The 114,053-nt window shown below is 64.9% G+C and carries 99 protein-coding genes and 1 tRNA gene (2 of these 100 only partly in view); 47 read left to right on the top strand and 53 right to left on the bottom strand.

Annotated features, from left to right (window positions below; all coding sequences use genetic code 11):
* From ACQR1E_RS21170 to ACQR1E_RS21190, 5 genes are all read right to left on the bottom strand, one after another.
* Positions 1-172, bottom strand: partial view of a type II secretion system F family protein gene (locus ACQR1E_RS21170; protein ID WP_316170673.1) — the 5' portion only. Its footprint begins 1,043 nt before the window's first position; 172 of the gene's 1,215 nt are visible here — the first part of the coding sequence; the start codon lies at positions 170-172; its stop codon lies beyond the left edge, outside the window.
* A 4-nt stretch (positions 173-176) separates the two neighbouring features.
* Positions 177-1,853 carry a GspE/PulE family protein gene (locus tag ACQR1E_RS21175; RefSeq protein WP_434897527.1) on the bottom strand — a complete coding sequence of 559 codons (1,677 nt, stop codon included), beginning with the start codon at positions 1,851-1,853 and terminating at the stop codon, positions 177-179.
* Between the two features lie 113 nt (positions 1,854-1,966).
* Positions 1,967-2,494: a tetratricopeptide repeat protein gene (locus tag ACQR1E_RS21180; RefSeq protein WP_316202517.1), complete on the bottom strand. Its 528-nt coding sequence runs from the start codon at positions 2,492-2,494 to the stop codon at positions 1,967-1,969.
* Positions 2,491-4,848 (bottom strand): type II secretion system secretin GspD, encoded by a 2,358-nt coding sequence (gene gspD, locus ACQR1E_RS21185; RefSeq protein WP_434863320.1) that lies wholly within the window; start codon positions 4,846-4,848, stop codon positions 2,491-2,493. Before gspD ends, ACQR1E_RS21180 begins: the two co-directional genes overlap by 4 nt.
* Positions 4,849-4,985: 137 nt before the next feature.
* Positions 4,986-6,824, bottom strand: a complete 1,839-nt coding sequence (locus tag ACQR1E_RS21190) for a porin (RefSeq protein ID WP_315715581.1) — start codon at positions 6,822-6,824, stop codon at positions 4,986-4,988.
* Between the two features lie 917 nt (positions 6,825-7,741).
* Between ACQR1E_RS21190 and ACQR1E_RS21195 the strand changes: the two genes are divergently transcribed.
* From ACQR1E_RS21195 to ACQR1E_RS21205, 3 genes are all read left to right on the top strand, one after another.
* Positions 7,742-12,778 carry a helicase gene (locus tag ACQR1E_RS21195; protein ID WP_316201044.1) on the top strand — a complete coding sequence of 1,679 codons (5,037 nt, stop codon included), beginning with the start codon at positions 7,742-7,744 and terminating at the stop codon, positions 12,776-12,778.
* A 37-nt stretch (positions 12,779-12,815) separates the two neighbouring features.
* Entirely contained in the window at positions 12,816-14,330 is a 1,515-nt protein-coding gene (locus ACQR1E_RS21200; RefSeq protein WP_316201043.1) for a formylglycine-generating enzyme family protein, read from the top strand.
* Positions 14,331-14,712: 382 nt separating this feature from the next.
* On the top strand, positions 14,713-15,276 hold the full coding sequence (locus ACQR1E_RS21205; RefSeq protein ID WP_316186890.1) for a DUF4399 domain-containing protein: 564 nt from the start codon (positions 14,713-14,715) through the stop codon (positions 15,274-15,276).
* A 513-nt stretch (positions 15,277-15,789) separates the two neighbouring features.
* Here the strand turns inward: ACQR1E_RS21205 and ACQR1E_RS21210 are convergent.
* Genes ACQR1E_RS21210 through ACQR1E_RS21245 form a run of 8 tightly spaced genes read right to left on the bottom strand, consistent with a single transcriptional unit; the run spans position 15,790 to position 23,162 of the window.
* On the bottom strand, positions 15,790-16,713 hold the full coding sequence (locus tag ACQR1E_RS21210) for an NAD-dependent epimerase/dehydratase family protein (RefSeq protein WP_315828109.1): 924 nt from the start codon (positions 16,711-16,713) through the stop codon (positions 15,790-15,792).
* 3 nt (positions 16,714-16,716) lie between these two features.
* On the bottom strand, positions 16,717-17,718 hold the full coding sequence (locus tag ACQR1E_RS21215) for a fumarylacetoacetate hydrolase family protein (protein ID WP_315715577.1): 1,002 nt from the start codon (positions 17,716-17,718) through the stop codon (positions 16,717-16,719).
* Positions 17,718-18,293, bottom strand: coding sequence for a cupin domain-containing protein (locus ACQR1E_RS21220; RefSeq protein WP_315715576.1), 576 nt, complete (start codon positions 18,291-18,293; stop codon positions 17,718-17,720). Before ACQR1E_RS21220 ends, ACQR1E_RS21215 begins: the two co-directional genes overlap by 1 nt.
* Positions 18,294-18,309: 16 nt before the next feature.
* The gene (locus tag ACQR1E_RS21225) at positions 18,310-19,467 is read right to left on the bottom strand and encodes an MFS transporter (protein ID WP_316174801.1); all 1,158 of its coding nucleotides are present in this window, start codon (positions 19,465-19,467) and stop codon (positions 18,310-18,312) included.
* A gap of 49 nt (positions 19,468-19,516) precedes the next feature.
* Entirely contained in the window at positions 19,517-20,647 is a 1,131-nt protein-coding gene (locus tag ACQR1E_RS21230) for an FAD-dependent oxidoreductase (RefSeq protein ID WP_315828108.1), read from the bottom strand.
* 37 nt (positions 20,648-20,684) lie between these two features.
* Entirely contained in the window at positions 20,685-21,044 is a 360-nt protein-coding gene (locus ACQR1E_RS21235; RefSeq protein ID WP_315715574.1) for a Rieske (2Fe-2S) protein, read from the bottom strand.
* Entirely contained in the window at positions 21,028-21,981 is a 954-nt protein-coding gene (locus ACQR1E_RS21240) for a VOC family protein (protein WP_315828106.1), read from the bottom strand. Before ACQR1E_RS21240 ends, ACQR1E_RS21235 begins: the two co-directional genes overlap by 17 nt.
* A 23-nt stretch (positions 21,982-22,004) precedes the next feature.
* Positions 22,005-23,162 (bottom strand): alpha/beta hydrolase family protein, encoded by a 1,158-nt coding sequence (locus tag ACQR1E_RS21245; RefSeq protein WP_315715572.1) that lies wholly within the window; start codon positions 23,160-23,162, stop codon positions 22,005-22,007.
* Positions 23,163-23,307: 145 nt separating this feature from the next.
* Between ACQR1E_RS21245 and ACQR1E_RS21250 the strand changes: the two genes are divergently transcribed.
* Complete coding sequence (locus ACQR1E_RS21250; RefSeq protein WP_315715571.1) at positions 23,308-24,216, top strand: LysR family transcriptional regulator; 909 nt, start codon at positions 23,308-23,310, stop codon at positions 24,214-24,216.
* Positions 24,217-24,305: 89 nt separating this feature from the next.
* On the opposite strand, the gene ACQR1E_RS21255 is transcribed toward ACQR1E_RS21250, so the two are convergent.
* Entirely contained in the window at positions 24,306-25,289 is a 984-nt protein-coding gene (locus ACQR1E_RS21255) for a SphA family protein (protein WP_315715570.1), read from the bottom strand.
* Between the two features lie 1,188 nt (positions 25,290-26,477).
* Here ACQR1E_RS21255 and ACQR1E_RS21260 point away from each other — a divergent pair.
* Positions 26,478-27,212 (top strand): LuxR family transcriptional regulator, encoded by a 735-nt coding sequence (locus ACQR1E_RS21260; RefSeq protein ID WP_315715569.1) that lies wholly within the window; start codon positions 26,478-26,480, stop codon positions 27,210-27,212.
* A 78-nt stretch (positions 27,213-27,290) separates the two neighbouring features.
* Positions 27,291-28,061: an acyl-homoserine-lactone synthase gene (locus ACQR1E_RS21265; protein ID WP_316170679.1), complete on the top strand. Its 771-nt coding sequence runs from the start codon at positions 27,291-27,293 to the stop codon at positions 28,059-28,061.
* 530 nt (positions 28,062-28,591) lie between these two features.
* Here the strand turns inward: ACQR1E_RS21265 and ACQR1E_RS21270 are convergent.
* Genes ACQR1E_RS21270 through hemA form a run of 5 tightly spaced genes read right to left on the bottom strand, consistent with a single transcriptional unit; the run spans position 28,592 to position 36,383 of the window.
* A complete protein-coding gene (locus tag ACQR1E_RS21270) occupies positions 28,592-29,551 on the bottom strand; it encodes a DMT family transporter (protein WP_315752036.1) in 960 nt (319 codons plus the stop codon).
* An 18-nt stretch (positions 29,552-29,569) separates the two neighbouring features.
* A complete protein-coding gene (locus tag ACQR1E_RS21275; RefSeq protein WP_315828103.1) occupies positions 29,570-32,005 on the bottom strand; it encodes a penicillin acylase family protein in 2,436 nt (811 codons plus the stop codon).
* Positions 31,978-33,483, bottom strand: a complete 1,506-nt coding sequence (locus tag ACQR1E_RS21280) for a hypothetical protein (protein WP_315828102.1) — start codon at positions 33,481-33,483, stop codon at positions 31,978-31,980. Before ACQR1E_RS21280 ends, ACQR1E_RS21275 begins: the two co-directional genes overlap by 28 nt.
* Positions 33,480-35,018 carry a B12-binding domain-containing radical SAM protein gene (locus ACQR1E_RS21285; protein ID WP_315828101.1) on the bottom strand — a complete coding sequence of 513 codons (1,539 nt, stop codon included), beginning with the start codon at positions 35,016-35,018 and terminating at the stop codon, positions 33,480-33,482. The genes ACQR1E_RS21280 and ACQR1E_RS21285 overlap by 4 nt, the downstream gene beginning before the upstream one ends.
* Before the next feature lie 57 nt (positions 35,019-35,075).
* Complete coding sequence (gene hemA, locus ACQR1E_RS21290) at positions 35,076-36,383, bottom strand: 5-aminolevulinate synthase (RefSeq protein ID WP_315828127.1); 1,308 nt, start codon at positions 36,381-36,383, stop codon at positions 35,076-35,078.
* A 517-nt stretch (positions 36,384-36,900) separates the two neighbouring features.
* Here hemA and ACQR1E_RS21295 point away from each other — a divergent pair.
* Genes ACQR1E_RS21295 through ACQR1E_RS21310 form a run of 4 tightly spaced genes read left to right on the top strand, consistent with a single transcriptional unit; the run spans position 36,901 to position 41,297 of the window.
* A complete protein-coding gene (locus tag ACQR1E_RS21295; protein WP_315828100.1) occupies positions 36,901-37,710 on the top strand; it encodes a HalD/BesD family halogenase in 810 nt (269 codons plus the stop codon).
* Positions 37,707-38,615, top strand: coding sequence for a DMT family transporter (locus ACQR1E_RS21300; RefSeq protein WP_315828099.1), 909 nt, complete (start codon positions 37,707-37,709; stop codon positions 38,613-38,615). Before ACQR1E_RS21295 ends, ACQR1E_RS21300 begins: the two co-directional genes overlap by 4 nt.
* The gene (locus ACQR1E_RS21305; RefSeq protein ID WP_434897528.1) at positions 38,612-40,063 is read left to right on the top strand and encodes an amidase; all 1,452 of its coding nucleotides are present in this window, start codon (positions 38,612-38,614) and stop codon (positions 40,061-40,063) included. The genes ACQR1E_RS21300 and ACQR1E_RS21305 overlap by 4 nt, the downstream gene beginning before the upstream one ends.
* 46 nt (positions 40,064-40,109) lie before the next feature.
* Positions 40,110-41,297, top strand: coding sequence for an amidohydrolase (locus ACQR1E_RS21310; RefSeq protein ID WP_315715560.1), 1,188 nt, complete (start codon positions 40,110-40,112; stop codon positions 41,295-41,297).
* 129 nt (positions 41,298-41,426) lie between these two features.
* Here ACQR1E_RS21310 and ACQR1E_RS21315 read toward each other — a convergent pair whose 3' ends face one another.
* Both ACQR1E_RS21315 and ACQR1E_RS21320 read right to left on the bottom strand, forming a co-directional pair.
* Positions 41,427-41,894 (bottom strand): GNAT family N-acetyltransferase, encoded by a 468-nt coding sequence (locus ACQR1E_RS21315; protein ID WP_316195879.1) that lies wholly within the window; start codon positions 41,892-41,894, stop codon positions 41,427-41,429.
* 936 nt (positions 41,895-42,830) lie between these two features.
* Positions 42,831-42,905: transfer RNA gene (locus ACQR1E_RS21320), tRNA-Gln, on the bottom strand.
* Positions 42,906-43,194: 289 nt separating this feature from the next.
* Between ACQR1E_RS21320 and ACQR1E_RS21325 the strand changes: the two genes are divergently transcribed.
* Together ACQR1E_RS21325 and ACQR1E_RS21330 are read left to right on the top strand one after the other, a co-directional pair.
* Positions 43,195-44,973, top strand: a complete 1,779-nt coding sequence (locus ACQR1E_RS21325; protein WP_315828096.1) for an acyl-CoA dehydrogenase — start codon at positions 43,195-43,197, stop codon at positions 44,971-44,973.
* A gap of 1,044 nt (positions 44,974-46,017) precedes the next feature.
* On the top strand, positions 46,018-46,311 hold the full coding sequence (locus ACQR1E_RS21330) for an HdeA/HdeB family chaperone (protein WP_315715557.1): 294 nt from the start codon (positions 46,018-46,020) through the stop codon (positions 46,309-46,311).
* 115 nt (positions 46,312-46,426) lie between these two features.
* Here ACQR1E_RS21330 and ACQR1E_RS21335 read toward each other — a convergent pair whose 3' ends face one another.
* The 3 genes from ACQR1E_RS21335 to ACQR1E_RS21345 all read right to left on the bottom strand — a co-directional run bounded on the left by ACQR1E_RS21335 (position 46,427) and on the right by ACQR1E_RS21345 (position 47,643).
* Positions 46,427-47,119 carry a phytanoyl-CoA dioxygenase family protein gene (locus tag ACQR1E_RS21335; RefSeq protein WP_315715556.1) on the bottom strand — a complete coding sequence of 231 codons (693 nt, stop codon included), beginning with the start codon at positions 47,117-47,119 and terminating at the stop codon, positions 46,427-46,429.
* 143 nt (positions 47,120-47,262) lie between these two features.
* A complete protein-coding gene (locus ACQR1E_RS21340) occupies positions 47,263-47,469 on the bottom strand; it encodes a hypothetical protein (RefSeq protein ID WP_316185994.1) in 207 nt (68 codons plus the stop codon).
* Between the two features lie 3 nt (positions 47,470-47,472).
* Positions 47,473-47,643 (bottom strand): hypothetical protein, encoded by a 171-nt coding sequence (locus ACQR1E_RS21345; protein WP_316185993.1) that lies wholly within the window; start codon positions 47,641-47,643, stop codon positions 47,473-47,475.
* On the opposite strand from ACQR1E_RS21345, the gene ACQR1E_RS21350 reads away from it, so the two are divergent.
* Positions 47,636-47,758 (top strand): hypothetical protein, encoded by a 123-nt coding sequence (locus tag ACQR1E_RS21350; RefSeq protein WP_316185992.1) that lies wholly within the window; start codon positions 47,636-47,638, stop codon positions 47,756-47,758. The two genes, ACQR1E_RS21345 and ACQR1E_RS21350, sit on opposite strands and share 8 nt — an antisense overlap.
* Before the next feature lie 265 nt (positions 47,759-48,023).
* Positions 48,024-48,281, top strand: coding sequence for a hypothetical protein (locus tag ACQR1E_RS21355; protein ID WP_315715554.1), 258 nt, complete (start codon positions 48,024-48,026; stop codon positions 48,279-48,281).
* Between the two features lie 337 nt (positions 48,282-48,618).
* Here the strand turns inward: ACQR1E_RS21355 and ACQR1E_RS21360 are convergent, their stop codons facing one another.
* The gene (locus tag ACQR1E_RS21360) at positions 48,619-49,887 is read right to left on the bottom strand and encodes a DUF892 family protein (RefSeq protein ID WP_434897529.1); all 1,269 of its coding nucleotides are present in this window, start codon (positions 49,885-49,887) and stop codon (positions 48,619-48,621) included.
* A 395-nt stretch (positions 49,888-50,282) separates the two neighbouring features.
* Here ACQR1E_RS21360 and ACQR1E_RS21365 point away from each other — a divergent pair, with 395 nt between their 5' ends.
* Positions 50,283-50,783, top strand: coding sequence for a hypothetical protein (locus tag ACQR1E_RS21365; RefSeq protein ID WP_315752048.1), 501 nt, complete (start codon positions 50,283-50,285; stop codon positions 50,781-50,783).
* 1 nt (position 50,784) lies between these two features.
* Complete coding sequence (locus ACQR1E_RS21370; protein ID WP_315828092.1) at positions 50,785-51,159, top strand: hypothetical protein; 375 nt, start codon at positions 50,785-50,787, stop codon at positions 51,157-51,159.
* Between the two features lie 26 nt (positions 51,160-51,185).
* Here ACQR1E_RS21370 and ACQR1E_RS21375 read toward each other — a convergent pair whose 3' ends face one another.
* A complete protein-coding gene (locus ACQR1E_RS21375) occupies positions 51,186-51,998 on the bottom strand; it encodes a hypothetical protein (RefSeq protein WP_316195874.1) in 813 nt (270 codons plus the stop codon).
* Positions 51,999-52,244: 246 nt separating this feature from the next.
* On the opposite strand from ACQR1E_RS21375, the gene ACQR1E_RS21380 reads away from it, so the two are divergent.
* A complete protein-coding gene (locus ACQR1E_RS21380; RefSeq protein ID WP_316195872.1) occupies positions 52,245-53,009 on the top strand; it encodes a crotonase/enoyl-CoA hydratase family protein in 765 nt (254 codons plus the stop codon).
* A 21-nt stretch (positions 53,010-53,030) separates the two neighbouring features.
* The gene (gene solA, locus ACQR1E_RS21385; protein WP_315715548.1) at positions 53,031-54,224 is read left to right on the top strand and encodes an N-methyl-L-tryptophan oxidase; all 1,194 of its coding nucleotides are present in this window, start codon (positions 53,031-53,033) and stop codon (positions 54,222-54,224) included.
* 12 nt (positions 54,225-54,236) lie between these two features.
* Here solA and bla read toward each other — a convergent pair whose 3' ends face one another.
* A complete protein-coding gene (bla, locus tag ACQR1E_RS21390; RefSeq protein WP_315828088.1) occupies positions 54,237-55,124 on the bottom strand; it encodes a subclass B3 metallo-beta-lactamase in 888 nt (295 codons plus the stop codon).
* 107 nt (positions 55,125-55,231) lie between these two features.
* Here bla and ACQR1E_RS21395 point away from each other — a divergent pair, with 107 nt between their 5' ends.
* The 7 genes from ACQR1E_RS21395 (at position 55,232) to ACQR1E_RS21425 (ending at position 63,929) form a co-directional block, all read left to right on the top strand.
* Positions 55,232-56,908: a bifunctional metallophosphatase/5'-nucleotidase gene (locus tag ACQR1E_RS21395; RefSeq protein WP_434897530.1), complete on the top strand. Its 1,677-nt coding sequence runs from the start codon at positions 55,232-55,234 to the stop codon at positions 56,906-56,908.
* Positions 56,909-57,019: 111 nt separating this feature from the next.
* Positions 57,020-57,949, top strand: a complete 930-nt coding sequence (locus ACQR1E_RS21400; protein ID WP_315715545.1) for a histone deacetylase family protein — start codon at positions 57,020-57,022, stop codon at positions 57,947-57,949.
* Between the two features lie 100 nt (positions 57,950-58,049).
* On the top strand, positions 58,050-58,301 hold the full coding sequence (locus ACQR1E_RS21405; protein ID WP_315715544.1) for an exodeoxyribonuclease VII small subunit: 252 nt from the start codon (positions 58,050-58,052) through the stop codon (positions 58,299-58,301).
* 963 nt (positions 58,302-59,264) lie between these two features.
* Positions 59,265-61,190 carry a 1-deoxy-D-xylulose-5-phosphate synthase gene (gene dxs, locus ACQR1E_RS21410; protein ID WP_315715543.1) on the top strand — a complete coding sequence of 642 codons (1,926 nt, stop codon included), beginning with the start codon at positions 59,265-59,267 and terminating at the stop codon, positions 61,188-61,190.
* Between the two features lie 29 nt (positions 61,191-61,219).
* Positions 61,220-61,780, top strand: coding sequence for a nucleoside 2-deoxyribosyltransferase (locus tag ACQR1E_RS21415; protein ID WP_315715542.1), 561 nt, complete (start codon positions 61,220-61,222; stop codon positions 61,778-61,780).
* A gap of 183 nt (positions 61,781-61,963) precedes the next feature.
* A complete protein-coding gene (locus ACQR1E_RS21420; RefSeq protein ID WP_315715541.1) occupies positions 61,964-62,701 on the top strand; it encodes a TlyA family RNA methyltransferase in 738 nt (245 codons plus the stop codon).
* Positions 62,694-63,929 (top strand): class I SAM-dependent RNA methyltransferase, encoded by a 1,236-nt coding sequence (locus tag ACQR1E_RS21425; RefSeq protein ID WP_434897531.1) that lies wholly within the window; start codon positions 62,694-62,696, stop codon positions 63,927-63,929. The genes ACQR1E_RS21420 and ACQR1E_RS21425 overlap by 8 nt, the downstream gene beginning before the upstream one ends.
* A 199-nt stretch (positions 63,930-64,128) precedes the next feature.
* Here ACQR1E_RS21425 and ACQR1E_RS21430 read toward each other — a convergent pair whose 3' ends face one another.
* Positions 64,129-64,701, bottom strand: a complete 573-nt coding sequence (locus tag ACQR1E_RS21430; RefSeq protein ID WP_315828086.1) for a septal ring lytic transglycosylase RlpA family protein — start codon at positions 64,699-64,701, stop codon at positions 64,129-64,131.
* A gap of 199 nt (positions 64,702-64,900) precedes the next feature.
* On the opposite strand from ACQR1E_RS21430, the gene ACQR1E_RS21435 reads away from it, so the two are divergent.
* Positions 64,901-65,743, top strand: coding sequence for a nucleotidyltransferase domain-containing protein (locus tag ACQR1E_RS21435; RefSeq protein WP_434897532.1), 843 nt, complete (start codon positions 64,901-64,903; stop codon positions 65,741-65,743).
* A 64-nt stretch (positions 65,744-65,807) separates the two neighbouring features.
* Here the strand turns inward: ACQR1E_RS21435 and ACQR1E_RS21440 are convergent, their stop codons facing one another.
* Positions 65,808-66,662 (bottom strand): DUF1194 domain-containing protein, encoded by an 855-nt coding sequence (locus ACQR1E_RS21440; RefSeq protein ID WP_316187448.1) that lies wholly within the window; start codon positions 66,660-66,662, stop codon positions 65,808-65,810.
* Positions 66,663-66,888: 226 nt separating this feature from the next.
* Here ACQR1E_RS21440 and clpS point away from each other — a divergent pair, with 226 nt between their 5' ends.
* The gene (gene clpS, locus ACQR1E_RS21445; protein ID WP_315740885.1) at positions 66,889-67,194 is read left to right on the top strand and encodes an ATP-dependent Clp protease adapter ClpS; all 306 of its coding nucleotides are present in this window, start codon (positions 66,889-66,891) and stop codon (positions 67,192-67,194) included.
* 9 nt (positions 67,195-67,203) lie between these two features.
* Here the strand turns inward: clpS and ACQR1E_RS21450 are convergent, their stop codons facing one another.
* The 4 genes from ACQR1E_RS21450 to fabI all read right to left on the bottom strand — a co-directional run bounded on the left by ACQR1E_RS21450 (position 67,204) and on the right by fabI (position 71,099).
* Positions 67,204-68,394: an adenylate/guanylate cyclase domain-containing protein gene (locus ACQR1E_RS21450; RefSeq protein ID WP_315828083.1), complete on the bottom strand. Its 1,191-nt coding sequence runs from the start codon at positions 68,392-68,394 to the stop codon at positions 67,204-67,206.
* A gap of 58 nt (positions 68,395-68,452) precedes the next feature.
* The gene (aroC, locus tag ACQR1E_RS21455) at positions 68,453-69,538 is read right to left on the bottom strand and encodes a chorismate synthase (protein ID WP_315715534.1); all 1,086 of its coding nucleotides are present in this window, start codon (positions 69,536-69,538) and stop codon (positions 68,453-68,455) included.
* Positions 69,539-69,653: 115 nt separating this feature from the next.
* Positions 69,654-70,253: a histidine phosphatase family protein gene (locus tag ACQR1E_RS21460; RefSeq protein WP_315715533.1), complete on the bottom strand. Its 600-nt coding sequence runs from the start codon at positions 70,251-70,253 to the stop codon at positions 69,654-69,656.
* Between the two features lie 12 nt (positions 70,254-70,265).
* Positions 70,266-71,099 carry an enoyl-ACP reductase FabI gene (fabI, locus tag ACQR1E_RS21465; protein ID WP_315752061.1) on the bottom strand — a complete coding sequence of 278 codons (834 nt, stop codon included), beginning with the start codon at positions 71,097-71,099 and terminating at the stop codon, positions 70,266-70,268.
* Between the two features lie 206 nt (positions 71,100-71,305).
* On the opposite strand from fabI, the gene ACQR1E_RS21470 reads away from it, so the two are divergent.
* Complete coding sequence (locus ACQR1E_RS21470; RefSeq protein ID WP_315752062.1) at positions 71,306-71,794, top strand: sigma-70 family RNA polymerase sigma factor; 489 nt, start codon at positions 71,306-71,308, stop codon at positions 71,792-71,794.
* 91 nt (positions 71,795-71,885) lie between these two features.
* Positions 71,886-72,659 (top strand): anti-sigma factor family protein, encoded by a 774-nt coding sequence (locus ACQR1E_RS21475; protein WP_434897533.1) that lies wholly within the window; start codon positions 71,886-71,888, stop codon positions 72,657-72,659.
* 369 nt (positions 72,660-73,028) lie between these two features.
* On the opposite strand, the gene ACQR1E_RS21480 is transcribed toward ACQR1E_RS21475, so the two are convergent.
* Positions 73,029-73,991: a DnaJ C-terminal domain-containing protein gene (locus tag ACQR1E_RS21480; RefSeq protein ID WP_315828080.1), complete on the bottom strand. Its 963-nt coding sequence runs from the start codon at positions 73,989-73,991 to the stop codon at positions 73,029-73,031.
* 112 nt (positions 73,992-74,103) lie between these two features.
* A complete protein-coding gene (locus tag ACQR1E_RS21485; RefSeq protein WP_315752065.1) occupies positions 74,104-74,508 on the bottom strand; it encodes an RT0821/Lpp0805 family surface protein in 405 nt (134 codons plus the stop codon).
* Positions 74,509-74,633: 125 nt separating this feature from the next.
* Between ACQR1E_RS21485 and pdxH the strand changes: the two genes are divergently transcribed.
* Positions 74,634-75,284 (top strand): pyridoxamine 5'-phosphate oxidase, encoded by a 651-nt coding sequence (pdxH, locus tag ACQR1E_RS21490; RefSeq protein ID WP_315828079.1) that lies wholly within the window; start codon positions 74,634-74,636, stop codon positions 75,282-75,284.
* 139 nt (positions 75,285-75,423) lie between these two features.
* The gene (locus ACQR1E_RS21495) at positions 75,424-76,176 is read left to right on the top strand and encodes an SDR family NAD(P)-dependent oxidoreductase (RefSeq protein WP_315715526.1); all 753 of its coding nucleotides are present in this window, start codon (positions 75,424-75,426) and stop codon (positions 76,174-76,176) included.
* A 256-nt stretch (positions 76,177-76,432) separates the two neighbouring features.
* Here ACQR1E_RS21495 and ACQR1E_RS21500 read toward each other — a convergent pair whose 3' ends face one another.
* Together ACQR1E_RS21500 and ACQR1E_RS21505 are read right to left on the bottom strand one after the other, a co-directional pair.
* Positions 76,433-76,651, bottom strand: a complete 219-nt coding sequence (locus ACQR1E_RS21500; protein WP_409998659.1) for a hypothetical protein — start codon at positions 76,649-76,651, stop codon at positions 76,433-76,435.
* Positions 76,652-77,042: 391 nt separating this feature from the next.
* Positions 77,043-78,020 (bottom strand): magnesium transporter CorA family protein, encoded by a 978-nt coding sequence (locus tag ACQR1E_RS21505; protein WP_315715525.1) that lies wholly within the window; start codon positions 78,018-78,020, stop codon positions 77,043-77,045.
* A gap of 343 nt (positions 78,021-78,363) precedes the next feature.
* Here ACQR1E_RS21505 and ACQR1E_RS21510 point away from each other — a divergent pair, with 343 nt between their 5' ends.
* Positions 78,364-79,044 (top strand): L,D-transpeptidase, encoded by a 681-nt coding sequence (locus ACQR1E_RS21510; protein WP_011925214.1) that lies wholly within the window; start codon positions 78,364-78,366, stop codon positions 79,042-79,044.
* 96 nt (positions 79,045-79,140) lie between these two features.
* On the opposite strand, the gene ACQR1E_RS21515 is transcribed toward ACQR1E_RS21510, so the two are convergent.
* The gene (locus tag ACQR1E_RS21515; RefSeq protein WP_434897534.1) at positions 79,141-80,409 is read right to left on the bottom strand and encodes an extensin family protein; all 1,269 of its coding nucleotides are present in this window, start codon (positions 80,407-80,409) and stop codon (positions 79,141-79,143) included.
* 150 nt (positions 80,410-80,559) lie between these two features.
* Here ACQR1E_RS21515 and ACQR1E_RS21520 point away from each other — a divergent pair, with 150 nt between their 5' ends.
* From ACQR1E_RS21520 to ACQR1E_RS21535, 4 genes are all read left to right on the top strand, one after another.
* Positions 80,560-82,188, top strand: coding sequence for a fatty-acid--CoA ligase (locus tag ACQR1E_RS21520; RefSeq protein WP_315715522.1), 1,629 nt, complete (start codon positions 80,560-80,562; stop codon positions 82,186-82,188).
* 165 nt (positions 82,189-82,353) lie between these two features.
* On the top strand, positions 82,354-83,559 hold the full coding sequence (locus tag ACQR1E_RS21525; protein ID WP_434897535.1) for an ABC transporter substrate-binding protein: 1,206 nt from the start codon (positions 82,354-82,356) through the stop codon (positions 83,557-83,559).
* A 127-nt stretch (positions 83,560-83,686) separates the two neighbouring features.
* The gene (locus tag ACQR1E_RS21530) at positions 83,687-84,904 is read left to right on the top strand and encodes an MFS transporter (protein ID WP_315828077.1); all 1,218 of its coding nucleotides are present in this window, start codon (positions 83,687-83,689) and stop codon (positions 84,902-84,904) included.
* Between the two features lie 133 nt (positions 84,905-85,037).
* Positions 85,038-85,898, top strand: a complete 861-nt coding sequence (locus tag ACQR1E_RS21535; RefSeq protein WP_434897536.1) for a DUF1499 domain-containing protein — start codon at positions 85,038-85,040, stop codon at positions 85,896-85,898.
* A 94-nt stretch (positions 85,899-85,992) separates the two neighbouring features.
* On the opposite strand, the gene ACQR1E_RS21540 is transcribed toward ACQR1E_RS21535, so the two are convergent.
* The 3 genes from ACQR1E_RS21540 to ribB form a co-directional block, all read right to left on the bottom strand.
* Positions 85,993-86,910, bottom strand: coding sequence for an MBL fold metallo-hydrolase (locus ACQR1E_RS21540; protein ID WP_434897537.1), 918 nt, complete (start codon positions 86,908-86,910; stop codon positions 85,993-85,995).
* Positions 86,911-87,121: 211 nt separating this feature from the next.
* Positions 87,122-88,336 carry an acyl-CoA dehydrogenase gene (locus ACQR1E_RS21545; protein ID WP_315715517.1) on the bottom strand — a complete coding sequence of 405 codons (1,215 nt, stop codon included), beginning with the start codon at positions 88,334-88,336 and terminating at the stop codon, positions 87,122-87,124.
* A 64-nt stretch (positions 88,337-88,400) separates the two neighbouring features.
* Entirely contained in the window at positions 88,401-89,477 is a 1,077-nt protein-coding gene (gene ribB, locus ACQR1E_RS21550) for a 3,4-dihydroxy-2-butanone-4-phosphate synthase (protein ID WP_315715516.1), read from the bottom strand.
* Between the two features lie 175 nt (positions 89,478-89,652).
* On the opposite strand from ribB, the gene ACQR1E_RS21555 reads away from it, so the two are divergent.
* Positions 89,653-90,891: a PLP-dependent aminotransferase family protein gene (locus ACQR1E_RS21555; RefSeq protein WP_316164245.1), complete on the top strand. Its 1,239-nt coding sequence runs from the start codon at positions 89,653-89,655 to the stop codon at positions 90,889-90,891.
* An 11-nt stretch (positions 90,892-90,902) separates the two neighbouring features.
* Here the strand turns inward: ACQR1E_RS21555 and ACQR1E_RS21560 are convergent, their stop codons facing one another.
* Positions 90,903-92,183: an amidohydrolase/deacetylase family metallohydrolase gene (locus tag ACQR1E_RS21560; RefSeq protein ID WP_316174756.1), complete on the bottom strand. Its 1,281-nt coding sequence runs from the start codon at positions 92,181-92,183 to the stop codon at positions 90,903-90,905.
* Between the two features lie 174 nt (positions 92,184-92,357).
* Here ACQR1E_RS21560 and ACQR1E_RS21565 point away from each other — a divergent pair, with 174 nt between their 5' ends.
* Complete coding sequence (locus ACQR1E_RS21565; protein WP_315752075.1) at positions 92,358-92,804, top strand: hypothetical protein; 447 nt, start codon at positions 92,358-92,360, stop codon at positions 92,802-92,804.
* Between the two features lie 144 nt (positions 92,805-92,948).
* Positions 92,949-93,176 (top strand): hypothetical protein, encoded by a 228-nt coding sequence (locus tag ACQR1E_RS21570; protein WP_315715512.1) that lies wholly within the window; start codon positions 92,949-92,951, stop codon positions 93,174-93,176.
* Between the two features lie 91 nt (positions 93,177-93,267).
* Here the strand turns inward: ACQR1E_RS21570 and ACQR1E_RS21575 are convergent, their stop codons facing one another.
* The 3 genes from ACQR1E_RS21575 to ACQR1E_RS21585 all read right to left on the bottom strand — a co-directional run bounded on the left by ACQR1E_RS21575 (position 93,268) and on the right by ACQR1E_RS21585 (position 95,900).
* Positions 93,268-94,089 carry an aldo/keto reductase gene (locus ACQR1E_RS21575; protein ID WP_316174757.1) on the bottom strand — a complete coding sequence of 274 codons (822 nt, stop codon included), beginning with the start codon at positions 94,087-94,089 and terminating at the stop codon, positions 93,268-93,270.
* A gap of 192 nt (positions 94,090-94,281) precedes the next feature.
* Entirely contained in the window at positions 94,282-94,701 is a 420-nt protein-coding gene (locus ACQR1E_RS21580) for a hypothetical protein (RefSeq protein WP_316164244.1), read from the bottom strand.
* Between the two features lie 317 nt (positions 94,702-95,018).
* On the bottom strand, positions 95,019-95,900 hold the full coding sequence (locus tag ACQR1E_RS21585; protein ID WP_316174758.1) for an aldose 1-epimerase family protein: 882 nt from the start codon (positions 95,898-95,900) through the stop codon (positions 95,019-95,021).
* Positions 95,901-96,231: 331 nt separating this feature from the next.
* On the opposite strand from ACQR1E_RS21585, the gene ACQR1E_RS21590 reads away from it, so the two are divergent.
* Complete coding sequence (locus tag ACQR1E_RS21590; protein ID WP_316174759.1) at positions 96,232-97,428, top strand: amidohydrolase family protein; 1,197 nt, start codon at positions 96,232-96,234, stop codon at positions 97,426-97,428.
* Between the two features lie 147 nt (positions 97,429-97,575).
* On the opposite strand, the gene ACQR1E_RS21595 is transcribed toward ACQR1E_RS21590, so the two are convergent.
* The 8 genes from ACQR1E_RS21595 to ACQR1E_RS21630 form a co-directional block, all read right to left on the bottom strand.
* Entirely contained in the window at positions 97,576-98,091 is a 516-nt protein-coding gene (locus tag ACQR1E_RS21595; RefSeq protein ID WP_316174761.1) for a MarR family winged helix-turn-helix transcriptional regulator, read from the bottom strand.
* 13 nt (positions 98,092-98,104) lie between these two features.
* Entirely contained in the window at positions 98,105-98,809 is a 705-nt protein-coding gene (locus tag ACQR1E_RS21600) for an ABC transporter ATP-binding protein (RefSeq protein ID WP_315715507.1), read from the bottom strand.
* A complete protein-coding gene (locus tag ACQR1E_RS21605) occupies positions 98,806-99,597 on the bottom strand; it encodes an ABC transporter ATP-binding protein (RefSeq protein WP_316162891.1) in 792 nt (263 codons plus the stop codon). The genes ACQR1E_RS21600 and ACQR1E_RS21605 overlap by 4 nt, the downstream gene beginning before the upstream one ends.
* Positions 99,594-101,480 (bottom strand): ABC transporter permease, encoded by a 1,887-nt coding sequence (locus tag ACQR1E_RS21610; protein ID WP_434841924.1) that lies wholly within the window; start codon positions 101,478-101,480, stop codon positions 99,594-99,596. Before ACQR1E_RS21610 ends, ACQR1E_RS21605 begins: the two co-directional genes overlap by 4 nt.
* Positions 101,481-101,662: 182 nt before the next feature.
* Positions 101,663-102,865 (bottom strand): ABC transporter substrate-binding protein, encoded by a 1,203-nt coding sequence (locus tag ACQR1E_RS21615; protein WP_315752083.1) that lies wholly within the window; start codon positions 102,863-102,865, stop codon positions 101,663-101,665.
* A gap of 26 nt (positions 102,866-102,891) precedes the next feature.
* Positions 102,892-103,476 carry an amino acid synthesis family protein gene (locus ACQR1E_RS21620; RefSeq protein WP_315715503.1) on the bottom strand — a complete coding sequence of 195 codons (585 nt, stop codon included), beginning with the start codon at positions 103,474-103,476 and terminating at the stop codon, positions 102,892-102,894.
* A 39-nt stretch (positions 103,477-103,515) separates the two neighbouring features.
* Positions 103,516-104,403: a UPF0280 family protein gene (locus ACQR1E_RS21625; RefSeq protein ID WP_434863337.1), complete on the bottom strand. Its 888-nt coding sequence runs from the start codon at positions 104,401-104,403 to the stop codon at positions 103,516-103,518.
* Positions 104,400-105,851 carry a 6-hydroxynicotinate reductase gene (locus tag ACQR1E_RS21630; protein ID WP_434897538.1) on the bottom strand — a complete coding sequence of 484 codons (1,452 nt, stop codon included), beginning with the start codon at positions 105,849-105,851 and terminating at the stop codon, positions 104,400-104,402. Before ACQR1E_RS21630 ends, ACQR1E_RS21625 begins: the two co-directional genes overlap by 4 nt.
* 285 nt (positions 105,852-106,136) lie before the next feature.
* On the opposite strand from ACQR1E_RS21630, the gene ACQR1E_RS21635 reads away from it, so the two are divergent.
* The 7 genes from ACQR1E_RS21635 to ACQR1E_RS21665 all read left to right on the top strand — a co-directional run.
* Entirely contained in the window at positions 106,137-106,619 is a 483-nt protein-coding gene (locus ACQR1E_RS21635) for a (2Fe-2S)-binding protein (protein WP_316193384.1), read from the top strand.
* Positions 106,619-110,164, top strand: coding sequence for a molybdopterin cofactor-binding domain-containing protein (locus ACQR1E_RS21640; protein WP_434863339.1), 3,546 nt, complete (start codon positions 106,619-106,621; stop codon positions 110,162-110,164). Before ACQR1E_RS21635 ends, ACQR1E_RS21640 begins: the two co-directional genes overlap by 1 nt.
* A gap of 153 nt (positions 110,165-110,317) precedes the next feature.
* Positions 110,318-111,100 (top strand): IclR family transcriptional regulator, encoded by a 783-nt coding sequence (locus ACQR1E_RS21645; RefSeq protein ID WP_316164235.1) that lies wholly within the window; start codon positions 110,318-110,320, stop codon positions 111,098-111,100.
* Entirely contained in the window at positions 111,100-111,975 is an 876-nt protein-coding gene (locus ACQR1E_RS21650) for an ABC transporter permease (RefSeq protein WP_315715497.1), read from the top strand. The genes ACQR1E_RS21645 and ACQR1E_RS21650 overlap by 1 nt, the downstream gene beginning before the upstream one ends.
* 8 nt (positions 111,976-111,983) lie before the next feature.
* Positions 111,984-112,862, top strand: a complete 879-nt coding sequence (locus ACQR1E_RS21655; RefSeq protein WP_315715496.1) for an ABC transporter permease — start codon at positions 111,984-111,986, stop codon at positions 112,860-112,862.
* Between the two features lie 14 nt (positions 112,863-112,876).
* Positions 112,877-113,941, top strand: coding sequence for an extracellular solute-binding protein (locus ACQR1E_RS21660; protein ID WP_434871942.1), 1,065 nt, complete (start codon positions 112,877-112,879; stop codon positions 113,939-113,941).
* Positions 113,938-114,053, top strand: partial view of an ABC transporter ATP-binding protein gene (locus tag ACQR1E_RS21665; RefSeq protein ID WP_434897539.1) — the 5' portion only. The gene runs 973 nt beyond the window's last position; the window shows 116 of its 1,089 coding nt (coding positions 1-116); its start codon is at positions 113,938-113,940; its stop codon lies beyond the right edge, outside the window. Before ACQR1E_RS21660 ends, ACQR1E_RS21665 begins: the two co-directional genes overlap by 4 nt.

Consider the following 114,053-nt stretch of genomic DNA (forward strand, 5'->3'; position numbering starts at 1 on the left):
GCGCCAACGCGTCGCGGGCGAGGACGCTCGCGGCCCTTTCCTCGACCGTCTCGATCGGCAGCAGCCGCAGATACTCGATCCGGTCGATCACCTCCTTGACGGTGGCAGCCGAGATCGTGCCGTGCACGACGTCGCCGTTCTCGGTCAGTGCACGATAGCGGAATTTGCTCACCGTCTCACCGTAACGTTGTGACGCGCAGGATTTCCGCGACCGACGTGGCGCCGGCCCGGCACTTCGCGATGCCATCGTCGAGCATCGTGGTCATGCCGTTCAGAATGGCGCCGCGGTCGATCACGGCCGCATCGGTCGTGCCCTGGATCAGTGACCGGATCTCCGGATTCAGCTCCAGAACCTCGAAGATGCCGAGCCGGCCGCGATAGCCCGTGCCGCCGCAGCGCTCGCAACCCGCCGGCTCGTAGACCGTCTCGCCGACGTCGAAGCCCACCGCGGCGTAGCGCGGGTCCGCGCAGAGATCGTCGGCGCTCAGCATCCGCTTCGACCTGCAGCGCTCGCACAGCCGGCGCACCAGCCGCTGGGCGATCACCGCGCGGAGCGTCGAGCGCAACAGAAAATCTCCCACGCCGAGATCGAGCAACCGCGGTACCGCCGCCGCAGCGTTTTCGGTATGCAGCGTGGTCAGCACGAGATGGCCGGTCAGCGCGGCATGGACCGCGACGTGGGCGGTCTCGCCGTCACGGACCTCTCCGACCATGATCACATCGGGATCTTGCCGCACGAAGGAGCGCAAGGCCGAGGCGAAGGTCAGCCCGATCGACGACTTGACCTGCGATTGGTTGATCCCCGGTATCTCATACTCGACCGGGTCCTCGATGGTGAGGATCTTGCGCGTGGGCTCGTTGAGGATCGACAGAGCGGTCGCGAGCGTTGTGGTCTTGCCGCTGCCGGTCGGCCCGCAGATCACGATCATGCCGTGCGGCAGCGCCAGCAGGCGGCGCAGCGATCGATCGTCGTGGGGAGAAAAGCCGAGCTTCTCGATCGCGAGCAGACCCCGATCCTTGGGAAGCAGCCGGATCACCGCCGACTCGCCATATTGCGTTGGCATCACGGCGACGCGCACGTCCAACTCGATGCGACCGATGCGAAGCCGCGCAGCGCCATCCTGAGGCAGGCGTCGTTCCGCGATGTTCAGCCCGGCGACGATCTTGATGCGCGAGATGACGGCTTGGGGCAGCACGCCGGACGGCTCAGGGAGCGGCTTCAGCAGGCCGTCGACACGCATCCGGACCGATAGCCCGCTCCGCATCGCCTCGACATGGATGTCGCTGGCGCGCAGCTCCACCGCCCGCTCGAACAGATCGTTGACCGCGCGCACCACCGGCGCTCCGGTGGCGAGGTCGCGCAAGCCCTCGATGTCGTCGTCGCGCAGCTGCGGCTCAGCCGTTTCGCTGCGCGCCGGTACCTCGTCCTCGCCGGCGAGCCGGTTCAGCGCGGTGGCAACATCCTCGGCGGAGGCGACCACCAGTTCGACCGCCGTGCCGAACACCAGCTCCGCGGCGCGTGCCGCTGCGGTGTCGCGGGGATCCGCCACCGCAAGGCATGGTCCGTGCCCGGCGGATTGGAACGGGAAGACCATCGTCTCCCGCAGAAAGCGCCGTGAAAAATGTTCTGTGAGCGGTTTGGACGCCAGCAAATCGGACAGCGCGATCCGAGTCAATCCGAGCTGCCGCGCGATGTCGTCGGCGGACTCGGGACCTGCGGGATTGGTCGCCGTCGATGATCCCATCCCCGCGCTGTCCTGCGCCGCAGCGCCGACCCGTCCAGCGGCGAGCCGGACCGCCCCCCGGCGATCCTGCAGATCGTCGGCCAATCGTGAAGGAGGAGTCGAGCTCATGGCGCGTCCCGTGACGGATCGTTGTCGATCACCTCATTGTCGAGGTCTGGATTGTCGAACAGTTCGTTCTCGATACCAAAGATGACCCTTCTGCGGTCAGCTGATTAGAACAACTACAAACCCGAACTCGATGCGGTCGCGCGAACTCCGCCGGGCTGCGTCGGCCGCCATTCGAGCGCGAGCCGTTGGCCGTCGGCGATCTGATCGGGCGACATCTTGAACGCGATGGCGTCCCGGATTCGCAAATAAGGTTCGCGCAGACGATTGGGCGCTGCGGCCGCTGCAAGGTTGAGCCATTTGTAGGCCAGCACGAGGTCCTGGCAGACGCCATGCCCCTTGTCGTAGCTCAGACCCAAGAGGTGCTGCGCCGTCGGGTCGCCGCGCTCGGCGGCTCCGATATAGAGCTCGACCGCCGCCTCGTAGGACTGCGGGACGCCGAACCCGTTTTCATACATGTAGCCGAGCGCGGTCATGGCGGGCGGATGTCCACTCTGCGCCATCGGCGCCAACGCTGCGGCCGCCCTGACATACTCGCCGCGCGCCAGCGCGGCCCATGCGTCGCCGCGCGGCCGCGCGTCGGCCGCGACGATGCCGAAGGCGAGCGCCAGAACAGCGAAGGCCGTTGTCGCATGCCGCATCATCGATTGACCCGCGGAGTCTGAAGCGCACTTGTCGAGACAGGCCTGATCGTGCCGCGCAGCTTGGAGCGCAGCTCCTCGGCGACGTAATGGGCGTCGGTCCCGTCGCGGATGATCTGGGGGCGAATGAAGATGATCAGCTCGGTCCGCCCGCGGCTGCGGTCGTTGTTGCTGAAGAGGTCGCCGAGGCCCGGGATCTGGTCGATCCCCGGCACGCCGCTGCGGGTGCCCTGATGGGTTTCGCTGATGAGACCGGCCAGCAGCACGGTCTGGCCGCTGGCAACTGCCACCGAGCTCTTCACCTTGCGCTGGGCGACAGTCGGCGTGAGGCTGTTGACGGTCTGCGGCGAGACGTTGCTGATCTCCTGCTCGATCTCCAGCCGGACGTTGCCGTTCTCGTTGACCCGCGGTGCGACGCGCAGGATGATTCCGGTGTTGCGGTAGTCGATCGTGTTGACGACCGTGTTGTTGGTCGTCAGCACCGTGGCGCTGCCGGTCGAGACCGGCACCTGGTCGCCGACCTGCAATGTCGCCGCCTGGTTGTCGATCACCACCAGCGATGGGTTGGACAGCACCTTGACATCGGTGACCGTATGCAGCGCGCTGAGGATCGCGCTCGGCTGGGATTCCGACCCGACCAGGAAATTGAACCCGGGAAAAGCGCGGCTGAGAAAGGCGTTGGTGATCGTTCCCGCGGCCGAGGCGACCGTTGCCGGCGCCGATGTCGAGGTGGTGTTGAGCACTGACCCCTGGTCGGGTCTCAGGCCGAGGTTTTTGCTGGTGAGATAGGCCTGCACGCCGTAGTTCAGCGAATCGTTGAGCGTGACTTCGGCGATCGTCGCGTCGATCGCGACCTGCAGCTGCGGACGATCGCACTGACGCAGGGTAGCTTCGATCAGCCGGTAGTTTTCCCTGTCGGCATAGATGAGAAGCGTGTTGTTGACGACGTCGGGCGTGATCCGCACGCCCTCCATGAGCGGCTTGCCGCCCGCGCCCGTTGCGCGCGCTTCCGATCCCGCATCGAGTCCCGCCTGGGTCGGTGGCGGCGTCCCGCCGAAGCCGCGGTTGGCGACCAGGCCGGCGTTGCCCTGCTGCTGGCTCGCGAAGCCGCCCGACTGAGCCGTCGTGCCGGCGGCCGAGAGCCGTTCGCTGCTCGAGCTCGACGATGCTCCGGACCCGGGAGCGAGGTCAGTCGACGATCCCTCGGCCGCGCTGCCCGCGTTTCCGGTGAACATGTCGTTCAGCACCCGCGCCATCTGGCGCGCCTCGCCATACTTGACACGGTAGACATGGACGCTGTTGCGCAGCGTGTTGCCGGCATCGAGCCGCTTGATCCAGGTCTCCGCCGTATGCAGCAGCGCCGGCTTGCGGCTGATGACCATGACGGCGTTCATCCGGCTGACAGTCTGGAACTTGACCATGTTCTGGCCGAGCCCGCTGTCGCCGGTGTCCATGATCTTCTCGAGCTCGGCGACGATCGGCTCGGGATTGCCATTGACGATGGGAAAGATCCCGACCGACTGTCCGCGCATCCAGTCTGCATCGAAGCTCAGCGCGGCATCGATCGCGGTGCGTCGCTCGGCGCCCGTCCCCTGGATCAGCAGCACGTTGCGGCCGGGATCGGCGCGCACCGTGCCGGGCTTGAGCGCAAAGCTGTCGAGCAGCTTCAGCAGTGTCGGGGCGGAGACATATTGCAGTGGCAGCACGGAGATGCCGTAACCAGGCTCTGCCGAGCCTCCGGCGGCATCGACGTTGCCGGCACCCACTGCGTCGCCGAGTGGAATCAGCCGGTATCCGGAGTTGTCGCGAACCAGCGCCGTCCCCGAGAGCCGGAGCGCGTTCTCGAGCACGTAGGCAACGTCCGATTTCGGGACCGGGCGCACCGAGGACAGGCTGACCGTTCCCTGGATCCTTGGATCGATGGTGTAGCCGACGCCGAGAACGTCGCCGAGCACCACCTTGGCCACCGTCGCGATCGGCGTATTCTCGAAGTTCAGCTCGAACCCGTTGCCAACCGGCTGCGAATGCGCGGCCACCTGCTGGATCGGAAGCGAGCCCGCGGCCGGCGCTTCCGCTCGCGCGTCCCTGGCATCTCGTGCATCGTCGTTGCCGCCATAGATCTCGGCACGGGCGCGCCGCGCCGCCGGCGACTGCTCCGGCATGGCCTGCCTGGGATAGCGCGGCGAAAGGTCGATCCGGCCGACCTTGTCAAGCACGTCATCGCCGCGGCTATCGCTGCCGAGCGTCGCCGGGTTGCAGCCCGCCAACGCGATCGACATCGTGAGCAACGTTGCGAGCGTGCGGCATCGCAGCCAAGCTGCGCTCAAATCAGCAATCTCAACCACTCGCCCGCCCACCCGATCTGCCGAGTCCGTTCTACGTTTCGAGGCACACCCGGGCGGAGAGCGGTCGCGCTCCGCCCGGGTGCTCCAACCTGTGTCTTGCGAGGAGACGCCGCTGCCGTCAGGCCGCGGCTCCTGCTCGCGTCGGTCGGCTACCAGAGCCAGCCGACGCCCGCGAGAACCCGGTCGGACATCGCCCCCGCCGCGCTGTGATCGATCACCTTGGTGTAGTTCAGCTTGTAAACCAGGCTGGGATTCGGAAACACGGCAAGGCCGACGTCGTGGAACGTCATGTCACCGCTGCCCGTGATGTTGTTCAGGCCGTTGGTGAGATCGGAGCCGAGCATGCCCGACGTCTGGAAGTTCTGTCGGGTATAGCGATAGAACGGCACGATGTCGTAGTCGTTGGGCGCCCTGAAGTGGTAGGCGATCTCGCCGGAGTAGCCCCACATGTTCTTGCCGACGTTGTTGTCGTCGACGAGATCATTGTTGGCGCGGAGGTTCTCCGGATTGGAGAAGTTTACGTGGGCATATTCAGCCCGCAGCTCCAGCCCGGTGTTCGGAACGCGATAGCGGGCCTCGGTATTGAAGATCGTCATCGCGTTCTTGCCGAGGGGCACCTCGCTGCCGTCCGGCAGCGTCGCATAGGCGCCCCGCGGCGTGACGTTCGGCGAATAATAGATCGCCGAGCTTCCGGCAAAGCCGGGAAGGAACGACGGCGTGTAGCTCAGCCGCAGCGTATAGGCGAGCTGGTTGCTCAGCTGCCGGAAATCGCCGATCGGCGCTCGCGAGAGCGCGAGCGCTTCCGAGCCGTTGATGCCGCCTTCATAGCCGCCCGGATTGATATGACCATTGTCGCCGCGATGATCGAATCCGTCGCCGAAATCCTCCGCGCTCTGGCTGACCTGGAACTGATAGTTCAAGCCGTCGATGATCTTGCCGTGAAACCCTGCCGATGGCGCGTACCATGTCGTCGGGATCAGGCCGTTGGCAAGCTCCGGCCGCTGCACGCTGTAGAACAGCGTCGGCTCGTGATACAGGTTGGTGAAGGAGATCGGGATGAGATCGATACCCGGCGAACGCAGGGTGAAGTGGTCGTTGAACTTGACGTCGAAGAAGGCCTGCTCGACCTCGACCGCACCATGCAGCTTGTCGTCGTTATCGAATGCGGTGCCGCCATGCTCCCATTCCAGCTCCGCGTTGAAAGTGATGGAGTCATTGACCTGATAGGTCGGCAGCAAGACAAGGCGGGCCATGTCGAAGCCGTTCTGCCACTGACCGTTCGCTGCGGGATTTTGCACCGAGCCGAGCTTGATCTCGCCGTACATGCCGATCTTCATGCCGGGGACCGGCGACGGCGCGGCGCCGAACAGGTCTCTGCTGGGCTGCGGCGCAGGTGCTTTTAGATCTGCTGCCGGCAGAAATCGCGGCTTGGAATCCGAATCGGCGAACGCTGCCGCCAGCCGTGATGCCGGGGATGGCGATGGTCCGGCATCAGCCCCCTTCGACCCACTGTCCCTGACGTCCTTCGAGTCGGCGAGCGCCATGGCGTTGCCGACCGGCTGGCTGGACGCAGTCTGCGCGTTGTCGGAGGCTTTCGCACCTCCGGCACGCGCGTCCTTGGCGCCGATCAGAGGCATCGGGTCGGCCGGGCGGCGAGATGCGAGTGATGCGGACTGTCCGACGCTGGTCGTCTTCTTTGCCTTGGCGTCCTTGAGCTCGACTTGAAGACTGTTGATGCGCTGCTCCATGGACTCGAGCTTCGCCATCAGCGCTTTGACGGCTGCCCCGTCCGTGGACCGCGCCGAGCCGGCGTCGGCCGCCTGGGCTGCTGCGGCGCTCAACGCCAATGTCGATACGGCGGCAAGCAGAGATGGCAGGAGTCGGTCGCGGCCGCGAAGCGGGCCACCGCCTTTGCCAATACTCAAAGCGCCGTCGTGTGAAGACGCGGAGCAATCTGCGCGCCTTCCGCTGCAGCTAATCAAGACCATCAGTCAAACCTCCCCATGATGATGCGCGGACGTGCATCCCCTTCGCCCGCGCCGCCGTGAGCACAGAATTCGTGCGCGACTGCGAGCCATTCGCGCTAGAAGCCCGCGATGTCGATACTTGGGCTCGTCGGAGATGCTCGCGTGTCAGCACTTGGGCGGCGCTCGTTGCGCGGCGGAGGCACGGCTTGCCGACCAATCGCTTGGACGCCAGCCGAGATCTGGCTAAGTGTTTTCAGTCATTGATAATTGCTGCTGGGTTCATGTCCGGCGTGCGGAGCGTCGAGCGGCGCAGCGTAGAGCTGCATTCATGCCTTTGCATCGCGAAGTAATAAGCGACGTCACACTTCGCCAACGACGGCCCTACTCCGAAAGAAATTGCGTTCGTGCGATGGCGCAGCTCGGACGAAGCAATGGAATCCAACGAAAAGCCGCAAGCGGACGCGACTGAGATTGCGGCAAGACGCCGCACGCTTCTCTCGTGGAGATGTCGCATCTACGCACGCGAATACCAGTCCCTTCCGATCAAGGCAGTCAAACCGGTAAGGCGCTCGGCTTCTTTAAAGAGATTCTAAACCGGTTACGCGAACCGACAGCGGTGGTTCTCGAAATGATAACAAATCAGTTGGCGCAGTTTTCAGGGTCGACGACACGCCCGGACTCGCTCCCATCATTACGCCGCATTGCGTGACGCTATTATTCGCCAGTTAGTGTGGTCTATCTGACGTTGGCTTCAGTATTCCCTCGAATGCCATCGACGAAGACGTCGCCTGACCACATCAGGATCGTGAATAGTCAGATACGTCCATCTTCTTCGACGCGCGTGACGGAATTTTCTGCAAAGCGGGACGGACGTCAGGACGGGAGTTGAGGGTGAACCGATTGCTTCGCTTGGTCGCCGCTATCATCGGAGAGGCACTATGAACGCTGTCCATCGGTTGGAGCCGGCGGCCGGACCGTTGCAGAATGTTCTTGGGTATCTCACCGAGATGATCCTGCGCAATGCACGTGCGGTCGCGCGCCTGTCTGACCATCGGCTTGCGGGCGGACAATGCTTCGTGTTCCATCAGCATGAGCTGGAGAAGCTGCCCGGCATTACCTACAACACGTTCGACGCTGATGGGCCCGTGTGGCTCTCCATCGAACGCCTGGTCGCCACCGATCCTCCCGCCGTCGAGTACGACCTGGCGATGTGGATTGACGTGTCCGCTGATCCGGACCGTCGCCCGCTGGTTCGGCAACGCGTGACGATCACGGTGCACGCGGCGGAAAAAGACCGGTTGATCGCGGCCGGTGACGCACGCGGCGAGCACTGCTCGCCGGCGAACGGCCCGGGGGTGGCCGCCGGGCTCTGGAACGTGCGATTGCATCTTGAGCAACGCCCGGACATCGTCGAGCGTCTGGACCGCTATCTCGCCGGCTCGTGGACAAATTGGGCCGCGGCCGAGCGGCTACGCCGCAAGACCATCGCGGTTCATCAGCGATTGCGCGAGATGGCTCGCGTGGCGGGAGCCGGAGGCAACGATGGCAGCTGCGAAATCGTGTGGGGCATTGGCGTGTCACGCTGGCGGCAACAAGGCCGCGAGTTGGATCTTCCGCTGCTCGAACGCCTGGTCGAGATCGAGGTCCTCGATGGCTCCGACACCGAAATCAGAATCCGGCCCCGCATGGTCGGCGCGACGGTCAATCTCAAGGCGTTCGAACCGCTGACATCAGCGGCCGGATTGGCGGGGCAAACGGCCGAGCAGTTGCTCGAGACGATCGAGCGCGGCAACGAGCTTTCGCCATTCCAGCCCACCAGCTTCGAGCCGGTTCTCAGCGCCATCGGCTCACAGCTCGACCCGCATGGGATCTACTGTCCCACCATGCCCGACTCCGCATTGCTGCTTCCCGAGGAGGACGAGCAACTGGTCGTCTCCGATCGCTGGGTGATCTTTGCGCGGCCGCGCTCGGACGCACTGCTGTTGCGCGACATCGAGCGGCTGAAGCGAGCGATCGAATACGCGCCCGGCGACGCTTGCTGCCTGGCCGCACTGTCTCGCCTTCTGCTTGGCGCGCCGGACCACGAAGCCCATGACGGCGCGCGCCGTCGTCTATCCGGCGTGATCGGTGAACCGATCGACGTCGGGCCGGATGCGCAGATCGCGGCGGATCACGGCGACCTGTTCTTTCCGCTGCCGACGAACTCCGACCAGATGGAGGTCGTGCGACAGCTCCGGCGATCGGACGGACTTGTCGTGCAAGGCGCGCGCGGGTCCGAGCGCACGTCCACCCTCGTCAACCTGGTTTGCCATCACCTCGCAATGGGCCTGCGCGTTCTCGTCGTCTCGCGCAACGAGGCTGCACTCGGACTGTTGTCCGAGAAGCTGCCGCGCGCTGTCCGTGATCTGACCGTCGATCTAACCGGCTCCGACAAGGACGTCTTGAAGCATGCGGAGACAGTCGTCAGCCGGCTGCTGTCGATCCTCAAGACCACGAACCCGCGCGCGCAGGCGGAACAGGTCAATCGGCTGGAGCGCGACATCATCGCGACCAGCGTCGAGATATCGCGTCTCGATGACGCGTTCGCAGACATCGCCAGCCGCAGCATGCTGCGGTCATCCGGTGTCCCCGACCTGCCGTTCGACGCGTTGACCACGCTGATCGCCGACCGCGACGCCTATGCCTGGTTCACCGATCAGCCGTCACGATTCGTGAGTGAGAGCGACCTTCTGGTTGCGGCAGTCGAGCAGGCCCGTGAGGCGCGTGTTCGGCTGGGTACCGATCTCGCATATGTCGACGACGCGCTCCCGGAAATCGCGGCCCTGCCGGACGCCGTGACCGTGAGACGTTTGCACGAGGACCTGCAGCCGGCGCGGATCGACGGCGAAAGCCATGACAGCCGGCTTGCCTGCCAGATCATCGCGGAGCTCGGGCCGGACGGAGCGGACTTGCTCGCCGGCGACCTCGACGCGCTCGCGGCGGCCCACCGGATCATTGCCGACGAGCCCTGGCTCGCAGCGCTGTCGCCGGTCGGCCGCAAGGCCGATGCAATGTCGGTTGACGGTGGCATCCTCGTCGATTTTGCCCGCGATGCGTCGTCCCTGCTGTCGCAACGTGCCGGCTTCCTGGTTCGGCCGGTGGAAACGCCGGCGGACGCCTTCGCCAGCCAGGAACTGCTCACGATTGTCGAACGGCTGTCGGCCGGAGCAAGGCCGTTCGCGACATTCTCCCTGTCCGGCCGTGCGTTGAAGCAGACCGTGGAGGCGATCAGGGTGGCTGGCTTCGCGCCGAAAGGCGCGGCCGACTGGGGCCATGTTCGCGACTATCTGACCTGGCGTCGGCACCTGCATTCGCTCGACGCCAGATGGCGATCGCTAGCGGCCGAAATCGGTGCGCCTGCGCCCGAGCCGGACTCCTCTCACACGTTCCACGGTCACGAGCGCGTCGTCAAAAGCGTCGAGGCCGCGATCGTGCTGGCGGCGCTGGCGAAGCGCAATGTTCTCACCGCCGCACCGAAGCTGTCGATGCCGGACGACGCGATCGCCGGACTGCTCGGTGACGGCCGAAGACTGTCCGCGCTCGCAGCCGCAGTGAGGAGCATGGCTCTCCGCATCGGCAAGCAGCGGCTGGAGCTCACCCGGCTGAACGAGCTGTTTGGCGGCAGCGGCAAGATCGCAACGCAGGCTCATGCCGACGTGCTCTCGCAGATCGGCCGCGACGGTGTCGACCCGCGCGACATCGAGACACGCTGGAGCACCCTTCGCACCCGGCTGCAGTCGCTGCACGACCGGCGCCAAGATTTCGAACTGCTCGACGAGGTCTGCCGAGCGATCACCGAGGCCGGAGCGGACGCCTTCGCCCGGCGGATCAGGACCGAGCCGGCACATCCGCAGACCGGGGATCCGGTGCTCGTTGCAGATTGGATGATGGCCTGGAATTGGGCGGTGCTGATGCGGCAGACCGAAGGCATCGGTCAGCATCAGCGTTTGCAGGGCCTGTCCGACCAGCGCGCGGCGCTGGAGACGCGACTGCGCGAGCTGTTCGGTCAGGTCGTCGTGGCACGGATGCATCTCGGCCTGGCACAGAACACCGGCAGCGCCATGAGGCAGGCGCTCACCGTGTTCATGACTACGCTGAGAAAGATGGCAGCGACCTGTTCCGGCCCCACCGCATGCCGGTTGCGTCAGGCTGCACGCGAGGCACTCGAGAGCTGCTACGAAGGCATCCCATGCCAGCTCGTGCCGGCATGGCGCGTGGCCGAGCAGCTACCGGCCCGGCTCGGCGCATTTGATCTCGTCGTCATCGACGATGCCTCGCAATCCGATCTGCGCGAACTCACTGCGATGCTCCGGGCCCGCAAGGTCGTCGTCATCGATGACGATCGGCAGACCGGCGAGCGCGTCGCGCAAGGTGAGCACGACATCGAAACCATCGCACGCAGCATCCTGCGCAGCGGTCCGGCTGCCATGCGCCGGTTCCTGCTGCCGGGCGCAGCGCTCTGCGATTTCGTCAAGATGCTGTTTCCCGACCGGATGATCAGACTTCGGGAGCACGCTCGCCGGGTCGATCCGGTCGCGCTTGCAGCCGTCGGCTCACCGCAGCCATCGGCACCGCCGGCGACCAGCCCGCATCCGGCTCCCGCGCGGCTCGCTGGCGCTGCGGAGGATCACCCGGCATCCGCGCGATCCGTAACGCGCCGCGCCTATTCGCTGGAAGACGAGATCGCCACGGTGGCCGAAAGCCTGTCGCTGGCGCGGCTCTCGGAGCAACGCGCTGAGCCGGCCATCTCGATCGAGAGTCCGGTGCCGGATTGGCTGGGCAACCGCGCCGGCGCCGGCATCGGGGCGCGTCCAACGCGGCGCCGCGAGCATGAGGTCGCGACCGATGAAACGCGTGCCGCCTCGTCGTCTGATACGCCCGCCTCTGCGCCGCCCGCGTCCGTCGCGCCCGCAGCGCCGGTCGAGATCGAGGAGAATCAGCCGTCCGCGGCCGATCGGCTCGCGGAGGCTGCGAGGTCGCCGGCCGACGATGCCACCATCGCGCGGGTGGCCGTGCTCGCCCGCCCGGCGGAACTGTCCGAGACGACGACGCGCGGCCAAGCCGAGTCGGAGCGCGACGCCGTGCATATCGATCATCGCGCGCTGTCGCCGGGTCGGCGTCCGCGGCCTGATCATGGAGCGAGGCGTCCACACCGCTCGCTCCGCCGGCACATGATGGCCGCTGCCGCCGGCTTGGCGGTCGCGGTGGTTGGCGCATCGATCTACTGGCAGCCGGCGGCGAGCCGGATCACGACGTCCTTGCAAACCGTTTTGAACCGACTCCCGGTGTCCTGGAATGCCGCCTCGCCGGCCGCCGCCGAGCCGCGCAAGGTCATCGCGGATCGGATAACGCCTGACGCCAGGGGCGGTGCTGGCGGCGATGCGATCACCACGGGGAGCGCGACCGAGACGATGGTGTCACATGCCGTGCTGTACCAGGAGGATCCGCAGGATCCGCACGGCAAGCGCTATCTCGGGAAAGTCACCTGGCATGTCGAGCCTGCGGCAGGAGCGGTGCCAGCCTCGATCAAAGGCGATGTCGAGATCGACAAGAGGATGACGGCGACGTTGTCGCTGCGTCCAAACAAGGAAGCCGAAATGCCGGCGAGCCACATCATGGAGATCAAGTTCAACTGGCCGGACGACCCGTCTCACGCCGGGGTGGAGACCTTGAAGGGCGTCAGCATGAAGCCCAAGGAAGCGGGTCGCGGGACCCCGTTGACCACCATGACCGCCAAGGTGACGCCGGAGTTCTTCATGATCGCGCTGTCGGCGGGGGATGTCGACATGAAGCGGAACGTGTTGCTGCTCAAGGGCAAGGACTGGATCGACATCCCGATCGTCTACAATGGCGGCAGCCGGGCGGTGCTGGCGATCGAGAAGGGAGCGGACGGTGAGCGCGCGTTCAAGGATGCGTTTGCCGCCTGGGGACAATGATCCGGCGGCAAGGCCGACGCACGGAAGGCGCCGTCCTATGATCGGCATCGACATCCTCGCGCCATCGCAGGCTCCGGTCACCGATCGGGACGAGCGACCGCTGACCGCCGTGACCTATCCGGTGCCTTGCGAGCAGTGCGGCCGGATCGTGCGGGTGGCGATGAACACGCTGCGCCCACCCGGCTTCCACCGCCTCGACGAGCAGGTCGCCTGCCCCGAGATCCAGGAGCGCCGCAGCAGGGGCGACGGCGGACTGTTGTTGATGATGTGCGGCCCCTTGAAGCAATCGCTCGCCGCACGATGCGATGCGGCCGAGGTCGAGGCCACCGCTCCCGGTGGCGGACAGGCGGGACGGGTCGTCTGCAGCATTCCCGGCGTCTCGATCGCTCAATACGCCCCGAACGAGGCGCGCAGCCGCGCGGAGATCTGGCAGGCGCACGGCTACGACAAGCTGGCCACGAGGCTGCGCGCGGCCGCAGCAAGGGCGGAGCGCAGGCCGCTGGTCTGGACCCGCGCTGCGGCGGCCAGCCTCGGCGCATTGTTGCTCGCTGCCGCCGCCAGCTGGTTCATGCTGGCGCGGGAGCCGGCCGCTCCCCCGCCAACACAGCCGCAAGCCGCCGAGGCCTCCGTGGCCGCGTGGAGCCGCGCAAGCGTCGAGAGTTCGGGGCGCGTCGTCACGGCAGAGGCCATGTCGGCCGCGACCGCCCCGGCGCCGATGCCGGACGCGCCCTCGGACCCTGCAACGCTCTCGCGTTCCACGGAAACCGCGCCGCTCGAGGCACCCGCCCTGCTCGCGTCGGCAAGCGCTGCGACCGCTCCCGAGACTGCGCCGGCAGCAGAGTCGACCGCGACCCCAGGGCCGGCGGAGGCAGCGGCGATTCGCCTGCCTGACATGGTGATGATTCCAGGAGGGGCATTCGCGATGGGCGGCGTCGAGAGCTCCGAGCTTCCGGTCCACCGCGTCACGACCAAGCCGTTCGCGCTCGGCAAGTACCCCGTCACGATTGGCGAGTGGAAGGCGTGCGTGGCTGACGGGGCATGCGCCGACGTGATGAGCGGCCCGGACGACAACCCCGTGACGAATGTCGGCTACGACGACGTCAGGGGCTATCTGGCTTGGCTCTCGCGGGCCGTCGGCAAGCCGTTCCGGCTCCCGACCGAGGCCGAATGGGAATATGCAGCGCGCGGCGGCGCAACGACGGCGTTCTGGTGGGGCGACCGGATGCGCTCCGGCATGGCCAATTGCAACGGATGCAACGAGCCCGGCGCGCCCGCGCAGCTCATGAAGGTCGGAAGCTTTGCGGCCAATCCGTTTGGCCTGTTCGACATGGGCGGGAGCGTCGACCAATGGGTGGCCGACAGCTGGCACAAGAGCTATCAGGGCGCGCCGTCCGATGGCTCGGCATGGATCGACGAGCAGAGCTTCGTCCATGTCATTCGCTCGGGTTCATGGAAGAAGGATGCGAGCTATGCCCGCAGCGGGAGCCGCGACCGCTATGATGGGCGCGTCAGGTATCCGACCCATGGCTTTCGCCTCGCTCTTTCGCTCTGATGCGGCCGCGGTATGCTGAGCCAGGCCAGCGTGCCGTCGACGCCGATGCGGGGCCTGCGCCCGCAAATGTCTCGCGCCACAGCGAACACCAGCGTCGCAGATCCGCAGGACGCCTGGTCTGCCGAGCCTCTTTATTCAAATTCTTATCGGGAATCGTAGGACGAGACCGATCGAAACCTCAAATTTGCCGCGCTACGCCCCATTCATGGACCGGCTACACCGTTCGATATTTGCGATCGATGATCGTCGTTGTTTATGAGTTGGGGATATGTGGAGTGAGAAATCTACGCGTCGCGCGCCGCTACTGGATCTGACGCCCTGGCGACGACGTCGTCTCGCCGCAGTCGCGACGCTCGGGTCCACCGTGTTGGCCTGCACGCTGGTGCTGTTGCCGACTCTCGCATGGGCGCAGGCGAAAACGGCGCCGAAGGACGCCTACCTGTATTTCATCACGCCAACCGACGGCGACACCGTGAAGACCGCGTTCTGGTGCCGGTTCGGACTTCGCAACATGGGCGTGACCCATGCCGGTGACGCCTTTGCCAACACCGGCCATCATCACCTCCTGATCGACGCCGATGAGCCGATCAGCCCGGGCGAGCCGATTCCGCAGGACAGAAAGCACCTGCACTACGGCGCGGGCGAGACCGAGGCCCTGATCGAGCTGCCCCCCGGCAAGCATAACCTGCAGCTCGTCCTGGGCGACGGCATGCACTTCAACTTCGATCCACCGCTGGTATCGAAGAAGATCACGATCACCGTGAGCAGTGCTTCGCAGAGGCACGGGCAGAGCGCCACTTACGCCCACCGGCGGACGCGGCATCTTCACGCGCACACCGCGCGTCAGGCGGCGCAACCGTCGGCCACCGAAGCGCCGCCGTCCGATCCGGCAAAATCGGCGGGAGCCGTCGATTTCATCAAGAGCTTCCTGTCGGGTGCGAAATGAGCCTCCGCCCGCTCCCCGATGGAGCCGGTTCGGCCGGCACATCAGTTCATCGCGACGTGCCGGAGCCTCCAACCGCAGCACTGCATTTGTCCGGCTCGGCTCTATTGATACGACCTCCAGACGCGTGGCTTGCTTCGCCTCGGCGAGCGCCAAGAGCGATCATCAGCATCGGTCCAAGCTCGGAGGCGAGGCGCGGGGAGACCACGCCATTGATCGTCCGGAACAGGTACGACAGGAAATAACCAGCCGCGAATGGAATGAACACCAGAGCCGTAACGGTCCAGCCTGGGATTGCGGCACCACCGACCTTGGCGTCAACGCCCATCCTGCCGAACATGTAGTCCGGCTCAAACTCCCAGAAATCAATAGTTCAGCTTGGAAACTGGCGCTCCCTAAGGAAGCAGGGAAAACCAACAAACTCAAAGAATCAGCACTCCTTTCGGGACGCCATGGCTGCGGTGCCCGTGGCCTCGCCCGACAGATGCTGGTCCGGCGAGTTGGGCTCATTCCCCGTCATGCGATCGCGCGCACCGCATTCGCGATCATCTCCGCCACCGATCCATCGTGGGCGAAGCCGAGGGCCAGCTCGGCGGTGGCATCCAACTCGGGATAGCGGCCGAAGACGTCCTCTATGCCTTGATCGGGATCGAACGTCACGCGCGCGGCGCGCTCCGCGCCGAGCAGCTGCGCCAGGCCGTCCACCACCTCGGCGATCGAGAGACGAAGCGCCGGAAGCTGCAGGGTTCCGCAGACATCGAGCTTCCCGGCGAGGAGGAGATTGTCGACGGCGGCCTTCGCGGACAACCACCAGGCCGTCGCGCCCGGCGACACCGGACAGACATAGCGCTCGCCCGCGGACAGCGCGTGCAGCAGCTCGCTCATGAACGCCGATCCGAAGCCGCTCACGGGCCTGGGCCGCGCCACGATGCCGGGCAGCCGCAGTGCGATACCCGACAGATCTCCGCGTCGCGTGTGATCGGCGAGCGCGATCTCCACCATCCGCTTGTGCGCGCCATAGGTGATCGCCGGCCGCGCCTCCGTGCGTGCGCCGACCCGCGCCTCCGCAAGCGCGCCGTAGACGGCGATGCTGCTGGCATAGACCACGCGCGGCCGATGTCGGCTCTCCGCCAGCAGCTGGAAGAGATCCAGCGACGCATCGAGATTGACGCGGCGGCCGAGCGCGGGCGCGGCCTCGGCGCGGCCGCCGGGAATGCTGGCGAGGTGGAACACGAGGTGGAACGGCGCGGCGCCGAGTTGCTCGAGCACGGCGGGATCGTCGAGGCCGCCTCGGATCCAGGACAGACGCGCACCGGACAATCCCGCTGGCGCCTCGGCGAGATCGAGTGCGGTGATTTCAGCACCGTCCATGTCGATCAGCAACCGATGCAGCAGCGCACGGCCGATGAAGCCCGCGGCCCCCGTGACAAGAATACGCATGGTTCAATCCGGCCGATCGGCGCCCGCCGCACGAACCACGCGCTGCGCGACACGCCCGAACGGACCCGGCCGGCCATCGGCGAAGCAGGCCTGCATGGTCACCTCCTCACCGAAGCGCAGGAACGAGGTCCGCGCCGCGCCGTGCTCGATCATCTCGATCGCCCGGACCTCGGCAAGGCAGCTCGATCCGGCGGCGCGATCGGCGTTCGAGACCGTGCCCGAGCCGATGATCGTGCCGGCCGTCAACCGCCGCGTCCGCGCCGCATGGGCGATCAGCTGCGGGAACGAGAACGCCATCTCGCGGCCCGAGGCTGCGCCGATCCGCTCGCCATTGCGCCGGACATGCAGGGCCATGTCGAGCCGGCCATCGCGCCAGGCATCGCCGACCTCGTCCGGCGTCACCGCAAACGGCGCGAAGCTGGTCGAGGGCTTCGCCTGCAGGAAGCCGAAGCCGGTGCGAACCTCGCGCGCGCCGACCGCGCGCAGGCTCCAGTCGTTGATCTGCACCAGCAGCCGGATTCGTTGCGCAGCCTCTTCGGCAGAAGCAGCCATCGGCACGTCGTCGACGATGACGCCGAACTCGCCCTCGAAGTCGATGCCATCAGCTTCTGTCACGAAGGGAACATCGTCCTGCGGCCCGAGGAAGTCGTCGCTGGCGCCCTGGTACATCACCGGGACGGTGTCGAAGTCGGGGATCGGCGGCTTGTTGAAGGCGACATCCATCAGCCGTCCGTGATTCAGGAAGGCCGAGCCATCCAGCCATTGCGGCGCGCGCGGCAGCGGTGCGAGGCATCGCGCGGGATCGAACGCCGTTACATCGGCAGCCGATCCATCCTCGAGACTTTCAGCGAGCTGGCGCAACGCCGGCTCGACCTGCTGCCAATTCCGCAGCGCCGTCAGCAGATCCGGTGCGATGGCGCTGGCATTGCACGCGCGCGCCTGATCCCCGGAGACGATGACCAGGCCGCCGTCGGGGCTGCCGTTCCGATAGGTCGCGAGTCTCATCAGCTGGCCTTGGTCGGGTTGGCTTCGGGACCGAACTTGCCGTCGACCAGGATGAACAGCATCCGGCACGGCTTGTCGCTGCGGTTGGCCCAGGCGTGGTTGGTGCCGCGCTGGATCACCACGTCGCCGACCTTGAGGTCAGCGGTGCCCTTGTCGAGCACCAGCGTGATCTCACCGGAGATGACGATGCCATAGTCGATCGTCTCGGTGCGGTGCATCAGCGGATGTGGCGATTCCGTCGTCACGGTCGAGGCGTGGGGGTCGCCGATCTGGCTGAACGCGGCATTCATGCGCGCCGCGCCGTTGCGGAGAAAGTCCTCGGTATCCGGCGGAATGTCGACGAAGCGGATGCGGCTGCCATGCGTTGGCGGCGGCAGCCGCAGCGGCCCGATCGTCGGATCGGGACCGTTGTCGATCAGCGCCGGCGTTGCCTGCGTGCTCCAGACCTCGTGGAAGAAGGTGCCGGGGATCGCCGCCAGCTCGGTGACGGTTGGCAAGGCGCCGTCGGACGAGATCACGGCGGCGCCCTGCGCGTCATGGCCGGTGACGACGCGGCGGATCTGCGGAAGGGTCATGCTGGAGGCCTCCTGGTCAGGCGATTTCGAGAGAGGCGGCGGACGCCGCGCCGCGCGCAGCGAACACGCGCGAGAACATCACGACGGCGACGGATGAGATGATGACGGCGCCGAGCCCGAGCGCAGGATAGCCGAACAGCTGCACCAAGGTGCCGCCGAGAATGGGGCCGATCGCAGCGCCGATCATCAGCATCGCCGGCGTGCCGGCCAACGCCCGCGCGGTCGGGTCGAGACGCGACAGCAGCCCGAACGCAAAGGTGTGGGTGAAGATCATTACCGCGGCAAAGATCGCGGTCGGGACCGCATAGGCGACGAAGCCGGAGCCGAAGGTGATCGTCACGGCGATCAGCGCCTGGCAGACCGGGCCCGCCAGCAGCACGTGTCTCGCCGGTAGCCGCCGCTCCATTATGGCGGCGAGCGGCGCCGGCAGCAGGTTGACGAAGCCGAGCGCGATCAGCACGCCCGTCACCGCGTCAGCTTCGAAGCCGCGGTCAGCGCCGATCCGCTCGATGAAGCTGAACAGCATCGCCTGGGTCAGCGCCATGCAGCTGATGCCGGCAATGCCGAACCAGACGGCGCGCGGCAGATGGCTGACCTCCGCGATCAGATCCTCGTCACTGCGCACCACGCCCTTCGGAAATGACAGCGCCGCCGCCAGCGCCGCGACCGCCATCACGCCGGCAAACACGACGAACAAGGCCTGGCCGCCGAAGCTCGCCACGAGATTGGGCGTCATGCCGAGAAACAGAATGGCAAACACACCGAGCGCCATTCCGACGATGGCGAACAGGCGGTGCGGGTTGGCGCTGCGTGCGATGGTGCCGTGAGTGAAGCTCAGCCCGCAGGCCGCTGTTGCGCCGCCCAGCGCGTGCAGCATCGCGAGCAGCGCAAACTCCGACGTTCGGCTCGCGGCCAGGAACACCAGCGCGGCCACGCCATATCCCGCAGCCGCCGCCAGGCGGGCGTTCATCCGGTTGAAGCGAGGTGCGAAGAACAGGCTGCTGAGCACGGCGCCCAGCAGGAACAGCGTGGCCAGCAGTCCCGCCTGCTGCGGGCTGAACCTGTAGCGCTCGATCAGCGCGCCCACCCAGACCGGCAGCGCGACGAGATCGACCATCCCGGCGCAATGCGCGACCATCAGCGCGATGCGTCCGCGCCACGTCTCCGTCGTCACCGTCATGGCTTCCTCCCCGTTGATGATGTTGTTCGTTGATGTTGTTGGCTCAGATCGGCTGCGTCAGCCCGACGATCGACTCGCGCATGATCCTGGCGTGCTCCGCCTTGTCGCCGTTCTCCATTTCGATGCGGCAGAGCTGCGCGGAGTTCTCGATCACCATGCGGCAGCGCTCCCAGCGGCGCGCATGGAAGCGGTCGAATGCCTCCTGCAGGGTCGTCGCGCGAGCCAGCTCCTCGGCCAGCACGATGCCGCTCTCGATGCCGATGCCCGCGCCGGAGGCGAGGTGAGGCGTGGTCGCGGCCACGGTGTCGCCGATCAGGATGACGCGGCCGCGATTCCACGGCGCCGGCACCAGCAGGTTGGCGAGCGGCCGATAGTCGATGGCGGCGTCGGGAGCGAACAAATGCGCCCGCAGTGCCACCAGCACGGGATCGCTGAACGGCGCCAGCAGGTCCGCGACCAGTTGCGGCCAGGACGCGCGCTCGGCCTGGAGCTTTTCCGGCCGCGCCTCCGTCACGAACATATACATGTGGCTCGGCGACACCGGGTTGACGCCCGCCTTGACCGCACCACCCAGCCACATCCGCGGACGCACGATGTCGGCCGGCCGCGGCAGCACGGCGCGCCAGACCACCTGGCCGATGTATTGCGGCGACTTGACCTCGGGAAACAGCAGCGCCCGCGTCTTCGAATGCACGCCATCGGCAGCCACCACGAGATCATAACGGCCCGTCGTGCCATCGGTGAAGGCGACCTCGACATCGCCGTCGTGCTGCGTGATCCGCGTGTAGGTGCAGCCGACACGCACGTGAACGCCAGCGGCGCGCGTCGCATCGGCGAGGATGCGCCCGAGTTCGGGCCGCATGATTCCGCCGCCGCCGGGCACATCCGATCCTACGGCCTTCGGTGTCGGGATCTCGCCGATCCGATGCCCCGATGGCGCGAACAGGTCGACACCGTCAGCCGTGTAGCCGCGCCGCGCGAATTCCGCGAACACGCCGATCGTCTCGAGCGCGCGCAAGGTCGGTCCGCTGACCGTGATGCCGGCGCCCTCCGGCCGCCAGTTCGGATCGACCTCGACGAGATCGATGTTGATGCCCGCCTTGCGCATCTGGATCGACGCGGCCATACCGGAAAAGCCGCCTCCGATCGTCAGCACCCTGCTCACCACTGCCATGGTGCTTCCCCCTCTGCAGTCCGCCCTTGCGGGCATGTTATGACTTTACGAACAACTCGCCGTCGATGACGACGAGCTCGAGACGGCTCAACCGCTCGCCGCGGCACGGCCCCTGCACGCACAGCCCGGTGTCGGGCATGAACTCGGCGCCGTGCGCGTGACAGACGATACGCGTGCCGTCGGCGTTGAGATACGCATCCCTGCGCCAGGCCATCGGCGCACCGCCGATATGCGGACAGGCGTTGCGCCAGCCATGCAGCTGTCCGTGCCGGCGCACGACGAACAGGCTGTCCTGCCCCTCATCATCGGGATCGAAGCCGCGCGACTGCGCCTCGCCGATCTCATCGGCGCGGCACAGCCGGATCCATCGCGCCTCGGCCTCACGCGTAGTCGCCATTCTCGGGGATTCCGGGGCCGGGGTACCATTTCTTGCGCATCTTCATCAGGAAGGTCTGCGAATTGTCGGCGGATGCCGTCGCCTCGCGCGGCTGCCAGCTCGCATCGTGCTGGTCCATGTCGGCATCCATCTCGATGTGGCAGCCGAACGGGCTATTGAAGTACCAGAACCAGTTCGAGCCCAGGATGTGACGGCCGGGGCCCCAGAACGCCTGATAGCCCTTCTCGACGAAGCGATAGCCGTTGGTGATCATTTCCGAAGGACCACCGAAATGGAACGTGAAGTGCTCCACGCCGTGCATGTGCGGCGGCGCGCCGATCAGGAAATGGGTGTGATGGTCGAGCGAGCCGCCCGGCTGCAGGAACGGCCCGGTGCCGGTGAAGCGATCGGTGCAGCGGAAGCCGAGCCGGTTGACGTAGAACGCCTCGGCCTTCACCACGTCGGGCACGAAATAGACCACATGCGACAGCGAGCGCGGACGGATCACGCTGCCCGGCGGCGGCACGCCGAGGCTGTTGATCGGCCGGAACACCACGCCGCCCGGCGCATTCGAAATCTCGCTGGCCAGCATGAACGGCCGCCGTGCCGTCAGTTGAAAGCCGATCACGAAGTCGGAATCGTCGGTCGACTCGATCGAGCCATCGGGCAGCCGCCGGACCTCGCGGTCGCGCCGCAGCTCGGCGGTGATCGCCCCCAGCGTCGCCTCGTCGGCGACGCCCATCACCGTCTTGCGCAGACGGCAGCCCGGCACGGGCGCCGGCGGCAGAGCCGGATCATCCTGCCGTGCGATCACCACGGCGGTGCCGTCGATCGCCTCGAAGCGGCCGCCGCGATCGGAGACGTCGACGGGCGTCAGCCCGTAATCGACCAGGAAGCGCGCCGCGCCCCTCACGTCGTCGACACCGAATATCAGGCTCTCCAGACCGACGATTTTCATAACTTTCCTCTCCACCTGCTGCTTCAGGCGATGTGTCCGTTCAATGTCTCTGCGACCCAGTCCGCGATGTAGTGGCCGGCATTGATGCTGTTGTCGAAGCTCGCATGCTGGGCGCCGCCTTCACGCGCGGTGAAGACCTTCAGCTCGCGCTTGGGCGAATTCACCAGTTGCTCATAGGTCCGCTCGGCCCAATGCAGCGGAATCTGCGAGTCCTTTTCGCCATGCGTCACCAGGAACGGCACCTTGATGCGGTCGAGAATGCCGTCGAGGTGAACCTGCTCGGCAATCCGCATGAAGTCGTCCTGATCTCTCGCACCCCACACCCAGCGCACATGCGCCCAGTAATGCGGGACCGGGAAATCACCTTCCTTCTGCAGGCGCCTCTTCTGCACGTCGCGCCAATCGTGATTGGCACCCCAGGCGACGCCGCAGGCAAAGCGCGGCTCGAAAGCCACCGCGCGCGGACAGTAGTAGCCACCGAGCGAGACGCCCTCGAGACCGATCCGCTTCGGGTCGACGTCGCTGCGGGTCTCCAGCCAGTCGACGACCCGGGACGCCCAATGCTCGCTGTCATGGCGCGCGGTGAGACCCTGCAGCCGGAGCGCCTCGCCCGATCCGGGCTGGTCGATCACGAGCGACGACACGCCCCGTCGGGCGAGCCAGGCGGGCAAGCCGACGCGGTATTTCATCTCCTTGGTCGAATCCAGGCCGTTGACCTGCACCAGCAGCGGCGCCGGCCCGTCGCGCCCTTCCGCGCGGACCATGAGACCGGCAATGTGGGAGCCTTCATAGGGAATCTCGACGCGCTCGCAGTTCTCCCGCGCCAGTGCAATGCCCTTGGCGAACACGTCGAGACATCTGCGGTACAGCGCCAGCCGCCCCGGCGCCTCGTGCGCCTGCAGACGCTCGCAGGTGATCAGATAGCTCGCTGCGCGGCCATATTTCTCGCCGGCCGACAGCAGCCGCCCTTTCGCCTCGTCCTCGGACGCGAGCGCACAGAGCTTGTCTGCCATCCGCGCCCAGGTCTCGCGGAAGGCCTGGGTACCGTTGGCATCGGGCTGCCGGGCCGCCTCCTGCAGCGGCGCGCACATCTCTTCGATCTCGCCGATCCGCGCGCCCATCTCGATCGCGAGATCGACCGAGAGATTCCAGACATAGTTGGTCGGAAAATACTTGAACATGAATGCACTCGCGACGCGCGGCCCGGCCACGCGTCTTCCTCGACGTTCTTCCCGAGGTCTGGCATAGCCCCGTTTGACCATTTCGAAAAATTGATTAACAAGATTGATCGCATTGATCTCTTGAATACCTCGAGCGAGGCCGCCCATGCGCTTCAACAACAAGTTCGACCTCAATCTCCTGGTCGCGCTCGACCATCTGCTGCACCTGCGCAGCGTCAGCGGCGCCGCCGCGCGCATGAACATGACGCAGTCCGCGATGAGCAATGCCTTGCTGCGTCTGCGAACCTATTTCGATGACGAACTGCTGGTGAAGATCGGCCGCAAAATGGAGCTGACGCCGCGAGCGGAGACGCTGAAGGACTCGATCAGGGACCTTCTGGTGCGGGTCGACTGGGCCATCGCCTCGTCTGCCGAGTTCGATCCCGCGCAGTCCGACCGCTGCTTCAAGATCCTGGCGTCGGACTACACGCTGGTGACGCTGATCCCGCGGCTGCTGGCGCGCAGCGAGGCCCTTGCGCCCGGTATCCGCTTCGACTTCCTGCAGCAGGTGCAGCGGCCGGAGCGCGCGCTCGAGCGCGGCGACGTCGACCTGCTGATCATCCCGGAGGAATTCAGCTCCAAGCTGCACCCGTCCGAGGTGATCTTCGAGGACGACTTCTGCGTCATCGCGTGGAGCAAGGGAAAGTATGGCAAGGGCAAGCTGTCACGGCAGGATTTCGCCAAGTCGTCCCACGTCGTGATGCGGCCGGCGATCGCGGCGCAATCGCTCGAAACCTATTATCTGGAGCAGCGCAACACGAGCCGCAGCGAGGACGTTTCGGTCTACGCGTTCACCGCCATTCCGCATCTCGTTGCCGGGACGAACCGCCTTGCCACCGTGCACCGGCGGCTCGCCATCGCCGCCCAGCGCAGCCTTCCCATCCGCATCATCGAGCTGCCGATCGCGCTGCCGGCGCTGCGGCAGCGCGTGCAATGGCATCGCTACCGCTCCAACGATGCCGGCCTGCTGTGGCTGCGCACTCTGATCCGCGAGGTCGTCGCCGAGCTGCCCTGACCACCGTCGACCGGCACTGGCGATGGCGAACGGCCGGCGCGAGACGCCGGCCGCCTTCGTTGATGAGCGATCAATCCAGCTTGCGCGAGTCAGCGCTTGATCGGTCCGGCTCCGGGCGGCGGCGCGGGCACCCAGATCGGGAATGCCAGATTGGCCCAGACCGTATCGCCGCGGCTGCCGTTCTCGACGTAGAATGTATGCTGGTAGTTCACGTTGATCTGGAAGGGGCCCGCATTATAGGTCAGCGACGGGCCTGCATTGATCGAGCGCAACCGGTTGCCGTCCTGCACCCCGGCGAAATTGAATGCCTTGACGCCGTTGATCTTGTCGTCCTGATACTGATGCGTATAGCCACCGACGACGCCGAGCTTCCAGGCGCCGATATTATAGCCCGCGTTGAAGTCGACCACCAGCGCATCACCGCTGCGGTACTGCTGGGTCAGCTGCGTGAAGGCGTTGACCGAATCGGTATTGGTGCCGTTGAGCAGCAGACGTGGCGAGACGGCGAATTCGAAGCCCTTCGGATCGGCATAGCGATAGGCGAGGACGGGCGAGATGGTGGTGTAGTTCGTGCCGACGTTGAGGGGCTGCCGCGCCGAATAGGTGCCGGTGTTGGGCATGATGTCCAGGCCGACCGTGAAGGTCTGCACGGGCGACAGCGCCCAGCTCAGAATGATCGGCGAGAAGGTCAGATTGGCAAGGCCGTTGGCCTGGAACGATCCGCCGGGATTGGTGCTTTCGAGATGGACGAAGGGCACCACGAGCTGCGAATAGACATGGGCGCCGAAAAAGTCGCCGGGATAACTGGCGAGAAACCGCATCGTCTCCGACACGGCGGAGAGCTTGAAGTCGATCGGCAGCTTTTTGCCCTGCCCGTCATACAGGCCGTTGGCGCTGGTGTAGCTGGTCTGGCTGATCGCAAACAGGCCCGGGATCGGCGGAAACGACGCAATGAACACGCCGGGCGAGCCCGCCGGATAGTTGGTGGCCGCGTTCTCGGCGGCCCACGCACCCTGGATCATCCCGGCCAACATCAACGCTGCGGAAGCGGACCGCTGCAGTCCTCTTGTCATGAATCCCCCCTTGGTGGCGCGTTTTCTACGAAACGAGCTTGCCCCCGACCGACCTCATGGCGACGCGCCCGCGCCCGACCGATCGCGTCATTGATGAGCGATCCCAGATCATTCGTAAAATTGATCGTTTTGATCCGAGCTATTCACAGTCTCGATGTGCCGGCCTCACGGGCGTCGATTGATGTCGCGCTCCTTGGTTCGAGCAGAGTGAGCAACCACGGGCACGTCACCGACGACATAATCGATCTCACCCACCGTGTTGAAGATTGCCCGTACGAGGCCTGCAGTTCAGGCCTTGGATCAAACACAACCATAGATTGTTGGCGGCAGACGCATAGGGCACGAACCTAGGACCCGCTGATTAAGAGGCGTATGACTTGCCAGTAACTTCCATGGTCATTCCACCAATGACGATTTCATGACGTCGGGCCACGCTGCTGGATGAGAGGCCGCATGGCGGATTCAAAATCAGTTTGATGATGCAACGATATCAAAGCCATTTTGGCAAATCGTCGAGACGAACTGCCGCAATATCAATCGGTTGTTTGCCTTCTCAATGAACGCGTCGTATCCGGACGCGCGGCGCGATCGGTTCAGCAGGCCGGCTGTTCGCGTTGATGGCGAAAAAACGCAGCGCTTGCAGACCGCTTTTCAAGTGCTGGCTGGGTCAGTCTTCTCATCGTCAATCAATACGTGTATTCGCTGACACTCTCGTCTCCTACCCAGGACGTCGGGGCCGCCGGCTTCTGGCCGTTCATTATCGTTCGGTCGCGTTTGATGGCAGCGAGAGCTGCCCAGCAGAGGAATCGGTGAATGGGTTTCGCCACAGCTTTCTTGATGTCTGCGGCCGATTACCAGAGTCGTACGGCAGACATTCGACGCACCGCTCCGACCAGATTGCCATTCAATCTGCAAAAAACCATTCCAAGGAAACCAGAACGGTTGCATTCCTATACCGTCACTGCTAATCATCCGCAGAGGTTGTAGGGCATGTCGAAGAAGCGACTCTCCAATTTTTTTGTGCACGACCGCGCGGGCGAGACGAGGAATTTCTGAACGGAACGTCGGGAGGAGGTGCGCTGGTTGAATGTGTGGCGACTCGCGAACTTCTAAGGTGACTGTCCGGACGAGAGATATCCGTCAGCTATCGGCAGTATCCTGACTACTTTGCGTTCGAGACAGAAGGCAATGTTTGAGATCCCTCAGGCCTATGGCGAAGCTATCGCTGATGCTACTAGCATCGACAGCCTACTCGAGCTGCTTCTAGCCTCCACTGAGCGCTTCGGAGTGACCGGCGTCTTTATCGCTGACCTGCCGAGCCGAATGGAAATCCTCGAGCCTCATATCCAGCTACGTGGCTGGAATGATGCCTGGATCAGATATTATAATGAGAGAAATTATGTCCATATAGACCCGATTGCCCAACTGCTTCGGGAAAGAGCGACGCCGTACGTCTGGAGCGAGGAGTGTGCGGTTCAGCCGCTCACCGCAAAACAACGAAAGCTCATGGACGAAGCAAGGGACGCAGGACTGATTGACGGCTTCACGGTCCCGATCCACGGTCCGCAAATGCGCACAACCTGCGTATCGTTTGCGACGGGCGCCAAGCCGCTGCAGCGAAGCGATCGGCACAATCTTCATTTCATGGCGTTACTCAGTCATCAGCGTGTCGACCAAATGATACACGCGAAAAGACCTGCAACGGCGAAAGAGGAGCGAGCGTGCGTGCTCGCGCCGCGCGAACTGGAATGCCTACATTGGGCGATGCACGGCCTGAAATCCAAGGAAATCGCCTTTGAGGCTCGTCTTTCCAAGCGAACCGTCGATCAATATCTTCGCAACGCGATGTCGAAGCTTCGCGCCGGCAGCCGAACAGAGGCCGTCCGCATCGCGATATTGAACGGTTCGCTAAAGCCAGTATGAAGTAAATACTGTACTAGAACGGCATCGCCAATACTTCTGCAAAATGATCGGTTGGTCTCCCTACCCGAGGAGACCATGATGATATTTGCGTTCTACGAGGATTCAAAACTGGCGACCCCCAGCCTTATGGATGAAATCTACGATCTTAGATATAGGATCTTCGTGGAAGCGCTTGCGTGGTCAAGCCTTGTCAAGCCGGACCGGCGCGATCGGGACCAGTTTGATGGTGATGATGCGCTGCATGTAGTTGATATCCACGACGGACGGGTGATGGCGTACTCGCGGCTTCTTCCGACGACCAGGCCGCATCTCCTGTCGCACGTGTATCCGGAGCTGGTGCGGGGGCGATCATATCCGAAGGCGCCGGACATCTTCGAATGGACCCGTCTTTGCGCCAGGTCCGAGATCGGAAACGGTGACGTTCTAGCCTCGCGTCGACTGATGGTCGCCATAGCAGAGATATGCCAGTACCTCGGCATCACGGGTCTTATCGCGCAATCCAAGCCGGGTTGGGTACGGCGGCTGAACCGGCTTGGATGGAATGCGCAACCACTCGCCGATCCCGTGGTCTTTGATGGGCGACCGACCCTTGCGTTGGAGGCGAGAGTCTCTGACCGTACGGTATCTACATCGCGCAAATGCTTGGGAATCGACACTGACATCTTAGACCAACCATCCCTCCGAGACCTCGCCGCTTCCAAAGCAAAACGTCACATCTGCGCAGGAGCGCTGCGCAGGACCGGGGTACTTCACGCGCAACGAGAGATTGTACCCGAGCCGTTAGATCTATGCTCCTTGCAGGTGGACGGCGCCAACCGCACCTACAGCGCGGCGACCCCGGTGACCTAACCAGACCTCTCATTCCGGGCCCAAGTTGCCTTCTGGCTGTTGGCTACAGCGAGCCGCCCGCAAGCACCTGCAGGCGGTAAGCCCCGCCCAAGGACGAGAGCTCGGCAGTTCGAGTGCCGATCAGCAGTTTGCGGTCCGCCGCGCCAAGAGCGTGCCGAGCCAGCGTTCGCGCTGACAGCTGTGCGATCGACGATCGTCACCGCGGAATGGCTGGGAGCATTTGCCGATACTTCGCTCTCGGGCGACAGGAAGCGCGGGCTGACTGCGATTGTCGCACCGGACGGCAAGCCGGGCGCGATCGTCTCGGACAAAGTACCGAGCTCACCCGCAGCGTCATGATGAACCGGATGCAGAGATCCGCGACGAGTTCTTGAACGAAACGCTGTTCTTCGACCTTGCGGTCCGGCTCGCTGACAACAACAACCTGCAACCGCATTCATCCAGCACAGCAATTCGCCCAGCCGCTATTGCGGAACGCACATCAAGAGCCGCATTGCTAACCGGCGACCCACCTCGCGGGATACGACCTCTCACGCCGACTTTCGACAGAAGTATACCCCCGTGAGAACCAATCCAACTGCAGCAAAAATGCTCATCGAAAGCTGCTCTCCCAGAAAGATCACGGCTATCAAGAGTGATACGATCGGCTGTCCGAACTGCAGAGGCGCAATCGCCGAGACGCCTCCCTTGTCCAGAGCCCAGAACCATGCGGCGAATCCGATCAAGGTGCAAAAGACCGCAAGAAAGAACAGGGCCCCTCCTCCTACGACCGTCACCCCGGAGATCGCCTCCAGGACAGAGGGCAACAGCGGCGTCACAAGAGCAGCACCGAAGATGATCGACCATGCCGTCGCTCCGAACAGGCCAATTCGCGCAGATGCGCGAGCGCCTGCAACATATCCAATGCTGACCGTAATGGTGCCGATGAGAACGATGACGTCGCCCACCATTGTTCCACTGCCGAAGACATCGCCGTTCGAACGAGCGCCGATCAGAAACGTCTCACCACACAATGCCATCGCACTTCCGATCAGCCAAAGAGTGCGGGGAAATGTCCGGGACAGCACATGCTGGATGATGGATGTAAACACCGGAGCGCAAGCCAAGATGAGAGCCGCGTGCGAAGTCGACGTTCGCGAGAAGCCCAGACCCTGCAGAAAGAACGAACCACCGAACCCGATCATACCGTTGATCGCGACGGCAATCCAACCTCCCCTATCGGTCGGAAGCGGCGGCCGAAGCAGGAGAACCATTGGTAGGAGGAAGACCGCGGCCAGGAGAAGTCTGGACGGCCCGATCAACGATGAGGGCATGTCATGGGCGACCAGTACCGTCGCGGCCGGAGTCGTTCCCCAAAACATGACTGCGATCAGCCCCGAAACATAGGGACTTGATCGACTGGACCCTGAGTCAACCGGCGGCAACGGCGCGCCCGAGGAATCGGCTTCCGTATCACCCGATTTGACCAAAGATGCTTCCTCGACCGCCATGTGACTGCCCTGTCAGCCCTACGGAATAAATCTCATGAGAGTCGCGCCTTCACGCTGCAAGGCCAACTCATCGCCAGCCAGCGTGATCGACTCGCCTTCGTTCCAAAGCGGCGTCAGGTTTCCGTAAAAGCGCGAGAAGATATGGCCAGATTGGCCGGTCGCGATCATGAAGCGGGACCGATCCGGATCGCCGAGATCATATAGGGCTCTAAATGTCGGAACGTGTTTCCGCTCGAACGGGCGATCATGGTGCGGCTGCAGAGCACCTCCGCTGTTGAGCGTATACAGGTCCCCGCCACTTCCGACGCCAAGCTCGCTCAATGACCTGAAGATCGGTATCCGCGAGTAGAAGACGTGCGAAAGCGTCGAGATGTGCTCGTCTCCCCACCGCCATTTCGTCAGGTCAGATCCGCGGCGCCTCGAGAGCATCGCCATAGCTTCTTCGAGAGCCCGCGTCAGACATGCACGACATTCCAGATCCGTCTCTTCGCCCGAAGCGCACCATTTGGGATGCTCCAGGATAAGCTTCCTGAGGAGCGAAGCCGCACATGGCCCGACATACTCAAGCTTCACCTTCGCCTTGTCATCGATCAGCATTCGTCGGAGCGCCTGCATCCACCCGTTGAAAATGAGCGGTTCTGCCCAGTCCTTGTGCATCGTGCCGTCCCACTTCGAGAGCAGCGCGAGGGCTTGCCGTCCCAGTGGACTGGACGGGGTTGCTCGAAGCAAAATCGGCAGAAGATCCTGAGCGGCGAGAGATAGAATGTCGGCCTGCATTTGGGCAGATGTTTCCAGCGAGTGCAATCTGATGTTGTCGAAAAACTGCTGGACTCTTTGTGTCCGATACGGCTCTTCCCAATCGCATCCCATAAAGACATCGTGCCCACACCAGGCCGGTCGACCATTCGCATTATGGATATAGCCACAGGCCGGATTGAACGAGTGCGGCATCTGCTCGAACGGAACGTAGCCTGACCAGTCTGCATCACCCGTTGATCCCGCCGCGGGATGCAGGCCATATTCCGACTTGCGCACTGGGACCCGCCCTAGACTCATGACACCGATATTGCCGGCGACGTCGGCGTAGAACATGTTCTGCGCAGGCGTTTCGTACAGCCGCAAACTATCCTTGAACTCCTCCCAATTCCGCGCCCGATTGAGCTTCAGAAACGCCTCGGCAGTGCGGTCACAATCTCCGAGCCCGCTGAAGGATAGCGCGATGACGCCATCGCTGCCCGCCAGCGCGGCAAGACGCGGGACAGCATCGGATAGCACCGGGCCATGCCGCGACTTGCGGATGGCGAATTTGACGTCGGGCCGACCTCGGACTCGGATCGTCTCTTCATGCCTGTCAAATGCGTGAGAGCCAGCCTGCGCAAGATATTTGGTCGGATCCGCCGGATCCAGAGTTTCCACGAACAGATCCTGAACGTCGGACATCGCCGCCGTGGTTCCCCAGGCGAAGCTCTCGTTCTGTCCAAGCAGGATCATCGGTACGCCTGGTACTCCGGCTCCTTTCACCCATCCTTCGGGGGTGACGATCCGGCATAAAAACCAGAGCACTGGCGACGACACGTCAAGATGCGGATCGTTCGCGAGGAGCGGGTGGCCGCTGGTGGTTCGCTCGCCGGCGACGACCCAAGCATTTGAAGCGCCATTGGCCAATCCGAGCAGCGCTCCCATCTTGTCTGAAAAGTCGGATTGTCCGCGCGAGCCACCAGACCCACCCGACGCCGATGGTCCAGTCTTGCCCCGCATGGGATCGGGATAGAACGGGCCGGCATCGACCGTTCCGATTCTGCTGGTCAACTCGGCTCGATTCAGCTCGGCGAGATAGTTCCGGCTCATTTGCCAAGCCATGAGCTTGCCCCACACGATTGAATCAATGGGAGACCATGGCTCCGGCCGGAATCTCAACCAGACCATCTCAAACGGCAGTTTGCTTCGGTGCGTCGACAAGAATGCATTGACGCCGTCCGCATAGGCCGAAAGCGTGGATTGAGTTTCCGGCGCAAGCGCGGCAAAGCTGGTCTTGGCCAGCTGGTAGAGACCTAGAACACGAATGATTTTGTCTGTGTCGACGAAATCCGCCCCGAAGATTTCGGAAAGTCGCCCTTGTCCAGCACGTCGGTGAATTTCCATCTGAAACAGGCGCTCGCTTGCGTGCAGGTAACCCAGGCACCGCGCGGCATCCTGAAAATTCTCCGAGAAGATATGGGGAACGCCATGCTTGTCGTGATAAATCCTGACCTCGTTCCCCAACCCGGCAAGCCTGCGTTCACCCGATCGCCTTGGCATCGCGCGCACGAAGATCGTCGCGACCAGCGCCAGCCCGAAAAGAAAACACGGCCCAACAACGCATAGCGTCCCTGTCACCACCACGGCCGTGAAAGCAGGCATCGAAAATGAGTTGTTCAGCACGAACATCAGTTCGAGACGGCCGCCAAGCGCCACGTCGCCTCCACGTTCTTCTCTGACGGGGCGACATCGAGGCGAAGGCTCGGATCTCCCATCAGCAGGATCGGCTCATCGCCCAGGCACTCCTCGCGGACCAATCGGACTGATTGTCCGATGGCATAGCCAACCTTGAGAAATTCTGAAATGGCCGCTACGGCAGCTCGGCATATCCTGGCGGGCACGATGAGCAAATGATACGGGCCAATCGCGACGACGGTCATTTCTGGTCCACCGGCGAGGCTCCACAAACCTGGGCCGAGCCCACGACCGCACTCGCCTGTCGGCGCCTCGTACGACGCAAGACCCGCCGGATGGACCGCGATCGCGACTTGTGTTGGTCCAATGAAGTTCAGATACGAGCCGAGCAACGTCGACGAGAGAGCCGGCAGGTCCGCGGCGCTCAGGAGCCCGATAGCGCATCGGCGTTGCGCTGCCGATAAAACCGCCTTCGGCAGCGCCCGATCAGCCGGTCCGATAATGGCAGTCACGCTCGATACGGACGGTGGGCAGAGAGAGGGCAGTTCCCCCCAATCGTTCAACTCGACCAGACGCTTGCAGGTCAGGACAGCGTATAGTCGCGCGAAGACCAACGCCTCCGAGTCGACAAGAACCGCCACCAGGGTCTTGGACGAAAACCGAGCATTCAGATGCGCGAACCGACTGCTCGCGGTGATGGTCGTGCGATCCGGGCAGGCAGGGCGAGTGGGAGATGCTGTTGAAGTTGCCGAAAAGAATTCATCGTCATCTGACCGCACCTCGACTGTCCTCAGATGACGCGTAAACGCCTCATCGTGCGGCAGGTCGATCACCCGGTCGGGACGAGCCAGATACGGCAGATGCCCAGGGATCAGATCCTTTTCGAGAAGGGCCTCGAAAGTCGCCCCGAATGCCGACGCGGTGTCACACCGATGAAACACGGTGTCGAACACCCATGTCAGATCGCTCTCGGTCCACGGTTCAAAATGAGCCGCCGCGCGTTCTGAAAGACTCTCCTCCGCCGCTGCATTGACACCAATGTCGTAGCGCATCGGTGTCCAGTCGCAGACAAATCCTGGCTTCTTGAACTTTCCTCCGATGGGAACGCACCCCATCGCCTGATACATCATCAGATTTGCGTCGGACGAATCCGCCCTGATTGACCTGATCCCATTTCGCTTCATGAGCAGAATAATGGCTCCGAACAACAGCCGCAGATGCGCTTTCCGGCGGTATTGCGCCGCGAGGCATAGGTAGCTGACATAGTACTCCTGCCAATCTCGGATGTAGGCAAGACGAACAGCACCTATCAAACGGTTGCCCGCAAGCAAAACGACATTCTTCGAATACCAATCGAAAATGACGTCGTGATAGGATCGCTCCTGAATCCCAAGCTCATCGCAGAACACCTCGCCCCGCAGAGACCTAAGCGCGGCAAAATCGTCGGGGCGTCCGAAGCGCAGCTTGATATCATTCGTGACGTCGGCCTCGTCCGTCATGACGGAACCCCTGTCGGAAACACCTTGTCGATGTCGACGGAGCCATATTTCTTGTCCGCTACCGCGTCACCGCCGCAGCTTCCGCGCCGCATATCAACCCATGGAAGTGTTGGAAGTTCGCCCCCGCTTCGCTCTACGTAGCCGTAGTGCTTGTAAGACGTGTAGACGCGAAGAAAGTAGATCCAGAATGACGGAACGTTACAAATGAATTTGAACAGACCTATGCGCCGGATCTGCTCGAGTGGCGGTCTCTGGACCTTGAGCAGCATCTTCCCATAGAGATGGCAGAACTCCTTGATATCGAGCCTTGTGGGGAGCACGGCGTGCTGAAAATCGTAGTACGTCGGATTCTTGTAAATGAGCGCGTCTTCGTTCTTGGCGTAGTCTGTCGTCCCCGGCATCGGCGTCGCGACAGTGATGTTCGGGATATCGACTTTTCGGCTGCGGATGTAGCTCGTCAAGTTTTCGAACTGTTCTCTTTTGTAGTCGACACCGACGATGAACAGGCCTTCGATCAAGACATCATTCTTCTTGAGAATCTCGATGGCCCTGTCGTTGTGCGCCACGGAGCTGCCCTTTTCCATGGCACCGAGCTCGGAATCGGAATAGCTCTCCAGACCCATCCGAAGGCGCTTGAGCCCAACCCGCGACCACAGCGCGACCAGGCTCGGGTCTCTGACAATCGCGTCCGCCCGACTGTAGAACAAGTACTCCTTCTTGATGCCCGCCCGAAGGATCGCTTCACCAATGGCGTGCGCCCGGCGCCCGTCCCCGAAGAAGTGGTCGTCTGTAAATATGACATACGGCTCCTCGATCGTCTTGAGATACTCGACGATGTATTCCGGGCTCCACGTTAGATACTTTCCGAGGTTCGGCCGCCACAAATTGCAGAACGAGCATCTTGCGGGACATCCCATGGACGTCCTCAGGGCAGCAACCGGCTTCCACCAGAGGTGATAGTATCTGCCCTTATATTTGCCGAGGATGCTTCGGTCCGGGAGGGGGAGGCTGTCGAGATCGAAGGACTTCGGAACGACCGCCTTGCCGTTCGAGAAGAATTTGCCGTTGTCCTGCCAGGCAACGCCTGCCAGATCAGCTACGTTACGCTCGCTTTCCCGGCAGCGCAGGATCAGATCCCGGAAAGAGAGATAAGCCTCTCCCATCATGACGTAGTCAATGTTGGGGTCCGCAAAGTCGGACGGACTTAGGCTAGCATGATGCCCCCCTACCGCAACGATGATCGAAGGGTCGATCTGCTTGACCAGCGCCGCCTGCATCCGCACGAGGTCGACATGCATCGTCCAAGACGTGAATCCGACGAAGTTCGGACGCAGGCGCCTTATCGTCTCGAGCAGGGCCAACGGGCGGCGATCAAGGCGCTGATCCAGCAGAGAAATGTCCACCTCATCCTTGTCCAGCATGGACGCCAGCACTTCGTACTGGATGGGTTCAACAATATAGATCCGGTCGTCTGCCAGATGAATTGGATGATAGTGCTGCGTTACGAACAGGATCTTGTACTTGGAATGCGTCATGTATCCGCCCTCGTCATGCCTGATGCCGCATCGTCACGACGCGCGGTGCGTCCGCCTTTACTCCGCCGGAACCGACCGCTGATTCGTCATGTCTTTCGGATTGACCGCGTCGTCCGTCATGCCAACGATCGGAGATCGCGCGGCCCGTTCATCGTACGGAAGCTCGAGAGACGCCCAGACATCAGAGAGAGCGGCGACCAGCAGGTCGATGTGCACGTCTCGATGGGCCGGTGTCGGAGTCAGACGAAGCCGCTCCGTGCCCTTGCTCACAGTCGGATAATTTATAGGCTGAACATATATCCCGTGTCGTTCCAACAGCATCTGGCTCGCGGCGGTACATTTCTGCGCGTCGCCTACCACGACCGGGATGATATGCGATTCATTGGCCATGACCGGCAGGCGCGCGGCCTGAAGCGCACGCCGGACCCTGCGCGTCACCGCTTGCTGTTGGTCGCGTTCGGCCTTGGACCGGCGCAGATGCCGTACCGCCGCCGTTGCGCTCGCGGCGACGTGTGGCGGTATCGTCGACGTGAAGATGAACGACGGCGCATAGCTTCGGATTGAATCGACGATCGATGCATTTGCGGCGACATAGCCGCCAAGCGATCCGAACCCTTTGGCGAGCGTACCTTGAATGACGTCGATCCGATCTGCGAGGCCGTCTCGATCGCAAATGCCCCCACCTTGAGGTCCATACAGCCCCACGGCATGAACTTCGTCGATGTAGGTCATGGCACCGTACCGTTCAGCGAGAGCAGCGATCCCGCCGATGGGCGCAATACTGCCGCTCATCGAATAGAGACTTTCAAATACGATGAGTTTTGCGCGATTGCGGGGCTCCGTGGCAAGCAGCTGCTCAAGATGCCTCACGTCGTTATGACGCCAGATCTTCTTCTCGCATCTCGAGCGGCTGATACCCTCAATGATCGAGTTATGGTTGTCCGCGTCTGAAAATATCACGCAGTCCGGCAACAGAGTCCCGATGGTGGAGATTGCTGCGAAGTTCGATACCCAGCCTGACGTGAAGACGAGCGCCGCCTCCTTTCCATGCAGACTGGCCAGCTCCTGCTCCAACTCTACGATTTTTTGGTGCGTGCCGGAGATGTTCCTTGTTCCTCCCGCGCCCGTGCCAAAGCTCCGGGACGCTTCCGTGGACGCTTCGATCACATCCGGATGCAGGCCCATGCAGAGATAGTCATTGGAGCACCAGACGGTGACGGGCTGTGGTGCTCGTGTCTCGCCCGGCGGTCGCCAGAGCGCAGTCGGCGCAGTCTCGGGATTGCGCACCAGAGTGGCAAATGTCCGATATCGCCTTTCCTCACGAAGAGCGTCGATCGCCCGGACAAATATGCCTTCATAATTCATCATCGCTGATTCCACTCTATTGAGCGAACACATCGTCGGTGAAGTCGAGGTGGCTTGAGAGAGAGCTCCGAGCGGCGGTGGATGACACGGTGATTAGCAGGCAAGCAGCGCCGCGGCGAACGGCACCGGCGATGAACGCCGAACAGGCGGCGTGACGTAGGGAGGATGTCCGTCGGAGACGCACTCCTTAACTTTGTGACACGATACTGAACGTCAGGGAGCCGCGTCGAACATTCGCAATATCGCGCCGCATCCTGCTTGGCTCTCGCTCACCGACGCCATCCTTTGTGATTTGTCGCCTTCAACGCGAAGCAGAGCGAGCCCAATGCCCTGTCGTCCATAGCTACCGACGACCACCGCGGGCGGCCATATCCGAAAAATACGGTATCGATACTTCCATGGCCCACAGGCACCGTACAGAACGACGGAGGCAGTCGCGACGCGCGCGATGCATAGCCGCACGTCCTCGGGCGGGGGGATCCGCCCTGGCTCTTTCAGCAGCGAACTTGAGGTTGCAATGAATCTGTCAGCAAACTGCACGCCCACAGACACCGAGCTGCGCCTAGCCAGTCACATTGGCGGCCTGTCGCAAGCCGCCATCGATCAGCTGTCACAAACGTTCAGGAGCAATCACGTCGCTGTCATCGATCAGCTTCTTCCGAAGGATATGGTCGAAGCGCTCACCAGCGAAGCCAATATCCTGCTCGACCGGGAGTCGAAGCGGCGAAAGCTGACCATCAAGGAAAGCGGCAACACACCAAGAGCCTACAGCAGCGTCGGGCGTGACGCTATTTGTCAACATGACGGGATTATTCCGGCCATCTTCAATAGCGACGCGGTTCTCTCCTTCCTCCGGAAGCTCGCCGGTGAGAACATTGAACGGGTTCCTTACCGACCCGAGGAGTATATCATCAACAGCCAGTGCGAGCCTGGCGACACCCATGGATGGCATTGGGACGATTATGCCTATGCCCTCATTTTTGTCATTGAGGCTCCAGATCCGCTCCTCGGGGGACGCGTCGAGTACCTCTCGAACGTCGAATGGCAGAAAGGCTCGACTGAGCCATACCTCCGGCGGATCCTGCAAGACAACGTCGTTCGGTCTCTCTACGTCAACAGCGGACATTGCTATTTTATGAAGGCGAATACGACACTGCATCGTGTGGCGCCCCTGACGGGATCTACCAAGAGAACCGTTGTGGTCCTGACGTTTGCGTCGCCGGAAGACATGGTGTCGGATTCCATAACGCACAACTCGATGGAAGACATCTATCCAGATGATACCAGGTCTGATGACGCAACAGTCGAGACGGCTAACGTCGAATGACGGTCGGCGTCGAAGTTGCCGGGCTTGGAACCGCTGCGTGCCTGGCGATCAGTAGCCTCATTGCCGCTGACGTCAGTCGCACCACAGGTGTTTTCGAGTTCACGAAGACGCGAATGATCTTCGCGTCTTTTTTCATGCTACCGGTGCTGTTCATCGCCGATGTTCCGCTTCGCGTGAGTGTCGCGGACGCGCTGACGCTCGCGGCATCGAGCCTCATTGGAATTGTGGTCGGCGACCTGTCTCTCATTGCCGCCATCAGCAAAATAGGGCCGAAGAAGACCAGCATCATATTCTCGTCCAACGTCGTTATCGGCGCCGTGCTGGAGGCTGCCATCTATCACAAGAGGACCACGATAGAGGCGGGAGTTGGTATTCTTCTTGTAATGACTGGGGCGTTGATTGTCATTGCCTTCAGAGGAGGCGCCGGCGCTCCCCTGAATGGACATCTCAACGCCGAACGTCAGAACACGGGCGTCGCATTGGCGGTTCTTGCAGCCGGATGCCAGGCGATCGGCACGCTGATCTCGACTCCCGTCGTAACGGCGGGAACGTCGCCCATCATGGCGACGACAATACGGTTCTGCGCAGCGTCCCTATTGTTTGTCATCATGGGCCGGACCCGCAGCGACGACATCAGGACAGACGCCAGCTCAGCTACCGTTTACGCCAAGATCGTTGTGAGTGCGCTCGTTGGAATGTGCGGCGGCCTGACGCTTCTTATGCTGGCGATCACGAGCGGAAAAATCGCAATATCGATGACATACGCGTCCTCGACGCCGCTGGTGCTCCTGCTTCTGCTCTGGCTTACGCGGGGTGAGAGACCGAATGCAAGTTCGCTCCTGGGCGCAATCACGGCAGTGGCGGGCACCGCTTTACTCATCTTCGAAGGGGCACACCAGCGATGAACGCCTTGCTCGACTATTCGGCTGTTGAGATCGTGTCCCTGCTTAGACGCGGTGACGTGACTCCGCATGATTGCCTTGATGCCGTGGAACAGCGCGTCGGCGAGGTCAACTCGACCGTCAACGCCCTGCCGACGCTCTGCTTCGATAGGGCGCATGATCGTGCATCAAAATTGATGCAGAAGCCTCGCGACGAGCGCGGCCAACTGTCTGGCCTGCCGCTGGTCATCAAGGACCTTCAGAAAGTGTCCGGGGTTCGATCGACGGCCGGATCTCTCATATATAGCGATCATGTTCCAGCCTTCACTGATGCGGTCGTCCAGCACATCGAGGATGAAGGGGGACTTGTATTTGGAAAATCCAACGTCCCTGAACTCGGCGTTGGATTCAATTCTCTGAATCCGGTCTTTGACCCATGTTTGAACCCGTGGAACGTCAAATATTCGCCGGGGGGATCATCTTCCGGTTCGGCTGCTGCTCTGGCGTTGAATATGACGTGGCTTGCTCATGGCTCTGACATGGGGGGATCCTTGCGCATTCCCGCGAGCTTTTGTGGCGTTGTTGGGATGAGGCCGTCGCCGGGGCGGGTCGCGATGGCTAACCGCGCATCCGTTGATCAGACGCTAGCCGTCCAAGGCCCCATGGCACGAAACGTGGTCGATCTTGCAATGTTCCTTGACGCCATGTCGGGCGAGACCCACAGGGATCTGCTTTCCAAACCACGTCCATTGCGGTCGTTTGCCAGCGCGGCTGAAGTCCAGAAGTTGCCGAAGCGAGTCGCCTTCTCTGCTGATCTGAACATCGGCCCTGTGGACCCCGAAGTCGCTTGCATCGTGCAAAATGCCGCGGCGCGACTTCAGGCCAATGGCGTCGTCGTGGATCAGGCGTCTCCGAATCTAGATGGTGTCCAGCGATGTTTTCGAGTGATGCGTGCTTACGTATTGGCGTGCAGCCTTGGTAGCGTCCTGAGGAAGCAGGGTACGCTGGTGAGATCAACCGATATCAGGGAGAACGTGACCGAGGGGCTGCAGCTGACGATCGACCAGATGCTTGAAGCCGAACAGGCGCGGGTTCGCATCGTGCAGCATGTGGCTGATTTCTTCGAAACATATGATCTCTTGATATGTCCGTCGACAATCGTGCCGGCTCATCCGATCGATCAGCCGACCGTAGTTGAATGTGCAGGCCATGTATTCGATGGCTATTTCGACTGGACAGCGTTGACCTACGTTGCGGCCGTGGCCGGTCTTCCTGCGTTGTCGCTGCCTTGCGGTATGACGCGGTCGGGTCTTCCAGTAGGACTGCAGGTGATCGGGCCGACAAATGGCGACCACGACGTCATTTCCTGTGCGGCCGCCCTGGAGGACATGCTGTCGTTTCACCAACTCGCTCCTGTTCGTGGAAGGTCGGAGGCAATGGCCTTGTCCGAGAACATCCAGAAGCTGGCGTAGCGGGTCGCAGCGACGAGGACGCCCGCTTCGAGACGAAGGAGATGATATGTCATTGCGTGACGCACTGCAGCCAGGCACTCTCGATCAAGCGATACGCATCCGCAGGGCGCTGCATTCGATTCCGGAGTTAGGGTACAAGGAGCTCAAGACGTCGGCGATGGTTGTGGAGTGTCTGCAAGCGCTCGGTGCCGACGAGATACAGACCGGGATCGGCGGAACCGGTGTGGTCGGCATCATTCGCGGCATCAAAGGGACCGGCACCAGAAAGTATGTGGGGTTGAGGGCAGAGTTGGACGGCCTGGAATTGACGGAGCAGACGGGTCTTGCTTGGCAGTCGCAGAACAGCGGCTGCATGCATGCGTGTGGTCACGACGGCCACATGGCCATTCTGCTCGCCACCGCACGAGAGCTTTCAGCGAACCGTGAGTTTTCCGGAACCGTATGTTGCATCTTCCAGCCCGCTGAGGAGGGGGGAGCGGGTGCAAAAGCGATGATCGAAGATGGATTGCTTGAGAGATTCCCGCTCAGCTCGATCTATGCAATTCATAATGCGCCATGGCTTCCAATCGGAAAGATCGCCATCAATAGCGGGGCGGTGATGGCCGCGGCGGACCGAATCGAAATCTCCGTCCTTGGAGCGGGTGGCCATGGCGGAATTCCCCACCAGACGAGGGATCCGATCGTTGCCACCGCAAACATCATTTCGATGCTGCAAAACGTCGTATCGCGCTATGTGGATCCCGCGGAGGCTGCCGTCATATCTATCGGAGGCATTCACGGCGGAAGCCCTCTCAAGGGCAGCATGATTCCCGATCGGGTCGACTGTGTCGGCACGGTTCGTACATATTGTACGGACGTTCAATCGACTATTGAGAAGAAGATCCGAGATATCGTGGACCACGTCTGCGATGCCCATGATTTGACGGGATTGGTGACCTACAAGAAGCTCTATCCAGCCACGATCAATCATGCGGACCGCGCTGCTCTCGTGACCGGCGTTGCAGACAGCTTGCTTGATCAAGACGACATCCTGAGCAACGTTCGTCCGAGCATGGCCGGAGAGGACTTTTCCTTCTTTCTACAAAAGGTCCCGGGAGCATATTGCTTGATTGGTCAGGGGGCGGACGGTGCTGCCAGCCTGCACAGCCCCTCATATGATTTCGACGATCGCAATATCGAGCGTGCCGCGCTGCTGTTGAAGCGCATAGCCCTTAGGGAACTGGCGTCCACTTGATGCTCCTCAAATAGGCCGCCTGCGGCCGCCGCGCAGAAGAGCGAATACCGCGCAACGACCAAGACAATGACAGAGTCCAACATCGGCACCAAAGTGCAGGCAGATGCCTGTGGGACATTCAGCAGGTTGCTAAAGGTCGCGCTGCATGAATATGCTCAGCGGGTCGATGCCGTAACCGCCGAACGGCGGAATTTCGAAGAAGCCGTTCTTTCGATACAATGCTATCGCGGAATGCTGCAAGTATCCGGTTTCCAAACGAATACAAGATAGCCCTGCCCCTCGCGAGGCCTGCAGGATCGTATCCAGCAGATCTTGCGCGACCCCCAGCCCCCTATAGGCAGGATCTACATACATGCGTTTCAACTCACCATAGTCAGGTGACAAGACGAGGGCCGTGCAGCCAATCACCCTGTCGTTGATCTGAGCGACGAAGAAAAGAGTATCGTCCTTCGCCAACTCATTCACATCGATCAAGTGGTTGCTTTCTTGCGGGTAAAGCGACGCATAATATTCGTCTGCGTCTCTGAGCATACGGACGACATCTGCGTGAAAGGGATTTCCCTTCGCGATCTCGACGCCTCCACCCTGCTTGTTCATCTCCAGCAACTCCATTGCACCTACATCGACGTATGACGATGATATCTTTCATGTCGTAACAAGGATAGCGAACTACGCCGAAAAAGATAGAACGGGCACGAAGAATCTAGGCTCTGTTACCAAGATCTCGCCGAGCCAAGGCGGACGTCTCTCTCGTCATCGCTCAAGCCCCGGCTCATCACCCGTGAGGCCATAGCCGCTTGCATCTGCGCTTCCCTCAACGTCTTCGATCAGATGGTGCAGGCAGGAAGTATGCCGAAGCCCGCACTCATTGGCGCTCGCCGAAGAGCATGGAACGTCGGAGAGCTTGATTGTGCCAATGATCGGCTGCCTTCGGATGACAGTGATTCTGACGACGAGACGTGGAGTGATGCCGATGCCAAAATCGAAAGGGCATCCCCGATCCAAAGGCTTCTGTAGCGCGCGTCGGCTCGGTTGATTGGCTTTTCCGCGAATATGCGCAGACAAAGGCATGTCTCGAAAAGGTCTCGAAGCGCTCGCGACCCGGCTACGAGCACAGCATGCAAGCCATCTGCGACGTGCGCAACAAAGGAGGCGAGCGCATCGGGTGCTTGCCGATCAAGAGTATCACCCCGCGTGCCGCTGATAAGCTCTACGAAACGTTCATCAGGATGACGCGGGCGAGAGCACACTCTTTCGGCGCGGCGAGAAATTCGTTGGCCTGTGCCGCAAGGCATGGCGCGTGGTTCATCGGCTGTACCCGGCCGAATTCGCCAGGGATATCCCGAATCCTTGGCCCGGAGTAACGCCGGCTACGCCAAGCGCACGGCTCCGCGCGTCCTTGCGGCAACACGCAAACGACGAGCTCACGTTTTGGCGAACACAACGCAAACAGAGTTTCGGAATGCGGCGTCTGGCGAGTTTCAGAACAACAAGATCGTAAAAATGTAAGATACCGACTGGGCTCCGGAAATCTGGCTGGGGCGGGAGGGATCGAACCTCCGAATGGCGGAATCAAAATCCGCTGCCTTACCGCTTGGCTACGCCCCATCAGGCCCGGCGGATCGGCATGGCGCGCGGGCGCCATGCGATTCCGGATCGGCGCCCGTGGTCTACAGAGCGCGCCGGCCCATTTCAACCGCTGCGCCGCAGGAAATTTGCGCGGGCTCCGGGTGATCCGCCGCGCTCGCCGATTCGTCAATCTGAACAAGCCTTTACCCTGTCCCGCCGGGTCCGCCGCGGCCGCCCGCCGCAACGGCTTGCGAAAAAGTTGAGACCCGGCCGGTTTCATGGGATGACGGCGGCCAAACCGGCCAATTTCGACCCCCGAGGACACGCCATGACCTATCGCGCCCCGCTCAACGACATGCTGCTCGCCCTCAACCATGGCGCCGGGCTGAAGGCGGCGGTCGAGGCCGGCCATTACGGCGATTTCGACCCCGACATCACCGCCGCCGTGCTCGAGGAAGCCGGCAAGTTCGCCACCGACGTGCTCGCCCCGCTCAACCAGATCGGCGACAGGAACGGCGTCAAGCTCGCCGACAAGAAGGTCACCACCGCGCCGGGCTGGCCGGATGCCTACAAGCGCTGGACCGAGGCCGGCTGGAACGCGGTGTCCGGCCCCGAGGCGCATGGCGGCCAGGGCCTGCCGCTCGCCATCAACGCCGCCTGCACCGAGATCTGGAGCGCGGCCAACGTCGCCTTCGGCCTGTGCCCGCTGCTGACCTTGTCGGCCATCGAGGCGCTCGACGCCCATGGCAGCAAGGAGCTGAAGGACATCTATCTCGGCAAGCTGATCTCCGGCGAATGGACCGGCACGATGCAACTGACCGAGCCGCAGGCCGGCTCCGACGTCGGCGCCTTGCGTACCCGCGCCGAGCGGGCCGCGGACGGCAGCTACCGCATCACCGGAGCCAAGATCTTCATCACCTATGGCGACCACGACATGACCGACAACATCGTGCATTTCGTGCTCGCGCGGCTGCCGGACGCGCCGGCCGGCACCAAGGGCATCTCGCTGTTCCTGATCCCGAAATTCCTCGTCAATGCCGACGGCTCGCTCGGCGCCCGCAACGACATCTACGCCACCGGCGTCGAGCACAAGCTCGGCATGCACGCCTCGCCGACCTGCACCATGACGATGGGCGACAATGGCGGCGCCATCGGCTATCTCATCGGCGAAGAAAACGCCGGCATGCGCTGCATGTTCACGATGATGAACCAGGCGCGGCTCGGAGTCGGCCTCGAAGGCGTCGGCGTCGCCGATCGCGCCTATCAGCAGGCGCTCGCCTACGCGCAGGACCGCCGCCAAGGCCGCGCCGTCGGCAGCAAAGGCACCGGCTCGGACGCGATCATCGCCCATCCCGACGTCAAGCGCATGCTGATGCAGATGCGCGTCCTGACCGCCGCGTCGCGCTCGATCTGCTACGCGACCGCCGTGGCGCTCGACGTCGCCGTGCGCGCCAAGGATCCCGCCGTGCGCGCCGAGGCGGCCGCGCGCGGCGCGCTGCTGACGCCGATCGCCAAGGCGTTCTCCACCGACATCGGCAACGAGGTCGCCTATCTCGGCGTGCAGATCCATGGCGGCATGGGCTTCATCGAGGAGACCGGCGCCGCGCAGCACTATCGCGACGCGCGCATCACCGCGATCTACGAGGGCACCAACGGCATCCAGGCGATCGACCTCGTCACCCGCAAACTGGGTGCGAACGGCGGCGCCTCGGTGTTCAAGCTGCTCGACGAGCTCACCGACATCGTCCGCCGCGTCGAGGCCTCCAACGATCCGGCGTTCGGCACGACAGGCGCCAAGCTGCGCGACGCGCTCGGCGCGCTCGACCGCTCCAGCCGCTGGCTGTTGGAGAAGCTGGCGACAGCCCCGAACGACGCGCTTGCCGGCGCCACGCCGTACTTGCGCCTGTTCGGTTCGGCGCTCGGCGGCTGCATGCTGGCCAACGAGGCGCTCGCCGCGCGCAGCGAGAGCGAGACCGTCGGCGCCCGTCACGTGGCGCTGGCACGGTTCTTCGCCGAGACGTTTGCCGTGCAGGCGCCGTCCCTGGAAAAGACCGTCACCGACGGCGCCGATGCGGTGCTCGGCGCCGAGGCCGTGCTGGTGGCGTGAGTTCGACTCGGTCGTGACAGCGCAGCTTTGACGTCCTTACATCATGGCTGATCACCGGGCTCCCACCCTCCCCTGGAGGGAGAGGGTCGCCTCACGAGGAGCGCAGCGAAACGTGAGGCGGGGTGGGGTGATGTCTCCACACGCACCCGTGCCGGTGGAGACATCACCCCACCCCGCTCGCCCGCTTCGCGCGCGATCGACCCTCCCCCTCCAGGGGAGGGTGAGCACCGGCCATGTAGCATCGTGTGATCCACAATCTCAAACAGCATGTCACGATCAGCTCGGAGCGTAGCTCGGCATGAGCATCCGCGCTCTCGCGACGCGCTCCGCGCCCGAGCTATGAGCTAAATTCCCGCCCTCACCGAGTGGAGGGCGCGAGGAAGGCCGGACCTCGGCTGAGGCCCGTGGCCCGCCTGCAGAAAAAAAGCAGGCGGCAGTCACCACAGGTACAGCCGGACAGACCCGGCCTTCCCCGCGCGATGGTTTTAACGGTCTATAGCGCGCTCTTCCTGGTGCACCGGGCTTTCTGGCCACCATGTCGCGCAATGCGCTCTCGCGCATTACGCTTGATACTAGCGTCGGAGTATCAGAACCACACGCCTTCACCGTCCGCGAGCAGCCGTTCGTCCGTGCCAACAGCACTGCGCCCGCCCGCGTCCACCGCATCCCGCTGCCAACGTCCGTGACGACCGCGAAGCGTCCCCTACCGTGCAACGGGATGGGCGTACCATAATGCTGATTTGGGGAAACGACAAAGCGATTTATGTTTTTCAGCAAACCTTGACACGATCATTTCGGGTCAACGTGATTTGCCCGACAGGCGCGCGCGCCCGCCGAGGCTCCCAATTCAGACCTCGGAGCCGGAAAGGCTCGATGCACCCTGCGGCTCTCCCGCTCATGCTTGACTTTCTCCGCGCGGTACGGACAGTTCCGGCCACCGCTCCCGTCGCGATCGTGATCACGGAATTCGCGCCGCTTCGCGAAGGGATTGGTGAGCCTCTGCATAGTTCATCGTTTTTGATCATGCCCGTTCGGAGAAGACATATGAAATCGCTCGTTGCCCCACTATTTGCCGTCGCCCTCCTGCTGTCATCTGCGCCGGCGTCGGCGGTCGTCCTCGATCTGTCGACCATGAGCTGCAAGCAGTTCGTCGAAAGCGGCGACGACACCATCAAGATGGTGCTGATCTGGCTGGACGGCTGGTACAAGGGCGATCAGGACGAAGCGCTGTTCGACACCGAGGAGTTCATCGCGAACGCCAAGAAGTTCGGCGCGTACTGCGCCGAGCATCCGACGGTCAGCATCGTGACGGCGGCCGAGAAGATCCTCGGCAAGTAACCGGCGACGCGCACCATCCGTGTCGCGTAGGGCGGGTTGGTGTTAGTGTGACCCGCCTTTCCACCGCGCCGCCAAGGGCGGATGACGCTCCGCTCATCCGCCCTCCTCCGTTGTCTCAAATGCCGAGCCATTCCAGTCCGCCCGGCAGCTCATCCGCGGCAAAATCGACTTGCAGCACGCGGCGATGGCCGGGCTGCACGGATAGTTCCGAGGCGTGCAGGATCGGTGTTGCATACAGCCAGATGTCGCCCGGCTCGGCGTGGCACGCGACGGTGCCGCACCGCGCGACGACGATCGGCACATCGGCTTCCGGGATGCGGCCGAGGCAGTGTGAGCCTGGCGCAATCAGGAGCGGGGCGTTGCCGTCGGGCACGGCGTCGAGGTGGACACGCAAGGTGACCATCCGCGCCAGCACCTCGTAAGGCGGCGCGACGTGCTGCAGGCCGCCCTTGGTGGTCCAGGGACCGAAACCCGAGAGCTCGATGCGCTCGCGCACGACGATGGTCCGGTCCTGATGCCACGGGACCGCCCAATTCATCTGCGGCGTCTTGTCGAAATAGACGGCGCGCACCGGGCGCGCGGCATCGCCGAGAACGGCGGCGGCGGCGCGGCCGACCGGACCGTCATTGGCGAGCAACGGCGTCAGCGCGGCAACACCGTGCAGCCGGGTGCCGGCCTGCGCCGGTGCGTGGCGGGACAGCGCGGCGGCGAGAGCGTGCAAAGCGGACGCATCGAGTGCCGTCGTGACGTGCAGCGCGCCGGCGTCGGTGAACTGCGATTTCTGCTGGGAAGAGAGCGCGAAGGTCATGCGCGCAGGAGACTAGAGTGCGCCGCGGGAGCTTGGCAATCGCTCTTCTTTCCCGCCGCCGAGTTCGCAATCCATGCCCACGATGGACATGAGATGCGAGCGCGATGGGGCCACCGGCGTCAAACTTCGGTCTTGGTCCGGCATCAGGACGGCGGCGTCCGGACATAATCAGACGCAACTGGCGCCGCCAGTTTCGGGCGGCAGTTGCGTTGAAGAAGCGGGCCGAACGCCCACCGCGCGGCCCGGCTTCCTTCTTCACGCGAGAGTCCCATGTCGATCAGCTCTGTCACAACGCCCGTCGCGGCCACCGCGTCCCAGGCAAGCACCGCCACGCAATCCACCTCGTCCACGTCTCAGACGTCGTCGTCATCGGCCACCAGCTCCGCCAGCGCCACGTCTGAAAGTTCTTCCGGCAGCGGCGGCTCATCGTCGGGCAAGACCGTGGTCAGCGAGGTCTCGATCACCCTCGACGGGATCACCACGACGACGATCACATATTCCGACGGCTCGACCGAGGTGACCAAGACTGCCGCTGCCTCGAACGGAAGCGGCAACAACGCGCAGACCTACAATGCGCAGGGCGCGACCAATGGCGCAGCCGGCAGCACGGCTGCGTCGAGCCAAGGCGTGACGGCCTGAGGCTCGTTCGGAATCCCCGCGCCGTCCTACGAGCTGCGCCGAGCGATGGCGTGGCGCCGATCGCGAGCGTCGCATCCGAACGCGCCGGTTCCGAATGAGGAACTGGACGAGCATTGCAACAGCAAAACGCGCTGCGACGCACGCGTCGCGGTGACGCCGTGAAGCAACAGTCCGCGCGCGATGTCATGCGCGGCCCATTGTTAATTTGCCCCGGCGCGCCGAGTCACGCCTGCTGGCAGGCGGCTACGACAATGGGGAGACGACGATGTTGCGGAGCGTGATCGGCGCGGGAGTGCTGGTGCTGGCGATGGGGTCCGAGTTGCAGGCGGCCAACGAAGCAGGTCCGGAGACACGGATGTCGTGCTCCGAGGTTCGCTACTACGTCGAGAAATATACCGCCGAGGTGGCCGAGATGTATGCGCGCAGCCGGGGCGCCACCGACGCCCAGATCAGCCGGGCCCGGCGCTGCCTGTCGCCGGTTCACTTCCGCCGGGCGGAGCGGTCGCACAGCTATACGGAGTGAGACGGCAGCCCATATTGGCTTGCTCGTTGTTGTCATCGCTCCCTCCACCGTCATTCCGGGGCGCCCGCAGGGCGAGCCCGGAATCCATACTCACGATGGTTGTGAGGTGCGAGCGGCATGTGGCGCGTGCTCGCCTCAAACTGAGGCCTGTGGTTATGGATTCCGGGCTCATTCACGCTGCTTCAAACGGCTGCGCCGTTTGCGCGCGAATGCCCCGGAATGACGACTGGGAGAGAGTTGAGACTCTTAGGGCAGGTTAGCCGCAGGCGTAACCCGCCGTCTTGATTTGGAAGGCGGCGGATGACGCTGCGCTCATCCGCCTACGACTACGCCCTCCTCACGCCTGCTCGATCGCGGCCGGCATCTTGGCGACCGACATCAGCGAGCGCGCGACCTGGTTGAGGAGCTGGTCGGCGTTCTCCTCCTCGGCCAGCGACTTCGACAGCAGCGCGACGACGGCGCTGTGGCGGAGCTGCTGGGCGAGGTTGCGCGCGGTGGTGTAGCCGGAGATCTCGTAATGCTCGACCCGCTGCGCGGCGCCGATCAGTGCGAGGTCGGCGGCGGCATCCTCCTTGTCCTCGCTCTGGGTCATGATCTCCTGCCCCTCCTCGACCAGGCCCATCATGCCCTTGCAGGGTTTTGCGCGCGGCGTCTTCCCAAGGAGCTCGAAGCACTCGTTGATGCGCTCGATCTGCGCTTCCGTCTCGGCCAGATGCTGCTCGAACAATTCGCTCAACTGGTCGAAGCGCGCGGCCTCCGCCATCTTCGGAAGCGCCTTTGTGAGCTGTTTCTCAGCATGCAGGATGTCGCGCAGCTCGTCCATGAGGAGATCGCTGAGGCCGGATTCGTCGGCCGGCGGCGAGCTTTCGGTGACAATCGCCGAGGCTGCTCCGGGCTCGCCGGCCTGGATCGCCGGCGATTCCGTGAACACCCAGTCGCCGCCCTCGTTCCAAGGGCCGCGGGTGTCGATCTCGCCATGATCCCCGGAGCCGGTGGAATCGTTGAAGAACTGATCGACCAGGCCCGGCGTCGGCGCGAGGCGGCCGATGCTGAAGGCGGGCTTGCCCATGCTCTCCAGCGCCAGCGCGAACGCCTTCATATGGGTGATCTCGCGCGTCATCAGGAATTGCAGCGCGTCCTTGGTCCCGGCGTCGTCGGTGAAATTGATCAGCCGCTCATAGACGATCTTGGCGCGCGCTTCGGCGGCGATGTTGCTGCGCAGGTCGACGTCGAGCTCGCCGGTGATCTTGAGATAATCGGCAGTCCACGGATTGCCCTGCGAGTTGAACAGGTTGACGCCGCCGCCGCCGGCGATCGCGATCAGCGGGTCGGCCTCGGCCGCCTCGCGGTCGAACTTGGCGGGCTTCAGATGCATGCGGGCGAGCGTGCCGACCACCTCGAGATGGCTCAGCTCCTCGGTGCCGATGTCCATCAACAGGTCCTTGCGGTCGGGATCCTCGCAATTGAGCCCCTGGATCGAATACTGCATGGCCGCGGCGAGCTCGCCATTGGCGCCGCCGAACTGCTCGAGCAGCATGTTGCCGAAGCGCGGATCCGGCTCGTCGACACGGACGGTGAACATCAGCTTCTTGACGTGGTGATACATGGAAGGCCTCGGACGTTTGCGGGGGGACGGCAAGCAAGGTCCGAACGGCCGGCCACCACGGTTGTTCCTTACCGCCGACTGACGCCATGCGCGTTCCTGCCGCCGCGCGATCGAGGCAGGCCGGCCACGGCACGAGGGGTCAGGGCGATGCCGCGTCAAACGCGCCTTCCCCTTGTCGGCGAGCTCCATTATGCACGCCAAGACGCACTCCACACCCGGATTGCCGGTATCATCGAGGCTTTGCGCGTTGGTGCCAGGAATGCGCAAGAGGGAACCTGCCGGTCGGCGCCTGCGCCACCGGCGCGGGCTGCCACGCGACATCCTGTTGGCAGCTGAACGATGGCCCCTTGCTAAGGTTTTCCCTGCTCGCCTAAGCTGTTCCGCTGGAGAGTGACATGTTGATGCGAACACCGGCCAGGGAGAAGCCAGGTCTCGGCGCGCGAGTCCGCCGGGTCATCGAGCGACTCCGCGACCACGCATCGTCATTCACCTCATCATCGCCCGCGAATGGGGCGACACTGCGGAAGCCGTCCTACGTTGTCGACGATGAGCCTGACGACAGCAACATGGACGTCGCGCTGGCGGCGCTGATTGATCAGATCGAACGTCCGGCGCACACGCCGCCACCACGGTTTCCGAGTCTCGCGCGCGTCACGTCGTCGCGCCAGGCGCCGCACATCCCGGTGTACGAGCGGCCACCCTATTTCGACGTCGCGCCGCGCCCCGTCGAGGTCGAGCCGCGGCGGATGGCCTATGATGAGGCCGCCGAGCGCATCGTGCCCGAGGACGAACTGTCGGAACTGCGCAAGGACCTGATGAGCGCGATCTCAGCGCGGCTCGGATCGCCGGAGGATCATCTGGCGACGATCAGGAACCTGCTGAGGTCGGTAAAGTAGGATGTGGGGCCGCAGCAATATCGGCAAGACGGTCGAGGAGCTGACCGATCATCTGCGGCTGGTCGATCACGTGCGCGCGCTGCAGGATGGCCAGAAGGAGATCGCCGAGGCGATCAGGGCGGTCAACAACCGCCTGACCTCGATCGAGGCCGAGTTCAGGGTGCTCAAGGCGGAGACGCAGCGCGATGCGCTGCGCGAGGTGCAGCACGCCGTGCAGGGTGTCCAGGGCTCGGTGCATGACGAACTGACCCGTATGGCGACTCGGCTGGTGGTGCTGGAGCAGGCACTGCGGCGCGAGGCTGTCCGACAGCAGGCATCGCCGGCCGCCGGCCCGCGCCCGCCGGCTGCCCCGTCCCGCCCGGACGGATCACGCTGAGGCGCGACAACTGGACCGCGGCAGACTCAGCGCAACTTTGCCGAGCGGCTTGCAATCTCGATGATGACGCTGCCGCTCTTGGCGTAACCGTCCGGCACAAAGGCTTCGCCCGGTGCGAGTTCGCGCATGTCCTCCGCGTCCTTCGGCTTCGGAAAGCCTTTGGCGCAGGCCGTGCTGATCGTCTCGTGATCGGCGTAGCTGACGGCGGCGACCACGCTGCCGGGGGTTGGCCCGGCCGCGAGCTTCGACAGGCCGAAATATTTGAGCTGCTCCGAACAGGTAACGATGTTGGTCAGATAGGCTCCCTTCGTGTCCTCGGCCTGCAGCAGAAAATCGTAGGACATCTCGATGGACCCGCCGCTGGCACTGGCGAAGCCGACGCGCGCCACGCCGGTCTCGACCACCCCCTGCCCCATATGCCCGGTCAGGCAGACGAGCACGTCCTGCGCTTCGTCCCTGGTGGTGGAGATGACGCATTCATTCACCTGCATGCCCGGCTGGAAGCCGCGAAATTTGTAAGCGCCGCCGACCTGCTCGAACACGACCGCGCCGCCGAAATCGGTCGCGTGCGGCTCGCAGCCGCTGCCATAGCTCACGACCAGCAGCGGATTGGCTCCGGCCACGAATTGCCCCTGCTGCCGCTGCGGCTGGAGAGTGACGTTACAGCGACGCCCCTCGGCCTCGGGATAGGATTTGACCTCTTTGCAGGTCGCCCCTGTAATCGACTTGGGCGCACAGAATTGCGACAGCAGCGCGCGATCGCTGGGGGCGGCCTCGGCGCTGCTCATGAATGCGCAGCACAGCAGCAACGAGATCAGCACGGAAAGACATCTGGTCATGGAATTTTGCCTTGCTATGACGACACGCTTGGCGTGCAACGATAGCTTATCGCCGATGCGGTTGAAAACCAGTCGTCAACCATGAACGCGCGCGGCCGCGCCTGCGCGCCTCGGCCGCGCCCGCCCCGGCCGGCGACGGCCGCTTCGGCCCTTGGCGCGGTCGGCGGATGATGTAGGCTGATGCGCGAGAAACGACTCAGGACAACGACCGGCGCATAGCGGCCGGCGCACACGCGCGAGGGGCCCATGACCGACCATCTGATCGTGACCGACGAGGGCGAGACGCGGACGATCAAGCTCAGGCGCCCGGAGAAGAAGAACGCGATCACCCAGGCCATGTATCTCGGCATGAGCGATGCCATCGACACCGCGCAGAACAATCCGCTGGTGCGATGCATCATCATCACCGGCGGCTCCGGCGTGTTCACCGCCGGCAACGATCTCGAGGACTTCCTGCATGCGGGGGCGGCCGGCAACGACGCCGCGCGCACCTCGGCAGCGACCAAGTTCCTGTATTCGCTGGCGCATAACGTCAAGCCGATCATCGCCGCCGTCGACGGCGTCGCGATCGGCATCGGCACGACGATGCTGTTTCACTGCGACTACGTGCTGGCCTCGACCACGGCGACGTTCTCGACGCCCTTCATCCATCTCGGCCTGGTGCCCGAGGGCGCCTCGAGCCTGCTGATGCCGCAGACCATGGGCTATCAGCGGGCGTTCGCCATGCTGGTGATGGGCCGCACGATGACCGCGGCGGATGCGCAGATCGCCGGCTTCGTCAACAGCGTGGTGGCGCCGGGGCATACCGAGGTCGAGGCGCACAAGGTGGCGCGCGACATCTGCCGGCTGCCGGCCGAGGCGGTGGCGATCGGCCGCAAGCTGATCCGCACCGCGCCGGACGAGTTGACCCGCCGCATCGACCAGGAGGCCTATCTGTTCGCCGAGCGCATGACCTCCGAGGAGGCGGTCGGCGCGTTCAAGGCGTTCCTGTCGCGCAAGAAGAAAAAGTGACGCCGGGGACGTCGGAGGCGCATGCCGAGTTTTGATGTCATCGTGATCGGCTGCGGCGCGGTCGGCAGCGCCGCGCTGCTGCATCTCGCCAAATCCGGCAAGCGCGTGCTGGGCATCGACCGCTTCCAGCCGCCGCATCCATTCGGCTCGACCCATGGCGAGACCCGCATCACCCGCGCGGCGATCGGCGAAGGCGTCGACTACACGCCGCTGGCGCAGCGCTCGCATGTGCTGTGGCGCGAACTGGAGCGCGAGACCGGGGCGCATCTGTTCGAGCAATGCGGCTGCCTGTTCATTCCGGCCCGCGATGGCGGCGAGGTCCACGGCGTCTCGAGCGCGCAGTTCTTCGCCAATATCGAGACCGCGGCCCGGCTGCATGGCGTCGATGGCGAGATCCTGTCGTCGGAGCGACTGCGCGCGGACTTTCCGGGCTTCGCCACTTTGCCCGGCGATCGCGCCTTCCTCGACCGCGAGGGCGGCTATCTCCTGGTCGAGGACTGCGTGCGCGCCGAGCTTGCGGTCGCCGTGCAGCTTGGCGCGAAGTTGCTGTTCGGCCGCCAAGTCAAATGGTTTCGCCGCGCCATGGGTTCGCTCGTGGTGATGACTGACGACGGTACAGCCGCATCGGCCACGACGCTGATTGTCACGACAGGGCCATGGATCACCGAGTTGATCACGCCGCTGCAGCGGCGCGTGAACGTCACGCGGCAGGTGCTGTACTGGTTCGAAATCCTTGCCAATCCCGAGCGCTTCGGCCCGAACGCGCCGGTCTTCATCTGGGACGTCAGCGGGCGCGAGCGCGCCGCATCCGACATCTACGGCTTTCCCTGGCTCGGATCGCCGGACAACGGCGTCAAGATCGCCAACGAAGTGCTCAGCGGCGAGACCGATCCCGACAACGTGTCCCGCGAGGTGACGGCGGCCGAGATCGAAGCGGCCTATGAAACCTATGTCCGGCCGTTCGTGCCGGATCTCGGCCCGCGCTGCCTGCGCAGCGCGGTCTGCCTCTACACCAATGCGCCCGGCGGCCGCTTCATCATCGATCGCGATCCCGGCGATGAGAACGTCATCTACGCCTCGCCCTGCTCCGGCCACGGCTTCAAGCATTCGCCCGCAGTCGGCGAGGCGCTCGCGGCAATGGCCCGGGGCGAGACGCCGCGCGTCGACCTCTCCGGCTTCACGCTGGACCGGCTGGCCGTCGCCGATCCAGCATAGCGGACGGCGCAACTACTTGCCGGACTGCAGCGCCGCCGTCTGCTTGGCCAGCCCGTCGTTGAACTGCGTCTCGAGCTTGTCGAGATAGGCGTTGAATTCACCCGGCTTGACGAACGGGTTGGGCGCGCCGTCGGCGATCTTCGCTCGCTTTCCGGCCATGTCGTACATCTCCGGATGCGGCGCCAGCAGGATGTCGGGATGCGCCGTCCTGGCCCAGGCGAAGGTCTTCTTGTAGTCGTCGACGATGCCCGGATAGGTGGGACGGCCGACCAGCCGGTTCAGCGCCACGGTGGCGCTGCAGAAGAAGATCAGGCTGCGGGTGGCGTCGCCATCCTTCACGTCGGTCGTCCAGCTGGTGCAGCCCGGCGAATGGCCCGGCGTCTCATGCGCCGTCAACGTGACGCCGCCGAGCGTGACGGTGTCGCCCTCGCGCACGGCGCGGTCGACCTTGACCGGCGGGAAGCCGAGATAGCGCTCCTCCTCGCGGCCCGGATAGAAGCCGCCTTCCAGCAGCGGCACGTCCTTGGCGCCCGCCACCATCTGCGCCCCGGTTTCCTGCTTGATCTGCGCCAGCCCCCCGGTGTGGTCGATATGGGCGTGGGTGTTGAGGATGTATTTGATGTCGGCGACCTTGAAGCCGAGCTTGCCGATGCTGGCCTCGATCTGCGCGGTCGATTCCGGCATCACGGTATCGATCAGGATATGGCCCTGCGGCGTGGTGATCAGGTAGGAAGCGAGCCCGTTGGTGCCGACGTAGTAGACGTTGTCGATCACCTTGAACGGCTCGGTCGGCTTATTCCACGCCGCGACCATCTGCTTCATCAGGTCCGGCAGCGATTGCGCTGCAGCGGAGCCGGCGGCCAACGACAATGTCGCCGCGAGCAGCATCATTCTTTTCATTCCGGCCTCCCGATGTATTGGTGTTATGAAATCGTTTTATGTCATTGCGACCGCGGCGGGGCAATCGCGCTTCGTTCCGCGGCCCCTGCATCACACGTGACCCTGCCATGAGCCGTCTCTCCCGCTTCGCCCTTGCCTGCCTGCTGACCGGCGCCGCCGTTGCAAGCATCGTCGGCCCGCCAGCATCGGCCGAGGACGAGCCGATAGCGTTGCGCATCCTCGCCATCAACGACTTCCACGGCAATCTGGAGCCGCCCTCTTCCGGCATCCGCGTCGCCGATCCCGCCGATCCAACCAAGACCACCGTTGTTCCAGCCGGCGGCGCCGAGCACATGGCGAGCCTCGTCAAGCTGCTCGCCGACGGCCAGCCCAACACGATCTTCGTCGCAGCCGGCGACCTGATCGGTGCGAGCCCGTTCCTGTCGGCGATGTTCCACGACGAGCCGACCATCGAATCGATGTCGCAGATGGGGCTCGCGCTGTCGGCGGTCGGCAATCACGAGTTTGACGAGGGCAAGGCCGAGCTGCTGCGGATGCAGAACGGCGGCTGTCATCCGACCGACGGCTGCCGCGGGCCGCAGCCGTTCACCGGTGCCAAATTCCACTATCTCGCGGCGTCGACGTTCCTCGCCGGCACCGACAAGACGGTGTTTCCGCCCTATGAGATCCGCGCCTTCGAGGACGTTCCGGTCGCCTTCATCGGGCTGACGCTGAAAGGGACCCCGGGCATCATCTCGCCGGCGAGCGCGGCCGGCCTCGACTTCCGCAACGAGGCCGAGAGCGTCAACGCGCTGATCCCGGAATTGAAGGCCAAGGGCGTGCAGGCGATCGTCGTGCTGATCCACGAGGGCGGCTGGCCGTCCGGTGGCATGAACGAATGTCCCGGGCTGTCGGGGCCGATCGTCGACATCGTCAAGGAGCTCGACAGCGCGGTCGACATCGTCATCTCCGGCCATACCCATCAGGCCTATGTCTGCACCATCGACAAGCGGCTCGTCACCTCGGGCGACAAGTTCGGCACGCTGGTGACGGCGATCGACGTCAAGCTCGACCGCACCACGCGCGACGTGATCAGCGCCACCGCGACGAACGTCGTCGTCGATACCACCTTGCCGAAGGATCCGGCGCAGACCGCGCTGATCGACGCCTATGAGAAGCTCGCGGCGCCCTACGCCAATCGCCCCGCCGGCGTGCTCACCGCGACGCTGTCGCGGCTGCCGAACGCCTCCGGCGAGAGCGTGCTCGGCGACGTCATCGCCGATGCCCAGCTCGCAGCGACAGCCGCGACGGACAAAGGGAGCGCGGTCATCGCGATGACCAATCCCGGCGGCATCCGGACGGATCTCGTTCGGCGCGACGACGGCGCGGTGACCTATGCCGACGTGTTCGCGAGCCAGCCGTTTCGCAACCAGCTGATGACGGTCACCCTGACCGGTGCCGAGATCAAGGCCGCGCTGGAGCAGCAATGGCTCGACCCGGCGCGGCCGCGCATCCTGCAGGTCTCCAACGGTTTTTCCTATGCCTTCGATGCGAAACAGTCCGCGGGCGCGCGGATCGATGCCGCCAGCATGATGCTCGAGGGCAAGGCCATCGATCCCGCCGCGTCCTACCGGGTCACCATCAACAACTACCTCGCGCTCGGCGGCGACGGCTTCACCGCGTTCAAGAGCGGCCGCGATCCGATCACGGGACCCTATGACGACGAGGCGCTGTTCGCCTATCTCAAGGCCAACAGCCCGCTGGCCCTGCCGCCGCGCGGCCGTATCGTCAACAAGGCTTCGTGACGCCTGCCGCGCCGGGCGGAAAGCCGGTCATATCGCCCGCGGGGCTCTTTCCGAGGCTGCGTTCAGCGCATAGATTGGGCCCTCCCGCAACGCGCGAGTGGCAGAGCCCTGATGTCGACGCTGTATCTCTCTCATGAAGCCTGCCTCGATCACGCCACGCCGTCCGGCCACCCCGAGCGCGCCGACCGCCTGCGCGCCGTCGAGGAGGCGCTGACCGAGGAGCGCTTCGCCCTGCTCGATCGCGACGAGGCCCCGGAGGCCGACATCGAGCTGGCCCTGCTCTGCCACAACGAGCACTACGTCACCGAGCTGCGCCACATGGCCCCGACCTCGGGCATCATCTATCTCGACGGCGATACCTCGATGTCGCCGGGCACCTGGGAGGCCGTGATGCGCGGCGTTGGCGGCGCCGTCGCGGCGACGGAGTCGGTGATGTCCGGCCGCCACCGCAACGCCTTCGTGGCGGTGCGCCCGCCCGGACATCATGCCGAGATCGCCAAGCCGATGGGCTTCTGCTTCTTCGACAATGTCGCGATCGCCGCCCGCTACGCCCAGCGCACCTTCGGCATCGAGCGTGCCGCCATCGTCGACTTCGACGTCCACCATGGCAACGGCACCCAGGACATCTTCTGGGCCGACAAGAGCGTGATGTACTGCTCGACCCATCAGATGCCGCTGTTCCCGGGCACGGGCGCCCGCGGCGAGCGCGGCGAGCACGACACCATCGTCAACGCACCGCTGGCCTCCGAGGACGGCAGCCTCGAGTTCCGCTCCGCCTTCGAGAACCTGATCCTGCCGCAGCTCACCAAGTTCAGCCCCGAGCTCGTGATCATCTCGGCCGGCTTCGACGCCCACTATCGCGACCCGCTGGCGTCGCTCAACCTGCGGGCGGAGGATTTCGGCTGGGTCACCCGCAAGCTGATGGAGCTCGCCGACAAGACCGCCGGCGGCCGCGTCGTCTCTGTCCTGGAGGGCGGCTATGACCTTCAGGGGCTTAAGGAATCCGTCGCGGCCCACGTTGCGGCGCTGACCGGGGCGTAATCCCCAGGTTCCAGCCGATCCACCCCGGCAGGGCCTGACAGGGCCGCGAGCGGGGTGTAAAAGCACGGCCCCGGAGTTGAGTGAGCTGCAGGGAACCCGCATGGCGGACAACACCGTAACCGACGTCAAGAAGCTGTCGTTCGAGCGCGCGATCGAGGAGCTGGAATCGATCGTGAAGCGCCTCGAGGACGGCAAGGTGCCGCTCGAGGAGTCGGTGGCGATCTATGAGCGCGGCGAGGCGCTGAAGCGGCGCTGCGAGGAGCTGCTGCGCCAGGCGGAGGCCCGGGTCGAGAAGATCACGACCGACGCCAGCGGCCATGCGGTGGGAACCGTGCCGCTCGACGTGCAATAGCAGCTTGCGGCCAACCGGCCGTCTCCGAGCGACAGTCCGGATTTATTTCGCTGGTTGTGGCCTGACGCGACACGCGGGCAAAGCGCCTCCCATTCGTGCAATTCAGCCGCGCATCGGTGCAACTGCATCGTCAATGGGCTTGGCCGCCAAGTGTCCCCCGGCGAAGTCTCCGCCACCGCGTTCACCGCTCGAGAGTCAGCGCGACGTCCTTCGTTTACCATGCGACACGATTGGATCCGGGCAGTTCGCCGTGGCGCCCCCCGATCCCACGATCGTGCCGTTCCGCGTCTGCGATCGTCCGGCCCGATCATGACAATGTGCTTGGCTCGCAGGTCTTCCGCGTCCGCTTCGTGACGATCCACGAAAGGCCGCACGCCTGCGACTTCTTCATGATCGTCTGCGGACCGATCCCCTGACGCGGACGCATGGCTCACCGTACCGCGGCGCGCGCAATCGCCGCATCGGCCGATTCTGCGGCGCGGGAAAAAGCCTGGACCGAGCTCGCGTCCCCGGTCTATTCCGGAGCGACGGTTGCCGTCGATTTGAGCAGAGCAATGGAACCTCCGGCACGCCGCCGCGGTTGAGACGTGGCGCAAAGGTACCGTTTGCGGGCTTGCCAACTCCCGCCGGGTTGGCTTTAAGACGCACTTTGGTGTAAAGCTTCTCGCAACTGCGGGTTTTTGGAAGTGTCCATCCTCTCCGGAGAGAGGAATCTAAGCGCTTGCAAGAGCTAGCAAAACTGACTTGGCTGAACGACTTGGCGATCTTGGGCGACTAACGAGGACGGCAAGGCCACCAAGAGTGACTTACATCACATAGATCGATCCCAAACCCGGCTAGTCTTCGGACTGCGGCTTCGATCCGCGCGGATGTGACCTTCAAGACCTCAGGTTTCGCCGCCCGTTACGATGAACCTCTCAGATGTCGGCCCTTGAACCCGACCTGCAAAATTGGAATGTCACCGTGACCACATTTAGTAAGACGCCGCTTCTCGACACCATCAAGACCCCGGAAGATCTGCGCCGGCTGAAGGTCGAGCAGGTCCGGCAGGTCGCCGACGAATTGCGCCAGGAGACCATCGACGCGGTCTCGGTGACCGGCGGCCATTTCGGCGCTGGTCTCGGCGTGGTCGAGCTGACCACGGCCATCCATTACGTGTTCGACACCCCGCGTGACCGCCTGATCTGGGACGTCGGCCACCAGGCCTACCCGCACAAGATCCTGACCGGACGCCGCGACCGCATCCGCACCTTGCGCACCGGCGGCGGCCTCTCCGGGTTCACCAAGCGCGCCGAGAGCGACTACGATCCGTTTGGCGCTGCGCACTCGTCGACCTCGATTTCCGCCGGCCTCGGCATGGCCGTTGCGCGCGACCTGTCGGGCGGCAAGAACAACGTGATCGCCGTGATCGGCGACGGTGCGATGTCCGCCGGCATGGCCTATGAGGCCATGAACAATGCCGGCGCGATGAACTCCCGCCTGATCGTGATCCTCAACGACAACGACATGTCGATCGCGCCACCGGTCGGCGCCATGTCGGCCTATCTGTCGCGCCTGTACTCGGGCAAGACCTACCGGACGCTGCGAGATGCCGCCAAGCAGCTCGGCCAGCATCTGCCCAAGGTGATCGCCAACCGCGCCAGCCGCGTCGAGGAATATTCCCGCGGCTTCATGATGGACGGCGGCACGCTGTTCGAGGAGCTCGGCTTCTACTACGTCGGCCCGATCGACGGCCACAACCTCGACCATCTGCTTCCCGTCCTGAAGAACGTCCGCGACATGGAGACCGGCCCGATCCTGGTCCACGTCGTGACCCAGAAGGGCAAGGGCTACTCGCCCGCGGAAGCCGCGGCCGACAAATATCACGCGGTGGCCAAGTTCGACATCGCCACCGGCACCCAGGCCAAGGCCAAGCCGAACGCGCCGGCCTATCAGAACGTGTTCGGCCAGAGCCTGGTCAAGGAAGCCGAGAAGGACGACAAGATCGTCGGCATCACTGCCGCGATGCCCTCGGGCACCGGCATCGACATCTTCGCCAAGGCGTTCCCGAAGCGCACCTTCGACGTCGGCATCGCAGAGCAGCACGCCGTGACCTTCGCCGCCGGCCTCGCAGCCGAGGGCTTCAAGCCGTTCTGCGCGATCTACTCGACCTTCCTGCAGCGCGGCTACGACCAGATCGTCCACGACGTCTGCATCCAGAGCCTGCCGGTGCGCTTCGCCATCGACCGCGCCGGCCTGGTCGGCGCCGACGGCGCGACCCATGCCGGCTCCTTCGACAACGCCTATCTCGGCTGCCTGCCGAACATGGTGATCATGGCGGCCTCCGACGAGGCCGAGCTGGTGCACATGGTGGCGACCCAGGTCGCGATCAACGACCGGCCGAGCTCAGTGCGCTATCCGCGCGGCGAAGGCCGCGGCGTGGAAATGCCCGAGGTTGGCGTTCCGCTGCCGATCGGCAAGGGCCGCATGATCCGCCAGGGCAAGCAAGTCGCCCTGCTCTCCTTCGGCACCCGGCTTGCCGAGTGCGAGAAGGCCGCCGACGAGCTCGCCGCCCATGGCCTGTCCGCCTCGATCGCCGATGCGCGCTTCATGAAGCCGCTCGACGAGGAGCTGGTGATGAAGCTCGCCCGCGAGCACGACATCCTGATCACGATCGAGGAAGGCTCGATCGGCGGCTTCGGCTCGCACGTGATGCAGTATCTGTCCGACCAGGGCATGCTGGACGGCGGCCTGAAGATGCGTTCGATGGTGCTGCCCGACGAGTTCCAGGACCACGACACGCCGGCAGCGATGTACGCCCGCGCCGGGCTCGACGCCAAAGGCATCGTCCGCAAGGTGTTCGAGGCGCTCGGCAAGGATTACACGACCGAGTCGGTCAAGCTCGCCTGAGGCGAGCTTGCGTCCCGCAGTGGTGAGCCATGAAGATCTATCTGGCAGGTCCCGACGTGTTCCTGCCGGATGCCATTGAAATCGGCCGGCGGAAGGTCGCGATCTGCGACCGCCACGGCCTGATCGGCCTCTACCCCCTCGACAACAGCATCGACCTCGCCTCCTCCGACGCCTCGCGCCAGATCTTCCATGGCAACGAGGCGATGATGGACGACGCCGATGCCATCATCGCCAATCTCACACCGTTCCGCGGGCCCGGCGCCGATGCCGGCACGGTCTATGAGTTCGGCTACATGGCCGGCTCCGGCAAGCTGTGTCTCGGCTACTGCAACGACCCGGCCGTCTACGCCGATCGTGCCCGACGCTTCACGGCGGTGACGGAGCAGGACGGCCGCCTGGTCGATGGCGAAGGCCTGACTGTCGAGGATTTCGGCCTGCCCGACAATCTCATGATGATCCACGCGCTCGAGCTACGCGGCGCCCCGCTCGTCGCTCCACGCGAACGCCCTGCGGACGTCTGGCATCATCTGGCAGCGTTCGAGACCTGCGTGAGATTGGCGGCGGAGCGGCTGGCGACGAGGACGGTTTGATCCCGGGCCCCTCCGAAGCCGCGAATACGCGCGAACAGCTTGCAACACCCGTCATTGCGAGCGAAGCGAAGCAATCCAGGGCTACAAAGGAGGTCTGGATTGCTTCGTCGCGTCGCTCCTCGCAATGACGGAGTTCAAAATTCATTGCGTCGCCCTCATCTCACCTATCTCGCGATCCGGCCCATGACCCCTGCCCGCAAACGTGCTGACATCCTCCTCGTCGAACGCGGCCTGTTCGAGAGCCGCGCGCGGGCGCAGGCGGCAATCGAGGCGGGGCTCGTGTTCGCCAACGACAAGCAGGTGGGCAAAGCCTCGGAGAACATTCCCGCCGACGCCGTCCTGCAGGCCGAGCCGGCGCATCCCTGGGTGTCGCGTGGCGGCGTCAAGCTGGCGGCGGCGCTGGAGCATTATGGCATCGAGGTCGAAGACCATGTCTGCCTCGATGTCGGTGCCTCCACCGGCGGCTTCACCGAGGTCCTGCTGGCGAATGGCGCGGCGCTCGTGTTCGCAGTCGATGTCGGCCGCGACCAATTGCACCCATCATTGCGCAATCACCCGAAGATCATCTCGATGGAGCAGACCGACATCCGCAGCTACGACGGCAAGCGCCTGCCGCAGCGCCCCGACGTCGTCGTGATCGACTGCAGCTTCATCTCGCTCAAGGCGGTGCTGCCGGTCGCATTGTCGCTCGCGGCCTCGCCGATGAGCCTGCTGGCGCTGATCAAGCCGCAATTCGAGGCGCAGGGAAAGCACGGCAAGGGCGGCATCATCAAGGATGCAAGCGTGCATGCCGCCGTCTGCGACGACATTGCGGCCTTCGCCGCCTCGCTCGGCTGCAGCGACATCGAGATCTTCCCGTCATCGATCAAGGGCGGCGACGGCAACGCCGAGTTCTTCCTGGGAGCGCGCCGCCATGGTTGAGCGTCTCGTCATCGACCATGTCGGCCATCGCGGCGATGGCGTGTCGCTCTCATCGGGCGAGGCGCTGTACGTGCCCTATACGCTGGCCGGCGAGACCGTCGAGGCGGCTGTCGTGCCCGGGCATCCCGATCGCCGCAAGCTGCTCGCGGTGGAGGCGGCGAGCTCGGAGCGGATCGCGCCATTCTGTGCGCATTTCGGCGTGTGCGGCGGCTGCGCCATCCAGCACTGGATGCCCGGGCCCTATCAGCAGTGGAAGCGCAACATCGTCGTCGAGACGCTACGGGCCGCCAAGGTCGACTGCGACGTGGCCGATCTGATCGATGCCCACGGCACCGGCCGGCGCCGCGCCACCTTCCACGCACGGATGGGCACGCACGACGTCCTCAGGGTCGGATTCTCGGCCGCCAACAGCCACGACATCGTGCCGATCGACCGCTGCCCGATCCTCGATCCTGCTCTGGACGGTGCGCTGGAAGCCGCATGGGCCCTGGCTGAGGCGCTGAAGCCGACCGGCAAGCCGCTCGACATCCAGGCGACCGCGACCAGCAACGGCCTCGACATCGACATCCGCGGCTCCGGCCCGCTGCCGCCGCCGCGCATCGCGGCCCTGTCCCGCCTCGCCGAACAGCACCGGCTGGCGCGGCTGACCCGCCATGGCGAACTGGTGCTGATGCGCAATGCGCCCGTGGTCACGATGGGGACGGCACAGGTGACGCTGCCGCCCGGCTCGTTCCTGCAGGCCACCGTGCAAGGCGAGGAGACGCTGGCGCAGCTCGTGCTGGCGCGGATCGGCAAGGCCAAGCACGTCGCCGACCTGTTCTGCGGCGTCGGCCCGTTCGCGCTGCGGCTCGCCACGCGGGCGCGCGTCACCGCCATGGACAATGATGCCGGCGCGATCGCGGCGCTGCAAAAGGCGTCTGGCACGCCCGGCCTCAAGCCGATCAAGGCCGAGGCGCGCGACCTGTTCCGCCGCCCGCTGATGCCGCAGGAATTGCGCGACATCGACGCCGTCGTGTTCGATCCGCCGCGCCAGGGCGCTCAGGCGCAGGCCAGGCAACTCGCGGCCAGCAAGGTGCCGGTGATCGTCGCGGTGTCCTGCAACGTCACGACGTGCGCGCGGGACATGCGCATGCTGATCGACGGCGGCTACAAGCTCGAGACCGTGGTGCCGGTCGACCAGTTCCGACATACGCCGCATGTCGAGCTGGTGGCGAGGCTGGTGCGGTGAGCACTGTCAGCGGATTTACGAGCGATATCGGCTTTTTCGGGAAGCGCCAAGCGTTGCCCCTGCAATGACGCACGGAGCTCGCGCATCACGCTCGGTGCGCCCCCTCGCCCCGCTTGCGGGGAGAGGTCGACTGAGAACGCCGCTGACTATGAGCACGAACTCGTAGGCGATCGACCAGCGATGTCGCCTATCCGATGCGCTACCTCACCACGCTGACCTTCACCGGCGCGACGCCGGAGTTGACCATGCCGAGCGCCTGCGCGGCTGAGTAGGACACGTCGACCACCCGGCCCTGCACGAACGGTCCGCGATCGTTGACACGCACCACCACGGAGCGGCCGGTCTTGACGTTGGTGACCTGCAGGCGGGTGCCGAACGGCAGGCTGCGATGCGCGGCCGTCAGCTCGGAGGGATTGAAGCGCTCGCCGCTCGCGGTCTTCTGGCCTTCCGAATAGTAGCTGGCGAGACCGGACGCTCCGGAGTGCGCCGGCGGCGGGCTGAGCTCGGCCCGCCGGACGCGCACCACTGACTCCGGTGCCGTCTCCGCACGCTGCACCTGCGGCCGAAATTCGGCTCCGGCCTGCTTCGTCGGCGCCGCCCAGCGCGCCTGCCGGACCGCCGATGATTGCGCGCAGGCTGCGAGCGAAGCCGCCGCCGCACACACCAGCGCTGCCCTGAGAAGTTGGCGAGCGAGCCCTGCACGCGGACCTTGGATGACTGACGAGCGCCTGACGCGCTGCGCGGGACGTGCTGTCCGGTCGATGATACGCATGTTCTGTGCGCCTCCGCCTCAACTCGCTCATGGTCGCGGCCCAATCGCGGCGACACGGTGGCAAAGGGAAACTTGCGGGAGGTGCAACCCCTGGTTTTCGGGAGATTGTGGCTTAATGGCAACAGATCAGCCTGAACAGCGGCCCTGTGGAGTTTTTCCACGCAAGAACTTCATACTGTCATCCTGGGAGAACACGTGAATGCCTGACCCGCTGCTGACCCGCATCGTCGGCGAACTTGCCGATGTCCCGGGACTGCGCGCCATCGCGCTCGGTGGATCACGTGCGCGCGGCACCGCGCATTCGGGCTCGGACTACGACGTCGGGCTCTACATCGCATCCAGGCACGACCTCGACACCGACGTGCTGCGCGAAGCAGTGCGGCGGCTCGTCGACGACCCGCAAACGCTCGAACTGACGGCGGTCGGCGGCTGGGGACAGTGGATCGTCGGCGGCGGCTGGCTCAGAATCGACGGGCACAAGGTCGACCTGCTCTATCGCGAGATCGATGCGGTCGGCGGCGTGATCGACGACTGCCGGAAAGGGCGGATCGAGATGCACTACCAGCCAGGCCATCCGCATGGCTTCGTCTCGGCGATCTGGATGGGCGAGGTCGCGCTCTGCCGCCCGCTGCACGATCCCGCGCAACTGCTGGCGGGGCTGAAGTCGCGCTGCACGCCCTATCCGCGCCGCCTGCGCGACGCGATTATTGCACGCTTCCAGTGGGAGATCGCATTCAGCATCGATAATGCCGAGTTGGCTGTCGGGCGTGGCGACCATACCCACGTCGCGGGCTGCGCCTATCGCGCCCTCGCCTGCCTTGCGCAGGTGCTGTTTGCGGTCAACGGGCGCTACCTGATCAACGAGAAGGGTGCGCTCAAGGAGGCCGCGACGTTTGGACTGGCACTCGCCGATCTGACGGCGCGCGTGGAGCTCATCTGGCAATCGATCGGCAATGGCGAATTCGGTGCGGCGCTCCGCAGCCTGCGGGAGGTCGAGGCCGAATTGAAACAGGCGTTGGTCCATGCTGCGACGGCCGGCTGAGATCGGCGCCTTACCAATCAAGTCTCCCCGCGCGCGCGTCTGCTCGGCAGCCCGGGCCTGCGGGTCACCGCCCCCAGCGGTCCTGCCAGATCTTCTCGCCGATCGTGCAGGACACGCGCGGCTCCTTGTCGGCATCGTCGGCGACCGGCACGATCCGCGGCGGAGGTGAGCGTCCGGCAACCTCCATCAGCAGCTTGGTGCGGATGGCTTCCTTGAACTCGTCGCGGCTCTTGATGGTGACGACGAACGAGCCGTGACCGCCGGTGACGCAATCCTTGTAATAGAGATCGAGGTTCTCGATATCCATGGTCGAGTAGGACGGCTCCTTGACCATGATCGGCAGGCCGTTGATCGTGATGCCCTTGTCGACGGCCTCGTCGCGCGCGATCGTCACCGGTGAGGGACCATTGTTGTTGGGCCCGTCGCCGGAGATGTCGATGACGCGGCGCAGTCCGCGGTAGGGATTCTCATCGAACAGCGGCATGGCGAAGTAGATCGCGCCGGAGATCGAGGTGCGCGACGCGCGGCGGATCGGCGTCTTCATGATCTCGGCGGCGACGGCGTCGGCACTTTCCGGTCCGTCGATCAGGCGCCATGGAATGATGATCTTCTGGTCGCTCGAGGCCGCCCATTCGAAATAGGTCACGGCGATCCTGCCGTGCACGCCGCTCTTCAGCGCCTGCAGGAACTCGCGCGAGCTGAGCGCCTGGGCGTAGCCTTCGCGCTGGATCGCCAGCTCGTCCAGGTCCATCGAGTAGGACACGTCGACGGCGAGGATCAGTTCGACGTCGACGGACGCTTCCTTCTCGCTCAGCTGCTGCGCCGGCTGGGCCCTCGGCGCGGCCACGACGCTGGCGACGTCGCCGCCGGCCAAGGCGCCCGCCAGACACGCCACCCCGATCGAGATCCACCAGCGCATGAGCTGCCCTCCAATCGCGTCTGATGATGGTGACATGCAATCCGCAGAGCGCAAAGCGGGAACGCACACATCCATTCACATTCCGGTTAGTCCCCTGGGGTTTGCCCGGATGTCAGGCAGCCGCATGCGCCCATCGCGCAAGGCATGCAGCCCGTGGTTTCCCGGAGCGGCCGAAGCCTGTATCGTGGCGTGACTGCCGCATCCGGAACACAGGCGCGCCCTTAGAATGAACGATGCCGTCACCAAGCCCAAGACGAAGGTACGCACCAAGACCGAGCGTCCGCGGCTCTACAAGGTGATCCTCGTCAACGACGACTTCACGCCGCGCGATTTCGTGGTGATGATCCTGAAGGCGGAATTCGGCATGACCGAGGACCAGGCCTACAAGGTCATGATCACGGCGCATAAGCTCGGCGTCTGCGTGGTGGCCGTGTTCACCAAGGACGTCGCCGAGACCAAGGCGACGCGCGCGACCGATGCCGGCCGCGCCAAGGGATACCCGCTGCTGTTCACCACCGAGCCGGAGACCTGAGCCGGCGAACTAATTCCCTTCCTCGCGCAGCCCGTACGCACGTTGTGCGGTCGCGAGGCCTGCGATCGGAAATTCGCCGAGGTCGGTCCAGAGATCGGTCAGCGGCCCGGGACAGGCGCCGGCAAACGCCTCGGACGCGACCACCGTCCGCTTCAGTCGCGCGGCGATCTTCTCGAGCCGAGCGGCGAGATTGACGGCCGGGCCGATGCAGGTGAAGTCGAGCCGGTTGCCGCCGCCGATATTGCCATAGAGCAGCCGTCCGACATGCAGCGCGACGCCGAAGCGGAAGCGTTCCCCGGTGCCGCCGGCCGCGTATTCGAGCGCATCGACGCGAGCCCGCGAGGCGCGCGCCGCCGCAAGGACGCGGGCGCAGACCTCGGTCGGATCGCCGCCCTGCTCGCGAAACGGAAACACGGCGAGCAGGCCGTCGCCCATGAACTTCAGCACCTCGCCGCCCTGCTCGCGGATCGGATCGACCTGGCAGTCGAAATAGTGGTTGAGGATCGCCACCACGTCCTCAGCCGGCAGGCGATCGGACAAGGGCGTGAAGCCGCGCAGATCCGACAGCCAGATCGCCGCATCCAGCGTATCGGTGTGGCCGCGGCGGATCTGGCCGCCCAGGATGCGCTCGCCGGCGCTATTGCCGACATAGGTGTCGAGCAGCATCGAGGCCGTACGTCGAAGCGTGACGATCTCGGTGTAGCGCGCCAAAGCCGGCATCAGCGAGCGAATCGCATTCAGATGCGCGTCGGTGAAGCCTGTTGGAGATTTGGTGGTCCAACTCGACGCGTGGACCGCACGGTCGATGAAGGTCAAAGGTAGAGTGAAATAGTCGGTCACGCCTTCGGCCCGCAGATCCATCAGGATCGGAAAGAGCTCGGCCTCCCGATCGCGAGGATCGGCCCTGAACTCGGTCCCCTGCTCGAACACGCGCGCAAGCGGGCTGTCCCTGTAGGCCGGCGTGCTCTCGAAGCCGAAATCGACCGAGCCCATCTCGACCTCCGCCCCCTGGCGCCAGATGAAGCTGCGGCCGGCGATATCAGGATGAAGGGTGCGGACGAACACGCCCACGCGCCACAGCGGCACGCCGAGCCCGACCAGACGATCGCAGCATTCGGACATCATCTGGCTCGGTGTCGCCGCGGAGCGCGCGCCGTCGACCAGCCAGTCCTTGATGTCCCGCAGCTTGGAAGCGTCCATGGGACGACACTAGGCGAGCAGCGTGGCAACAGCAAACAGCCGCGGCGGCAGCGTGCGGCTACCCCACCTGGCCGCGATGGCGCAGCAGGTGATCGGCCAACACACAGGCCATCATCGCCTCGCCGACGGGAACCGCGCGGATGCCGACGCAGGGGTCGTGACGGCCCTTGGTCAGGATCTCGGTCTCCTGGCCTGAGCGGTCGACGGTCTGGCGCGGGGTGAGGATCGACGAGGTCGGCTTGACCGCGAAGCGCAGCACGATCGGCTGTCCCGTGGCGATGCCGCCGAGAATGCCGCCGGCATTGTTGGAGAGGAAGCGCGTGCCGTCATTGGCCGAGCGCATCTCGTCGGCATTCTCCTCGCCGGTCAGCTCGGCCGCACCAAAGCCGGCGCCGATCTCGACGCCCTTCACGGCGTTGATGCTCATCATCGCCGCGGCGAGATCGGCATCGAGCTTGCCGTAGAGCGGCGCGCCAAGTCCCGCCGGCACGCCCTCGGCGACGATCTCGAGCACGGCGCCGATCGACGAGCCGGACTTCCTGATGCCATCGAGATAGTCCTCGAAGAACGCCGCCTTGTCCTTGTCGGGGCAGAAGAAGGGATTGCGCGCGACCTCGTCCCAGTCCCAGTTGCCGCGATCGATCTTGTGCGGCCCCATCTGCACCAGCGCACCGCGCACCTTCACGTCCGGCAGGACCTTGCGCGCGATCGCGCCGGCGGCGACGCGCGTCGCGGTCTCGCGCGCCGAGGAACGACCGCCGCCGCGATAGTCGCGCAGGCCGTATTTGGCCTCGTAGGTGAAGTCGGCGTGACCGGGACGAAACTTGTCCTTGATCTCGGAATAGTCCTTGGAGCGCTGGTCGGTGTTCTCGATCAGGAGCGCGATCGGCGTGCCCGTGGTGACCTGCACGCCCGTGTCGGGATCAGCCATCACGCCTGACAGGATCTTCACCTGGTCCGGCTCCTGGCGCTGGGTGGTGAAGCGCGACTGGCCGGGACGGCGGCGGTCGAGATCGCGCTGGATCTCGTCGGCGGCGAGCGGGATCCGCGGCGGACAGCCGTCGACCACGCAGCCGATGGCCACGCCATGGCTCTCGCCGAAGGTGGTGACGCGGAACATGTGGCCGAAGGTGTTGAAGGACATGAGCTGATCACCCAACCGGAAAAACCATCATTCCGGGATGGTCCGAAGGACCAGACCCGGACTCTCGAGATTCCGGGTTCGCCTCCGCGAGGCGCACCGGAACGACGGAGACAAACTAACTGTACTTCTCGAACCCGTTCTCACCGAACACATAGACCGCGCCCTGCTGGATCGGCAGGTCGACGGCGCCGTGCGGCGTCTCGAAGCCCAGCGCGACCATCAGCGCCCGCGCCGTGCCGCCATGGGCGACCGCCACGATATCGCCAGACAGCCCATCGTACCAGTCGCGCACGCGGCGCTCGACGTCGGCATAGGTCTCGCCGCCCTCGGGCGCCAGCGACCATTTGTCGGTCAGCCGCCTGGCATAGAAGGCGGGATCGGCCGCCTGCATTTCCGGCAGCGTCGCCCCTTCCCATTTGCCGTAGCCGATCTCGCGCAGCCGGGCATCGAGCGCATAGCCCTCGGCTGGCAGGCTCAGGGTCTCACGCACCAGCTCCATGGTCGCGCGGGCGCGGCTGAGGGGGCTGGCGACGTAAGGCAGGCGCGCCGCATCATGGCCGTTGCGCGCAGCGAGCTCGGCCAGGATGTTGCCGGCCTGCACCGCCTGCACCCGCCCGAGCGCGTTCAGCGGAATGTCCTGCGTGCCTTGCAGCCGGCCGAGCGCATTCCATTCCGTCTCGCCGTGGCGGATGTAGTAGATCGTGGGCCGTGGCATTGCGCGTTGACGTTATTCCTTGGCGCCGACGGAATTGTTCAGCGAGATGTCGGGCGCCTCGGGCCGCTTCATGCCGACGACATGATAGCCGGAATCGACGTGATGCACCTCGCCGGTGACGCCGCGCGACAGGTCGGACAAGAGATACAGCGCGCTGTCGCCGACCTCGTCGATGGTCACGGTCCGGCGCAGCGGCGCGTTGTACTCGTTCCACTTCAGGATGTAGCGGAAGTCGCCGATGCCCGAGGCGGCCAGCGTCTTGATCGGTCCTGCCGAGATCGCGTTGACGCGGATGTTCTTCTCGCCGAGATCGGCGGCGAGATAGCGCACGCTGGCTTCCAGCGCGGCCTTGGCGACGCCCATCACGTTGTAGTGCGGCATCCACTTCTCGGCGCCGTAATAGGTCAAGGTGATGATCGAGCCTCCGTCGGTCATCAGCTTCTCGGCGCGCTGCGCGATCGCCGTCAGCGAGTAGCAGCTGATCAGCATGCTCTTGGAGAAATTGTCCTGCGTGGTTTCGATGTAGCGGCCGTCGAGCTGGTCCTTGTCGGAGAAGGCGATGGCGTGGACCACGAAATCGATCTGGCCCCACTTCTCCTTGAGCACGTCGAACACCGCGTCGATGGTCGTGGGATCGGTGACATCGCAATGGCCGAGCACGAGCCCGCCGAGCTCGGCCGCCAGCGGCTCGACCCGCTTCTTCAGCGCGTCGCCCTGGTAGGTCAACGCGATCTCCGCGCCGGCCGCGCGCGCGGCCTTGGCGATGCCCCAGGCGATCGAGCGGTTGTTGGCCACGCCAAGGACGACCCCGCGCTTGCCCTGCATCAAACCTGAAATCTGCGCCATGCGGCTTCCCATCGAACTGATTATTAAGGACTGGACGTACACCACCGGTCTGGCCCGGTACAGCCCCATTCCGCCCGCTCTGTGGCAAACTCCCCCGCAGGGCTTGCGGTCCGGAATACGCTGATCATCGCGGGGTTATGATCTTTGCAAGACGCCGGCTGCGGCCTGCGCCCTTGTCATCGCAGCGAACAGCCGCAGGGCATTCCATGAACGCGTTCCGCCAGAGCGTCGAGACCATGATTCCGGCACTGCGCCGTTATGCCCGGGCGCTGGCGCGCGACATGGACGCGGCCGACGAGCTGGTCCAGGACACGCTGGTGCGGGCGCTGCGCTCGGAGCGGCTGTTCCTGGGCGGCGACATCAGGAGCTGGCTGTACACGATCCTGACCAATCTGAACAAGAACCGCCGGCGCTCCTTGGCGCGGCGGCCGCACTTCATGCCGCTCCAGGACGACAATGCCGACGCCAGCGGCACCGAGGCCGAGGGCCGGGACATCGAGCACGCGCTGGCGACCCTGGTGGAGGAGCAGCGCGCGGCGCTTCTCCTCGTCGTGCTCGAGGGCCTGAGCTACCGCGAGGTCGCCGACATCCAGGGTGTCCCAATCGGCACCGTGATGTCCCGCCTCGCCCGCGCCCGCGCCCATGTCCGTGCCGTGCTCGAGGGCGAGCGGCCGGCGCTGCGGAGGGTGAAATGACCACTGCACAAAAGCCGCCCTGCCATGTTCGGCTGCCCAAGCCTGCAGCGACCGCGCATCGCCGCAGCCGCCCGATTGCAACGAGATCCCGATGATGACCGAGCCGACCATTCCCGTCACCGAAGACGAGCTGCACGCCTATGTCGACAACGAGCTGCCGGCCGAGCGCCGCAGCGACGTCGAGCGCTGGCTGGCCGCGCATCCGGCGGACGCCGAGCGGGTGCAATCCTGGCGCAGCATGGCTGAGGCGCTCCATGCCCGCTACGATTCGATCGTCAACGAGCCGGTGCCGCCGCGGCTCGACCTCGACGGCCTGGAGCGCCGGCCGCGGCGCTGGGTCGTCGCGGCCATGGCGGCAAGCGTGGCGGCCTTCGCGGTCGGCGGCGCGGTCGGCTGGGTCGCGCGTGGCGCCGCCTCCTCGCCGTCGCCGCTCCAGGCCCTTGCCGGCGAGGCGCTCGATGCGCACCGACTCTATGTCGTGGAGGTGCGCCATCCGGTCGAGGTTCCTGGCGACGAGAAGGCCCATCTGCAGCAATGGCTGACGCGGCGCTGCGGTCGCACCGTGCAGGCGCCGGAGCTGGAAACCACCGGGCTGAAGCTCGTCGGCGGCCGGCTGCTGCCGGGGCCGACCGGCCCGGCGTCCTTCCTGATGTACGAGAGCACCTCCGGCGAGCGCTTCACGGTGTATGCGACCAAGGTCGGGATCGAGGCGGCCGAGATGCGCTATACGACGCAGGGCAACACCGCCGCACTCTCATGGGCGGAGCGCGGCGTCAGCTACGTCGTCAGCGGCAGCAGTGACCGGACGCGTCTCACCCAGGTCGCGCGCCTTGTTTATGACCAGACCGAACGGGCGGGCGGCTAGCGGCGGACCATTGCCCGATTTCGCGAGGTGCCGGCCTCGGCGCGATTACGGCCGTGATCAGAAGCGTTTGCAGGATGGCCGCGAACGCTGCCCGAGAGGGTACTGATCCCCGCATGGCTCAGGCGGGCGACACGCCAGGGTCGGCGCCGCAATTCGGTCACCGGAAATCTGGAATCAGGTCACCGGCACGTCTCAATATAGCGCCAAATGTTCACGAAAAAATGAGGAGTGTTCGATCCGCCGATCGACACGGAAGCGGCCTCGATCGGGGTTTTGTACCGCGCTGGTCCCCCTTTCGAGGCCGCACTTTTTTCTCAGCTTTCCAGCTCGTCCTTCAGCTTTCAGCCGAGTGGTCCGCAACGCGCAACCTCAGGAGAGGTTGCTGCGCGGATTGTAGGGATGACGGTCGCGCCATTTGGTCATCAGGGCTTCGAGCTCTGCGTCGTTGCCGTCGGGCAGCACGATCCGGGTGGTGACGAACAGATCGCCGGCCGAGCCGTCGCTCTTGGGCAGGCCCTTACCCTTGAGCCGGAAGGTCCGGCCGCTGGAGGTGTTCTTCGGGATCGACAGCTCGACCGCGCTGCCGAGCGTCGGCGCCCTCACCTTGGCGCCCAGGACCGCCTCGTAAAGCGTGATCGGCAGATCGAGCCTGAGGTCGCTGCCCTCGACCTTGAAGAACGGATGCGGCGCGATCTGGATCGTGATCAGGAGATCACCCGGCCGGTGTCCGGGCGCGCTCTCGCCCTGCCCCTTCAGCCTAATCTGCTGGCCGGCGGTAACACCGGCGGGGACCTTGACGTTGAGCTCCTTGCCCGACGGCAGCCGCACCCGCTTCTCGCCGCCATTGACGGACTCCTCGAGCGAGACCGACATTGCAACCTTCAGATCGAGGTCGAGGCCGACACCGCCGGTGTCGAACTCGAACGAGCCGCCGCCGCCGCGTGCACCGCGCGCGCCGGCGCCGCCGAACATGCTGTTCAGAATGTCCTCGAATCCGCCACCGCCGAAGCCGCCGCCCGGCCCGCCGCCGCTGCGGAAGGTATAGCTCTCGAAGCCGCCACCCGGCCCGCCGCGGCCGGCGCCGCCACCCGGAAAGCCCTGGAAGCGCGGCTTGCCGTCAGCGTCGATCTCCCCGCGATCGAACTGCTTGCGCTTCTCCTCGTCGCCCAGGATCTCGTTGGCCGAATTGATCTCGGCAAACCGCGCCGATGCCTTCGGGTCATCCTTGTTGCTGTCGGGATGATGCTTCTTGGCGAGCTTGCGATAGGCGCTCTTGATGGCCGCAGCGCTGGCGCTTCGCGGCACCCCCAAGACCTCATAGGGGTCGCGCATCCGTCACGTCTCCTTACAGAAAGTCAGATACTAACCTATGGGCTCCCCGCCCGCTTCGCATTTCATCTGGGGAGTCCGTTGTATTTTTGCAACGGGCTCCAGACGACCCCCGCTAGCTTTGCTGCCAGGGTTTGAGCGTCTGGATGTCCCAGCGCCCACGCTCGATACGGCACGCCGAGCCCTGCAGCCAGCGTTCCGTCTTGCCGTTGACGTAGCTCGCCAGGAAATCGCGGCACGTGCGGCCGTTGTCGGCCGTGTAGGACTTGGCGATCGGCGTCACCGAGCCGCGGGCGCCGGTCTGGGGATTCTGCCACGGCTGGCTGGAATCCTTGCTCCCCTTGGTCAGCACGTCCGACGCGGCGTTGCGGGCAAAAGCGAGATCGGCTTCGGTCGGCTCGCGCTCGGGCGGCGGGCTGACCGCGCCGGTGATCTCCGCATCGTCCATCTTGGCAAAGGCCGTTTCAGGGCGCGACAGGCTGCAGCCGCCGCCGGACAGGCCGATTAGAATGAGTGTCAAAGCCGTGCCGGCATGACCGATCGCGGATAGGCCAAGCCGGACCGATGCCCTATATAGGGCCGGACCAGAATGGACTTGCACGCGCCTGGCCGCGGGTGAACGCAAAACTCGGACTCCCCATACACATGACCGACCCCACGAGCATCAAACACCAGACAACCTTAACATCCGGTACATCGGCCGATTTTACCCAGGCCGGCGAGCCGTTTGCGCTGTTTGCGGCGTGGTTTGCCGAAGCCGGCAAGAGCGAGCCCAACGATCCGAATGCGATGGCGCTGGCAACGGTCGACGACAGCGGGCTGCCTGACGTGCGCATGGTGCTGATGAAGGGCTATGACGAGGACGGCTTCGTCTTCTACAGCCACAAGGCCAGCCAGAAGGGCCGCGAGCTCGCCGCCAATCCGAAGGCCGCGCTGCTGTTTCACTGGAAATCGCTGCGCCGCCAGGTCCGCATCCGCGGCCTCGTGGCGCCGGTGACCGACGAAGAGGCCGACGCCTATTTCGCGACCCGGCCGAAGCAGGCGCAGCTCGGCGCCTGGGCCAGCAAGCAGTCGCAGCCGCTGGAGAGCCGCTTCGCGTTCGAGCAGGCGATCGCCAAGGTCGCCGCGCAATACATCATCGGCGAGGTGCCGCGCCCGCCAGGATGGAGCGGCTGGCGCATCACGCCCGTCAGCATGGAGTTCTGGCACGACCGGCCATTCCGCCTGCACGACCGCATCGAATTCCGGCGCGAGGCTTCGGGCCAGCCCTGGACCAAGGTGCGGATGTATCCGTAGAGGATCGCCGCGCGGGCTTGCGCCCGGCCTCTCGGCGTCCGACGCGCCAACGAATCGCCATCGCGCGCGTGAATCAGGCGCCTAACGCACAAACCATTGTGGTAAGTTGATCCGTCCGGGATCGTGAAAGACGCAGTTCATGCCGACCTCTTCCAATCAGCCACGGCGTACGATGCTGCTGACCGGCGCCAGCCGCGGCATCGGCCATGCCACCGTGATCCGCTTCTCCTCAGCCGGCTGGCGCGTCCTCACCTGCTCGCGGCACCCCTTTCCCGAAGAATGCCCGTGGGGCGCCGGCCCCGAGGACCACGTCCAGGTCGACCTGTCCGATCCCCAGGACACCGTGCGCGCGATCGCCGAGATCAAACAGCGGATCGACGGCGGCGAGCTGCACGCGCTGGTCAACAACGCCGCGATCTCGCCGAAGGGCGCGGGCGGTGCCCGGCTCGGCACCGTCGACACCGACCTCGACACCTGGAATCACGTCTTCCGCGTCAACTTCTTCGCGCCGATCATGATGGCGCGCGGCCTGATCAAGGAGCTGAAGGCGGCCAAGGGCTCCGTCGTCAACGTCACTTCGATCGCCGGCTCACGCGTGCATCCCTTCGCCGGCGCGGCCTACGCGACCTCCAAGGCGGCGCTGGCCGCCCTGACCCGCGAGATGGCGTCGGATTTCGGCCGGGTCGGCGTCCGCGTCAACTCGATCGCGCCGGGCGAGATCGACACCTCGATCCTGTCGCCGGGCACCGAGAAGATCGTGCAGGAGCAGATCCCGATGCAGCGCCTCGGCACGCCCGACGAGGTCGCCAAGATCATCTACGTGCTGTGCTCGGAGACCAGCTCCTACGTGAACGGCGCCGAGATCCACATCAACGGCGGCCAGCACGTCTGAGCCATTCGGCGCAGAGACGGTTGCCCGTGTTCGATTTGGTTCATGGCGGCTTGCCACGTTCGGCAAGTTCCCGATGACCGCGCGAAGGCGTGATTAACGCCATCTCCGAAGATCGATACGGACCTACCGACCACCACAAACAAGACAGCGCTCCCGGAGGGAACGCTGTTCATGGGATGGGATCGGCGTACTGAATTTCCAGTCGCTGGCTGCGCGGGCGGCATTGCCTGAATACCGTCCGGTCGAGAACGGTCGTTCAGCCTTCGCACACCAAACCGCGCAGAATCTGCGCGGCGCGCCAGCGCAGGCGGTCGGACTCGACGTTGAGGGCGCTGGAGCAATCATCGTCGCGCTCGTCCTCCTCGAGATCGGCGCCGCAGTAGCGGCAGGTGCGCGGCGACAGCGCATGGGCCACGACGATGTCGGCGCGGCTGCGCTGATAGCTGGCAAGATCGATCACGTTGTTCGATGCCATTATGCGTTTCTCAACCATTGCCGCCGCCTCTTGGATAAGGCGCGATGAACGCGCCCTCGAGCTCTGCCTTGCATGCCACGCGCCGAGGCGCTCGTTGTTTGTCATGCTGGTGCAGATTTATCGCAGAGAAGTTTCGATCAAACGTTCAGCGTTCCCATCAAATTTTACCTGAGGAATTGGGGCGGCTTTGCAGCGGCATTGCAGCCGGCCTAACAAGTATTTCCCATTATGTGTTGCATCTCACCGCTTGTGTCACCTGAGGTGCATAGCGACGGACTCTGTCCCGCTGCTAACAACGGGGCGCGAATGAGGCATCACTTGGAATGACGGCACAATGCCGCAGGCCTCGCCCAGATCTGTCGACAGAGCCTGGATTTTCAGGCCCGCGGCACTACAGCCACTTCTTCAATTTGAAGATGTAGTACGGCACGATCGCGCAGATCAGCATCAGCACCAGCGCCATCGGATAGCCGTGCACCCATTCGAGCTCCGGCATCATCTTGAAGTTCATGCCGTAGATCGATGCGATCAAGGTCGGCGGCATCAGCACCACCGCCATCACCGAGAACAGCTTGATGATGTTGTTCTGCTCGAGGTTGACGACACCGAGCATCGCATCCAGCACGAAGGTGATCTTGCCCGCGAGATAGGACGCGTGGTCGGTCAGCGAGGCGACGTCGCGCTGCATGGTCTTGAGCTGCTCGCGCATATCCTTCGACCACTTCACGCCTTCGACGACCGCAGAGAGAAACGTGACGAGACGGCCGATCGACACCAGGCTCTCACGCACCTTCGAGGTCAGGTCGCCCTTGCGCCCGATCGCGATCAGGATCTGCGAATACTGCTTGGCGTGTCCGTGACGCTCATTGTTCGGCTCGAAGATCTCGTGGCTGACCTGGTCGATATCAGCCCCGACCTTCTCGAGAATGTCGGCGCAGCGGTCGATTACCGCATCGAGCAACTCCATCAGCACCATCTCGCCGGTGATCCCGGGCGCACAGTTGCGAGCGAGCTTTGCCTCCACCACGGCGAACGGTCGCGGCTGGTCGTAGCGGACCGTCACCAGACGGTGGCCCGCCAGGATGAAGGTGACGGCGGTGGTCCTGGGCATATCGGAGTCCGAGTGGCACATCAGCGTAGCCGTCATGTAGCGGGCGCCGTTCTCGATATAGAGGCGGCTGGAGATCTCGATCTCCTGCATATCCTCGCGCGTCGGCACCGCAATCCCGGCCAGCTTTTCGACGGCCCGATCCTCGGCACTGCTCGGGTTCACCAGGTCGACCCAGACCGCATTGTCCGGCAGAGCCGCGGGATCGGTGATCGCCATCTTCTTCAGCGCGGTTTCGGACGGGACGAACACCGAGAACATGGACAAACTCCGAATCGCGAAACCTGAATTTCGGGGACTTAGCGGTGGGATGCTGCCGCCTTGTGACGCAGCTTGCGAGTCCGGTCCATCGGCTTTTCGCGCCAATGCTCCGCGGCCTCTCGCGCGGCGCCGAGGGGGAGCTGACCGTGCCATTCGAAGCACAGCTGTGGACGACTGCCCGCAACTTTGCGGCAAAAAAGCAACAATCGCGGCGCTGCAGCGTGACCTGTGCGTGTATCGGCTGGAATTGAGAACGATTTTGACGATAATGGGACATGTGGAATCGCGCTGCAGTGGCGCGGCCGTGTCATTGCAACGTCAGCTGTCGATTGGAATTGGTGACATGTCGCTGAAGGTGAAACTCGGACTCCTGGCCGCCGGCCTGATGCTGTCGGGCTGCATGCAGGCCACGACGTACGAGGCGACCAACACCCAGGCCTTCAAGCCGAAGGACAAGGAACTTCTCGCGAAGATCCGCTACACCAACACGCCGGTGGCCGAGCCCTATCGGCGCGCGATCGTCGACTATCACCGCAAGGAAGCTCCGGGCTCGATCGTCGTCGATTCCGACAGCCACTACCTCTATTACGTGCTGGATGGCGGCAAGGCGATCCGCTACGGCATCACCGTCGGCGAAGAGGCCATGGCCTGGTCGGGCATTGCCAAGGTCGGCGCCATGACCGAGTGGCCGGCTTGGCATCCGACCAAGGGCGAGATCGAGCGTCTGGGCGTTCCGACCTTCGTCGCCCCGGGCCCCGACAATCCGATGGGCTCGCGCGCGATGTACCTCTATGCCAACGGCAAGGACACGCTGTTCCGCATCCACGGCACCAACCAGCCGGAATATATCGGCGCCTCGATCTCCTCGGGCTGCATCCGCCTGACGAACGAGGACGCGATCGACCTCTATAACCGGGTGAAGGTCGGCACCATCGTCGTGGTACTCGATCCGAAGAAGGGTGATTCGCCCTACAAGCCGCAGATGGCGCTGCAGGGCGGGGGCACCTACGCTGCGATGCAGTGAGCCTCGGCTGAAGCCGGCACGATATCAAAAAGCCGAGAAACGCGTTTAGCAGCCTTTCCAAGGGCGCCGGTCACCCGGCGCCTTTTGTTTTGGGGGCTAGAACAATCCGCGGAAAGGATCCCAGCCACGACGGCTGTGATGGCGCGTCCGAGAAGCCGGCTTCGACGGCGAAGCCCGACCCACGCGGGGACTGTTCTGTGCGCGCTGGTCCCGCCCGGCTGCATTCCGCACCGTGTCGGAAGCTGCGGTCGGCGCGCGCGCCTCTGCCGCGGAGCTTCCGGGCTCTTGCTGTTCAGGCGCCGACTGGGACGCGGTCCGCCGGCTGCGGGCCGTTGCAGCGGGCTTTGTGGCCGGAGGCCCTGCTTCCGCGTCGGCCCGTCGGGAGCTGTCGTCAGCAGAAGGATTCTCCGCTGCGGCCGAGGGGTCGGCCTTCCTCTCGTCGGCGCCGGCGCGACCGCCGTCGTTGTGCTCGGCTTTGGTGCTCGGGCTCTTCCGGGCGTTTTCGGTGCCGGCCTGCGCGGTCTCGCGTGGCGGCGCGTCTTCGGGTCTGGCGGCGGGCATCAGGGGCGCGACCTTCGGCAGCGGATCCAGCACGTCCCATTGGCAGATCCGGTAATTGTTCCGCCGCTCCATCAGGTCGAGATGGATGTGGTCCTCGTGGTACCAGTCGGAATCGGGGCCGAGCACCGTGGAGAAATGAGTGCAGACCGCGTGCAGCACCGCCTCGCGCAAATCGCGCGGCTGGGTGCGGTCGGTGAGATCGACCAGGCGGCCGTCGGCCAGCTTGAACCCTTGGACATCCAGCGCATTGGCACGGCCGTGCTCCGATAGCTGCGCGCCGCTGACATTGTTGCGGCCGCGGCACTGATATGAATCGAAATTGTCGAGCGCGGTGACCGCGCTGCCGAGCCGTTCCGCCAGCGGCGCCACATCGTTGCGCACCCAGTTGACGACCGCGGTCGCCATCGGACAACGCATGGTCGCCGCGGGCGTCAGCGCCACCCTGCGCTTGTCAGGCAGCACCACCGCCTCCAGCCGCACCAGGTCCTCGCCGCCGCAGCCGCCAGGCCCCTTGATCGGCGGAATCGATGGCGCGATCGCGACCTCTTCGGTCAGGGCCAGCCGGCAGGCCGAAGGCGGCGGCGGGGCTTGGGCATCCGCCTTCGGACCGCCGCTGGCCGCGTCGCGCGGAGCGGCATCCTCACCCTTGGCCGCCTGCCGCGCCGGCGCGTCGGCTGGCCGCGGCTGCGGAAGCGGCACCTTGGCAACGCCGTCGGCCGGCTTCGCTGCGGGCTCAGAGGCCGCGGGCGGGCTGCGGTGCGCCGATTTCGCGGCCGCCGCCGGCGCCGCCATGAGCCAGCTCAATGCGATCGCCACGGCCACAGCGCTAACCATCACGCCCGGCGCGACGTCGTGGCCATCACAAGCCCATTTGCGTCGGGTGCGGCGCGCGCTAAAATTGACCAAAGAGACCAAAAGACCCTCGCTGCAAGCGAATACCGGAGGAACGACCTGATGCTTGGTTTGATGCAAGACTGGCCCCTGCTTTGTCACCGGATCATCGAGCATGCGGCGACAATCCACGGCTCCCAGGAGGTCGTGACCCGCTCGGTCGAAGGCCCCATCGTTCGCACCACCTATCGGCAAATCCACGACCGCGCTCTCAAGGTCTCGCAGAAGCTGACGCGCGACGGCATCAAGCTGGGCGACCGCGTCGCCACCATCGCCTGGAATACCGGCCGTCATCTCGAGGTCTGGTACGGCATCATGGGAATCGGCGCGATCTGTCACACGGTCAATCCGCGCCTGTTTCCCGAGCAGATCGGCTGGATCATCAACCATGCCCAGGACCGCATCGTCATCACCGATCTGACGTTCGTGCCGATCCTCGAGAAACTCGCCGACAAGCTGCCGAGCGTCGAGCGCTACATCGTGCTGACCGACGCCGCGCACATGCCGCAGACGACGCTCAAGAATGCCGTCGCCTACGAATCGTGGATCGGCGAGGCCGACGGCGATTTCGCCTGGGGGACCTTCGACGAGAACACCGCAGCCGCGATGTGCTACACGTCCGGGACCACCGGTGATCCGAAAGGTGTGCTGTATTCGCATCGGTCCAACGTGCTGCATGCGTTGATGGCCAATAGCCGGGATTCACTCGGTACGTCCGCAGCAGACACAATGCTTCCGGTGGTTCCGCTGTTCCATGCCAACAGCTGGGGCATTGCCTTCTCCGCTCCCTCGATGGGCACCAAGCTGGTGATGCCCGGCCCCAAGCTCGACGGCGCGTCGGTCTACGAGCTGCTCGACACCGAGAAGGTGACCTACACCGCCGGCGTGCCGACGGTGTGGCTGATGCTGCTGCAGCACATGCAGGCGCATAACCTCAAACTGCCGCATCTGAAGATGGTCGTGTGCGGCGGCTCGGCGATGCCGCGCTCGATGATCCAGGCCTTCCTCGACATGGGCATCGGCGTGCGCCATGCCTGGGGCATGACCGAGATGAGCCCGATCGGCACACTCGCCACCCTGAAGCCGCCGTTCCTCGCCGCCGACGGCGACGCCAAGCTCGATGTGCTGCAGACCCAGGGCTTCCCGCCGTTCGGGGTCGAGATGAAGATCACCGACGATGCCGGCACCGAGTTGCCGTGGGACGGCAAGACCTTCGGCCGGCTCAAGGTGTCCGGTCCCGCGGTGTCGAAGGCCTACTACAAGGTCGACAGCAACATCCTCGACGATGAAGGCTTCTTCGACACCGGCGACGTCGCCACCGTCGATGAGCATGGCTACATGCGCATCACCGACCGCTCCAAGGACGTCATCAAGTCCGGCGGCGAATGGATCTCCTCGATCGACCTCGAGAATCTTGCCGTCGGCCATCCCGCCGTCGCCGAGGCTGCCGTCATCGGCGTCTATCATCCGAAATGGGACGAGCGCCCGCTGCTGATCGTGCAGTTGAAGCCCGGCCAGACCGCGACGCGCGAGGACATCCTGAAATACATGGAAGGCAAGATCGCCAAATGGTGGATGCCCGATGACGTCGCCTTCGTCGACGGCATCCCGCACACGGCAACGGGCAAGATCCTGAAGACTGCGCTGCGCGACCAGTTCAAGAGCTATCGCTTCCCCAACGCCGCCGCCTAGCAACAACTCCCGCTCCGCGCGAGACTCACGGCCCCTGCGCCCCCGCGGGGGCCGTTTGCGTTTCGCGCAAAAAGTTCCATCGCCCTCGCCTCGACCAAAGGCGAATAGGAAGCCCATGGGCGCGTTCCTAAGGTCCGGCACCATAAAAAACGAGGGAACGCCACCATGCGAAAATCAACCCGCCTGCTGCCCTGGCTGCTGGGAGCATCACTGGCCGCCACGGCCGCTCACGCCGCTGGCAACAAGGTCGTGATCGGCGACATCGACGACATGTCCGGGCTCTATGCCGACGTGATCGGGCCGGGCGGGGTCGAGGCTGCAAAGATGGCGATCGAGGATTTCGGCGGCAGCGTGCTCGGCAACAAGATCGAGTTCATGGAGAGCGATCATCAGAACAAGCCGGACGTCGGCGCCCAGAAGTTGCGCGAGTGGGCCGATCGCGACGGGGTCACCATGATCCTCGGCGGCTCCAACACGGGGGTCAGCCTCGCGATGGCCAACGCCGCCAAGGAGAAGAAAATACCGTTCATCGCGATCGGTGCCGCCGGCGCCTCGCTGACCGGCAAGGACTGCACGCCCTACACCGTCCACTACGCCTACGATACGACCTCGCTCGCCAACGGCACCGCCAAGACCATGGTCAGCCAGGGCGGCAAGAGCTGGTTCTTCCTGACCGCCGACTACGCCTTCGGCACCCAGTTGCAGGAAGCCGCGTCCAAGGTGGTCGAGGCCAATGGCGGCAAGGTGGTCGGAGCGGTCCGCGTGCCGCTCTCCACGTCGGACTTCTCCAGCTATCTGCTGCAGGCGCAGGGCTCGGGCGCGCAGGTTCTGGGCCTCGCCAATGCCGGCAACGACTTCACGAACTCGATCAAGGCCGCGGATGAATTCGGCATCGCCAAGACGATGAAGCCGGCGGCGCTGCTCGCCTTCATCAGCGACATCCACAGTCTCGGCCTGAAGACCGCGCAGGGTCTCTATCTCACCACCGGCTGGTATTGGGACCTCAACGACAAGACCCGCGCCTTCGCGAAGCGCTACTACGAAAAGACCAAGGGCGAGCCGACCATGAACCAGGCCGCCTACTACTCGGCGACGATCACCTATCTCAATGCCGTGAAGGCGGCCGGCACCACCGAGTCCGACAAGGTCATGGACCAGCTGCGCAATATGAAGATCGACGACATGTTCACGTCGAACGGCAAGATCCGCGCCGACGGCCTGATGGAGCATGAGATGTACATCATGCAGGTCAAGAAGCCGGAGGAGTCGAAGTACCCCTGGGACTACTACAAGCTGATCCAGACGATGTCCGGCGAGGAGGCGTTCGGCAAGCTTTCGGAGTCCGCCTGCCCGCTGGTGCATTCGCACTGAGCATCCGGCGCAAGCCTGACCAAGGCAGCCACGGCCCCTCCCCTTCGGCGGGGCCGTGGCGTTGCGTGCCGCCGTGGCGTTGACGTGGCGCAAGGCGGGCATGCCGGGCCGCATCTAGAAGGTGGGCATGAGTTCAAGAGCGCGCCTCCCAGCGTCCACGACATGGCGCGACATACCGTCGACGGTGCTGACGCTCGGGCTGGTATCGCTCCTGATGGATATCTCCTCGGAGCTGATCCATGCGCTGCTGCCGGTCTTCCTCGCGACCGTGGTCGGCGCCTCCACGGTGACCATCGGCCTGATCGAAGGCGTGTCCGAGGCGACCGCCGCAATCACCAAGGTATTCTCCGGCGCACTGTCCGACCGCATTGGCAAGCGCAAGCTGCTGGTCGCAATCGGCTATGGGCTGGCGGCTTTGACCAAGCCGGTGTTTCCGCTCGCCAGCACATCATGGCAGATCCTCGCGGCGCGCTTCGTCGACCGCATCGGCAAGGGCATCCGCGAGGCGCCGCGCGACGCGCTGATCGCCGACGTCACGCCGGAAGGCATCCGCGGCGCGAGCTACGGCCTGCGCCAGGCGCTCGACACGATCGGCGCCTTTGCCGGTCCCCTCCTCGCCGTGGCGCTGATGGCGCTCTACGCCGACGACTTCCGGGCGGTGTTCTGGTGGTCGGCGCTGCCGGCCACGCTTGCCGTGCTGCTGATCCTGTTCGGCCTGCGCGAGCCGGCGCAGACCGCGCCTGCGGCGCGCCGGGACTGGCCGGTCCATGCGCGCGAGCTGCGCCGGCTGCCATCGGCCTATTGGATCGTGGTCGCCACCGGCGCGGTGTTCGCGTTGGCCCGCTTCAGCGAGGCGTTCCTGGTGCTGAAGGCGCAGGCCGACGGCCTCGCTCTCGCCCTGATCCCGTTGGTCTACGTGCTGATGAACCTGATCTATGCCGGCGTCGCCATGCCCGCCGGCATCCTCTCCGACCGCATCGGCCGCAACAACGTGCTGACCTGCGGCCTCGTGGTGCTGACAGCCGCCGACCTGACGCTGGCCTTCGTGCCCGGCCTGATCGGCACCGCGATCGGCGTCGCGCTGTGGGGCCTCTACCTCGGGCTGTCGCAGGGGCTGCTGTCGGCAATGGTCGCCGATACCGCCCCGCCGGATCTGCGCGGCACCGCGTTCGGCCTGTTCAACCTTGTGACCGGCGCTGCGCTGCTGGTCGCGAGCCTGCTGGCGGGATCGCTGTGGCACGCCTATGGGTCGCAGGCGACGTTCACGACCGGCGCAGCCTTCTCAATCGCAACCGTCCTGTTGATGCTGACGGCGTTGCGCAGCCGCCCAGACCGAGCCGTCTGACGCGGTCTCCGCATCAACCGCCTTCTCCGGGCCAAACGCCTCTTGAATTTACGCCATCCGCGTGGTCTCACACGGGGTGATCCGGCCGCCCGGCAACGCAGGCAGCGGCCCAACCCCGGCAGTTCCTGACACGATGGCACGCAGGTTTCACGCCCCCTATCTGTCGGAGCCGATCTCCAGCCTCGCGACCTGGACCCGCAATCTGGCGGTGTTCTCGGTCGTCGCCGTGCTGGTCTCGATCCTGATCCTGCGCTTCGATTTTCTGGAGACGAAGCCGGCGCTGGCGACGTTCTTCGGCGCGCTGGGGCTCGCCGTGCTGTCGATCCTGCTCGGGCTTGCCGCCTTCGTCGCGATCTGGCGCAACGGCAGCCGCGGCATGAGCCGGATCCTGCTCGCCTTCATGATCGATGCCGTGGTGCTGGCCTATCCGGCCTACCTCGCGCTCCAGTACCGCAAGCTGCCGAAGATCTACGACATCACCACCGACCCGATCGATCCGCCGCGCTTCGAGGCTTTGGCGCCGCTCCGCAACGGCGACGGCACCAACACGGCCGTCTATGCCGGGCTGTATTCAGCCGAGCAGCAGCAGAAATTCTATCCGGACATCGAGCCGGTGCAGATCGAGCTGCCGCCCGATCGCGCCTACGCGATCGCCCTGAAGCTGGTCAACCGGCGCAAATGGTTCGTGGTCGACGAACGCGCGCCGCAGCCGCCGCGCCGCGTCGGCCGCATCGAGGCGGTCGCGCGCACGCCGATCATGGGCTTCCGCGAGGACATCTCGATCCGCATCCAACCCGACGGCGAGGATTCCCGCGTCGACGTCCGCTCCGCCTCGCGCTATTTCGAGTCAGATATCGGCAGCAATGCCGCGCGCGTGGCCAAGCTGATCGAGGACCTGTCCAACGCCGGCGAGGCCGAGGCGCAGAAGCCGGTGAAGAAGGTCACGCCGCCGGCGGTGGCGGCGAAGGGAAATGCGAAGACGGTGAAGAAGTGAGCGGGGCGAATGGCGTATAGGGAGTGGCGAATAGGGAATGAAGTCTTCCCGGCTCGCACTCTTCCCCTACTCGCTATTCCCTACTCGCTATTCGCTACACCAGCCGATACGTCCCGCCGATCACCGGATCACCTTCCGTCGCGACCACGCCGCGGGCGACGAGGTCTTCCAGATGGGCCAGCACGGAATAGCCGGCCGCGGTGGTGAGCCGTGGATCGATGCCGATATAGATCGCGCGCACCATGGTCGGGATGTCGGCCTCGCCCTTGGCGAGGCGATGCAGGATCGAGGCCTCGCGGGCCTGGCGGTGGCGCATCAGGAAGCGCGTGTAGCGCGGTCCCTCCGGAATTTCCGGACCGTGACCTGAGAAATACAGCTCCTCGGGCCGCGCGGCGAGCCGCTCCAGCGAAGCCATGTAGTCGACCATCGAACCATCGGGCGGCGCCACGATCGACGTCGCCCAGCCCATGACGTGATCGCCGACGAAGGTGGTCCTGCGCTCGGCCCAGGCGAAGGCGAGATGGTTGGCCGTATGGCCCGGCGTCGCCACGGCCTCGACCCGCCAGCCCCGCCCTTCGATCACATCGCCGTCAGCAACGGTGACATCCGGCGCAAAGTCGCGGTCGACGCCGGATTCCGGACTGTGCTTCTCACTCTCGTAGCGCGGCCGCGAGGCGCGATGCGGGCCCTCGGCATAGACGGTGGCACCGGTCGCGGCCTTCAGCCGGCCGGTGTTCGGCGAGTGATCGCGATGCGTGTGCGTCACCAGGATGTGCGTGACGGTCTCGCCTCTGATGGCATCGAGCAGCGCCTGCGCATGGGCCTCGTTGTCCGGACCCGGATCGATGATCGCGACGTTGCCGGTGCCCACGATGTAGCTGACCGTGCCGGTGAAGGTGAACGGACTCGGATTGTTGCAGAGGACGCGGCGAATGCCGGGGCGGACCTGCTCGACGACGCCCGCCCGAAGCGGGAAGTTGCGGTTGAACGGGACGTCGTCATTCTCGGCCATGGCGTGCCTTCCCTGTGCATGGGGCAGATCGCCTGCCTCACTCGCTGCCGTCATCCCCCGCGAAAGCGGGGGATCCAGTACTCCGAGACGGCGATGAGCCTCGATGGGCCGGTGATCGCTGGATCGTCCGCTTTCGCGGACGCTGACAGCGAGGGCGCAACGGCGACCGCGTATACCGCCCTATGCAGCGAATGGGCGTCGCGCACAGCAGTTAGAAAAACGCCTGAATGCCGGTGATGGCGCGGCCGAGGATCAGCGCGTGGACGTCGTGCGTGCCCTCGTAGGTATTGACCGTCTCGAGGTTGGCGGCGTGGCGCATCACCTGATACTCGATCGAGATGCCGTTGCCGCCATGCATGTCGCGCGCGACGCGGGCGATGTCGAGCGCCTTGCCGCAATTGTTGCGCTTGACGATCGAGATCATCTCCGGGGCCATCTTGCCCTCGTCCATCAGGCGGCCGACTCGAAGCGAGGCCTGCAGGCCGAGCGCGATCTCGGTCTCCATGTCGGCAAGCTTCTTCTGGACCAGCTGCGTGGCAGCCAGCGGCTTGCCGAACTGCTTGCGGTCGAGCGTGTACTGGCGAGCGCGATGCATGCAATCCTCGGCGGCACCGAGCACGCCCCAGGAGATGCCGTAGCGGGCGCGGTTGAGGCAGCCGAACGGCCCCTTGAGGCCGGACACGTTGGGCAGCAGCGCGCTCTCCGGCACCACCACGCCGTCCATCACGACCTCGCCGGTGATCGAGGCGCGCAAGGAGAGCTTGCCGCCGATCTTCGGCGCCGACAGGCCCTTCATGCCCTTCTCGAGGATGAAGCCACGGATCTGGTTGTCATGCGCGGCCGACTTGGCCCACACCACGAACACGTCGGCGATCGGCGCGTTCGAGATCCACATCTTGCTGCCGGTCAGGCGATAGCCGTCGGCCACCTTCTCGGCGCGGGTCTTCATGCCGGCCGGATCGGAGCCGGCATCCGGCTCGGTCAGGCCGAAGCAGCCGACCCACTCGCCGCTGGCGAGCTTCGGCAGATATTTCTTGCGCTGGCTCTCGTCGCCATAGGCATAGATCGGATACATCACCAGCGATGACTGCACCGAGTTCATCGAGCGGTAGCCGGAATCGACGCGCTCGATCTCGCGTGCCACGAGGCCATAGGCGACGTAGCTCGCATTGGCGCAGCCATATTCCTCCGGCAAGGTGATGCCGATCAGGCCGAGCTCGCCCATCTCGTTGAAGATCTCGCGGTCGGTCTTCTCCTCGAGATAGGCCTTGGTCACGCGCGGCAGCAGCTTGTCCTGGGCGTAGGCGCGCGCGGTGTCACGCACCATGCGCTCGTCCTCGGTCAGCTGATCGTCCAGCAGGAAGGGATCGTCCCACTGGAAGCTCGACTGGGCCGGCTTGTCCTTTGCCTGAGGGCGCGCGCTCATGAATGGTCCTTTCGCGTCTCGCTGCGCACGGGTCGCAGCAGTTGAGAGGTTAAATCCTGGAAGTTCAGCCTTCAAGCCGCTCGTTGGCGACGATCTCGATGCCGAAACCCGACAGGCCCTTGTAGTCATGCACCGACGACGTCAGGTTCCGGATCGAGGTCACGCCGAGATCACGCAGGATCTGCGCACCCACGCCGACCTCGCGCCACTGCCGATGGCGATCGGCCTCCGCGGTATGCGGCTCTTCGACCGGCTCGACGGGAACGCCGGCCGCGCCGTCGCGCAGATAGATCAGCACGCCGCGACCGGCCCGCTTGAAGTGCTGTAGCACCGCCTGGATACGCTGCGGACCTGCGATCAGATCCTTCACGATGTTGGGCTTGTGCAGCCGCGTCAGCACGTTCTTGCCGTCGCCGATGCCGTTATAGACGAACGCGGCGTGGGTGATCGGATCGAACGGCGAGCGGTAGGCGAAGCCCTGCAGCGGCCCGATCGGGCTGTCGGTCGTGAAGGTCGACACCCGTTCGATCAGCTTCTCGCGCGCCTGCCGGTACGAGATCAGATCGGCGATGGTGACATGCTTGAGATTGTGGGCCGCAGCGAAACGAACGACCTGCTCGCCTTTCATGACCGTGCCGTCGTCGTTCATCAACTCGGAGATGACGCCGACCGGCGGGAGCCCGGCGAGCTTGCAGAGATCGACCGCCGCCTCGGTGTGGCCGGAGCGCAGCAGCACGCCGCCGTCACGCGCGATCAACGGGAAGATATGGCCGGGGCGCGCGAAATCAGCGGCACCGGCATTCGGGTTGGCGAGCGCACGACAGCAGGAGGCGCGCTCTTCGGCCGAGATTCCGGTGCCACCGTCCGGCTTGTAGTCGATCGAAACGGTGAAGGCCGTGGTGTGGTTGGAATCATTGTGCGCGACCATCGGGTCGAGCCGCAGCCGCCGCGCGTCGTCGGCGGTGATCGGCGCGCAGACGATGCCGGAGGTATGGCGAATGATGAACGCCATCTTGTCGGGCGTGCAGAGCGAGGCGGCGACGATGAGATCGCCCTCGCCCTCGCGGTCGTCGTCATCGGTCACGACGACCATCTCGCCCTTGGCGAAGGCGTACAGAACTTCCTGGATCGAGTCGGCCATTGCAAGTCTCGCTGCTTTTCCGGGCTGCTTTAGCCGGGATCGCAGGCGCGCGCCAGAGCGGCGGAACCGCCGCTCGAAGGTCGCCTTCCCCGGGAAAAGGACCGGCCCTGCCAGGACAAGCGCCCTGGTATCTGTTTAAAGTCGCCTCAAATCGAGAACAAGGGAGCCGCGCCTCATGGCCGCATTCGATTTTGCACCCCTCCTCAGCCCCGGCCTGCCCGCACCCGCCGCGCGCTGGACGGGACTCGCAAAATACAGCTTCGTCGGCGGCAACAACGACGCCGATGCCGTGCCCGTGGAGGGCTTGCGCGCGGCCGCCGACGCCGTGCTCGCCCGCGAGGGACGGGCGCTCGCCACCTACGGCCTCGCGCATGGGCCTCAAGGCTACCGGCCGCTGCGGGACTTTCTTGCCGCCAAGCTGACGCGGGACGCGGGCATGTCGGCACGCGCCGACGACATCATGATCCTGTCCGGCTCGCTGCAGGGCCTCGACCTCGTCAACCAGGCGCTGCTCACGCGCGGCGACACCGTGCTGGTCGAACAGGACAATTACCAGGGCACGCTGACGCGGCTGGCACGACTGGGCGTCAAGGTCATCGGCATCCCGCTCGACCAGGACGGCATGCGAACGGATGCGCTGGCGACGGTGCTGGCCGATCTAAGGGATCGCGGCATCCGGCCGAAATACATCTATACCATTCCGACGGTGCAGAACCCGACCGGCACCATCATGCCGGAAAGCCGGCGGGCCGAGCTGCTGTGGCTGTCGCGCGCTTATGGCGTACCGGTGTTCGAGGACGACTGCTACGCCGACCTGATCTGGGACGGCAAACGGCCCCGCGCGATCCACGGCATGTCCGACCATGGCGGTGTGATCCACCTCGGATCGTTCTCGAAGTCGGTCGCGCCGGCGTTGCGGGTCGGCTTCCTGGTCGCCCCCTGGGAGATCATGTCGGTGCTGCTGTCCCTCAAGACCGATGCCGGCTCGGGTGCACTGGAGCAGATGGTGCTCGCGGAATATTGCAGGCCGCATTTCGCGACCCACGTGCCGCAGTTGGTGCGGGGACTGCGCGCCAAGCTGGACACCCTGATCGAGGCGCTCAACGCCGAGTTCGGCACCGCGGCCGAGTTCGCGCCGCCCAGGGGCGGGATCTTCCTGTGGGTCAAGCTACCGGACCAGGTTGACGCGATGAAGCTGTCACAGGCAGCGCTCAAACGCGGCGTCTCGATCAATCCGGGACCGGAATGGTCCACCGACGCCGCGCATGCGCGGAGCCGCCTGCGGCTGTGCTTCGCCAGCCCCTCGCATCAGGAGATCCGCGAGGGCATCGCAGTCCTCGCCGACGTCTGCCGGGAGGAGTTCGGGGTCCCATTGCGCTCATCCAATGTGGAGCGGACGCGCGCGATCGAGTGATCGCGCGCTGCTCACCGCACCGAAAAGGGCGACTGGTAGGGCCGCCCGAACGGCACGCCATTGATCACCGTCTGCACCGGCTTGAGCTGCAGCTTGCCCTCGCGCTTGTTGCCGCGGGTATCGACGAAGCTGACGGGCCCCTCGACCAGGTCCATGATTGCGACGTCGGCCGGCGCGCCGACCTGCAAGCTGCCGATCTTCGGCGCACGGTTGATGATCTTGGCCGGCGCGGAGGTGGCCATGCTCACCACCTGCTCCAACGAAAATCCCATAGCGATGAATTTCGCCATCACGTTGGGCAGGAACGGCATGCCCGGGCTGTTGCCGGAGAAGACATGGATGTCGGAGGAGATGGTGTCCGGGCCGCAGCCGCCGGGGATCGCGACCTCGGCCACGGTGAAATCGAAGCTGCCGCCGCCATGGCCGACATCGAACAGCACGCCGCGCTGCTTGGCGGCGAGCGCCGCGGGCAGCAGCTTGCCGTCCTGGACGATGTTGGTGAAGGCGCCGCCCATATTCGGCGCGCCGGAATAGGCGTGGGTCAGGATGTCGCCGGGGCGCAGCAGGTCCAGGATCTGCGACATCAACTCGCCGGTCTCGACCCCACCGATATGCACCATCATCCGCGCCGGCCAGCCGCACAGCTCGCAGGCCTTGATGCCGCGCTTCAGCGGCTCGAGCCCATGCTTGAAGATCACGTTCTCCGACATCCGCACCTTGACCCCGAGCAGGAAGTCCGGGTTCTCCGCCAGCGCCATGGCGCAGGCGTCTACCTGCGCATTGTCGATGTTGTAGAGCTCGGCCACCGGAAACGCCGACAGGCCGTTGTTGGCGATGTGGACGAAGGCGTAGATGCGTGCCCGCGACTGGGCGGCGATGAAGCGGCGCAACGCCGCAAGATTGTTGACGCCGGCGTCGCCGGCCGAGACGACCGTCGTCGTGCCCTGGAATTGCACCAGTTCGTCGGGCGGGATCCCGATCGCCGAGCCATAGGGATAGACATGGCTGTGGAGGTCGATGAGGCCCGGCGTCACCAACCGGCCGTTGGCGTCGATCGACCGCAGCGCCCGCTCGGCCGGTATCTCGGGCTCGACCGCTTCGACGACGCCCCAGCGGATCCCGATGTCGCGCTTGCCTCGGAGCGACTGGCTTGGATCGATCACGTCGCCGCCCTTGATCACCAGATCGAACTTGTCGGCCGGCCCCACCGCGGCGCCGGCAGGACCCGATAGCGCGGCCATGGCGGCCGCTCCGGACGACAGCAGGAATTTGCGGCGCGACAGCGCAGACATGGTCAGCCTCCCCACGCTTGTTTGTAGTTGCGGGGAGCATGCGCCTTGTCCCCCTCGCCAGCAAGGCCGGCCCGGAAAGAATGAGACTTTGTGCCAACGATCTCGGCGCGGCTCTGTCATTGCGCCGTTGACGCAGTGCATTAAGATGTCACGGCAGTCACCCCCCGAGACCGCATGATTTCGATCTCCCGCCCTCTCATCGCAATCGTCCTCTGCGCATCATCAGCGTCTGCCGCCCGGGCCGACGACACCGTCGAGGTTGCTCGGACCTGGGGCCTGATCGGAACCTGGGCCGCCGACTGCAGCGCACCCGCGGTCAAGGGCCGCGGCGCCATCATCTCCTACGAAGTCACTGACGATGGTCACCTGATCTATCGTCGTGACCACGATCCGTCCGACGTCAACCAGGTGGCGAGCGCACGCGTCGAGGCGGACCAGACGCTGGTGCTCTCGATCGTGCTGCCCAAAGCGCGCCAGACGCGAGAGAACGGGATCACCCGGACCGCCGACGGCAACATCCGCTCCGCGTTCAATCGCGGCGAGGACGACAGCTACACCATTCGTGACGGCCGCTTCGTCGCCAACGGCAAGCCGACGCCAGCGCTCAGGAAGTGCGACTGACGCGGCAGGCTCGAGGGGACGGCACGGTCCGCCCGCGAGCGTGAAGACCAAATCTGAACGTGTATTCAGCAACTTCGTGGAAGTTCCTGCGGAACGTTCTTTCACACTTCAAGTTGATCCCGCACTTTCATTCTGGAGGACAACATGAAGAAAATCGCTCTCGCGCTCGCTTCCCTTGCGGTCGTCGCGCTCGCGGCACCGTCGATCGCCAACGCCGAGACGGTGGTCATCAAGCGTGGCGGCCATCACTACCACCACGGCTGGGATCGGTCCCACGCCGAATACCGCATGCATCGTGAGTACCGGCCTCACCGCTATGTCCGGCCGTTCCACCGCCATCACGATCGCACCGTGATCATCCGGCGCGACTGATCTGCAACTTCGACACAGCAATGGCCCCGAGAGGGGCCATTTTCTGTGGCGTTCGTTCTGACGTCCGTTCTCGCAGGGCTCCGCGTGATGGTCAGCGGTCCCATTCCGGCGCAAAGGCCGGATTGACGAAGCGCTTGTCCTTCGGGAGGGACGCGATGGTGGCACGATCCTCATCATCGAGTTGAAGCTTCATCGCATTCCAGTTCGCACGCTGACTTTCCGGACGCGCGGCCTTGGGGATCGCCGCCACCCCATCCTGGTCCAACAGCCATTTCAGTGCGACCTGGGCGGCGCTCGCGCCATGCTTCCTGCCAATGGCCCCCAGCGTCTCGTCGGCGGCGGCGCGTCCCTGCGCCAGCGGGCAATAGGCCACCAGGGGAATCGACCGGCTCGCCATGTAGGCCATCAGCTTCGACTGATCGAGCATCACATGACACTCGACCTGATTGCAGGCAACAGGTGCCTCGACGTCCTCCACCGCCTGTTTCAGCAGCGCGACAGTGAAGTTGGCGACGCCGATCGCGCGCGTACGCCCCTCCTCCTTCAGCTTCAACAGCGTCTCCAGCGCGGCCGGCAGGTTCATCCCCTTGGCCGGCCAGTGGATGAGATAGAGATCGACGAAATCCAGTCTGAGCTTCCTCAGACTCGTGTCGAATGCGCGACGGATCGCGTCCGGCGCGAGGTTCTCCGGCCAGACCTTGGTGGTGACGTGCAATTCGGCGCGCGGCAGATTTGTTGCCGCAAGTGCAGCACCGATCGCGTCCTCGTTGGCATACATCTCGGCGGTGTCGATGTGGCGGTAGCCGAGCGCAAGCGCGCTCTCGACGGCCTCGCGGCAGACAGTGCCCTGCATGCGAAAGGTGCCGAGCCCGAGCTTGGGCAGACGGATACCCTGGGTGTCGATGGCGTTCATGAAATCTCCTGGAATCGCGCGAGCCATTCGCCAGCAAACGCCGGCGGCAGCCTCGAACATCAAGACCTTGGCGGGAAGCGCTCAACTTGCCTTTGCTCCGCTTGCGAGTTCAAGCGAGCCGGCATCCGCCTCAATCAAGATGTCGGGAGCGAGGTTCCTGAACGCAACAGGCGCGCGGGGTAGCCCCGCCGATCAGCGCCAGTTACAGATGCCGCCGCTGCCAGGCCGGCACGGCCAGGTCTGAATGCGCGTATCCATCGCCTGCGCGTCGAGCGGATTGCCGCGCCGATGGACGAGCTTGGCGCGGGCGGCGCCGCGGGGCCGCTCGGCCGTCCTGGTGCCATGAGCGCGCCGGCTGGCGATGGCGCGCGGGATGGCGGAGCGCTCGTCCGGGTCGATCGCGGAACGGACGGCGACCGCAGGTCGATCTGATTTGGCTTCGATAGGCACAGGTTCGAAATGCGCCTCGGGGCCGAGCGGCTCCGGCGACAACACGGCCTTCGACAGATCAAGCTTGAGGAAGTCACCCGGCTGATAGGCCCCCGCCACAGCATCGCTCGCCGTGAGCAACACGGCGCATGTAATCGTGCCGATAACAGCTCTCAACACCATCCCATCCTCCCGTTCCCCGCGTAACGCCACTTACGCGCCCCCGCCGCGAGATCTCTGCACGCCGGCTGATGGCGAACTCGCAGCGCTGCCCGGCTGCAAGAGCCAGCTAAGAGCGCCTGACATCACGCCGCACGTCATGTTCGATGATCGACCGTTATCAGTTCGGAGAAAGCGCCCACCAACCGCCGGTCGTTCGACGCATCATAGCCAAAGTTCCGCGCTCGTCTCTGATGTAGGTCACGGCGCCGTCATTTCCAGGCCCAAAACTACGAGTCACAGTTACCGCTGTGCACGCAAATGGGCGCTGCGAGCATTAGTCATACCAATCCGTCGACCCGGATGCGGCATCGCAGCGTCTCTGCAGAGTCCGGGGCGATGTGCATGACGCCGGGCTTGGCCGCAAACTCGCCGTCGAAATCGAGCGGACTGGCGAAACCGCGCCACGGCTCGATGCACAGGAACGGCACGCCGCCGGGCTTCGACCAGATTCCAAGCTGACGAAAATGATCCCAAGTTAACTCAAGCGCCGGTCCTGTGGTTCCGACGAGGCGAACCGAACGGCTGGCCGGCTGATCGAGGATCACGGCATCGTCGTCGAACAGACGTTCGCTCAGCGGGAGAACGCGCCCCTCGATCGGTGAGGGCTCCGGCCGCTCGCGCAGCAAACCTCCTGTCAGACGGCGGATCGGCGCCGGCTCCGGCTCTGCAAAGATCAGCCGATAGCTCTCCTTCGGCTGGCCGGGGAGCAGCGGCCAGTTGAAGGCGGGATGGCATCCGAACGAGGCTGGCAGAACCTCCGCGCCGGGGTTGGCGATCTCGACCGCCACGTCCAGCGCATCAGCGGTGATCCGGTAGCTCACCGTGAGACGGAAGGCGAACGGATAGCGCGCCCGCGTCGTCTCGTCGTCGGTCAGCTGCAACACGCACGACTCGGCCCCGCGCTCCAGCCAGGTGAATGGGAGGTCGCGGGCGAAGCCGTGCTGCGTCATCGGATAGGTTTGGCCGCGGTGGTGGAGCTGGTCATTCTTGAGTCGGCCGACGATCGGAAACAACCATGGCGCATGGCGCGGCCAGACGGCTCCGGCCTGCCAGAGCAACTCCAGGCCCCCGGCCGTCTTCAACGAGCACAGCTCGGCGCCATCAGCCTTGACCGAGGCGGTGATGCCGCCCGCTCCGATCATGTGGAGGTCGTCGCTCATCTGCCGTCACCCACGTCGCAAAAAGATCGCACGAGGTGATGCCGGATTGCGGCGGCAACGTCCAGGGGTGCGGTTCGTCACCTGCGCGTAGACCACCGCCACAAGCACAGGGGACGGGAATGTCGAACACGCGACCGAAGCCGAGGATGTCGCCGCGCTCATAGGGCCCGCGCTGTGTCTGAAGGGTAGGCAACCCGCGCCAAATCTTCGTGCAGGCCGCAGCTTGCCGGACCTGATCATTCGTGTACGAATGACCGAAACCGGCTTGATGCTGCGCCGCGTGCAGGCGCAAACTGCCGCAAATGCCTTGCCAGGAAAGAAGGATATCCCGATGGCCCATGACGCGCCGCAAGCAACCGGTCCCAGCAAGCTGGTCATCCGCAACATCGGCCTGATGCTGTCCGGCGCACTGGAACGGCCCATCCTGGACGCCGACACGATCGTCGCCGAGAACGGCAAGATCACGGGCATCGGCCGCTTCAAGGACGTCGACACCGAAGGCGCGACGACCATCGTCGATGCCCATGGCACGACGGTGGCGCCAGGCCTGATCGACAGCCATGTTCATCCGGTCGCCGGCGACTGGACGCCGCGGCAGAACCAGACCAACTGGATCGACTCCTATCTGCATGGTGGCGTCACCACGATGATCTCCGCCGGCGAGGTGCACATGCCCGGTCGCCCGCGCGACGTCGTCGGCCTGAAGGCGATGGCGATCTTCGCGCAGCGCGCATTCTGGACGCTCCGCCCCGGCGGCGTGAAGGTGCATGCCGGCGCGCCGGTGATCGAATGCGAGATGGTCGAGGACGATTTCAAGGAGCTCGCGGCGGCCGGCGTCAAGCTGCTCGGCGAAGTCGGCCTCGGCGGCGTCAAGGACGGCCCGACCGCGCGCAAGATGGTCGGCTGGGCGCGCAAATACGGCATCCAGAGCACCATTCACACCGGCGGTCCGTCGATCCCCGGCTCCGGCCTGATCGACAAGGACGTCGTGCTGGAGGCCGGCACCGACGTCATCGGACACATCAATGGCGGCCACACCGCCCTGCCCGACGATCAGATCCGCTGCATCTGCGAGGGCTGCAAGGCGGGGCTCGAGCTGGTGCACAACGGCAATGAGCGCTCGGCGCTGTTCACCTTGCGCACCGCGCGCGAGATGAACGAACTCCACCGCGTCATCCTCGGCACCGACGCGCCGGCCGGCTCCGGCGTGCAGCCGCTCGGGATCCTGCGCATGGTGTCGCTGCTGTCGTCGCTCGGCGACGTCCCCGCCGAGATCGCGTTCTGCTTCGCTACCGGCAACACAGCGCGGATGCGCGAGCTCGACTGCGGCCTGATTGAGATCGGCCGCTCCGCCGACTTCGTCATCATGGACAAGGCGCAGCACTCACCGGCCACGACCTTGCTCGACAGCGTCCAGCTCGGCGATCTCCCGGGTATCGGCATGACCATCATCGACGGCATCGTCCGCACCCAGCGCAGCCGCAACACGCCGCCGGCCACGAAGATCCCGGAGATCGTGGCGAAGTAATATCGTCGTAGAGCGGCATACACATTCATTCCGGGGCGCCCAAAGGTTGAACCCGGAATCCCGAGATTGGCCTGCGCTGTTCTTTCCCTCAGCTCGGGATTCCGGGTTCGTCGCTTCGCGACGCCCCGGAATGACGTGGAGGAAGGGCTACCGCAGCCTGCTCAACAACCCCAGCAGCGTCTCGCGTTCCTTCGCATCCAGCGGCGCCAGTGTTTCCTTGGAGATGGCGAGCGCGAGCGGTGCGGTCTTCTCCGCGAGCTGCTGGCCGGCGCGGGTCAGGCTGACGAGCAGCCGGCGACCATCCTGCGGGTCCGGGCTGGTTTCGGTGAGACCGCGCGCGGTCAGCCGGTCGATCACACCTTTGATCGTCGCGACATCCATCGCCGTGAACCGTCCGAGCTGGTTCTGCGAGCACGGCCCGGTCTCGACCAGCTTCGACAGTGCCGCCCATTGCGTCGGCGTCAGGTTGCTGCCGATGTCGCGCGCGAAGATCATCGTGTGGCGCTGCCAGACCTGCCGCAGGATGAAGCCGATCTGATCGTCGAGCACGTAATTTGATTTCGCCGCTTTGGCCGTGGCCTTCGCAGCGGCCTTTGGCTGCGGCTTCGGCGCGGTCTTCGTTGCGGTCCTTGCCGATCGCTTCAGCGTGGCGCTCTTGGCCATATCTTCCCTCGCCTCAGATCGACAGATGCGCGTCGCGGATGTCGGGCCGCGCGTCGAGCTCGGCCATGGTGCCGGAGAAGCAGATGCGGCCGCGCTCGATGATATAGGCGCGGTCCGAGATCAGCTTGGCGAAATGCAGGTTCTGCTCGGAGACGACCAGCGAGACGCCTTCCTTCTTCATGGTCAGGATCGCATCGACCATCTGCTCGACGATCTTCGGCGACAAACCCTCCGATGGCTCGTCGAGCAACACCAGCGACGGATTGCCCATCAGGGTACGGGCGATGGTGAGCATCTGCTGCTCGCCGCCGCTCATGCGGCCACCCGGGCGGTTCTTCATCTCGCCGAGATTGGGAAACAACTGATAGAGTTTCTCGCGCGTCCATTGCGGCGCATTGGGCCGCGGCTTCTGCCGACCGACCTCGAGGTTTTCCTCCACCGTCAGCTCGGTGAAGATGCGGCGCTCTTCCGGAACATAGCCGAGGCCGGCGCGGACGATCTCATGGGTCGGCGCGGACGAGATGTCCTTGCCCTCGAACATGATCTGGCCCTCGCGCAGCTCGACCAGGCCGACGATCGAGCGGAACGTCGTCGATTTGCCAGCGCCGTTGCGCCCGAGCAGTGCCACCACCTCGCCCTCGCCGACCTCGAGGCCGATGTCGAACAGGATATGCGCCGGACCATAGTGGCTGTTGAGACTGGCGACGGACAGCTTCATGCCGGAGCTCCCTCGCGATGATCGGCATCATACAGCAGGCCTTCGCCGAGATAGATCGCCTGCACCTCCCGGTTGGCGCGCACCTCGGCTGGCGATCCCTCGGCAATGAGGCTGCCGCGATTGAGCACGAGAATGCGGTCCGCATGCTCGAATACCACGTCCATGTCGTGCTCCGTAAAGAGGACGCCGATCGACTGCTCACGCGCGATTCCAGCCGTCAGCCGCATCAGCTCGACACGCTCGCGCGGCGCCATTCCGGCGGTCGGCTCGTCCATGAGCAGCAGCTTCGGCTGGTTGGCGAGCGCGATCGCAAGCTCCAGCCGCTTGAGGTCGCCATACGCGAGCTCGCCGCAGGGACGCTCGGCATAGCCGGCCATGCCGACGAGATCGAGCAGGCGATCGGCTTCGTCGCGCTCGATGCCAACCATCGGGCTCCAGAAATCGAACAGGCGGCGATGATGCGAGACCAGCGCGACCTGGATGTTCTCACGCACCGTCATGGTCGGATAGGTCGCGGTAATCTGGAAGGTGCGGCCGACTCCGAGCCGCCAGACCTCGCGCGGCTTTCGCCCCGTGGTCTCCTGCCCCATCACGGTGATGCGGCCGCTGTCCGGCACGTTCTGGCCGTTGAGCATGTCGAAGCAGGTGCTCTTGCCGGCGCCGTTCGGACCGATCAGCGCGAGGATCTCGCCGGCCTGCAGCGTGAACGACACGTTGCGGACGGCGTGAATGCCGCCATAGGATTTCGACAGGCCTTCGACGGAGAGCAGCGACACGCCGAGACTCATTGTGCGCCCTCCATCTTGGCCGACAGCGAAGCCCCCTTGGGGGCCGCTGCGCGGCGCCGATGCATGACGGTTTCGACCACGCCCACGATGCCTTTCGGGAACACCACCACGATCAGCACGATGAAGATGCCGAGCACGAGCTTCGACCAGTCGGTCTGGCTGACCAGCCAGATGTTGAGCGCCTTGTAGACGATGGCGCCGAAGATCGCGCCAGGCACCGTCTCGACGCCGCCGAGCAGCACCATCACCAGCGCATCGACCGACAGCGAGATGCCCATATTGTCGGGAAAGACGCTGCCTTTCAGATACGCGAACAGCGCGCCGCCGATGCCGGCCGTGGTACCGGCGATGATGAAAGCGGTCCACTGGATACGCTTGCCGTTGATGCCGATCGACTCGCTGCGCAGCGGCGAGTCGCGCATGCCGCGCAGCGCGTAGCCAAAGGGTGAGAAAGTAATCAGCCGGAGCACGCTGACCACGAGCGCCGACACGCCCAGTGCGAGCCAATAGAAGTGCGACGGCGAGGCCGCCCACTTTTCCGGCCAGAGACCGAGAATGCCATTGTCGCCGCCGGTCACGGCCACCCATTGGAACGCGATCGACCAAACGATCTGGGCGAACGCCAGCGTCAGCATCGCGAAGTAGACGCCGGAGAGCTGGACCGCGAAAGCACCAAACACGGCTGCGCCGAGCGCGCCGAGCAGCGGGCCCAGCAAAAGGCAGACGATCATCGGCAGTCCCGCCATCTTGGCGAGGAAGGCGACGCCATAGGCGCCGAGGCCGAAATAGGCGGCGTGACCAAACGAGGCGAGCCCGCCGACCGCCATCAGGAAATGCAGCGACGCCGCGAAGATCACGAAGATCGCGATCTCGGCGCCCACGGTCAGCGCGTAGTTGCCGGCGATGAAGGGCAGCATCGCTGCCAGCGCCAGAGCGACGAGGGACGCCAGCCGCTCGACCGAGCTCAGCGGACGCCACGGAATAACGGTGAGGCCCGGCGTGCGGCGCGCGGGCGCTTCCTTCTTACCGAACAGGCCCCAGGGCCGGACGACCAGCACGACCGCCATCACCAGGAACACCAGGATCAGCGAGATCGTGGGGAAGATCAAAATGCCGAAAGCGTTGAGCTCCGACACCAGCACGGCGGCAACGAAGGCGCCGAGGATGCTGCCGAGGCCGCCGATCACGACGACCACGAACACCTCGACGATGATGCGCAGATCCATCGCGTGATGGACCGCGTCGCGCGGGATCTGCAGGGCGCCGCCGAGCGCGGCCAGGAAGACGCCGACCGCAAACACCGAGGTGAACAGCCATTTCTGGTTGACGCCGAGCGCGGCCACCATGTCGCGGTCCTGCGTCGCCGCGCGCACCAGGATGCCCCAGCGGGTGCGCTGGAACAGCAACCACAGCACCCCGAGCACGATCGGACCGAGCGCGATCAGGAACAGGTCGTAGCTCGGAATGTTCTGGCCGAAGAAATCGACCGCACCTTTCAATCCTGGCGCGCGGCGGCCGACCAGGTCGTCCGGCCCCCATATCAGCACAACGAGATCCTCGACCATCAGCGTCAAGCCGAAGGTCGCGAGCAGCTGGAACAGCTCCGGCGCGTGATAGATCCGGCGCAGCAGCACGATCTCGACGAGCACGCCGACGGCCGCGACCGCGAGCGCTGCCACGACGATGCCGCCCCAGAAGCCGAGCGGACCGGACAGCCTCTCAGTGAGCGAAAAGGCCACATAGGCGCCGAGCATGTAGAACGCGCCATGGGCGAAATTCACGATGCGGGTGACGCCGAAGATGATCGACAGTCCCGACGCCACCAGGAACAGCGAGGCTGCACTGGCAAGGCCGGTCAGGAACTGGACGAAATAGAAGGCCATGGGCGGTCCGCGTGAGGAGATCGTCGAATCGATGAGCCGCGTTTGCGCTCGGCGCTCCCTCAGAGAGCTGGCGAGCAAGCGTGGGGTGAGGGATCTCGGCCCGAACCTGCAGATCAGGCGTCGTATTCCCTCACCCCGCCCGCTCTCCCCCTGCGGGAGAGGGAGAAGCAGGATCGTGTGGATCAGTCCTTCGGCCGGAGCTTGCCGACCTCCGCGTCACCAGGCAGGTAGTCCGAGCCCTTGCGATAGACGGCGTCGACCATGATGCCCTTGCCGTCCTTCAGCGCAGTCTTGCCGACGTAAGCGCCGAGCGTCGACTGGTGATCGATCTTGCGGAACGTGATTTCACCGAAGGGCGACGGCACCGACAGTCCCTCGGCCGCGGCGATCAGCTTGTCGGTATCGGTCGAGCCGGCCTTGGCGAGGATGGCGGCTGCCGACTTGATGGTCTGGTAGCCGACGATCGAACCAAGCCGCGGATAGTCGTTATATTTGGCCTGATACGCCTTCAGGAACGCGTCGTGCTCGGGCGTCTTGATCGAATACCAGGGATAGCCGGTGACGATCCAGCCCTCGGGCGTCTCCTCCTTGAGCGGATCGAGATATTCCGGCTCGCCGGTCAGGAAGCTGACGACCTTGCGGTCCTTGAACAGGCCGCGGGTGTTGCCCTCGCGGACCAGCTTCACGAGATCGGCGCCGAAGGTGACGTTGAGGATCGCCTCCGGATTGGCGGCGGCGACGGCCTGCACCACCGGACCGGCGTCGATCTTGCCCTGCGGCGGCCACTGCTCGTCCACCCACTGGATGTCGGGCCGTTTCTCCGACAAGAGCTTCTTGAACACCGCGACGGCCGACTGGCCATATTCATAGTTCGGCGCAATGGTGGCCCAGCGCTTGGCGGGAAGCTTGGCGGCCTCCTCCACCAGCATCGCCGCCTGCATGTAGTTCGACGGACGCAGGCGGAAGGTGTATTTGTTGCCCTTCGCCCAGGTGATGGCGTCGGTCAGCGGCTCTGCCGCCAGGAAGAAAACTTTCTTCTGGTTGGCGAAGTCGCTGACGGCGAGGCCGATGTTCGACAGGAACGTACCGGCGAGCATCGCCACGTTCTCGCTCGACACCAGCTCGTTGGCTGCGGTCTGCGCGTCAGCCGGCTTGCCGCTGTCGTCCTTGGAGACGACGACGAGCTTCTTGCCGTTGATGCCGCCGGCCGCATTGATCTCCTCGACCGCGAGCTGCCAGCCCTTGCGATAGGGCTCGGTGAAGGCCGGCAGCAGCGAATAGCTGTTGATCTCGCCGATCTTGATGACGTCCTCGGCGCGCGCCGCGCCCGTCAATCCCGCGACGGCAAGGCCCAGGCCTGCCGCAAGCATCGTTCTCCGTCGCATCCCTTCAGCCTCCATGTTGAGTCGAATTACCGTAGACCGTCCTCGCCCTTGATCTCGGCGACCGTGAGCCCGCCGACGCGCGGCAGCGGACGGCCGCTGTCGGTGACCGCGAGCGCGACCATGATCTCATTGGCGCGCGGCGCGTCGTTGATCTGCACCTCCATGCCATCGAAATGACTGCGCACGAAGGCCGCATCTTTATGGCCGAGCGGAATGTCGAGCGTGCAGCCGACGCCGCCGCGCTTCTTCGACGACGGGATCAGCGCCGCGCCCTTGCCGAGTACCTTGCGCACCGGCGCGCCCATTTTCGGATGCAGGATCGCGGCCGCATGCTCCAGCTCGCCGTCGCTGCCGACGGCGGCCGCCTTGCCGTAGCTGTGCGCGGCCGGCCCTTCGATGCCGAGCGCGGCCACGGCGCGCTTGGCCAGCATCTCGCCCAGCTCCTCGCCGATCGCAATCAGAGGCGACAGGTCCTCGACATAGCGGCCGGCAAACGGATTCTCGATCACCGCCACTGCCGCAGCCCGCCGCGTCGGCGGCGAGACGGACCGGCCCATCTCCTGATGGACTTCCTCGACCACGGTCACGATCTTTCTGATGACGGCGCTCATCGATGATCCTTCGTGTTCCTGCACATCATGCATCAAACCTCACGCCGCCGCCGCTCGCAACTGCGGCCGACGAACGATCTCGATCGCGCGCGGACCGACAACGCGAATGTTGCCGCGAAGCTGCAGAACGGCGCCTTCGATCAGACCGGCCGACAGCAGCGACTGCCCACGATGCTCGCCCGCGGCCAGCGCTTCGGCAACCTCGACATCACGGAGCTCTCCGACCTCGCATGTGACGAGGCGATCACCGAGATCGGTCTCCGGTTGCAACTCGCAGGCGGGTCGGCGAAGCACGGCCGGATGACCCGGAAGATCGACCGCGTTGCCGATCACCGTCGCCGCCGCATCCGCCTGCGCCGCGCTGCGCGCGAGTACCGTCACCGCGTCGGCAATGCCCAGCGAGAAACTGCGGCCGTGGCGGCCCGACGTGGCGACGCCGCCGATCGCATCGGCAGCACGAAGCGTCATCCTGCGCATCACACCTGCGCCGTCGGGACGGTCCATCAGCCCGACGCTGAAGGTGGCGGCATCCCGCAGATGGAGTGCGATGTCACCGCCATTGTTGACATAGGCCCGCGTCAGATTCGTCGCGCCGCGCATGGCGCCGAGGATCTCCTCGGCCACGCTCCCGGCAACCGCGGCCATCGGCGTGATGAACATTTCGCGGGCGAACGGCGACACGGCCGCATGCATCCGCCGCGCGACGACACCTTTCAATGGGCATCGATCGTGATCGGCGCCCCTGCGCAGATCGGACAGTTCGGCACACAGCTCGTCCAAGAGACCCGTGAAACGCTCGGCCGCCGCACGATAGGCCGCGCGGATATCACCATCGATCGCGTCGGCGCCGATGATCAGATCGATCGGGCCGTCCTGCAGATGCAGCCGCCGGTCAGGCAACAAGGCGATCTGTGGCTGCCGGGTCATGCACCCGGCCTCGGCCACGGCAGTTGGCGAATGTCCTTGCTGACATCCTTGAGCGAAGCGAGCGGCTGGACGTAATCCATGTGCCCGCCGAGCGCCGCATAATCCGATAGCCTCAGCGTGAACTCGATCGGCGCGACGATCGCCGGCGTCGGCACATAGCCGAAGGCGCCGGCCGGCATCTGGGTCACGTCGACCATATAGGTGATGCCGCCGCCCGGCCAGACATAGACCGGCGCACCGCCGCTCGTCACCCGCGTCAGCGTATCCTTGACCGACCTCGTCAGCCGCACCGGATTGTCGGTGACGCCGGCGCGCAGCGAGCCGCCGGCACCGGCCATGAACAGCACGGTGCACAGCGCCGGCTCGCAGTTCTCCTGGATGCGCTCGACCGAGAACTGCAGCTCCGCCGGCATCTCGCGCTGCACCGGCCTGAGCGTCTCGTCGAGCACGTAGTATCCGGCATGCTCGCCCGTCGTGGACACCATCAGCAGCGTCGTTCCCGGCTTCGCCGTCTTGGGATCGAATGGCCCGAGGATCGACAGCGGATCGGAGATGTCGGTGCCGCCCCAGCCGGTTCCGGGCTGCGCCACCTGGAAGTAGCGGCCCGGCGTCGAGCGTCGCCCCTTCATCTTGATGCCTGTCGCGGGAATGTCGAGCAGCTTGCCGGCCTGGTGCTCTGACAGCACGCCGGTGATGTGATCATCGACCACGACGACCTCGTCGACCTTGCCCTGCCATTGCTTGGCGAACATGCCGATCGTGGCCGAGCCGCAGCCGACGCGCATGCGCTCTTCCTTGACGCCGTTGACGATCGGGGGCTGCCCCGCCTGCACGATCACGCTGGAGCCGCCGTCAACCACGAGTTCCACGGCTTTGCGGTTGCTGAGGTCCATCAGCGCGTCACAGGTGACACGCCCCTCCTTCTTGGAGCCGCCCGTGAGATGATGCACGCCGCCGAGCGACAGCATCTGCGAGCCGTATTCGCTGGTCGTAACGTGACCGACCGCTTCGCCGTCGACGCGCACCGTCGCCGCTTCCGGGCCGAGATAGCGGTCGGTGTCGATCTTCACCTTGACGCCGCAATAGCTGAAGATGCCCTCGGTCACGACCGTGACCATGTCGACGCCATCGACGACCGATGACACGATGAACGGCGCCGGCTTGTAGTCGGGATAAGTGGTGCCGGCGCCGATCGCGGTGACGAACAGCTCCGGCTGATGCACGATCTTGCCGTCCCAGTCGCCGCTCGCCTGGAACGGCACCAGCTTGCCGCAATGCGACACCGTGCGCTCCAGCAGGATATGCGGATCGACGCGCACCAGCACACCGTCCTGATTGGCATAGCGGTCGCAGGCGCCTGCCGCGCCCGGCTTGATGTAGCACATCACCGGGCAGGCATCGCAGCGGATCTTGTCCCCTGCACCGTCGCTCGCCGTCTCAGTCACCATGCAGAGAAGCCCATCTTGAAGCGGAGTTGGCGGCAGCCATCCACGCGCCGCGGCAATTCGTTCGTATACGAATGATGTCGCGCCCCTCCGCCGGCTGTCAAGCGCCACCGCGAACGAAAAGCACGATTGCCGGATAAACGATCAGTTTGCCCTGCACAATGACGACAAATCGTGCATACGCTGCAGCGCAATACGTGCCACTTGCATGTTAGTACACAAACGATACGCTCGGAGCGATCACCATCGCATCCTCGTTAACGATAGCATAGCGGACGACAGAAGGGCATGACGCCAGCAACGATTCGGCTGACCGTGAACGGACGGACGCATGACGTCGCGGCCGCGCCGGACACGCCCCTGCTCCATGTGCTGCGCAACGACCTCGCTCTGAACGGTCCGAAATACGGCTGCGGCCTGGGGGAATGCGGCGCCTGCACCGTGCTGATCGATGGCCGCGCCGCCCGTTCCTGCATCATTCCGGTGGAAGGCTGCATCGGCCGCGACGTCACCACGCTGGAAGGACTGGGCTCGCGCGAGGCGCCCGATCCGGTGCAGCAGGCCTTCATCGCCGAGCAGGCCGCGCAATGCGGCTACTGCCTCAACGGCATGATCATGACGACCAAGGCGCTGCTGGCGATCAAGCCCGATCCGTCACCCGACGAGATCAAGCAAGCGCTGCGCTACAATCTCTGCCGCTGCGGCGCGCATGTCGAAATCCTCCGCGCGGCGATGCGCGCGGCCGGCCACACGCTCGAGGCGCTGGACTGATGAACGATCGCCTCACCAAGGACGCCGACATGCCTCGCGGCCGGCTGGTTGTCGAACGTCCCATAGCCGGCAAAGATGGCCAGTTCGAAACCTTCATCCGGATCACGGCGGCAGGCGAGGTCTCCGCCTTCAACGGCCATGTCGATCTCGGCACCGGCATCCGCACCGCGCTGGGACAGATCGTCGCAGAAGAGCTGGACGTCTCCTTCGCTCGGGTCGTGGTCGTGCTCGGGGACACCGCGGTCGTGCCGAACCAGGGCGCGACCATCGCCAGCGAGACAATCCAGATCACCGCCGTGCCCCTGCGCAAGGCGGCGGCGCAGGCGCGCGCCTTCCTCTTGGCGCGGGCGGCGACGCAGCTCGACCTCGACGTTCAGGACTTGACGGTCGAGGACGGACTGGTCCGCGGGCCCAACAACCGCGTCCTCAGCTATGGCGAGCTGATCGGCGATGAGACGATCCGCCTCGAGCTCGCCGACGATATCCTCGTCAAGTCGGTGAACGACTATCAGGTCGTCGGCCGCTCGGTGCCGCGCGTCGACCTGCCGGCGAAGGCGACCGGTGAGCTCACTTACGTGCATGACGTTCGCGTCCCCGGCATGCTGCACGGCCGCGTCGTGCGTCCGCCCTATGCCGGCGTCGATGCCGGCCCCTTCATCGGGACCAGCCTTCTTGGCGTCGATAGGGAGTCAGTGCGCGATGTCCCTGGCCTGGTCGACGTCGTCGTCATCGGCGACTTCATCGGCGTCGTCGCCGAGCGCGAGGAGAATGCGATCCGTGCCGCCGAGCGCCTCGAGGTGAAATGGAAGCCGGTGCCGACCCTGCGCGACCTCGACGATGTCGAGAACGCGCTGCGGGCCAATCCGTCCGCTCCGCGCCGGCTGCTCGACAAGGGCGATGTCGATGACGCCGTCGCCGGCGCCGCCAAGCCGATGCGGAGGACCTATCTCTGGCCCTACCAGATGCACGGCTCGATCGGACCGTCCTGCGCTGTCGCCGACTATCGCGACGGGCAGATCCGCATTTATTCCGGCACGCAGAATCCGCACATCCTGCGCGGCGATCTCGCCAAGCTGATCGACTGCCCCGAGCACCAGATCGAGCTGATCCGCCTCGAGGCCGCCGGCTGCTACGGCCGCAACTGCGCTGACGACGTCACGGCCGATGCGCTGCTGCTGTCGCGTGCGGTCGGCCGCCCGGTGCGGGTGCAATTGTCGCGCGAGCAGGAGCATCTGTGGGAGCCCAAGGGCACCGCGCAGCTGATGGACGTCAATGGCGGCCTCAATACCGACGGCTCGGTCGCGGCCTATGAGTTCGCCACGCGCTATCCCTCGAACGGCGCGCCGACGCTGGCGCTGCTGCTGACCGGGCGCATCGGGCCGGAGCCTGCGGTGTTCGAGATGGGCGACCGCACCGCGATCCCGCCTTACGACTATGAGCACATGCGCGTCACGGCGCATGACATGCCGCCGATCGTGCGTGCGTCCTGGATCCGCGGTGTCTCGGCGCTGCCCAACACCTTCGCGCACGAGTCCTACATCGACGAGCTCGCCGCCGAGGCCGGCGTCGACCCGATCGAATACCGGCTGCGCTATCTGAAGGACGAGCGCGCACGTGATCTCGTGAACGCCGTGGCCGAGCGCGCCGGCTGGACGCCGCGCCCCGTGCGGGAGGAGAAGACGCCCGAGAACGGCGTCGTCCATGGCCGCGGCTTTGCCTACGCGCTCTACGTCCACAGCAAGTTTCCCGGCTACGGCGCGGCATGGTCGGCGTGGATCGCCGATGTCGCCGTGAATACGACCACCGGCGATGTCAGCGTCACGCGGGTCATTGCAGGCCAGGACTCCGGCCTGATGATCAATCCAGACGGGGTACGCCACCAGATCGAAGGCAACGTCATCCAATCCACCAGCCGGGCGCTGATGGAGGAGATTCCCTTCACGCGCGGCAAGGTCGCGGCACGGGAATGGGGCGCCTATCCGATCATCACCTTCCCCGACGTGCCTGAGATCGACGTGCTGATGCTGCCGCGGCCGGATCAGCCGCCGCTCGGCGTCGGCGAGTCCGCGTCCGTGCCCAGCGCCGCCGCGATCGCCAATGCGATCTACGACGCCACCGGCGTCCGCTTCCGCGAGCCGCCATTCACGCCGGAGCGCATTCTGAAAGGCCTGCGCGGCGAACGGGCGGAGACGCCGGCGCCGCAGTCGCTGCCCGCCCCCGAAAGACCGGCGACCACGTGGCACAAGCCCTTTGCCAAGCGGGGCGGCGTGATCGCCACCGCCGTCGCGGCATGCGCCGCGGCGATCGGCATCGCCACCGCCGTGTTGCCCTGGCGCGCCATCGCGCCGATCACGCGCCCCGATCCCTCGGTCTATTCCGCAGCGACGATCGCGCGCGGCGAGGCGCTCGCGGCACTCGGCAATTGCGCTGTCTGCCACACCGCGGATGGCGGCCTGATCAATGCCGGCGGCCGCGCACTGGAGACGCCGTTCGGCACGCTGTTCAGCACCAACATCACGCCCGACGTCGAGACCGGCATCGGCGCCTGGTCCTATCCCGCCTTCGAGCGCGCGATGCGCGAGGGCGTGCATCGCGACGGCCGGCAGCTCTATCCGGCGTTTCCCTACACGCATTTCGCGCGAACCGATGATGCCGACCTGCAGGCGCTCTACGCCTACCTGATGGCACAGGCGCCAGTGAGACAGCAGGCGCCTGACAACGCGCTGCGCTTTCCATTCAACCTGCGGCCGCTGGTCGCCGGATGGAACGCTCTGTTTCACGACACGCAGCCGTTCCGGCCCGATCCGACACAATCGGAGCAGTGGAATCGCGGCTTCTATCTCGTCGAAAGCCTCGGCCATTGCAGCGCCTGTCATTCGCCGCGCAATGCGCTTGGCGCCGAGCAACGCAACGCACATCTGGCTGGCGGCTTCGCCGATGGCTGGGAAGCCCCTGCGCTGACCGCGCTCTCGACTGCCCCGATCCCGTGGACCGAGGACGAATTCTACACCTATCTCCGCTCCGGTCAGTCGCGCTTCCATGGCGTGGCCGCCGGTCCGATGGCGCCGATCGTGAAGGATCTCGCGACGCTGCCCGACGCGGACGTTCGGGCCATGGCGATCTATCTCGCCTCGTTCCAGACGCCCTCGTCCGAGGCAGCGAAGCTGGAGGCGATGGCCGCGGAGTTGGAAGCGCGCACCAAGACGACCTCGACGGCGTCTCCGGCGGCACGGCTCTATCTCGGCGCCTGCGCGGTCTGCCACGAGGTCGGCGGCCTGCCGTTGTTCGGCAGTCGGCCCTCGCTGGCGCTGAACAGCAACCTGCACAGCGCCACACCCGACAATCTGATCCAGGTGATCCTGCACGGGATCATGAAGCCGGTCTCGTCCGATCTCGGCTACATGCCGGCGTTCAAGGACCATCTCAGCGACGGCCAGCTCGCCGAACTCGTCGCCTATCTCCGTCAGCAATTTGCTCCGGACAAGCCGGCCTGGACGGGCGTCGACGCCGCCGTCGGTCGCATCAGGTCCACCGTGGCGCGGTGAGGCTGAGCATGCTCCGTCTGCGCCCGGCGCCCCGACCACCACCCTGACGCGCATTCGGGCACCTCGTTGCCAGTAATTTCGCCTTGCGGCAGACGGTCTGCCGCTTCTAGAATTTGGGACTACGTTCCAAAAAATGGAACAAACGGTATCATCATGAGCGCCCTGACCAACGCCATCGACATCCTGCGCTGCTTCTCGACCGCGCGGCCCGACCTCTCCTTTGCCGACGTCCAGGTCCTGACCGGCAAACCGAAAAGCTCGACCTCCCGCCTGCTCCGCTCGCTGCGCGATTGCGGCCTGCTCGAGCAGGATCCGCACAGCCGCCGCTACCGGCCGGGCCTGCTCACCTTCGAGCTCGGGCGGCTGCACCGGGCCCATGACGACCTGATCGCCACCGCCGAGCGCGAGCTGCGCGATGTCTGCGCGCGCACCGGCCACACCGGCTACATCGCCGTGCTCGACGGCTATCAGCAGGTGGTGCTGCGCATCGTGCCCGGCTCCAACCCGCTGCGCGTCGTCAACCCGCCGGGCCAGCGCACGCCGGCCATCATCACCTCGAACGGCCGCGCCATGCTGGCGCGTCTGACAGACCAGGAGATCCGGACGCGCGTGCCGCTCGACTACCCGAAGGTCCCGGCCAACTCGCCGCAGAACTTCACCGAGCTGATGGCGCGGCTGAACGAGATCCGCCGGACCGGCATCTCGGACGCCGCCGACGAGGCCATCGAGGGCGTCGGCTCGCAGGGCTTTGCGCTGACGGGCGGCGAGAGCGGTGAGCTGATCGGCATCGCCGTCTCCTACTCGGTCCAGGCCACCACCGAGATCGAGCGTGCCAATGTCCGCCGCGAGCTCGGCAGCATGGCCGCAAAGCTGCGGCGCATGACCGGCGATCCGCTCGGCCAGACCATCGAGCAATTGGCCGGACTGGCCTCCTGATGACGAGCAGCAGCGCGCCGCGCGTCAACAGCCTGGCGCTGTTGATCCTGCCGAGCGCGCTGCTGTTTGCGTTGTTCTTCTTTCTGCCGATCGGATTGATGGCGGTGATGAGCGTCCTGACCGGCAACCCCGTGGTCATGCCGAACGTCGCCCTCACAGCCAGGCACTATGCCCGCATGGGCGATGACGGCTACTATCTCGAGGTGATCTGGACCACGATCCGGATCGGCCTCTGGACGACGCTCGCCGCGCTCGTGATCGGCTACCCGCTCGCGCATTGGATGGCGCGTATCAAGAGCCGCACCGGCCATGCGCTGCTGCTGATGGCCGTGCTGGCGCCGATGCTGACCGGCATCGTGGTGCGTACCTTCGCCTGGATGACGCTGCTGTCCGACAAGGGTGTCATCAACCAGATCCTGGCCTCGCTCGGGCTGGTCACAAGGCCGTTGCAGCTGATGTACAATGAGACCGGCATCATCATCGGCCTGGTCCACATCTATGTGCCTTTCATGGTGCTGACGCTCACCGGCGTGATCGGCCGCATCGACGAGCGGCTGGAGCAGGCGGCGGAGAATCTCGGCGCCAGCCCATGGCGCGCATTTCTCGAGGTCACCCTGCCGCTCAGCCTGCCCGGCATCCTCGCCGGCTCGCTGCTCGTCTTCGCGCTCGCGATCAGCGCCTATGTCACCCCGATCCTGCTCGGCGGCTTCCAGGTCATGACCTTGCCGATCCTGATCTACCAGCAGATCTCCGCCAACTTCAACGTCGGCTTCGCGGCTGCGCTCGGCATGGTGCTGCTCATCATTTCGCTCTCGCTCGTCATCGCGTATAATCACGTGCTCGGCCTCGTTTCGGGCCAGCGCGAGCTGCAATGAGGGCGCAGATGACGAGCCTTGCTCCGGGATCGCGGCCGCCGCTCGCTGCGCCAATCGGTCTGGCGGCCACACCTGCCCTTCGCAGCAAGGCGCGGCCGCTCCGGTGGGGCCGCAGGCTCTATCTCGCCGCCAACACCGCCATCCTCGTCTTCCTGCTGGCGCCGATTGCGATCGTGATCGTGTTCGCGCTCAACCCGACGCCTTTCATCCAGTTTCCACCAGTCGGCATCTCCTTTCGCTGGTTCGAGAAATTCTTCGCCTCGGGCGACTTCATGCACGCGCTGCTGTTCAGCATCGAAGTCGCGGCCATGACCACGGTCGCGGCCACCGTGCTGGGCGCCTCGGCCGCGCTGGCGATCGCCCGCGGCAACCTGCCAGGCTCCCGGCTGATCGTGGCGACCATGCTGTCGCCGCTCATGCTGCCGGCGATCCTGACCGGTCTTGCGCTGTTCCAGTCCTACGTACTGCTCGACGTCGGACGCCCGGTGTGGGGGCTGGTGGCTGGTCACACGCTGGTGACGATTCCCTACGTGGTGCGGACCACGCTCGCCGTGCTGCACAATTTCGATGTCAGGTTGGAGGAAGCCGCGCAGAATCTCGGCGCCAGCCCCACCCGGACCTTCTTCGAGATCACGCTGCCGCTGGTGAAGCCCGGCGTTCTGGCAGGCGCGATCTTTGCTTTCATCGTCTCGTTCGACCAGTTTCCGGTGTCGCTGTTCCTGGTCGCGCCGGGCAGCGAGACCTTGCCGATCACGCTGTTCAACTATCTGAAGTTCGATCTCGACGGCACCATCGGCGCGGCCTCGGTGGTCTCGATCCTGCTCGCCTTCATCGTCGTCATCGCGCTCGACCGCACCGTAGGTCTTCGCTCCTACGTCAAACTCTAAGGGAGATCCCGGACATGACCGCCTCATCGCGTCGTTTTCCCCTGAGCCGCCGCCGCCTGCTGACCGCGGCTGCGTCGCTCGGCGCCGGCGTTGTCGCTGCTCCCTTTGTCGCGCGTGCGGACGAGCCCGTTCTCAACGTCACCGGCTGGGGCGGCAAATGGGGTGACGTGATGAAGGCCGAGATCGGCCCGGCCTTCGAAAGCGAGTTCAAGTGCAAGCTCAAGACCGACACCGCGCTGCCATTCCTGCCGAAGCTGCAGGCGAGTTCGCGCTCGGCTCCCATCTACGACGTGCTGCACACCAACTCCAACGAGCAGTGGGCGGCCGTGGAGATGGGTCTCGTCGAGCCCAAGGTCGACCCCAAGCTGGTTCCGAACATTGCCGACGTCTACCCTTACGCCGTCAGCGACAAGATCGTCGGCGTCTGCATCTTCACCAGCGCCATCGGGCTCGGCATGCGCACCGACAAGGGCTATGGGAGCGTCATGTCGTGGAAAGACTACTGGGATGCGAGATTCAACGGCGCGCGCGGCGGCTATGTGATCCCTGCCAACAGCCTGGGACAGGCGTTCGTGATGATGTGCGGCGCGCTGTATGGCAAGGGCCAGACCGACCTTGACGCCGCCTATGCAGCGCTGGAGAAGCTGAAGCCGATCAAGCTGGTCGACTTCACCGGCGCGATGGAGAAGCTGATCCTGTCCGGTGAGGTCGGCCTCGGCATCCTGCATGATTCCGGCATCTATCGTTACGACGGTCAGAACCAGCCGGTCGACTTCGTCACGCCGAACGAGGGCGTGCTGTCGCTCGAGCAAGTGCTGAGCATCACGCCCGGCAGCAAGGTGAAGGAGCTCGCCAACGCCTATATCAACTACATGCTGCGCCCCGAGGTTCAAAAGCGCCTCGCTGAGACCGTCTGGTATTCGCCGGCCAACAAGAAGGTCAAGCTCGACTCCAAGTATGACGCCAAGCTGCTGACGACGCCGGAGAAGGTCGGCAAGCTGATCCAGGTCGACTGGAAGTGGTACAACGCACGGAAGGACGAGATCGACAGCCGGGTCAACCGGATCTTCCGCGCATGAGCGCTGCCATCGAGATCGCCGCGGTCAGCAAGATCTATGACGGCGGCGTACGCGCAGTCGACGCGGTTGCCGTGAACATCAGGCCTGGCGAGTTCTTTTCGCTGCTCGGCCC

It is taken from the genome of Bradyrhizobium sp. HKCCYLRH1030, assembly GCF_051168395.1.
GTDB lineage: Bacteria > Pseudomonadota > Alphaproteobacteria > Rhizobiales > Xanthobacteraceae > Bradyrhizobium.

Excerpts from the sequence above, each read along its gene's own strand:
- ACQR1E_RS21175 (WP_434897527.1), bottom strand. The coding sequence starts at position 1,853 with ATGAGCTCGACTCCTCCTTCACGATTGGCCGACGATCTGCAGGATCGC.
- ACQR1E_RS21180 (WP_316202517.1), bottom strand. The coding sequence starts at position 2,494 with ATGATGCGGCATGCGACAACGGCCTTCGCTGTTCTGGCGCTCGCCTTC.
- ACQR1E_RS21190 (WP_315715581.1), bottom strand. The coding sequence starts at position 6,824 with ATGGTCTTGATTAGCTGCAGCGGAAGGCGCGCAGATTGCTCCGCGTCT.
- ACQR1E_RS21195 (WP_316201044.1), top strand. The coding sequence starts at position 7,742 with ATGAACGCTGTCCATCGGTTGGAGCCGGCGGCCGGACCGTTGCAGAAT.
- ACQR1E_RS21200 (WP_316201043.1), top strand. The coding sequence starts at position 12,816 with ATGATCGGCATCGACATCCTCGCGCCATCGCAGGCTCCGGTCACCGAT.
- ACQR1E_RS21210 (WP_315828109.1), bottom strand. The coding sequence starts at position 16,713 with ATGCGTATTCTTGTCACGGGGGCCGCGGGCTTCATCGGCCGTGCGCTG.
- ACQR1E_RS21215 (WP_315715577.1), bottom strand. The coding sequence starts at position 17,718 with ATGAGACTCGCGACCTATCGGAACGGCAGCCCCGACGGCGGCCTGGTC.
- ACQR1E_RS21220 (WP_315715576.1), bottom strand. The coding sequence starts at position 18,293 with ATGACCCTTCCGCAGATCCGCCGCGTCGTCACCGGCCATGACGCGCAG.
- ACQR1E_RS21230 (WP_315828108.1), bottom strand. The coding sequence starts at position 20,647 with ATGGCAGTGGTGAGCAGGGTGCTGACGATCGGAGGCGGCTTTTCCGGT.
- ACQR1E_RS21235 (WP_315715574.1), bottom strand. The coding sequence starts at position 21,044 with ATGGCGACTACGCGTGAGGCCGAGGCGCGATGGATCCGGCTGTGCCGC.
- ACQR1E_RS21240 (WP_315828106.1), bottom strand. The coding sequence starts at position 21,981 with ATGAAAATCGTCGGTCTGGAGAGCCTGATATTCGGTGTCGACGACGTG.
- ACQR1E_RS21245 (WP_315715572.1), bottom strand. The coding sequence starts at position 23,162 with ATGTTCAAGTATTTTCCGACCAACTATGTCTGGAATCTCTCGGTCGAT.
- ACQR1E_RS21250 (WP_315715571.1), top strand. The coding sequence starts at position 23,308 with ATGCGCTTCAACAACAAGTTCGACCTCAATCTCCTGGTCGCGCTCGAC.
- ACQR1E_RS21255 (WP_315715570.1), bottom strand. The coding sequence starts at position 25,289 with ATGACAAGAGGACTGCAGCGGTCCGCTTCCGCAGCGTTGATGTTGGCC.
- ACQR1E_RS21260 (WP_315715569.1), top strand. The coding sequence starts at position 26,478 with ATGTTTGAGATCCCTCAGGCCTATGGCGAAGCTATCGCTGATGCTACT.
- ACQR1E_RS21265 (WP_316170679.1), top strand. The coding sequence starts at position 27,291 with ATGATATTTGCGTTCTACGAGGATTCAAAACTGGCGACCCCCAGCCTT.
- ACQR1E_RS21270 (WP_315752036.1), bottom strand. The coding sequence starts at position 29,551 with ATGGCGGTCGAGGAAGCATCTTTGGTCAAATCGGGTGATACGGAAGCC.
- ACQR1E_RS21280 (WP_315828102.1), bottom strand. The coding sequence starts at position 33,483 with ATGACGGACGAGGCCGACGTCACGAATGATATCAAGCTGCGCTTCGGA.
- ACQR1E_RS21285 (WP_315828101.1), bottom strand. The coding sequence starts at position 35,018 with ATGACGCATTCCAAGTACAAGATCCTGTTCGTAACGCAGCACTATCAT.
- hemA (WP_315828127.1), bottom strand. The coding sequence starts at position 36,383 with ATGAATTATGAAGGCATATTTGTCCGGGCGATCGACGCTCTTCGTGAG.
- ACQR1E_RS21295 (WP_315828100.1), top strand. The coding sequence starts at position 36,901 with ATGAATCTGTCAGCAAACTGCACGCCCACAGACACCGAGCTGCGCCTA.
- ACQR1E_RS21300 (WP_315828099.1), top strand. The coding sequence starts at position 37,707 with ATGACGGTCGGCGTCGAAGTTGCCGGGCTTGGAACCGCTGCGTGCCTG.
- ACQR1E_RS21305 (WP_434897528.1), top strand. The coding sequence starts at position 38,612 with ATGAACGCCTTGCTCGACTATTCGGCTGTTGAGATCGTGTCCCTGCTT.
- ACQR1E_RS21310 (WP_315715560.1), top strand. The coding sequence starts at position 40,110 with ATGTCATTGCGTGACGCACTGCAGCCAGGCACTCTCGATCAAGCGATA.
- ACQR1E_RS21315 (WP_316195879.1), bottom strand. The coding sequence starts at position 41,894 with ATGAACAAGCAGGGTGGAGGCGTCGAGATCGCGAAGGGAAATCCCTTT.
- ACQR1E_RS21325 (WP_315828096.1), top strand. The coding sequence starts at position 43,195 with ATGACCTATCGCGCCCCGCTCAACGACATGCTGCTCGCCCTCAACCAT.
- ACQR1E_RS21330 (WP_315715557.1), top strand. The coding sequence starts at position 46,018 with ATGAAATCGCTCGTTGCCCCACTATTTGCCGTCGCCCTCCTGCTGTCA.
- ACQR1E_RS21335 (WP_315715556.1), bottom strand. The coding sequence starts at position 47,119 with ATGACCTTCGCGCTCTCTTCCCAGCAGAAATCGCAGTTCACCGACGCC.
- ACQR1E_RS21355 (WP_315715554.1), top strand. The coding sequence starts at position 48,024 with ATGTTGCGGAGCGTGATCGGCGCGGGAGTGCTGGTGCTGGCGATGGGG.
- ACQR1E_RS21360 (WP_434897529.1), bottom strand. The coding sequence starts at position 49,887 with ATGTATCACCACGTCAAGAAGCTGATGTTCACCGTCCGTGTCGACGAG.
- ACQR1E_RS21365 (WP_315752048.1), top strand. The coding sequence starts at position 50,283 with ATGTTGATGCGAACACCGGCCAGGGAGAAGCCAGGTCTCGGCGCGCGA.
- ACQR1E_RS21370 (WP_315828092.1), top strand. The coding sequence starts at position 50,785 with ATGTGGGGCCGCAGCAATATCGGCAAGACGGTCGAGGAGCTGACCGAT.
- ACQR1E_RS21375 (WP_316195874.1), bottom strand. The coding sequence starts at position 51,998 with ATGACCAGATGTCTTTCCGTGCTGATCTCGTTGCTGCTGTGCTGCGCA.
- ACQR1E_RS21380 (WP_316195872.1), top strand. The coding sequence starts at position 52,245 with ATGACCGACCATCTGATCGTGACCGACGAGGGCGAGACGCGGACGATC.
- solA (WP_315715548.1), top strand. The coding sequence starts at position 53,031 with ATGCCGAGTTTTGATGTCATCGTGATCGGCTGCGGCGCGGTCGGCAGC.
- bla (WP_315828088.1), bottom strand. The coding sequence starts at position 55,124 with ATGAAAAGAATGATGCTGCTCGCGGCGACATTGTCGTTGGCCGCCGGC.
- ACQR1E_RS21395 (WP_434897530.1), top strand. The coding sequence starts at position 55,232 with ATGAGCCGTCTCTCCCGCTTCGCCCTTGCCTGCCTGCTGACCGGCGCC.
- ACQR1E_RS21400 (WP_315715545.1), top strand. The coding sequence starts at position 57,020 with ATGTCGACGCTGTATCTCTCTCATGAAGCCTGCCTCGATCACGCCACG.
- ACQR1E_RS21405 (WP_315715544.1), top strand. The coding sequence starts at position 58,050 with ATGGCGGACAACACCGTAACCGACGTCAAGAAGCTGTCGTTCGAGCGC.
- ACQR1E_RS21415 (WP_315715542.1), top strand. The coding sequence starts at position 61,220 with ATGAAGATCTATCTGGCAGGTCCCGACGTGTTCCTGCCGGATGCCATT.
- ACQR1E_RS21420 (WP_315715541.1), top strand. The coding sequence starts at position 61,964 with ATGACCCCTGCCCGCAAACGTGCTGACATCCTCCTCGTCGAACGCGGC.
- ACQR1E_RS21425 (WP_434897531.1), top strand. The coding sequence starts at position 62,694 with ATGGTTGAGCGTCTCGTCATCGACCATGTCGGCCATCGCGGCGATGGC.
- ACQR1E_RS21430 (WP_315828086.1), bottom strand. The coding sequence starts at position 64,701 with ATGCGTATCATCGACCGGACAGCACGTCCCGCGCAGCGCGTCAGGCGC.
- ACQR1E_RS21435 (WP_434897532.1), top strand. The coding sequence starts at position 64,901 with ATGCCTGACCCGCTGCTGACCCGCATCGTCGGCGAACTTGCCGATGTC.
- ACQR1E_RS21440 (WP_316187448.1), bottom strand. The coding sequence starts at position 66,662 with ATGCGCTGGTGGATCTCGATCGGGGTGGCGTGTCTGGCGGGCGCCTTG.
- clpS (WP_315740885.1), top strand. The coding sequence starts at position 66,889 with ATGAACGATGCCGTCACCAAGCCCAAGACGAAGGTACGCACCAAGACC.
- ACQR1E_RS21450 (WP_315828083.1), bottom strand. The coding sequence starts at position 68,394 with ATGGACGCTTCCAAGCTGCGGGACATCAAGGACTGGCTGGTCGACGGC.
- aroC (WP_315715534.1), bottom strand. The coding sequence starts at position 69,538 with ATGTCCTTCAACACCTTCGGCCACATGTTCCGCGTCACCACCTTCGGC.
- ACQR1E_RS21460 (WP_315715533.1), bottom strand. The coding sequence starts at position 70,253 with ATGCCACGGCCCACGATCTACTACATCCGCCACGGCGAGACGGAATGG.
- fabI (WP_315752061.1), bottom strand. The coding sequence starts at position 71,099 with ATGGCGCAGATTTCAGGTTTGATGCAGGGCAAGCGCGGGGTCGTCCTT.
- ACQR1E_RS21470 (WP_315752062.1), top strand. The coding sequence starts at position 71,306 with ATGAACGCGTTCCGCCAGAGCGTCGAGACCATGATTCCGGCACTGCGC.
- ACQR1E_RS21475 (WP_434897533.1), top strand. The coding sequence starts at position 71,886 with ATGATGACCGAGCCGACCATTCCCGTCACCGAAGACGAGCTGCACGCC.
- ACQR1E_RS21480 (WP_315828080.1), bottom strand. The coding sequence starts at position 73,991 with ATGCGCGACCCCTATGAGGTCTTGGGGGTGCCGCGAAGCGCCAGCGCT.
- pdxH (WP_315828079.1), top strand. The coding sequence starts at position 74,634 with ATGACCGACCCCACGAGCATCAAACACCAGACAACCTTAACATCCGGT.
- ACQR1E_RS21495 (WP_315715526.1), top strand. The coding sequence starts at position 75,424 with ATGCCGACCTCTTCCAATCAGCCACGGCGTACGATGCTGCTGACCGGC.
- ACQR1E_RS21500 (WP_409998659.1), bottom strand. The coding sequence starts at position 76,651 with ATGGCATCGAACAACGTGATCGATCTTGCCAGCTATCAGCGCAGCCGC.
- ACQR1E_RS21505 (WP_315715525.1), bottom strand. The coding sequence starts at position 78,020 with ATGTTCTCGGTGTTCGTCCCGTCCGAAACCGCGCTGAAGAAGATGGCG.
- ACQR1E_RS21510 (WP_011925214.1), top strand. The coding sequence starts at position 78,364 with ATGTCGCTGAAGGTGAAACTCGGACTCCTGGCCGCCGGCCTGATGCTG.
- ACQR1E_RS21520 (WP_315715522.1), top strand. The coding sequence starts at position 80,560 with ATGCTTGGTTTGATGCAAGACTGGCCCCTGCTTTGTCACCGGATCATC.
- ACQR1E_RS21525 (WP_434897535.1), top strand. The coding sequence starts at position 82,354 with ATGCGAAAATCAACCCGCCTGCTGCCCTGGCTGCTGGGAGCATCACTG.
- ACQR1E_RS21530 (WP_315828077.1), top strand. The coding sequence starts at position 83,687 with ATGAGTTCAAGAGCGCGCCTCCCAGCGTCCACGACATGGCGCGACATA.
- ACQR1E_RS21535 (WP_434897536.1), top strand. The coding sequence starts at position 85,038 with ATGGCACGCAGGTTTCACGCCCCCTATCTGTCGGAGCCGATCTCCAGC.
- ACQR1E_RS21540 (WP_434897537.1), bottom strand. The coding sequence starts at position 86,910 with ATGGCCGAGAATGACGACGTCCCGTTCAACCGCAACTTCCCGCTTCGG.
- ACQR1E_RS21545 (WP_315715517.1), bottom strand. The coding sequence starts at position 88,336 with ATGAGCGCGCGCCCTCAGGCAAAGGACAAGCCGGCCCAGTCGAGCTTC.
- ribB (WP_315715516.1), bottom strand. The coding sequence starts at position 89,477 with ATGGCCGACTCGATCCAGGAAGTTCTGTACGCCTTCGCCAAGGGCGAG.
- ACQR1E_RS21555 (WP_316164245.1), top strand. The coding sequence starts at position 89,653 with ATGGCCGCATTCGATTTTGCACCCCTCCTCAGCCCCGGCCTGCCCGCA.
- ACQR1E_RS21560 (WP_316174756.1), bottom strand. The coding sequence starts at position 92,183 with ATGTCTGCGCTGTCGCGCCGCAAATTCCTGCTGTCGTCCGGAGCGGCC.
- ACQR1E_RS21565 (WP_315752075.1), top strand. The coding sequence starts at position 92,358 with ATGATTTCGATCTCCCGCCCTCTCATCGCAATCGTCCTCTGCGCATCA.
- ACQR1E_RS21570 (WP_315715512.1), top strand. The coding sequence starts at position 92,949 with ATGAAGAAAATCGCTCTCGCGCTCGCTTCCCTTGCGGTCGTCGCGCTC.
- ACQR1E_RS21575 (WP_316174757.1), bottom strand. The coding sequence starts at position 94,089 with ATGAACGCCATCGACACCCAGGGTATCCGTCTGCCCAAGCTCGGGCTC.
- ACQR1E_RS21580 (WP_316164244.1), bottom strand. The coding sequence starts at position 94,701 with ATGGTGTTGAGAGCTGTTATCGGCACGATTACATGCGCCGTGTTGCTC.
- ACQR1E_RS21585 (WP_316174758.1), bottom strand. The coding sequence starts at position 95,900 with ATGAGCGACGACCTCCACATGATCGGAGCGGGCGGCATCACCGCCTCG.
- ACQR1E_RS21590 (WP_316174759.1), top strand. The coding sequence starts at position 96,232 with ATGGCCCATGACGCGCCGCAAGCAACCGGTCCCAGCAAGCTGGTCATC.
- ACQR1E_RS21595 (WP_316174761.1), bottom strand. The coding sequence starts at position 98,091 with ATGGCCAAGAGCGCCACGCTGAAGCGATCGGCAAGGACCGCAACGAAG.
- ACQR1E_RS21600 (WP_315715507.1), bottom strand. The coding sequence starts at position 98,809 with ATGAAGCTGTCCGTCGCCAGTCTCAACAGCCACTATGGTCCGGCGCAT.
- ACQR1E_RS21605 (WP_316162891.1), bottom strand. The coding sequence starts at position 99,597 with ATGAGTCTCGGCGTGTCGCTGCTCTCCGTCGAAGGCCTGTCGAAATCC.
- ACQR1E_RS21610 (WP_434841924.1), bottom strand. The coding sequence starts at position 101,480 with ATGGCCTTCTATTTCGTCCAGTTCCTGACCGGCCTTGCCAGTGCAGCC.
- ACQR1E_RS21615 (WP_315752083.1), bottom strand. The coding sequence starts at position 102,865 with ATGCGACGGAGAACGATGCTTGCGGCAGGCCTGGGCCTTGCCGTCGCG.
- ACQR1E_RS21620 (WP_315715503.1), bottom strand. The coding sequence starts at position 103,476 with ATGAGCGCCGTCATCAGAAAGATCGTGACCGTGGTCGAGGAAGTCCAT.
- ACQR1E_RS21625 (WP_434863337.1), bottom strand. The coding sequence starts at position 104,403 with ATGACCCGGCAGCCACAGATCGCCTTGTTGCCTGACCGGCGGCTGCAT.
- ACQR1E_RS21630 (WP_434897538.1), bottom strand. The coding sequence starts at position 105,851 with ATGGTGACTGAGACGGCGAGCGACGGTGCAGGGGACAAGATCCGCTGC.
- ACQR1E_RS21635 (WP_316193384.1), top strand. The coding sequence starts at position 106,137 with ATGACGCCAGCAACGATTCGGCTGACCGTGAACGGACGGACGCATGAC.
- ACQR1E_RS21640 (WP_434863339.1), top strand. The coding sequence starts at position 106,619 with ATGAACGATCGCCTCACCAAGGACGCCGACATGCCTCGCGGCCGGCTG.
- ACQR1E_RS21645 (WP_316164235.1), top strand. The coding sequence starts at position 110,318 with ATGAGCGCCCTGACCAACGCCATCGACATCCTGCGCTGCTTCTCGACC.
- ACQR1E_RS21650 (WP_315715497.1), top strand. The coding sequence starts at position 111,100 with ATGACGAGCAGCAGCGCGCCGCGCGTCAACAGCCTGGCGCTGTTGATC.
- ACQR1E_RS21655 (WP_315715496.1), top strand. The coding sequence starts at position 111,984 with ATGACGAGCCTTGCTCCGGGATCGCGGCCGCCGCTCGCTGCGCCAATC.
- ACQR1E_RS21660 (WP_434871942.1), top strand. The coding sequence starts at position 112,877 with ATGACCGCCTCATCGCGTCGTTTTCCCCTGAGCCGCCGCCGCCTGCTG.